Origin of the sequence: Pseudomonas sp. SJZ131, assembly GCF_007828705.1 — a bacterium.
In the GTDB taxonomy this organism is placed as follows: domain Bacteria; phylum Pseudomonadota; class Gammaproteobacteria; order Pseudomonadales; family Pseudomonadaceae; genus Aquipseudomonas; species Aquipseudomonas prosekii.
In genome coordinates this window covers 402,150-514,543 of the sequence record NZ_VIVC01000001.1, presented here as the reverse complement: position 1 = coordinate 514,543, position 112,394 = coordinate 402,150, and the positions used below count along the sequence as shown (strand labels likewise).

Annotated in this window: 115 protein-coding genes, 1 tRNA gene and 3 pseudogenes (2 of these 119 cut by a window edge); 57 read left to right on the top strand and 62 right to left on the bottom strand. The window is 59.5% G+C overall.

All coding sequences use genetic code 11. The features are described 5' to 3' along the window. Positions 1-655 carry the 3' portion of a class I SAM-dependent methyltransferase gene (locus FBY12_RS02150; protein WP_145250680.1) on the top strand. It extends 287 nt beyond the left edge of the window, so the window shows 655 of its 942 coding nt (coding positions 288-942); its start codon lies off the left edge, out of view; it ends in the stop codon at positions 653-655. Between the two features lie 532 nt (positions 656-1,187). Here FBY12_RS02150 and FBY12_RS02145 read toward each other — a convergent pair. Beyond that, a complete protein-coding gene (locus tag FBY12_RS02145; RefSeq protein ID WP_145250676.1) occupies positions 1,188-1,955 on the bottom strand; it encodes a helix-turn-helix transcriptional regulator in 768 nt (255 codons plus the stop codon). 111 nt (positions 1,956-2,066) lie between these two features. Here FBY12_RS02145 and FBY12_RS02140 point away from each other — a divergent pair, with 111 nt between their 5' ends. Both FBY12_RS02140 and FBY12_RS02135 read left to right on the top strand, forming a co-directional pair. After that, a complete protein-coding gene (locus tag FBY12_RS02140) occupies positions 2,067-3,170 on the top strand; it encodes an extracellular solute-binding protein (protein ID WP_145250673.1) in 1,104 nt (367 codons plus the stop codon). 146 nt (positions 3,171-3,316) lie between these two features. After that, positions 3,317-4,432 carry a P1 family peptidase gene (locus FBY12_RS02135; protein ID WP_145250670.1) on the top strand — a complete coding sequence of 372 codons (1,116 nt, stop codon included), beginning with the start codon at positions 3,317-3,319 and terminating at the stop codon, positions 4,430-4,432. A 257-nt stretch (positions 4,433-4,689) separates the two neighbouring features. Here FBY12_RS02135 and FBY12_RS02130 read toward each other — a convergent pair whose 3' ends face one another. From FBY12_RS02130 to FBY12_RS02115, 4 genes are all read right to left on the bottom strand, one after another. Further along, entirely contained in the window at positions 4,690-5,412 is a 723-nt protein-coding gene (locus tag FBY12_RS02130; RefSeq protein WP_145250667.1) for a GNAT family N-acetyltransferase, read from the bottom strand. A gap of 96 nt (positions 5,413-5,508) precedes the next feature. Further along, the gene (locus FBY12_RS02125) at positions 5,509-6,072 is read right to left on the bottom strand and encodes a YceI family protein (protein WP_145250664.1); all 564 of its coding nucleotides are present in this window, start codon (positions 6,070-6,072) and stop codon (positions 5,509-5,511) included. A 577-nt stretch (positions 6,073-6,649) separates the two neighbouring features. Continuing rightward, positions 6,650-8,062, bottom strand: a complete 1,413-nt coding sequence (locus FBY12_RS02120; protein ID WP_145250661.1) for a saccharopine dehydrogenase C-terminal domain-containing protein — start codon at positions 8,060-8,062, stop codon at positions 6,650-6,652. A gap of 150 nt (positions 8,063-8,212) precedes the next feature. Beyond that, positions 8,213-9,571 carry an MATE family efflux transporter gene (locus FBY12_RS02115; RefSeq protein ID WP_145250658.1) on the bottom strand — a complete coding sequence of 453 codons (1,359 nt, stop codon included), beginning with the start codon at positions 9,569-9,571 and terminating at the stop codon, positions 8,213-8,215. Positions 9,572-9,734: 163 nt separating this feature from the next. On the opposite strand from FBY12_RS02115, the gene FBY12_RS02110 reads away from it, so the two are divergent. Together FBY12_RS02110 and FBY12_RS02105 are read left to right on the top strand one after the other, a co-directional pair. Beyond that, the gene (locus FBY12_RS02110) at positions 9,735-10,157 is read left to right on the top strand and encodes a hypothetical protein (protein WP_145250655.1); all 423 of its coding nucleotides are present in this window, start codon (positions 9,735-9,737) and stop codon (positions 10,155-10,157) included. A 203-nt stretch (positions 10,158-10,360) separates the two neighbouring features. Next, a complete protein-coding gene (locus tag FBY12_RS02105; protein ID WP_145252292.1) occupies positions 10,361-10,762 on the top strand; it encodes a GFA family protein in 402 nt (133 codons plus the stop codon). 81 nt (positions 10,763-10,843) lie between these two features. Here the strand turns inward: FBY12_RS02105 and FBY12_RS02100 are convergent, their stop codons facing one another. Continuing rightward, positions 10,844-11,500: a DUF2931 family protein gene (locus FBY12_RS02100; protein ID WP_092269793.1), complete on the bottom strand. Its 657-nt coding sequence runs from the start codon at positions 11,498-11,500 to the stop codon at positions 10,844-10,846. Next, positions 11,500-13,038, bottom strand: a complete 1,539-nt coding sequence (locus FBY12_RS02095; protein WP_145250652.1) for a DUF2235 domain-containing protein — start codon at positions 13,036-13,038, stop codon at positions 11,500-11,502. Before FBY12_RS02095 ends, FBY12_RS02100 begins: the two co-directional genes overlap by 1 nt. A 218-nt stretch (positions 13,039-13,256) precedes the next feature. Here FBY12_RS02095 and FBY12_RS02090 point away from each other — a divergent pair, with 218 nt between their 5' ends. Beyond that, positions 13,257-13,775 (top strand): phage infection protein, encoded by a 519-nt coding sequence (locus tag FBY12_RS02090; protein ID WP_145250649.1) that lies wholly within the window; start codon positions 13,257-13,259, stop codon positions 13,773-13,775. A gap of 96 nt (positions 13,776-13,871) precedes the next feature. Here the strand turns inward: FBY12_RS02090 and FBY12_RS02085 are convergent, their stop codons facing one another. Beyond that, positions 13,872-16,457, bottom strand: a complete 2,586-nt coding sequence (locus FBY12_RS02085) for an EAL domain-containing protein (RefSeq protein WP_145250646.1) — start codon at positions 16,455-16,457, stop codon at positions 13,872-13,874. Positions 16,458-16,587: 130 nt separating this feature from the next. Here FBY12_RS02085 and FBY12_RS28095 point away from each other — a divergent pair. Both FBY12_RS28095 and FBY12_RS28090 read left to right on the top strand, forming a co-directional pair. Further along, a pseudogene (locus FBY12_RS28095) lies at positions 16,588-17,811 on the top strand (FIST signal transduction protein); the annotation flags it as partial. 195 nt (positions 17,812-18,006) lie between these two features. Continuing rightward, positions 18,007-18,684: a methyl-accepting chemotaxis protein gene (locus FBY12_RS28090; RefSeq protein WP_371927382.1), complete on the top strand. Its 678-nt coding sequence runs from the start codon at positions 18,007-18,009 to the stop codon at positions 18,682-18,684. Positions 18,685-18,841: 157 nt separating this feature from the next. Here the strand turns inward: FBY12_RS28090 and punC are convergent, their stop codons facing one another. After that, a complete protein-coding gene (gene punC, locus FBY12_RS02075) occupies positions 18,842-20,041 on the bottom strand; it encodes a purine nucleoside transporter PunC (RefSeq protein ID WP_145250641.1) in 1,200 nt (399 codons plus the stop codon). Between the two features lie 122 nt (positions 20,042-20,163). Between punC and punR the strand changes: the two genes are divergently transcribed. The 3 genes from punR to FBY12_RS02060 all read left to right on the top strand — a co-directional run bounded on the left by punR (position 20,164) and on the right by FBY12_RS02060 (position 21,719). Next, positions 20,164-21,084 (top strand): DNA-binding transcriptional activator PunR, encoded by a 921-nt coding sequence (gene punR / locus FBY12_RS02070; protein ID WP_145250639.1) that lies wholly within the window; start codon positions 20,164-20,166, stop codon positions 21,082-21,084. Between the two features lie 66 nt (positions 21,085-21,150). Then, positions 21,151-21,525, top strand: a complete 375-nt coding sequence (locus FBY12_RS02065) for a hypothetical protein (RefSeq protein ID WP_145250636.1) — start codon at positions 21,151-21,153, stop codon at positions 21,523-21,525. Beyond that, entirely contained in the window at positions 21,522-21,719 is a 198-nt protein-coding gene (locus FBY12_RS02060) for a helix-turn-helix transcriptional regulator (protein ID WP_145252290.1), read from the top strand. Before FBY12_RS02065 ends, FBY12_RS02060 begins: the two co-directional genes overlap by 4 nt. Before the next feature lie 552 nt (positions 21,720-22,271). Here the strand turns inward: FBY12_RS02060 and FBY12_RS02055 are convergent. Next, on the bottom strand, positions 22,272-23,198 hold the full coding sequence (locus FBY12_RS02055; protein ID WP_145250633.1) for a LysR family transcriptional regulator: 927 nt from the start codon (positions 23,196-23,198) through the stop codon (positions 22,272-22,274). Between the two features lie 138 nt (positions 23,199-23,336). On the opposite strand from FBY12_RS02055, the gene FBY12_RS02050 reads away from it, so the two are divergent. From FBY12_RS02050 to FBY12_RS02035, 4 genes are all read left to right on the top strand, one after another. Continuing rightward, entirely contained in the window at positions 23,337-23,735 is a 399-nt protein-coding gene (locus FBY12_RS02050; RefSeq protein WP_145250630.1) for a RidA family protein, read from the top strand. A gap of 143 nt (positions 23,736-23,878) precedes the next feature. Next, the gene (locus FBY12_RS02045; RefSeq protein WP_145250627.1) at positions 23,879-26,179 is read left to right on the top strand and encodes an FdhF/YdeP family oxidoreductase; all 2,301 of its coding nucleotides are present in this window, start codon (positions 23,879-23,881) and stop codon (positions 26,177-26,179) included. A 212-nt stretch (positions 26,180-26,391) separates the two neighbouring features. Beyond that, a complete protein-coding gene (locus FBY12_RS02040; protein ID WP_145250623.1) occupies positions 26,392-27,768 on the top strand; it encodes a cystathionine beta-synthase in 1,377 nt (458 codons plus the stop codon). Then, positions 27,765-28,943 (top strand): cystathionine gamma-synthase, encoded by a 1,179-nt coding sequence (locus FBY12_RS02035; protein ID WP_145250620.1) that lies wholly within the window; start codon positions 27,765-27,767, stop codon positions 28,941-28,943. Before FBY12_RS02040 ends, FBY12_RS02035 begins: the two co-directional genes overlap by 4 nt. A 161-nt stretch (positions 28,944-29,104) precedes the next feature. Here the strand turns inward: FBY12_RS02035 and FBY12_RS02030 are convergent, their stop codons facing one another. From FBY12_RS02030 to FBY12_RS02020, 3 genes are read right to left on the bottom strand one after another with little or no spacing between them, the layout of a single operon-like run. Continuing rightward, positions 29,105-29,929, bottom strand: a complete 825-nt coding sequence (locus tag FBY12_RS02030) for a DUF3618 domain-containing protein (RefSeq protein ID WP_145250617.1) — start codon at positions 29,927-29,929, stop codon at positions 29,105-29,107. Further along, a complete protein-coding gene (locus FBY12_RS02025; RefSeq protein WP_092269845.1) occupies positions 29,926-30,357 on the bottom strand; it encodes a phage holin family protein in 432 nt (143 codons plus the stop codon). Before FBY12_RS02025 ends, FBY12_RS02030 begins: the two co-directional genes overlap by 4 nt. Continuing rightward, a complete protein-coding gene (locus FBY12_RS02020; protein ID WP_121734193.1) occupies positions 30,357-31,007 on the bottom strand; it encodes a hypothetical protein in 651 nt (216 codons plus the stop codon). Before FBY12_RS02020 ends, FBY12_RS02025 begins: the two co-directional genes overlap by 1 nt. Before the next feature lie 274 nt (positions 31,008-31,281). On the opposite strand from FBY12_RS02020, the gene FBY12_RS02015 reads away from it, so the two are divergent. Next, positions 31,282-32,505 carry a zinc-dependent alcohol dehydrogenase gene (locus FBY12_RS02015; RefSeq protein WP_121757379.1) on the top strand — a complete coding sequence of 408 codons (1,224 nt, stop codon included), beginning with the start codon at positions 31,282-31,284 and terminating at the stop codon, positions 32,503-32,505. A gap of 177 nt (positions 32,506-32,682) precedes the next feature. Here the strand turns inward: FBY12_RS02015 and FBY12_RS02010 are convergent, their stop codons facing one another. Beyond that, the gene (locus FBY12_RS02010; RefSeq protein WP_145250614.1) at positions 32,683-34,086 is read right to left on the bottom strand and encodes an MFS transporter; all 1,404 of its coding nucleotides are present in this window, start codon (positions 34,084-34,086) and stop codon (positions 32,683-32,685) included. Between the two features lie 483 nt (positions 34,087-34,569). Here FBY12_RS02010 and FBY12_RS02005 point away from each other — a divergent pair, with 483 nt between their 5' ends. Continuing rightward, a complete protein-coding gene (locus FBY12_RS02005; protein WP_371927362.1) occupies positions 34,570-35,433 on the top strand; it encodes a LysR family transcriptional regulator in 864 nt (287 codons plus the stop codon). Here FBY12_RS02005 and FBY12_RS02000 read toward each other — a convergent pair. After that, positions 35,414-36,109 carry a class I SAM-dependent methyltransferase gene (locus tag FBY12_RS02000; RefSeq protein ID WP_145250608.1) on the bottom strand — a complete coding sequence of 232 codons (696 nt, stop codon included), beginning with the start codon at positions 36,107-36,109 and terminating at the stop codon, positions 35,414-35,416. The genes FBY12_RS02005 and FBY12_RS02000 overlap by 20 nt on opposite strands. Positions 36,110-36,356: 247 nt before the next feature. On the opposite strand from FBY12_RS02000, the gene FBY12_RS01995 reads away from it, so the two are divergent. Further along, positions 36,357-36,842, top strand: coding sequence for a metallophosphoesterase family protein (locus FBY12_RS01995; protein ID WP_145250605.1), 486 nt, complete (start codon positions 36,357-36,359; stop codon positions 36,840-36,842). Between the two features lie 8 nt (positions 36,843-36,850). Here FBY12_RS01995 and FBY12_RS01990 read toward each other — a convergent pair whose 3' ends face one another. The 3 genes from FBY12_RS01990 to FBY12_RS01980 form a co-directional block, all read right to left on the bottom strand. Further along, positions 36,851-37,777, bottom strand: a complete 927-nt coding sequence (locus tag FBY12_RS01990; RefSeq protein WP_145250602.1) for a Gfo/Idh/MocA family protein — start codon at positions 37,775-37,777, stop codon at positions 36,851-36,853. 94 nt (positions 37,778-37,871) lie between these two features. Beyond that, positions 37,872-38,099, bottom strand: a complete 228-nt coding sequence (locus tag FBY12_RS01985; RefSeq protein WP_121734188.1) for a hypothetical protein — start codon at positions 38,097-38,099, stop codon at positions 37,872-37,874. A gap of 62 nt (positions 38,100-38,161) precedes the next feature. Next, entirely contained in the window at positions 38,162-39,379 is a 1,218-nt protein-coding gene (locus tag FBY12_RS01980) for an MFS transporter (protein ID WP_145250600.1), read from the bottom strand. Between the two features lie 128 nt (positions 39,380-39,507). Here FBY12_RS01980 and FBY12_RS01975 point away from each other — a divergent pair, with 128 nt between their 5' ends. Next, positions 39,508-40,170, top strand: a complete 663-nt coding sequence (locus FBY12_RS01975) for a TetR/AcrR family transcriptional regulator (RefSeq protein WP_145250597.1) — start codon at positions 39,508-39,510, stop codon at positions 40,168-40,170. Positions 40,171-40,198: 28 nt separating this feature from the next. Here FBY12_RS01975 and FBY12_RS01970 read toward each other — a convergent pair whose 3' ends face one another. The 6 genes from FBY12_RS01970 to FBY12_RS01945 all read right to left on the bottom strand — a co-directional run bounded on the left by FBY12_RS01970 (position 40,199) and on the right by FBY12_RS01945 (position 44,930). Beyond that, positions 40,199-41,197: a bile acid:sodium symporter family protein gene (locus FBY12_RS01970; RefSeq protein WP_145250594.1), complete on the bottom strand. Its 999-nt coding sequence runs from the start codon at positions 41,195-41,197 to the stop codon at positions 40,199-40,201. A gap of 102 nt (positions 41,198-41,299) precedes the next feature. Further along, entirely contained in the window at positions 41,300-41,575 is a 276-nt protein-coding gene (locus FBY12_RS01965) for a hypothetical protein (RefSeq protein ID WP_145250593.1), read from the bottom strand. A 49-nt stretch (positions 41,576-41,624) separates the two neighbouring features. Beyond that, a complete protein-coding gene (locus FBY12_RS01960) occupies positions 41,625-42,599 on the bottom strand; it encodes a class I SAM-dependent methyltransferase (protein ID WP_145250590.1) in 975 nt (324 codons plus the stop codon). After that, positions 42,596-44,023 (bottom strand): iron-containing redox enzyme family protein, encoded by a 1,428-nt coding sequence (locus FBY12_RS01955; RefSeq protein ID WP_145250585.1) that lies wholly within the window; start codon positions 44,021-44,023, stop codon positions 42,596-42,598. The genes FBY12_RS01960 and FBY12_RS01955 overlap by 4 nt, the downstream gene beginning before the upstream one ends. A gap of 152 nt (positions 44,024-44,175) precedes the next feature. Then, positions 44,176-44,562 (bottom strand): cytochrome c family protein, encoded by a 387-nt coding sequence (locus FBY12_RS01950; protein WP_145250582.1) that lies wholly within the window; start codon positions 44,560-44,562, stop codon positions 44,176-44,178. Positions 44,563-44,636: 74 nt separating this feature from the next. Beyond that, complete coding sequence (locus FBY12_RS01945; RefSeq protein ID WP_121734204.1) at positions 44,637-44,930, bottom strand: hypothetical protein; 294 nt, start codon at positions 44,928-44,930, stop codon at positions 44,637-44,639. A gap of 203 nt (positions 44,931-45,133) precedes the next feature. Between FBY12_RS01945 and FBY12_RS01940 the strand changes: the two genes are divergently transcribed. After that, on the top strand, positions 45,134-46,075 hold the full coding sequence (locus tag FBY12_RS01940) for a transporter (protein ID WP_145250579.1): 942 nt from the start codon (positions 45,134-45,136) through the stop codon (positions 46,073-46,075). 14 nt (positions 46,076-46,089) lie between these two features. On the opposite strand, the gene FBY12_RS01935 is transcribed toward FBY12_RS01940, so the two are convergent. Next, positions 46,090-47,178: a polyamine ABC transporter substrate-binding protein gene (locus FBY12_RS01935; RefSeq protein ID WP_145250576.1), complete on the bottom strand. Its 1,089-nt coding sequence runs from the start codon at positions 47,176-47,178 to the stop codon at positions 46,090-46,092. A 46-nt stretch (positions 47,179-47,224) separates the two neighbouring features. Beyond that, on the bottom strand, positions 47,225-48,532 hold the full coding sequence (locus FBY12_RS01930) for an FAD-binding oxidoreductase (protein ID WP_145250573.1): 1,308 nt from the start codon (positions 48,530-48,532) through the stop codon (positions 47,225-47,227). A 137-nt stretch (positions 48,533-48,669) separates the two neighbouring features. Here FBY12_RS01930 and FBY12_RS01925 point away from each other — a divergent pair, with 137 nt between their 5' ends. Next, the gene (locus FBY12_RS01925) at positions 48,670-49,554 is read left to right on the top strand and encodes a LysR substrate-binding domain-containing protein (RefSeq protein ID WP_145250568.1); all 885 of its coding nucleotides are present in this window, start codon (positions 48,670-48,672) and stop codon (positions 49,552-49,554) included. 26 nt (positions 49,555-49,580) lie between these two features. Here the strand turns inward: FBY12_RS01925 and FBY12_RS01920 are convergent, their stop codons facing one another. From FBY12_RS01920 to FBY12_RS01910, 3 genes are all read right to left on the bottom strand, one after another. Beyond that, on the bottom strand, positions 49,581-50,558 hold the full coding sequence (locus tag FBY12_RS01920) for a trans-acting enoyl reductase family protein (RefSeq protein ID WP_145250565.1): 978 nt from the start codon (positions 50,556-50,558) through the stop codon (positions 49,581-49,583). Further along, complete coding sequence (locus FBY12_RS01915; protein ID WP_121734175.1) at positions 50,558-50,956, bottom strand: VOC family protein; 399 nt, start codon at positions 50,954-50,956, stop codon at positions 50,558-50,560. The genes FBY12_RS01920 and FBY12_RS01915 overlap by 1 nt, the downstream gene beginning before the upstream one ends. 134 nt (positions 50,957-51,090) lie before the next feature. Next, positions 51,091-51,840 (bottom strand): SDR family NAD(P)-dependent oxidoreductase, encoded by a 750-nt coding sequence (locus FBY12_RS01910; protein WP_145250562.1) that lies wholly within the window; start codon positions 51,838-51,840, stop codon positions 51,091-51,093. Positions 51,841-51,996: 156 nt separating this feature from the next. Between FBY12_RS01910 and FBY12_RS01905 the strand changes: the two genes are divergently transcribed. Next, positions 51,997-52,842 (top strand): AraC family transcriptional regulator, encoded by an 846-nt coding sequence (locus FBY12_RS01905; protein ID WP_178111708.1) that lies wholly within the window; start codon positions 51,997-51,999, stop codon positions 52,840-52,842. A 77-nt stretch (positions 52,843-52,919) separates the two neighbouring features. Here FBY12_RS01905 and FBY12_RS01900 read toward each other — a convergent pair. The 5 genes from FBY12_RS01900 to FBY12_RS01880 form a co-directional block, all read right to left on the bottom strand. After that, positions 52,920-52,994: transfer RNA gene (locus tag FBY12_RS01900), tRNA-Gln, on the bottom strand. A gap of 87 nt (positions 52,995-53,081) precedes the next feature. Continuing rightward, positions 53,082-54,218 (bottom strand): agmatine/peptidylarginine deiminase, encoded by a 1,137-nt coding sequence (locus FBY12_RS01895; RefSeq protein ID WP_145250556.1) that lies wholly within the window; start codon positions 54,216-54,218, stop codon positions 53,082-53,084. 78 nt (positions 54,219-54,296) lie between these two features. Beyond that, positions 54,297-55,394, bottom strand: coding sequence for an extracellular solute-binding protein (locus FBY12_RS01890; RefSeq protein ID WP_145250552.1), 1,098 nt, complete (start codon positions 55,392-55,394; stop codon positions 54,297-54,299). Between the two features lies 1 nt (position 55,395). Further along, positions 55,396-56,304 (bottom strand): N-carbamoylputrescine amidase, encoded by a 909-nt coding sequence (gene aguB / locus FBY12_RS01885; RefSeq protein WP_145250549.1) that lies wholly within the window; start codon positions 56,302-56,304, stop codon positions 55,396-55,398. A 3-nt stretch (positions 56,305-56,307) separates the two neighbouring features. Next, positions 56,308-57,360, bottom strand: a complete 1,053-nt coding sequence (locus tag FBY12_RS01880) for an agmatine/peptidylarginine deiminase (RefSeq protein ID WP_145250546.1) — start codon at positions 57,358-57,360, stop codon at positions 56,308-56,310. 134 nt (positions 57,361-57,494) lie between these two features. On the opposite strand from FBY12_RS01880, the gene FBY12_RS01875 reads away from it, so the two are divergent. From FBY12_RS01875 to FBY12_RS01860, 4 genes are all read left to right on the top strand, one after another. After that, positions 57,495-58,346, top strand: a complete 852-nt coding sequence (locus FBY12_RS01875; protein ID WP_145250543.1) for a LysR substrate-binding domain-containing protein — start codon at positions 57,495-57,497, stop codon at positions 58,344-58,346. Between the two features lie 103 nt (positions 58,347-58,449). Further along, positions 58,450-58,923, top strand: a complete 474-nt coding sequence (locus tag FBY12_RS01870) for a hypothetical protein (RefSeq protein ID WP_145250540.1) — start codon at positions 58,450-58,452, stop codon at positions 58,921-58,923. A 26-nt stretch (positions 58,924-58,949) separates the two neighbouring features. Then, positions 58,950-59,723, top strand: coding sequence for a nucleotidyltransferase domain-containing protein (locus tag FBY12_RS01865; RefSeq protein WP_145250537.1), 774 nt, complete (start codon positions 58,950-58,952; stop codon positions 59,721-59,723). Positions 59,724-59,849: 126 nt separating this feature from the next. After that, entirely contained in the window at positions 59,850-61,535 is a 1,686-nt protein-coding gene (locus tag FBY12_RS01860; protein ID WP_145250535.1) for a sensor domain-containing diguanylate cyclase, read from the top strand. Positions 61,536-61,600: 65 nt separating this feature from the next. Here FBY12_RS01860 and map read toward each other — a convergent pair whose 3' ends face one another. The 4 genes from map to FBY12_RS01840 all read right to left on the bottom strand — a co-directional run bounded on the left by map (position 61,601) and on the right by FBY12_RS01840 (position 64,476). Beyond that, a complete protein-coding gene (map, locus tag FBY12_RS01855) occupies positions 61,601-62,401 on the bottom strand; it encodes a type I methionyl aminopeptidase (RefSeq protein ID WP_371927361.1) in 801 nt (266 codons plus the stop codon). Continuing rightward, positions 62,398-62,649, bottom strand: coding sequence for a ParD-like family protein (locus FBY12_RS01850; protein WP_101208083.1), 252 nt, complete (start codon positions 62,647-62,649; stop codon positions 62,398-62,400). The genes map and FBY12_RS01850 overlap by 4 nt, the downstream gene beginning before the upstream one ends. Before the next feature lie 510 nt (positions 62,650-63,159). Continuing rightward, positions 63,160-63,498 (bottom strand): hypothetical protein, encoded by a 339-nt coding sequence (locus FBY12_RS01845; RefSeq protein ID WP_092269910.1) that lies wholly within the window; start codon positions 63,496-63,498, stop codon positions 63,160-63,162. A gap of 99 nt (positions 63,499-63,597) precedes the next feature. Continuing rightward, positions 63,598-64,476: a LysR family transcriptional regulator gene (locus FBY12_RS01840; protein WP_145250532.1), complete on the bottom strand. Its 879-nt coding sequence runs from the start codon at positions 64,474-64,476 to the stop codon at positions 63,598-63,600. 100 nt (positions 64,477-64,576) lie between these two features. Between FBY12_RS01840 and FBY12_RS01835 the strand changes: the two genes are divergently transcribed. Beyond that, a complete protein-coding gene (locus FBY12_RS01835; protein WP_145250529.1) occupies positions 64,577-65,968 on the top strand; it encodes an aldehyde dehydrogenase family protein in 1,392 nt (463 codons plus the stop codon). 7 nt (positions 65,969-65,975) lie between these two features. On the opposite strand, the gene FBY12_RS01830 is transcribed toward FBY12_RS01835, so the two are convergent. Further along, a complete protein-coding gene (locus tag FBY12_RS01830) occupies positions 65,976-66,455 on the bottom strand; it encodes a VOC family protein (protein WP_121734165.1) in 480 nt (159 codons plus the stop codon). A gap of 350 nt (positions 66,456-66,805) precedes the next feature. Between FBY12_RS01830 and FBY12_RS28085 the strand changes: the two genes are divergently transcribed. Then, a complete protein-coding gene (locus tag FBY12_RS28085; protein ID WP_178111707.1) occupies positions 66,806-67,468 on the top strand; it encodes a hypothetical protein in 663 nt (220 codons plus the stop codon). Positions 67,469-67,474: 6 nt separating this feature from the next. After that, positions 67,475-67,981, top strand: coding sequence for a peptide-methionine (S)-S-oxide reductase MsrA (msrA, locus tag FBY12_RS01820; RefSeq protein ID WP_121733626.1), 507 nt, complete (start codon positions 67,475-67,477; stop codon positions 67,979-67,981). A 283-nt stretch (positions 67,982-68,264) separates the two neighbouring features. Here the strand turns inward: msrA and FBY12_RS01815 are convergent, their stop codons facing one another. After that, a complete protein-coding gene (locus FBY12_RS01815; protein ID WP_121733627.1) occupies positions 68,265-68,645 on the bottom strand; it encodes a RidA family protein in 381 nt (126 codons plus the stop codon). Positions 68,646-68,845: 200 nt separating this feature from the next. Here FBY12_RS01815 and FBY12_RS01810 point away from each other — a divergent pair, with 200 nt between their 5' ends. From FBY12_RS01810 to FBY12_RS01795, 4 genes are all read left to right on the top strand, one after another. Next, on the top strand, positions 68,846-69,199 hold the full coding sequence (locus tag FBY12_RS01810; RefSeq protein ID WP_145250526.1) for a hypothetical protein: 354 nt from the start codon (positions 68,846-68,848) through the stop codon (positions 69,197-69,199). Between the two features lie 62 nt (positions 69,200-69,261). After that, on the top strand, positions 69,262-69,822 hold the full coding sequence (locus FBY12_RS01805; protein WP_145250523.1) for a hypothetical protein: 561 nt from the start codon (positions 69,262-69,264) through the stop codon (positions 69,820-69,822). Between the two features lie 175 nt (positions 69,823-69,997). Then, positions 69,998-71,314, top strand: a complete 1,317-nt coding sequence (locus tag FBY12_RS01800) for an MFS transporter (RefSeq protein WP_256663275.1) — start codon at positions 69,998-70,000, stop codon at positions 71,312-71,314. Positions 71,315-71,354: 40 nt separating this feature from the next. After that, positions 71,355-71,870, top strand: a complete 516-nt coding sequence (locus tag FBY12_RS01795; RefSeq protein ID WP_145250517.1) for a GNAT family N-acetyltransferase — start codon at positions 71,355-71,357, stop codon at positions 71,868-71,870. Here the strand turns inward: FBY12_RS01795 and FBY12_RS01790 are convergent. Continuing rightward, on the bottom strand, positions 71,867-72,610 hold the full coding sequence (locus FBY12_RS01790; RefSeq protein WP_145250515.1) for an SDR family NAD(P)-dependent oxidoreductase: 744 nt from the start codon (positions 72,608-72,610) through the stop codon (positions 71,867-71,869). The two genes, FBY12_RS01795 and FBY12_RS01790, sit on opposite strands and share 4 nt — an antisense overlap. A 170-nt stretch (positions 72,611-72,780) precedes the next feature. Here FBY12_RS01790 and FBY12_RS01785 point away from each other — a divergent pair, with 170 nt between their 5' ends. Both FBY12_RS01785 and FBY12_RS01780 read left to right on the top strand, forming a co-directional pair. Beyond that, entirely contained in the window at positions 72,781-73,674 is an 894-nt protein-coding gene (locus tag FBY12_RS01785) for an AraC family transcriptional regulator (RefSeq protein WP_178111706.1), read from the top strand. A 29-nt stretch (positions 73,675-73,703) separates the two neighbouring features. Then, positions 73,704-75,110 (top strand): M15 family metallopeptidase, encoded by a 1,407-nt coding sequence (locus tag FBY12_RS01780; protein ID WP_145250512.1) that lies wholly within the window; start codon positions 73,704-73,706, stop codon positions 75,108-75,110. Positions 75,111-75,116: 6 nt separating this feature from the next. On the opposite strand, the gene FBY12_RS01775 is transcribed toward FBY12_RS01780, so the two are convergent. The 7 genes from FBY12_RS01775 to ggt form a co-directional block, all read right to left on the bottom strand. Then, positions 75,117-76,562, bottom strand: a complete 1,446-nt coding sequence (locus tag FBY12_RS01775; protein ID WP_145250509.1) for a SulP family inorganic anion transporter — start codon at positions 76,560-76,562, stop codon at positions 75,117-75,119. A gap of 166 nt (positions 76,563-76,728) precedes the next feature. Further along, a complete protein-coding gene (locus FBY12_RS27745; RefSeq protein WP_145250505.1) occupies positions 76,729-76,920 on the bottom strand; it encodes an antitoxin in 192 nt (63 codons plus the stop codon). A gap of 176 nt (positions 76,921-77,096) precedes the next feature. After that, on the bottom strand, positions 77,097-77,555 hold the full coding sequence (locus tag FBY12_RS01765) for an N-acetyltransferase (protein WP_145250502.1): 459 nt from the start codon (positions 77,553-77,555) through the stop codon (positions 77,097-77,099). Between the two features lie 116 nt (positions 77,556-77,671). Beyond that, complete coding sequence (locus FBY12_RS01760; RefSeq protein WP_121733637.1) at positions 77,672-78,040, bottom strand: DUF6124 family protein; 369 nt, start codon at positions 78,038-78,040, stop codon at positions 77,672-77,674. A 669-nt stretch (positions 78,041-78,709) separates the two neighbouring features. Further along, on the bottom strand, positions 78,710-79,330 hold the full coding sequence (locus FBY12_RS01755; protein ID WP_145250499.1) for a flagellar biosynthesis protein: 621 nt from the start codon (positions 79,328-79,330) through the stop codon (positions 78,710-78,712). A 135-nt stretch (positions 79,331-79,465) separates the two neighbouring features. Beyond that, positions 79,466-79,999 carry a cysteine hydrolase family protein gene (locus FBY12_RS01750; protein ID WP_145250496.1) on the bottom strand — a complete coding sequence of 178 codons (534 nt, stop codon included), beginning with the start codon at positions 79,997-79,999 and terminating at the stop codon, positions 79,466-79,468. Positions 80,000-80,079: 80 nt separating this feature from the next. Further along, positions 80,080-81,807, bottom strand: a complete 1,728-nt coding sequence (gene ggt, locus FBY12_RS01745) for a gamma-glutamyltransferase (RefSeq protein WP_145250493.1) — start codon at positions 81,805-81,807, stop codon at positions 80,080-80,082. Positions 81,808-81,957: 150 nt separating this feature from the next. Here ggt and FBY12_RS01740 point away from each other — a divergent pair, with 150 nt between their 5' ends. Continuing rightward, positions 81,958-82,473: a methylated-DNA--[protein]-cysteine S-methyltransferase gene (locus FBY12_RS01740; protein ID WP_145250490.1), complete on the top strand. Its 516-nt coding sequence runs from the start codon at positions 81,958-81,960 to the stop codon at positions 82,471-82,473. Between the two features lie 143 nt (positions 82,474-82,616). On the opposite strand, the gene FBY12_RS01735 is transcribed toward FBY12_RS01740, so the two are convergent. The 4 genes and pseudogenes from FBY12_RS01735 to FBY12_RS01720 form a co-directional block, all read right to left on the bottom strand. After that, the gene (locus FBY12_RS01735; RefSeq protein WP_121733641.1) at positions 82,617-83,210 is read right to left on the bottom strand and encodes an NUDIX domain-containing protein; all 594 of its coding nucleotides are present in this window, start codon (positions 83,208-83,210) and stop codon (positions 82,617-82,619) included. 81 nt (positions 83,211-83,291) lie between these two features. Further along, positions 83,292-84,353 (bottom strand): annotated as a pseudogene (locus FBY12_RS01730) (chitinase); the annotation flags it as partial. Positions 84,354-84,408: 55 nt separating this feature from the next. Then, on the bottom strand, positions 84,409-85,050 hold the full coding sequence (locus FBY12_RS01725; RefSeq protein WP_145250484.1) for a lytic polysaccharide monooxygenase auxiliary activity family 9 protein: 642 nt from the start codon (positions 85,048-85,050) through the stop codon (positions 84,409-84,411). Positions 85,051-85,272: 222 nt separating this feature from the next. Further along, positions 85,273-85,710: a hemerythrin domain-containing protein gene (locus tag FBY12_RS01720; protein ID WP_092269981.1), complete on the bottom strand. Its 438-nt coding sequence runs from the start codon at positions 85,708-85,710 to the stop codon at positions 85,273-85,275. A gap of 158 nt (positions 85,711-85,868) precedes the next feature. Here FBY12_RS01720 and FBY12_RS01715 point away from each other — a divergent pair, with 158 nt between their 5' ends. Then, entirely contained in the window at positions 85,869-86,300 is a 432-nt protein-coding gene (locus tag FBY12_RS01715; RefSeq protein ID WP_145250481.1) for a GNAT family N-acetyltransferase, read from the top strand. Between the two features lie 118 nt (positions 86,301-86,418). On the opposite strand, the gene FBY12_RS01710 is transcribed toward FBY12_RS01715, so the two are convergent. Further along, positions 86,419-86,769, bottom strand: coding sequence for a hypothetical protein (locus FBY12_RS01710; protein ID WP_121733646.1), 351 nt, complete (start codon positions 86,767-86,769; stop codon positions 86,419-86,421). 177 nt (positions 86,770-86,946) lie between these two features. Between FBY12_RS01710 and FBY12_RS01700 the strand changes: the two genes are divergently transcribed. The 9 genes from FBY12_RS01700 to FBY12_RS01660 all read left to right on the top strand — a co-directional run bounded on the left by FBY12_RS01700 (position 86,947) and on the right by FBY12_RS01660 (position 91,957). Next, positions 86,947-87,192, top strand: coding sequence for a hypothetical protein (locus FBY12_RS01700; RefSeq protein ID WP_092269990.1), 246 nt, complete (start codon positions 86,947-86,949; stop codon positions 87,190-87,192). 21 nt (positions 87,193-87,213) lie between these two features. Then, positions 87,214-87,543, top strand: coding sequence for a DUF6388 family protein (locus FBY12_RS01695; RefSeq protein ID WP_145250478.1), 330 nt, complete (start codon positions 87,214-87,216; stop codon positions 87,541-87,543). A 35-nt stretch (positions 87,544-87,578) separates the two neighbouring features. Next, a complete protein-coding gene (locus tag FBY12_RS01690; protein ID WP_145250475.1) occupies positions 87,579-88,283 on the top strand; it encodes a YoaK family protein in 705 nt (234 codons plus the stop codon). Between the two features lie 202 nt (positions 88,284-88,485). Then, positions 88,486-88,878, top strand: a complete 393-nt coding sequence (gene tusD / locus FBY12_RS01685; RefSeq protein WP_145250472.1) for a sulfurtransferase complex subunit TusD — start codon at positions 88,486-88,488, stop codon at positions 88,876-88,878. Position 88,879: 1 nt separating this feature from the next. After that, the gene (tusC, locus tag FBY12_RS01680; RefSeq protein ID WP_145250468.1) at positions 88,880-89,242 is read left to right on the top strand and encodes a sulfurtransferase complex subunit TusC; all 363 of its coding nucleotides are present in this window, start codon (positions 88,880-88,882) and stop codon (positions 89,240-89,242) included. Further along, positions 89,242-89,535, top strand: a complete 294-nt coding sequence (tusB, locus tag FBY12_RS01675; RefSeq protein ID WP_109501851.1) for a sulfurtransferase complex subunit TusB — start codon at positions 89,242-89,244, stop codon at positions 89,533-89,535. Before tusC ends, tusB begins: the two co-directional genes overlap by 1 nt. Next, positions 89,532-89,867, top strand: a complete 336-nt coding sequence (locus FBY12_RS01670; RefSeq protein WP_145250465.1) for a TusE/DsrC/DsvC family sulfur relay protein — start codon at positions 89,532-89,534, stop codon at positions 89,865-89,867. The genes tusB and FBY12_RS01670 overlap by 4 nt, the downstream gene beginning before the upstream one ends. Next, complete coding sequence (locus FBY12_RS01665; protein ID WP_145250461.1) at positions 89,864-90,865, top strand: glycosyl transferase family protein; 1,002 nt, start codon at positions 89,864-89,866, stop codon at positions 90,863-90,865. Before FBY12_RS01670 ends, FBY12_RS01665 begins: the two co-directional genes overlap by 4 nt. A 90-nt stretch (positions 90,866-90,955) precedes the next feature. After that, positions 90,956-91,957 carry a glutathione S-transferase family protein gene (locus FBY12_RS01660; RefSeq protein WP_145250458.1) on the top strand — a complete coding sequence of 334 codons (1,002 nt, stop codon included), beginning with the start codon at positions 90,956-90,958 and terminating at the stop codon, positions 91,955-91,957. 143 nt (positions 91,958-92,100) lie between these two features. On the opposite strand, the gene cysG is transcribed toward FBY12_RS01660, so the two are convergent. From cysG to FBY12_RS01630, 6 genes are all read right to left on the bottom strand, one after another. Next, positions 92,101-93,495: a siroheme synthase CysG gene (gene cysG, locus FBY12_RS01655; RefSeq protein WP_121733655.1), complete on the bottom strand. Its 1,395-nt coding sequence runs from the start codon at positions 93,493-93,495 to the stop codon at positions 92,101-92,103. Next, a complete protein-coding gene (gene serS / locus FBY12_RS01650) occupies positions 93,496-94,776 on the bottom strand; it encodes a serine--tRNA ligase (protein WP_145250455.1) in 1,281 nt (426 codons plus the stop codon). Positions 94,777-94,792: 16 nt separating this feature from the next. Further along, positions 94,793-95,167, bottom strand: a complete 375-nt coding sequence (gene crcB / locus FBY12_RS01645; protein ID WP_092270023.1) for a fluoride efflux transporter CrcB — start codon at positions 95,165-95,167, stop codon at positions 94,793-94,795. Continuing rightward, positions 95,168-96,490, bottom strand: coding sequence for a replication-associated recombination protein A (locus tag FBY12_RS01640; RefSeq protein WP_109501853.1), 1,323 nt, complete (start codon positions 96,488-96,490; stop codon positions 95,168-95,170). 139 nt (positions 96,491-96,629) lie between these two features. Beyond that, positions 96,630-97,253, bottom strand: a complete 624-nt coding sequence (lolA, locus tag FBY12_RS01635; protein ID WP_121733658.1) for an outer membrane lipoprotein chaperone LolA — start codon at positions 97,251-97,253, stop codon at positions 96,630-96,632. 70 nt (positions 97,254-97,323) lie between these two features. Next, a complete protein-coding gene (locus FBY12_RS01630; protein WP_145250452.1) occupies positions 97,324-99,729 on the bottom strand; it encodes a DNA translocase FtsK in 2,406 nt (801 codons plus the stop codon). 348 nt (positions 99,730-100,077) lie between these two features. Here FBY12_RS01630 and FBY12_RS27740 point away from each other — a divergent pair. The 4 genes and pseudogenes from FBY12_RS27740 to infA all read left to right on the top strand — a co-directional run. Beyond that, positions 100,078-100,182 (top strand): annotated as a pseudogene (locus FBY12_RS27740) (thioredoxin-disulfide reductase); the annotation flags it as partial. 68 nt (positions 100,183-100,250) lie between these two features. Then, entirely contained in the window at positions 100,251-100,931 is a 681-nt protein-coding gene (aat, locus tag FBY12_RS01620; protein ID WP_145250445.1) for a leucyl/phenylalanyl-tRNA--protein transferase, read from the top strand. 58 nt (positions 100,932-100,989) lie between these two features. Next, a complete protein-coding gene (locus tag FBY12_RS01615) occupies positions 100,990-101,697 on the top strand; it encodes an arginyltransferase (RefSeq protein WP_145250442.1) in 708 nt (235 codons plus the stop codon). 111 nt (positions 101,698-101,808) lie between these two features. After that, positions 101,809-102,027 carry a translation initiation factor IF-1 gene (gene infA, locus FBY12_RS01610; protein ID WP_002553999.1) on the top strand — a complete coding sequence of 73 codons (219 nt, stop codon included), beginning with the start codon at positions 101,809-101,811 and terminating at the stop codon, positions 102,025-102,027. A gap of 286 nt (positions 102,028-102,313) precedes the next feature. Here the strand turns inward: infA and clpA are convergent, their stop codons facing one another. Both clpA and clpS read right to left on the bottom strand, forming a co-directional pair. Then, on the bottom strand, positions 102,314-104,584 hold the full coding sequence (gene clpA, locus FBY12_RS01605; RefSeq protein ID WP_092270042.1) for an ATP-dependent Clp protease ATP-binding subunit ClpA: 2,271 nt from the start codon (positions 104,582-104,584) through the stop codon (positions 102,314-102,316). Between the two features lie 30 nt (positions 104,585-104,614). Beyond that, positions 104,615-104,998: an ATP-dependent Clp protease adapter ClpS gene (gene clpS, locus FBY12_RS01600; protein WP_092270045.1), complete on the bottom strand. Its 384-nt coding sequence runs from the start codon at positions 104,996-104,998 to the stop codon at positions 104,615-104,617. A 224-nt stretch (positions 104,999-105,222) separates the two neighbouring features. Between clpS and cspD the strand changes: the two genes are divergently transcribed. Beyond that, positions 105,223-105,528 (top strand): cold shock domain-containing protein CspD, encoded by a 306-nt coding sequence (gene cspD / locus FBY12_RS01595; protein WP_256663250.1) that lies wholly within the window; start codon positions 105,223-105,225, stop codon positions 105,526-105,528. Between the two features lie 87 nt (positions 105,529-105,615). Here the strand turns inward: cspD and icd are convergent, their stop codons facing one another. Then, on the bottom strand, positions 105,616-106,872 hold the full coding sequence (icd, locus tag FBY12_RS01590) for an NADP-dependent isocitrate dehydrogenase (protein WP_145250439.1): 1,257 nt from the start codon (positions 106,870-106,872) through the stop codon (positions 105,616-105,618). Here icd and FBY12_RS01585 point away from each other — a divergent pair. The 6 genes from FBY12_RS01585 to purB all read left to right on the top strand — a co-directional run. Next, positions 106,871-107,098 carry a hypothetical protein gene (locus FBY12_RS01585; RefSeq protein ID WP_121733661.1) on the top strand — a complete coding sequence of 76 codons (228 nt, stop codon included), beginning with the start codon at positions 106,871-106,873 and terminating at the stop codon, positions 107,096-107,098. The two genes, icd and FBY12_RS01585, sit on opposite strands and share 2 nt — an antisense overlap. Before the next feature lie 267 nt (positions 107,099-107,365). After that, positions 107,366-109,591 (top strand): NADP-dependent isocitrate dehydrogenase, encoded by a 2,226-nt coding sequence (locus FBY12_RS01580; RefSeq protein WP_145250436.1) that lies wholly within the window; start codon positions 107,366-107,368, stop codon positions 109,589-109,591. 201 nt (positions 109,592-109,792) lie between these two features. Beyond that, a complete protein-coding gene (locus FBY12_RS01575) occupies positions 109,793-110,239 on the top strand; it encodes an NUDIX hydrolase (RefSeq protein ID WP_145250433.1) in 447 nt (148 codons plus the stop codon). 59 nt (positions 110,240-110,298) lie between these two features. Then, positions 110,299-111,456, top strand: coding sequence for a tRNA 2-thiouridine(34) synthase MnmA (gene mnmA, locus FBY12_RS01570; protein WP_145250430.1), 1,158 nt, complete (start codon positions 110,299-110,301; stop codon positions 111,454-111,456). After that, positions 111,453-112,076, top strand: a complete 624-nt coding sequence (gene hflD / locus FBY12_RS01565) for a high frequency lysogenization protein HflD (protein ID WP_145250427.1) — start codon at positions 111,453-111,455, stop codon at positions 112,074-112,076. Before mnmA ends, hflD begins: the two co-directional genes overlap by 4 nt. Before the next feature lie 126 nt (positions 112,077-112,202). Then, positions 112,203-112,394 carry the start of an adenylosuccinate lyase gene (gene purB, locus FBY12_RS01560; protein ID WP_092270068.1) on the top strand. The gene runs 1,179 nt beyond the window's last position, so only the first 192 of its 1,371 coding nucleotides appear in the window; the start codon lies at positions 112,203-112,205; its stop codon lies off the right edge, out of view.

Here is a 112,394-nt window from a genome sequence, read left to right as displayed (position 1 = left end):
AAGCACCACCGAGTGGTTGCTGGGCGATGCGCTGGATGAGATGACCATCACCGAGGGTGGCTTGAATTATCGGGTGGACCTGGGCCGCAAACAGAACGCCGGGTTGTTCCTCGACATGCGTTATGGCCGCGATTGGGTGCGGGCGAATGCCGGGGGCAAACGGGTGCTGAATCTGTTTGCGTACACCTGCGGATTTTCCGTGACGGCGATCGAGGGCGGCGCCGCGCATGTGGTTAATCTGGACATGTCCAGTTCGGCACTGAGCCGTGGCCGCGACAATCATCGGCTCAATGGCCATGACTTGAGCAAAGTGACATTCCTCGGTCACGACCTGTTCAAGTCGTGGGGCAAGGTGATTGGCAAAGGGCCTTATGATTTGGTGATTATTGATCCGCCGTCGTTTCAGAAAGGCAGCTTTCTGCTGACCAAGGACTACCAGCGCGTGCTGCGGCGCTTGCCGGAATTGCTCACCGAGACAGGCACGGTGCTGGCGTGCATGAACGATCCGGCGTTTGGCTCGGACTTCCTGATCGACGGCGTAACCCGTGAGGCGCCGAGTTTGCGCTTCGTCGAACGCCTGGAAAACCCACCGGAATTTCCCGACGCCGATGTTGAATGCGGGTTGAAAGCGTTGGTGTTTCGCCAAGGGAATTGAGGCGCGACGTATCGCGAGCAGGCTCACTCCTACAAGGGATCTCCATTGGATGCCGAATCTTTGGCCGACACAGATTTACTGTAGGAGCCGAGCTTGCTCGCGATAGCAGTTTCACATTCACAATTTGCATGTCAGATGCACCGCCATCGCGAGCAAGCTCGGCTCCCACAGGGGATCTTCAGTGGATATTGGATTTATGGGCAACATAAATCCAATGTAGGAGTGAGCCTGCTCGCGATAGCGGTTCCACATTCACCATTTGCGTATCAGACACACCGCCATCGTGAGCAAGCTCGGCTCCCACAGGGGATCTCCAGTGGATATTGGATTTATGGGCAACATAAATCCAATGTGGGAGCGAGCTTGTTCGCGATAGCATTTTCACATCCACCATTTGCGTATCAGAGACACCGCCATCGCGAGCAAGCTCGGCTCCCACAGGGGATCTTCAGTGGATGCTGGATTTTGTGGACGACGCAGATCCCATGTAGGAGTGAGCCTGCTCGCGATGGGGCCCTCTCTCCCGACACCATTATTTCGGCTGCAACACCAGCGCAAACAACTCGCCATGCCCATTCACATTCAGCTTTTGATAGACATTGCGCCGATGCACTTTCACGGTTTCCGGGGAGATGCCGAGTTGCTGGGCGATGGCTTTGCTGGAAAAGCCCTGCAGGATCAGCCGTGCCGTCTCGACCTCGCGCGCGGTCAGTCGCGCGTCGAAGCGATCGAGCAATGTCGCCAGATCCCCAGCCACCGCAGTCGGCCCTTCCGGCGGCACCAGTTGCAGGTGTCGGCCGATCGCCGCGAGCACCCAGTCGCGCACGCATAACAGCCTTCCCTGCTCTTGTAATGAAAACCGCGTCGAGCGCCCCAGCGACAAACCGAGCACCGCGCCGTCGACATTGATCATGAACTGCAACTCATCGCCGCCGACCACCGAACGAAAGTAACTCTGGTAGTACTCGCTCTGCTGAAACTGATCCGGAGCCACCGCGTCGAGGCTGTGCAAACCGTCGCCGATGCCGGCGCAAACCGCCTGATAAAAGGGATCGAGCACGTACATGCCGGCGCTGTAGCGGTCCAGTTCCTGCTGCTCCGGCGCACTCGCGCGGGAGTCGAAATCGATCAGCAATTGCGGCACCCGTCCGGCGCGCATCACCGCGACCAATGCGTTGTCCAGCGGCACCAGCAGGCGCAGCGTATCGACCAGCGCTCGCCAGAATCCGTCGTGCCCCAACGCGCCAAACACCCGCGCCAGACCTTGATGCACCGGCAACTCCTTCAACAACGCGTCCACGCCCTACCCCTTTCGTGTAACCCATGATGGGAATGGGTGACGGCCACCCCGCTCGATACCCTGCAAGCTCCTGATTATCACCGGCCTGCAGCAGGCCAGGAGTGCCGCATCATGAGTGGTCACCGCACGTATATCAACCTGGGGCTGGGCGCCTGTCTGTCGGCCTCGCTGTCGGCATTTGCCGCCGAGGCCCCCAGCGTCCACGTTTATAACTGGTATGACTACATCGGTCCCACGACCCTGCACGACTTCAAGCGCGACACCGGTATCGTGCCGGTTTACGACACCTTCGACAGCGCCGAAGTGCTCGAAGGCAAACTGCTGACCAGCCGCAGCGGCTACGACGTGGTGGTCGCGAGCAACTTCAGTTTGCCGACGCTGATCAAGGCCGGCGCACTGCAACCGCTGCCCCGCGAGCAAATGCCCGATTTCAAGAACATGGACACCGAGCTGCTGGCGAAACTCGCCGCCAATGATCCGGGCAATCAGTACGCCGTGCCGTACCTGTGGGGCACCAACGGCATCGGCTACAACGTCGACAAGGTCCGCGCGGCGCTCGGCGACAAGGCGCCGGTGGACTCCTGGGACCTGATTTTCAAGGAAGAAAACCTCGCCAAACTCGGCGAATGCGGCGTGGCGATGCTCGACTCGCCGTCGGAAATGCTGCCGGTCGCTTTGCACTATCTGGGCCTGCCGCCGAACAGCACCAATGCCGAGGACTACAAAAAAGCCGAGGCGTTGCTGCTCAAGTTGCGCCCGCACATCGCGTACTTCAACTCGTCGAAATTCATCAGCGATTTGTCCAACGGCGACATCTGCGTGGCGGTCGGTTGGTCGGGCGCGATGCTCGAGGCCAAGACCACTGCCGAACAGGCCGGCAACGGCGTGAAAATCGCCTACAGCCTGCCCAAAGAAGGCGCGCCGCTGTGGTTCGACACGCTGGTATTGCTCAAGGACGCGCCGAATCCGCAACAAGGCCTGGTCTTCATCGACTACTTGATGCGCCCGGAAGTCATCGCCCCGGTGAGCAATCATTTGTCCTACCCCAACGGCAACCGCAGCGCCACGCCACTGGTGGCAGAAGCCACGCGCAACAACCCGGCGGTGTACCCGTCGGCTGAAGCGATGGCGACATTATTCACCCTGCAACCGTTGCCGCCCGCCACCGAGCGCGTGCGCACGCGGGTGTGGAGCAAGGTCAAAAACGGTCAGTAAAACAACATGCTTTTCGTAGGAGCAGAGCTTGCTCGCGAAGAGGTCGTCATGCCCAGCATTGATGTTGACTGACCCAGCGCTTTCGCGGGCAAGCCTCGCTCCTACAAAAATCTACCCGTGAGCTTGAATCGAACATGAGAACGACAATGAAACCACGTGCCCGCGACCTCAATATCCAGTTCGGCCAGTTGCAACCTGGCCCGCTCAATGCGATCACCGACGTGCCCGGCGTTCGCGTCGGCCACAGCAATGTGCGTGGCAGCACCGCCAATGGCCGCGACATTCTTACCGGCGTCACGGTGATCGAGCCGCGCCTCGGGTCGACCAGTCAGCAGCCGTGTTTTGCCGGCGTCCATGTGCTCAACGGCAATGGCGATGCGACCGGCCTGGAGTGGATTCGCGAGGCCGGGCTGCTGACCAGCCCCATCGCGTTTACCAATACGCACAGCCTCGGCGTGGTCCGCGATGCGCTGATTGTGCTCGACCGCGAGCAGCAGCCGGACGATGGCCGGCTCTACTGGAACATGCCGGTGGTGCTGGAGACGTTTGACGGTTTGCTCAACGACATCAATGGCTTTCATGTGAAGCCTGAACACGTCGCCGAAGCGCTGCACTCGGCGGTGGCCGGGCCGGTGACTGAGGGCAATGTCGGTGGCGGCAGCGGGATGATTTGCCATGAATTCAAGGGTGGGATTGGCACCGCTTCCCGGCGTTTGAACAGTGCTCAGGGCGGCTGGACCGTTGGCGCGATTGTGCAGGCAAACCATGGCATTCGTCATGAATTGCGCGTCGATGGTTATCCGGTTGGGCGCTATATGGAACAGGCGGATTCACCGTTTTTGAAAGCTGCGCTGCCACATCCCGGGATGGGTTCGATTGTGGTGTGTCTGGCCACCGATGCGCCGTTGCTGCCGCACCAATGCACGCGTCTGGCGCAGCGTGCCAGTTTGGGGCTGGCTCGAACGGGGGGTGGCAATGAGGATCACAGCGGCGACATTTTTATTGCATTCGCCACCGGTAACGACGTGCCGCCCGCAGCCTACGAGAGCAAAAAATCGCCGACTTGCGATCATTTGAGCATGGTGAATAACGACCACATCAGCGAGCTGTTTCTGGCCGCGACGGAAGCGGTTGAGGAAGCGATTATCAACGCGTTGCTGGCGGGCGAAACGGCCGAGGGCAACGGGCATGCCGTGCCGGGGCTGGACGCGGCGACATTGTTGGCGGGATTGCGCAAGGCCGGCTGGCCGGGGGCGGTGTAAGCGCGCTGCGGCTGAGTCGATGCGTGGCGCGAGCCTGGTTTCACATTCACCATGTGCGTGCCAGATACACCGCCATCGCGAGCAAGCTCGGCTCCCACAGGAAATTTCCAGTGGATGCTGGATTTATGGGCTACCTAAATCCAGTGTGGGAGCCGAGCTTGCTCGCGATAGCGGTGGTTCAGGCGATATCAGTGCTGAATTGACTGACGCCATCGCGAGCAGGCTCACTCCTACAAGAAATTTGGTGGGCCGCGAAGTTACACCAAACGCAATCGTGAGGTGATGGCCGGTACGGCGGCGTCGCCCAAGCGCTCGCGGACAAATTCGTTGGCCTTGCGCGTCAGTTGGTCCAGATGCCGATCTCGCTGTTTTTCCGCATCGGTCATCGCCCGTTTGCCATTCTTCTGCAGCAGGTAATGGTGAATCTGCCGCACTTCCAGTGAGCTGTAGATCGGTGCCGTGTCGAGCACCGCCATCAAGCCATCGGTGCCGTGATCGCGGGTGTTCATCAGCACTTGCGTGGCGCGCACGCCGACCACTTGAAACCCCAGCGCTTCGAAATAACCGACCTTGGCCACGCTGCAGGTCAGTTCGGGGTGCGGGTAACGGCCGACCATTTCGCGCAGCATCGCGCGGGCCACACCCTGGCCCCGATAGCTCGCGTCCACGGCCATGTACGCTACGCCGCAGGCCTCGGGATCGTCCTTCACCGGCAGGTACAACACGAAGCCGATGACCTTCTGCGGGTCATCAACATCGGTCGCCACGATCAACTCCACCGCAACGCCCTTCGCCCCGTTCAACGCCTCCAGATAAAGGTGAACTTCGTAGCCGATCGCGTATTGGTAAACGTTGTACAACAGGTTGCTCGGCGGCAACGCGACGGCACTGATGTCGGTAAGGTTGTCGACCACCAGTTGCAGGACCTGGCTATTGATGTGCTCCGGGCACGGCGTTTTGAAATGGCTGATCTGGTGCATCGAAAGGCTGACTCCGGGGATAAAGACGTTGACGCGTTCGCAGCGGGCCCGCGCATTGTAACGCGTCAGCCGCCTCACGCCGCTCGCGTATTCGCGCTAGCGCTGGGGCGCGACGATGCGAAAGCGAATGTCGATGTTTTTCGACACCACGCTGTCGGCCCACTCCCCGGCGCCGATCTTGAAGTCATCCCGGTCGAGCGCAAACTCGCCGACAAATATGCCGATGCCGCTTTCCGCGCTCAGCTGGACCTGGACTTCTATCGGGCGGGTGACGGCTTTGAGCGTGAGGTTGCCGCTGAACAGATAGCGGTCATCGCCGAGGGCTCGGATGCTGGTGGACTGGAAAATCGCCAATGGATGCGTGGCAGTGTCGAACCACGCGGGTTTCTGCAATTCGCTATTGGCGTCGCCGCTACCCGCGTCAATGCTGGTCAGGTCGATGTGCAGCGTCGAGTGTGCGGCGTTGGGGTTTTGTGTGTCGAAATCGAGCGTGCCTTCGAACTTGCCGAAGGTGCCGTAGACCCGCGAGCCAAATTGGCTAAAGGTGAAACTGATCTGGCTGGCGGCGACATTGACCTCGCTGAACTCGGCGGCCTGGCTGCTGACGGCGAAGACCATGGCCGCCACCATGACGGCGAAATGCGGGAAGCGAAAGCGCATGGGATTCTCCAATCGGCGAATTGCCGGGATAGGAGGAATAAAGCAAAGAACCCGCGTTTGCGCCACCGCGACATGCGCCCGCCGCAAACCCCGCATCCACCAAAAATCCCGTAGGAGCAAAGCTTGCTCGCGATCGCGTCATCCCATCCAACACACACATCGCCTGACCCACCGCTTTCGCGAGCAAGCTCAGCTCCCACAGGATCTGCGCCGAGCACAAACCCCGCTCCCACCAAAAATCCCCTGTAGGAGTGAGCCTGCTCGCGATAGCGTCATCCCAGCCAACACACACATCGCCAGACCCACCGCTTTCGCGAGCAAGCTCAGCTCCCACAGGATCTGCGCCGAGCACAAACCCCGCTCCCACCACAAATCCCCTGTAGGAGTGAGCCTGCTCGCGATAGCGTCATCCCAACCAACACATACATCACCTGACCCACCACTTCGCGAGCAAGCTCAGCTCCTACAGGATCTGCGCCGAGCACAAACCCCGCTCCCACCACAAATCCCCTGTAGGAGTGAGCCTGCTCGCGATAGCGTCATCCCAGCCAACACACACAGCACCTGACCCAGCGCTTCAGCAACTCACAAACTGCTCAAACTGCCAGGGATCCGGCGCTTTACCCGGCGCACCAAATGGCTGCAGCACCCTCTGCGGCGGCTGCCAATCGGTCTGCACGCCGGTCAACGTACCGAGATAAGGCGTGGCGATTTCCAGCACTTCCTCGTAGTCCATTTGCTCCGCCTCGACGATGCCTTCGTTCGGATGGCGCACCGCCCAGACAATCCCCGACAACACCCCGGCAGCCACCTGCAGACTGGTCGCCGTGTTAAACGGCGCGATGGCCCGCGCCTCGTCGATGCGCAACAGCGAGCCATACCAATACGCATTCAAATCGTGGCCCATCAACAACACCCCGAGCGCATCGACGCCGCCCAGAACGATCTCGTCGTTCATGATTCGTTTATGGGTTTGCGGTTTCCAGCCACGGCCAATCAACTCGTCAATCGACAACAGCGCGTCGTCGCACGGGTGATAGGCGTAATACACAGTCGGTCGGTAGACTTCTTTGCCCAACTCGCGGACGGTCAGGTAATCGGCGGTGGACACAGTTTCGTGGTGCGTAATCATCCGCCCCAGGCACGCCCCGCCGAGCGGCGTCCAAGTGTAAACCTGCACACTGGCGCCCGGCCGTTCGAGAAAAATCGAGTTGCGCGAACCGAACTGATGACGCTGCGCATCCACCGGCCAAGTCTTCTCGTGCGTGCCCCAACTCAGCTCCGCCGGTTGCAGACTCTCACTCAAAAACCCATCGACCGACCACGTATTAACGAACTCGTCGTCCTCTTTGATCTGCCGGGTTTTCTGCGTATCGCGCTCGGCGACATGAATGACCTTCACGCCCATGTCCATCGCCAGCGCCGCCCAATTAACGCCCTTGCGCGTCATCGGCAACACAGTTTTCAGTTGCCCCGCCAGTTGCACCAAACCAGCCTTCAACAGATGCGAAATCAAACCCGGATTGGCGCCGTGCGCGACGACTGCCGTCGGGCCCTTATCAATCACTTCTCGCAGTTCAAGCACGCTATGCCGAAGCGCATAGTTGGTGCGCTGGGACAACGACATGTCCGGACTGTCATAACCGCCTTCCCAAGGTTCGACGCAAGTGTCGAGGTACAACGCGCCAACATGCGCGGCATAGTGCATCAGCGCTACCGAACTGACGCCCACTGAAACATTGACGATAAAGTCACCGGGATTGACGTAACGATCCAGCGTTTTTACATAGTTGTCTTGGGTCAGTTGCGCTTCGACGAACTCGACACCCTGCTGCACAAACCATTCGCGGTCTTCAATAATGGGTGCGAGTACGGTGATGTCGCCGACCGAAATATGCTCTTGCCTCAGCAACAGCGGCAACGTCGCCCGAGCAATAGAACCGAACCCGACAAATACGAACCTGCCGGTAAATACGCAGTGGTTGTCCATGTTGGTTGCGCCTCCATGCCTGTTGCCCGTTACACGGCCCGACAACTTAACGGTATGCAATCAACCTACTCGCGCCCTGCCCCGGCGACTACTGTCATATCTGACAGTCAGCCACCAAAGGATAGCTTTCAACTTAAGCAAACAACTGCGCTACACCAACCGCTCGATCTTCTGGTGCCGCCAGACGAACTTGTAGTAAGCCGTCTGCAACGCCAGCATGCCCAAGTAAGCCACCGGAAACGCCATCCACACACCTTGCAGTCCATAGTGCGTATCCAGCCAATACGCGACTGGCAACTGCACGCCGACCACACAGACAATTGAAATCGCCATCGGCACTAACACCGTGCCGCTGGCGCGCATGATCCCGCCGATAATTGCCTGGAAACCAAACACCAACAAACTCCACAACATGATGTGCAGCAGATGCTCAGCCATCGCTTGCGTCGTCGGCTCGGTAAGGAACAACCCCAACAACCAGTGCGACAACAGATAGCCCAGCAACACCAAACCACCGGTCAAACACACATTGATCAACAGCCCGGTGCGCAAGATCGGCGTAATCCGCTGTAGTTGCCCCGCGCCAATCGCCTGCGCGCCGAGAATCGATGCCGTAATCGCAATCGACAACGCCGGAAACTGCACGTAATTGACAATCTGCGTCACCGCCCCATACGCCGCCGTCGCCTGCGAGCCATGCTGATTGACCAATGCCAGAATCACCAACTCCGACGCCGACAACACCACCATCTGCAACCCCGTCGGCAAGCCGATGCGCAACACCTTGCCGAGAATCGCCAGGTCCAGACGCATCGCCGCAAACATCTCACGATCCGGCGCCAACGGATGCCCCTTGCGAATCAACCGCCACGCCAGCCACCCCATCGCCGACAAATTACCTACCAACCCCGCATACGCCGCACTCTGAATCCCCAACGGCGCAAAACCCAGCCAGCCTTTTATCAATGTCGGAGTCAGCGCCAGCCCGATACACGTCGAAACGATCAACGCCACCAACGGCGAAACCGTGTCGCTGACCCCACGCAACAACTGCGTAAACAGCACATAAACCAACAGCGACGGCATGATCCACATCATCACGTGCGCATACGCAACCGCGTCGTCCAACACATCCGCCGGCGTGCCCAAACCCTGCAACGCCGGCCTGGCAAAAATGCTCCCCAGCACCGCCGCAAGCAGCCCGATCATCGCGCCCAACAGCAACGTCGTCGCGGCGATGGTTTTGACCAAATGCGTTTCCCGCGCGCCCCAGGCCTGGCCGATAAGCACACCCGCGCCAGCCCCAAGTCCGATCACCAGAGCAATAAAGAAGAACACGATCGGGAACATCCCCGACACAGCCGCGAGCGCCTGAGTGCCGAGCATTTGGCCGATGTAGATGCTGTTGATCGTGCCCGACATGGATTGCAAAAAGTTGGAGAGGACCATGGGGGCGAGGAAAAGCAGGTAGGTTTTCCAGAGGGGGTATTGGGTGGTTGGGGTTGGCATTGAGAGTCCGTCTCGGATGGCGGGTGGGGCTTGGGGGATTCTACGCTAGAGGGGTTAGGTTGATGGGGTTGGATTTGGGTGATGCAAACAGCCCTCCCTATCCCTTCGAGAATGTGATAAATCAAGGCCCCCCATCCCAACGCAAAACATCTCAAGGACGACCATGAAATACGATGATGCAAGCTGGCACTATGGCGGAGACTTTCCCGCAGGCCAACCACAGGAGCACGGCGGCACACACATAGCGCTGTTCTTGAGATGGTGTTTTGTCAAAGGCTGGGCTGGCGACCTTCACGTCGAGGAAGAGCCTGAAGCCGTTGTCCAAGTGATCAACGGCGAACTCTCCGCCACCGAGTTTCTCTTCAGGTATTGCGATGGCAAATTTACGGAGGAGGATTTGAATGACGCTGGCAATGAGATCGCGGGGCAGTATTACGGAAGCCATGGCCTCTACCTGCAAGACTACGCCGACCACTTTGGCAACTTGATGTATGTAGCCCCGGAATCCGCGCACGATTTTGAAGAATTTTCCACGATACTGAATGCTCGGGTTAACAGTGGCGTGCTGATTGAATCAGAGGTCTAACCACGCTTCGCCGTCGTAAGCGGCTGGTCATTTCGTTGCGCGACGGCTGCGACTTGATGGACGTGATCGGCCGGCGCTTGCGAGCGCAGGTCAAGGAGTAAATGAAACGGGCGCCGTGTTGACGCCCGTTTTTTTTGTGCCCGTGATCGTCGTAGCATTGCGGGTCTTGCCTCTCCCCTACTTCTGTCGAGTAACCGATGACCATGGATGAATTTCATCAAGGAAGCTGTCTCTGCGGCGCAGTCACATATGAAGTGTCGGCGCCGCTTAAAGCTGTTTCGCATTGCCATTGCGCCAACTGCCGAAAGGCTCACGGTGCCGCGTTTGCGACTTATGCCAGCGCCCCGAGGTCGGCGGTTTCGATTTCGAGTAGCGTCGAGGCGCTCAAGCGTTTTCAATCGTCGCCCGGCATCACGCGGCAGTTCTGTTCTAACTGCGGGACTTCGCTGTTTTGGTCTGATGCGAACGGCACGTTTGCGGATTGGATTTCGATTGCAGTTGGCACACTTGATACGCCGTTTCGTGCGGCGAAGCAGCGGCATACGTGTGTGTCGGAGAAAGCGTTGTGGTTCGAGATTGAGGATCGCTGGCCGCAGGAGCAGTAATGGTTTTCGGTCAGTTGTGATTAATCTGCGATACAAGAAAACGGGCACCTCGAAGGTGCCCGTTTTTTAATGCAAAGATTTTTACCAACTACCGTAAGGGATGCCGTACTGATCGATGTAGCGCTTAGCCTTCTCACTTACGGGATAGGCGTACCGACCTTCATTCTTGCCTTGGTCGGGTCCTAAGGGCTCAATCTCCGCCAAACCTTTGGCAACCTTCACGGGTTGGTTACACGAGTCCCTGACCCAAACTTGCACAACTCCGCCAGGAGCCAGACCTAAATAAACAGAGGCCATAAACCTGGGTTCTTTTTCAGGAGTTGTGGAGCACCGCTCGCTGGTAGAAGAGGTCATGATTTGACGAGCTTTCTCCGGTATATCCACCCATGCCCGATAGGTTTTCTGCTCCACAATTGATTGCCACCTTACAAATATCCGAATGGGCAGATCCGCACCTACAACAGTTTTTCCGCTACCACCGACTCCCGTCCAGCCACGAGCTGACTCTTTTCCGTCTTCAGGTTCGCCACCCGCCGCACGCCCGCCGCCTGTTTTAAAAAACACTTTGCCAGTAATGTCCTGGACAGAGCTGTCTTCAACCCAGACCTTCATGTAGTCAGGCTCGGTAAAAGCGAGCTCCCATGCTTTTGCCTGGGTATCACTTGGTGCGGAAAGCGAGTAAGCAGACTGACAGCCTGTAATGAGTAACGCGCCCAGAAGCGATATCCATATTTTCATTACCAAAGCGTCCAGTCGGGTACATGAGGGTGTGTTACGCGGACACCGTCCTGCGTAGGTGCGTTGATGTAAACAGCCTTCAAACCGCTGCCATCATGTCGACCCAGGGGATGATTCCAGTTCGCCGACGTGTGAATGTACTTCAGTCTCAGCACCTGTTCTTCTTGAGGCGTAGTGCTGTAGTCGCCGGCGATGAATCTGTCGCTCATAGCTTGAAGTTCCTGCGGGACCGCCAGCCCGGAAGTATCGGGGATATCGTCAAACTGAACTCCTTTTTCCTTTGCCAACTTGTGCATCAGATGCAAGTAGACCCTCGACAGTTTTCCGCTTATAGGGCGTTTGAGCTGCAATGCCGCATAAACTCGCTTCATGGGAGGACTGAACCGGTCTTGCTGATCCCTTATCTGAATCGCTGGAGGCGTGACGATCTCTAAAAACTCTTCTGGCCACCCCTTGGCTAACCATTGGCTTCTGACCTTAACGGCATCGCGATAGATCGAGGTAGTCACTACATCCGTATGGATCGAAACTTCCAACGCTTGCATTGGGCTGATCAGTACACACTCCTGAGCTTCATCGAGATAACCGCCACCAATATCAGAGTGCACACCTGGCAAGGTAATCTCAGGGAAATCCGGCTTGATGCTACTGAGAGCAAAGTTGCCTCGACATTCGTCGCGGGCGGCTAACTGCACGACGTCGTCGAAAAACCTTCGATCCAAATAGAGCTTTATCCCCGTAGCGACGGAGCTCTTTATATTGCCCAAATTCGACCATCCGGCAATCGATGGCACGGTATCAAACAAACCTATAAAGCCCATGTTGATTCCGCTTTTGTACTGGGCGATGAAGTTTGAACTGAAAGCGTCTGAACTCCCGCGCAGCACATTCCCTAAAGGGCCTTGTGAGCCGCGTACAACTTCATTGGCAAAATGGCGAGCCGCCGCCGCACCTCGGCTGAACCCGAAAGTATCGAAGGTCAATGATGTGATTTCGCAGCCGGGATGGTTCGCGAGCACGTCATCAACACGTTGTTGTATTTGAGCGAATGAAAGCTGCACGCGCCCGGCGACGCCCGTATCACCCCTGCCGGTACCCTGCCCGACCAAGTTGTCTTTTTCGCCCGACAGAGTGCCGATACCTTCCATGTAGATCATGCGAGATGCGCGTTTTTGTGGGCCCTCGCCTTCAGCCTTTTGCGGTGCGTAATACAGGTCACTCAGCTTTTTTATATTGCTGACGTCATTGCCATAACTACTGTCAGGATCAGCCATAAACGGCTTGCAACTGGGGTCAATGTCCGACGCAGTTATGGGGTTGTGCGCACCACACAACAACCCCGCAGCCGTATTATTCGCGTTGTTGCCCGTGCCATCGAAGAACACGCCAATTCTCAGCGTAATGCTGATTTTTTCTTTTTGAGGAGCCGGCGCCTTACCGTGTTTCTCATATTCCGCCCAGCGTCGGGCATGCATATCGACAGGTTTGGCCTCGTCGTATCGATAGTCTTTGGGGGGGTTGGGGACGTAGCCACTCATTCCTTGATTTCCTGCTCCTGGGTGCAACGGGCGTCGAGGGTGCCACTGCGGGTCATTTCAGGCAACGCATAGCCAGATGCCATCACTCAAACCATAGGCACTGCATTCCGACCATTACCAGCGTCGATAGTTACCATCACGACAATGAAGTTCTCATAAAAAATCTGCGGCGTAACATCCGCTCCATACCCAACTAACAACACCCGGAGCACACGATCATGAAACGCCAAATCCTTCTCAGCATCGCTTTCTCGGTTTTCGCAGTTAACGCTTTCGCCGCTTCCTCTGCCCACCAAGCTGTCGCTGAAGGCGGCTCGGATCGACTGATTGAAAGCCGCGTGGCTGAAGGTGGTTCGGATCGTTTGAACCAGAATCGTGTTGCTGAAGGTGGCTCGGATCGTTTGATCGAGAACCGCATTGCCGAAGGTGGCTCGGACCGTTTGAACCAGAACCGCGTTGCTGAAGGTGGTTCCGACCGTCTGAACCAGAACCGCATTGCCGAAGGTGGCTCGGACCGTCTGAACCAGAACCGCGTTGCCGAAGGTGGCTCGGACCGTCTGAACCAGAACCGCGTTGCCGAAGGTGGTTCCGACCGTTTGAACCAAAACCGCGTTGCCGAAGGTGGCTCTGATCGTCTTCAACAGAACCGCGTTGCCGAAGGTGGCTCTGATCGTCTTCAACAGAACCGCGTTGCCGAAGGTGGCTCCGACCGTCTGAACCAAAACCGCATCGCATGAATGAAGAGTTCTAAAGCAGTCCGCCAAGAAAAAGCCCGGCCTAATCAGCCGGGCTTTTTCGTATTTGGCGTTGCAGCATCTACACCGCAACCAACTTCAAACACTGCTCTTATCGGCACTCATGTCAGCGGCTTCGACCAAGGCGTCAAACGCGTCGATGTCCAGCGGTCGACTTAAGAAGTAACCCTGCCCTTCATCGCAAGACACCGCTTTGAGCAGCTTCAAGTGTTCAGCTGTTTCGATGCCTTCGGCGGTCACGGTCAGGGACAGCGCGCGCCCGAGGCCGACGATGGCCTGGACGATGGTTTTGTCATCGTCATTTTCTTCCAGTCGATTCAAGAAGCTGCGGTCTATCTTCAAGCCGTCAAACGGAAACGCGCGCAAGTAACTCAACGAGGAATACCCGGTGCCGAAGTCGTCCATGCAAATGCGCACACCGAGGCGCTTGAGGTTTTTCATGACTTCCAATGCGCCAGCGGCATCATCCAGCATCACACTTTCAGTGATTTCCAACTCTACGCGAGCCGGATCGATTCCGCTGTTGTTGAGCGTTTTCTGGATGCGTTCGAACAAGTTGCCAGTTTTGAATTCGATCGGTGAAAGATTGACGGATACAAAGAGGTGCTGCCGCCACTGCGCGGCTTGACTGCAAGCGGTGTTCAGCACCCAGTTGCTTAAAGCGAGGATCAGTCCGGATTCTTCGGCAATCGGGATGAACGTGTCGGGAGATATCAAGCCGCGTTCGGGATGCTGCCACCGCACTAGCGCTTCAGCGCCAACCATGCGTCCATCGGCGATGGAATAACGTGGCTGGAAATACAGCCGCAGTTCGTTGTTCTTGATGGCGAAGCGCAAATCGCTTTCCAGACGCCGGCGCTCGATGATCCTGACGTTCATATCGCCGGCATAGTAGCGCCAGGTATTACGCCCGGCGGCCTTGGCTTCATACAGCGCAATATCGGCATAACGCAGTAACTCGGCGGCCTCAAGTGCATCGGTTGGCGCCATCGCGATGCCAATACTGGCGCTGACGAACACTTCCTGTTCATCCAGCGCTATTGGCCGCTCAATGGAATCAATCAATCGGCGGCAGAGTGCTTCAACTTCTACCGAGGAGTTCATGTCGGTCAGGATCAGTACAAACTCATCGCCGCCGATCCGTGCCACCAAGTCCCCTTCGCGTACGCAATCTGCCAAGCGGCTGGAAACTTCATTAAGTACCAGGTCGCCGGCCGCGTGCCCGAGTAAATCGTTTACCGGTTTAAATCGATCAAGATCCAGGCTGAGCATTACCAACGGTTGCTCAACTGTCGGCAACGCCTTGAGTTTGCCGTCAAGAAACTCCTGCAGCCGCGTTCTGTTGGGTAGCCCGGTGAGCGCGTCATGTTGTGAAAGAAATTCAATCCGGCGGCGCGCTTCTACTTCCTCGGTAACATCCGTCGCCGTACCGCGAAATCCTTCGCCGGACATTTCCCGAGCGGACAGGCGCGTGATGCGTTCCCGTCCTTTTATATCGACATAACGGCATTGAACGCTGATATCCGGGCGACGATTGGGAATGCTCAGCCATTGCGACAAAGTGCCTAACTCAGTGCTCAACAGATCGTCTATTGATGCGCCGGTCCAGGCGGTTCTGGAAAGTCCGGTGACTGCTTCGAACCGCTCGGACAAGAAGGTCAGACGCCAATCAGCATCTATTTCCCAGACCCAATCCGAACTGGCTTCAACCACATCACGAAAACGCGCTTCACTGGTGGCCAACGCCTGTTGACTGCTTTGCAGCGAGGCGTAACTGGCGTCGAGCACCAGCGCCCCAGCAGTTGTGCGCCGCAAAATGGCCCACGTCATCAAACACACTAACAACGCGGCAATACCGATCAACGGCAAGCCTATTCCCAACAATCGCAGGCCAGGCCTGGATGAAGTCCAGTAGAGGCTGCCGATTGCCGCGTTATCACTTAGGGGAGCAGCAAACGCTGCACTCATTTCATCGGGCGTCGCGACATGCAAGCGCGTCACTCCGAAGTCGTTTCCCATCAACTCAAGCTTGGCGCTGTTAAGCAAGTTGACGAAGATCAACACCGACGCGGGCCGATCATCAGCCACGGCTGTTGGGTCAGTGCCCGGTGTTATAGCCGCCGCGGCGACAAGCGCCGGCGCGCCATTAACGTTGATAAACGCAGTTGTAGGCGTTTCCGTTTCTGCGCCCGCGCGCGCCTGATCGACTATCGCGGTAATCGATTGACCAAGCCATTGCGAGACTTCAACCGCTTTCAACTCACCCTTGATCACCGAATAAACCGTGCGATTGGCATCGTTGACCACAAACAGGCCTTGAAAGCCAAAATCGGAATAGATAGTTGGCCCGATATTCTGTCGAACGAAGGCCCAATCGGCGTCGACTTCAACGTGCAAGTGCCTGTAGGCATCACCCCAGAACGCATAATCCCTGACGGTCGAAAGCATCGACTTTTCCAGCGACTGCATTGCCTTCTTCGTATAAAACGCACTTTCAACTTCTTCCGTGCGATCCAGGTCATTTGCCAGATACACCAGTGAAACGCTGGCAAGCACAAATACCCCTGCCAGCAGCGCAACAAACTTGAACAAAGAAGCGCGGGCTAGCGACAGGCTTGAGCGATCAGTGAGGCGATTGGCAATTGAGGCGAGATTGTTCGGCATAGATTCCCGCAGTCGTAGAGGCGAGTTGTTGTATCTGAAGTTATCGGCCGGGTCTGCAGAATTATGAGTTTTTTGACCTAACGGACAAGTGGTCGCAAAAAACCATGCTGAAACGCTTCAGCTGTCGCCCATGCTGCCGATACATCACATCGCGCCGAACATACGTCACGTCACGCCTTCTTTTAAAACGAGCTCCCTCATGAACCCTCTGAACCTTTTCACCAAGGCCCGCGCCCATGCCCAAGGCACCGCGAGCGTGTCTTGCAGCGCTGGCGAACTCGACAATGCCTTGGCCGCGCTGCGCATTGCGCCGGTGTTGGTCACCGGGTTTGTTTCGCCGCATCTGGACATCGACCAGATCGCCGCCAAGTTGAAACGGCGTTTTGCCAACTGCGCGATCAGCCTCTGCACGACGTCGGGGGAGTTGAGCAACGGCGCGAGTTCGTTGTACTGCGCGACCGGCGAGCGCTGGGATCGGTTGGTGTTGCAGTTGTTCGACGCCAGTGTGATCGCCTCGGCAGAAGTGGTGATGGTGCCGCTGGAGTGCGAGGACATTCGCGGCGGTGGGCCGCGCATGGCGATGCGCGAGCGGATTGCGAAACTGGTGAACAACATTAAACACGCTCAGGTGCGCACACCGATTGATCATCGCGACACCTTGGCTTACGTGGTTTTCGATGGCTTGTCGGCGTCCGAATCGTTCTTTATGGAAGCGCTTTATGAGTCGGGGCGTTTCCCTTGCCTGTTCGTCGGCGGATCGGCGGGTGGCAAGTCCGACTTCAAGCAAACGCTGATCCACGACGGCCAGCGCAGTTATCAGAATCACGCGCAGATTGTTTTCCTGAAAACCGCAGCGGATGTGCGTTTCGGCGTGTTCAAAAGTCAGAATTTCCAACCGGCCGGGCTGAGTTTCAGCGTGCTGACGGCGTCGGTGGAAGATCGCACCATCGACCAGGTGATCGACAGTCGCGGCAATATCAAAAGCATGGTCCAGGCACTGTGCGATGCGTTTGAGTGCAGCGCCCAGGCGCTGGAAAACAAACTGGCGGATTATTCGTTCGCCATCCGTGTGGGCGACGAATTATTTGTGCGCTCGATTGCGCGCATCGACTATCAACAGCAAATCGTTCAGTTGTTCTGCGACGTCGCGCCCGGCGAAGAAATGGTCATGGTCAAGCGCACGCCTTTGCGCGAAGCCACGCGCGCCGATTACCAGAAATTCTTGCGGGGCAAAGGGGGTCAGCCGCTGGCGGCGATTCTCAACGACTGCATCCTGCGCCGACTCAACAATGGTAATGATCTGGTGAGCATGGCCGGGATTTTCGGCGAGGTGCCGCTGGCCGGTTTTTCGACGTTCGGCGAGATTCTGGGGTTGAACCTGAACCAGACGCTGACCGCGATATTCTTCTTTCGCGTGGCCAAGGGCGCCACGTTTGCCGATGAATACGTCGACAATTTCATCGCGCACTATGGCGAATTCAAAGCGTTTTTCCTGCGCCGGCAGATCAACAAACTCGCCGGCTTGAACCACGTTGTGGTCAAGCAAATCATGGCGTTCAAGGAACAGGATTTCAGCAGTGCGCTGGACACCCGCGGCCTCGACAGCACGATTCTGCCGGTGTTTGACGGCCTCGCGGACTTGGGTCAGGTGTTGGCCCAGGCCCGTGCGCAGCAAGAGCAGATGTCGACGCAAATCAAGCATTACTCGGGCGAGTTGCACCATTCGATGGATGACTTGGCCGGCACTATCGACCGGCAGAACACCGTGGCCACGCAGGCCGGGACCACGGTTGAGCACTTGGCCACACAAGCAGGTGAAGCGGTGGTCGGCGCTCGCGCGTTGGCCGGTTCGAGCCTGCGAATTCAGTCGATTGTGCAAGTGATCCAGCAGATCGCCGGGCAAACCAATTTGCTCGCGCTCAACGCCGCAATTGAAGCGGCGCGCGCCGGCGAGATGGGCCGAGGCTTTGCCGTGGTGGCGGACGAAGTGCGCAAACTGGCGGAAATCACCCGAAAGAATGCGGCGGAGATTGGCGTCGACATTGATTTGCTGTCGGGCGAGATCCAGCGGGTGGCGCAGCAGATCGAGGACCAATCTGTCGCGGTCGAGGCCTTGCGCGAGATGCTCGACGTACTGGAAGAGTCGAGCCGCACTACCGAAGGAACGGCGCAACGAACCAAATCCATCGCCGACACCTTGACCGGGCTGACACACGCGACGGTATAACCCACAACACAATCCTTGTAGCAGCTGGCGCAGCCTGCGTCCGGCTGCGAAGCAGTCGTAAACCCTCAACGCGTAGTCTTTCTGAAACACCGCGTTTGCTGATTTTACGACTGCTGCGCAGCCGAACGCAGGCTGCGCCAGCTGCTACAAGGGTTGCTCAGTGGGTTTTTCCGGCTTGCCCAAACTGTTGAACCTGAACGCATTTGCGCCGCTGAATCCAATAACCCAACAGCGCCATCGGCACTGTCGCGAGCATCACTACCACGGCGATTTGCAGCGGTCGCTCGATCCACGTCGACACCAGCAGGCTCGCGGCAAAGCACAGACCCAGCTGCAAGGCGTTCTGTAACGCCGCCGCTTTGCCGGAGTTTTCCGAGAATGGCGTCAGAGCATTCGTCACGATGATCGGGAAACTGGCGCCGTTGACCAAACCCATCAGGCAAAACGGGATCAGCAAAGTGGTCAGTGTCGGCGTGGTCAGCGTCGCGACCAAGTACAGCGCGACCAAGCTGACGCAGTACGCGAGGATCAGCCACGGCAACATCAGGTTACCGCTGATGCGTTGCAGCAAGCTGCGGCAACTGAAGCCACCGATGAGGAAACCCAAGGTCGGCAAGGCGTAGCTCAGGCCGATGTCGTTGGGGCTGTAACCCATGCCGCCGAGGATGAACGGTGACGCGGTCAGCCAAGCGAAGAATGCCGCCGAGCTGGCTGCGTAGATCAATACGTTGCCGCTGAACGCCGGTGATTTGAGGATTTGTCCGAAGCTGATGCGTGAACGTTCGCCGTTGGCTGTCAAACGTTTCGGCGTGGCTTTGAGCAGCGCGGTCGGCAACAGCAAACCGACGCTGATGCACAGCAACACGGTGAAAATCGCCTGCCAGCCAAAGTGATTAAGCAGCACCGCGCCGAGTAACGGCGCGAGCGCGGGTGACAGCGACATCAGCGGAATAATCGCAGCGAACAGGCGATTGGCCTGATGTGGCGGATAGCGATCGATCACCAGCGCTTGCCAACTGACCGCCGCCGAACACACGCCGATCGCCTGAATGAAGCGCAGTGTCCACAGTTGCACCGCGGTTTCGACCCAGAACATGCCGAGGCAACCCACGGCGAACAGGCTCAGGCCCATCAACAGCACCGGTTTGCGCCCGATGCGGTCGGACATCGGCCCCCACAACAATTGGCCGACTGCGAAACCGGCGAGGAAAATGCTCAGGCTGGCGCCCACCGCGCCGGCCGACAAATGCAGGTCGCTGCCGATCACGCCGAACGCCGGCAGGTACATGTCCATGCCCAAATAGCCGAGCATGCTCAGCCCAATCAAGTAGCAGGTGAAACCAAACGAGTTTTTCATCAATGCCCTAACTGAATCTTCAATCAAATAATTTGTTAGCAGCGTGGCATTATCGGCAATGAGCTTTTACTGTGAAGCGATAATAATTGGACGTTTCTATCAATATTTTTGAAGGCAACTGAATGTGGTCTGAATATTCCCTCGATGTGGTTGACGCTGTAGCCCGGCACGGCAGCTTCAGCGCGGCGGCGCAGGAGTTGCATCGCGTGCCGTCGGCGGTCAGTTACACGGTGCGCCAACTCGAACAATGGCTGGCGGTGCCGCTGTTTGTGCGGCGTCATCGCGATGTCGAGCTGACGCCGGCCGGCAAACTGTTTATCGAGCAGTCACGCGGCGTGATGAAAGCCATGCTTGACACCCGGCGTCGCTGCCAGCAAGTGGCCAATGGCTGGAGCGGTCAGCTGCGCGTGGCGGTGGATGCCATCGTTAAACAGCAGCGCTGCCGGCAATTGGTGCTGGATTTTTATAAACAGTTTCCCGACGTCGAGTTGCTGCTCGGTTACGAAGTGTTTAACGGCGTGTGGGATGCCCTCGCCGACGAGCGCACCGACATTGTCATCGGCGCCACCAGCGCGGTGCCGGTGGCGAGTCACTACAGCTTCCGCGACATGGGTCTGTTGAACTGGCTGTGTGTCGCCAGCGCCCGCCATCCGCTGGCGGCGCTAAACGGTCCGTTGAATGACGATCAACTGCGCCCCTACCCCGCGCTATGCATGAACGACACTTCGCGCCACTTACCTAAACGCGATACCTGGGCGCTGGACAATCAACGACGGCTGGTCGCGCCGAACTGGGCCTCGGCGCTGGATTGTCTGGGTGAAGGTTTGTGCGTGGGCATGGCGCCGGCGCACTTGGTGATGCCGCTGATCGAGCAAGGTCAATTGGTCGCGCTCAATCTGCAGCGGCCGTTCGCCGCCAGCCCGTCGTGCGTGGCGTGGAACCAGAACAAGCATTCGCCGGCGATGGCCTGGTTGCTGGATTACCTGGGGGATGCCGAGACGATGAATCAGGAATGGTTAAACGGCGAGCGCGCTGATACGTAAAGCTCCCTTTACATCGTTTAAATCTTCGGCGAGTATGTAAAGCACCTTTTACATCAGGACGATGAAATGAAACGCTATTACACCGAATTGGGCGCTGCACTGACGCTTTACGTGATCATGTTGATCGGCTCGATAGTTCTGCTGCAAAACCTGGAAAACGCCGGCACGCCGTTGCGCATTGTTATTACGCTGATGCCGGTATTGCCGGCGGGCCTGATGTGCTGGGCGATCGTGCGCAATCTTCGGCAGATGGATGAAATGCTTTTGCGCATCCAACTTGAAGCGCTCGGTTTTGCTTTTGCAGCTTCCGCGTTACTGACCTTCAGTTATGGCTTTCTGGAGAATGTCGGGTTTCCGCATCTGTCGTGGACATTGGTTTGGCCGGTGATGGGTTTGATGTGGATCATCGGCTTGCAAGTTGCCAGACGTCGTTATCAATGAAGAACCAACTCAAGGAACTGCGCGCCGCCCGCAAGTGGTCGCAAGTTGATCTGGCGGCGCTGTTGAACGTCTCGCGGCAGACGATCAACGCGATTGAAAACGGCCGCTACGATCCGAGCCTGCCGCTGGCGTTTCAAATTGCGCGGGTTTTTCAATTGCCGATTGAAAGCATCTTTGATGATGATGCGCTTTGATTGAAACCAGGCTTCTCAATCACCGTCGCCAGAATCGGAGAGCTGCGGGGGCAGGACTTGCCCGCGATGGGCGGTAATGCGCTGAGCCTGATGCTTCGCGGCGCCTGCTTCGCGAGCAAGCTTTGCTCCTACAAGATCAAAAACAGTGCGTGCCTACCAGGAATTCTGTGGCGAGGGGGCTTGCCCCCGTTCGGCTGCGCAGCAGTCGCCGAACCAGCGCTCGCGGTACTCCAGACAAAACGCAACCAGAGGTCTTGGGGCCGCTGCGCGCCCCAACGCGAGCAAGCTCGCTCGCCACGGGTTTTGGGTTTGGCGTGGCTCCGATGGGGGTTGGTAGATAGTTGGGGCCATTCTGCCCGCCACAATCAACAGCCCAACAACAACCCTGTGGCGAGGGGGCTTGCCCCCGTTCGGCTGCGCAGCAGTCGCAAAACCAGCGCTCGCGGTACTCCAGACAAATCGCGATCACCGGTTTTGGGGCCGCTACGCGCCCCAGCGCGAGCAAGCTCGCTCGCCACAGGTTTTGGGTTTGGCGTGGCTGCGATGTGTTTTCTAGCGTTTGTCGGGCGCGACGATTGGCGCGTGTTGCGCCATTAACTCCGCGATCCAGTCAATAAACACTCGCACCTTGAGGCTAATGTGCCGGTTCGGCGGAAATGCCACGTACAGCGGCATCGAATCCAGCCGCCAATCCCTAAACAATCGCACCAACTCGCCGCGTTCTTCGTGCGCCTTGGACATGTAATCCGGCAACCAGAAAACCCCCATCCCGGCCAGGCCCGCCGCCAGGTAGGCGTTGCCGTCATCGACCGCCAGCACGTAGCGGCCGGTGATCTGCAACTGCTCCGTGGCGCTGCGCATCGCGTACGGCAACGCCCGGCCAGTGCGGGCCCAGAGGAAACCGATCACCCGATGTTCGGAATCTTCCAGCTCTCGTGGATGCAGCGGCGTGCCGAGCCGGGCCAGGTAACTCGGCGCGGCGAATACGCCGAGCTGCAGGTCGCCGACTCGCCGCGCCATCAAGGACTGATCGATAAGCTCGCCGCCGCGCACTACGCAATCGACGTTCTCGCCGATGATATCGACGATGCGATCGCTGACGCCCATGTCGATCTGGATGTCCGGGTAACGCGCGTGAAACGCTGGCAATGCCGGCATCAAAATCATCCGCGCCAACGGGCTCGGCACGTCCACGCGCAATCGCCCTCGGGGCAACACGGCGGCGCTCGACAGGCTGGTTTCGGCATCGTCCATGTCAGCCAGCAGGCGCAGGACCCGTTCGTAAAACACCGCGCCGTCGGCAGTCACGTTGACCTTGCGCGTGGTGCGGTTGAGCAGTTTGACCCGCAGCCGCGCCTCCAATTGCTGCACCAGTTGCGTCACGCTGGTTTTGCTCATGTGCAGCGTCTCGGCAGCCTTGGTGAAACTGCCGGTTTCCACCACTCGCGCAAAGGCCTGCATCGCGTCAAAACGGTCCATAGCGCCTCGGATTGTTTGGGATTGGCAAACAGTGATGGCTAAGGTTGCCGGTTTATCGGGTCGGCGCAAGTGCCTAGAGTCAGCTCATCGTTAACCCCGGGTCGGACCTGACCCTGATGCACTTCTGGAGGCACCGTTATGACACCGCGTGATGTAGTTTTCCCCGCTGGACGCCAGGCACTTTATGACATCAACCGCTACTCGCCAGCGATCAGATCCAATGGCTTTTTATTCGTCTCGGGGCAAGTCGGCAGCCGCGAGGACGGCTCGCCGGAACCGGACCTGCAAACCCAAGTGCGCCGCGCCTTCACTAACCTCAATGCAATCCTCGAAGCGGCCGGTTGCACGTTCGACGACGTGATTGATGTCACCGGATTCATCGTCGATCCCGCGAAAAACTTCGAAGCAGTCTGGGCCGTGGTGCCGGAGTTTTGGGGCAACGCGCCGCACCCGACACTGACCTGCATCGGCGTGACATGGCTGTACGGCTTCGACTTCGAGATCAAGGTCATCGCCAAATTGCCGGAAACCGCCTGACCCGCAGGCAAAACCCACGGCGAGGGAGCCTGTGCCCTCGCCCAATCGGCCGCAGGCGGCTTTCATAATTCTTCTCGAACCTTTTAAAACACGCCCCCGTCCTAGCTCTATCAACTTGCCGATAAAGCCTGCCGGAGTGGCCGATGCTCATTCATCCGAAAAAACATTTTCACCCCTACACCCACGCGAGCGGCGGCTGGGGTTCGGCGCAATCGGTGATGAAAATCCTCTGGCGCGAACAGGCGTTTGCCAAAGGTTCGGTGGCGTTGCTGAAACAGAACAAGCCGGATGGTTTTGCCTGTGTCAGTTGCGCCTGGGCCAAGCCCGGACGGCCGCATGCGCTGGAGTTTTGCGAGAACGGCGCCAAGGCCACTGCGTGGGAGCTGACGTCGCTGAAAACCGACCCGGCGTTCTTCACCCGGCACACGCTCACCGAACTGCGGCAATGGCCCGATTACGATTTGGAGCAGCACGGGCGGCTGACTCATCCGCTGCGTTACGACGCGGCGAGCGACCGTTATCAGGAAACGTCCTGGGACGAGGCTTATCGCGAGATCGGCGCTCAGTTGCAGACGATGCAGCCCGACAGCGTGGTGTTTTACGCCTCGGGGCGCGCCTCGCTGGAAACCTCGTTCATGTACCAGTTGTTCGCCCGCGCCTACGGCACCAACAATTTGCCCGACAGCTCGAATATGTGCCACGAAAGCACTTCGGTGGGTTTGCAGGAAAGCATCGGCGTGCCGGTCGGCACGGTGACGCTGGATGATTTCGAGCACACCGATTGCCTGTTTTTCTTCGGCCAGAACGTCGGCAGCAACGCGCCGCGCATGCTTCATCAGTTGCAGGACGTGCGCAAACGCGATGTACCGATTATCACCTTCAACCCTTTGCGCGAGCGCGGTCTGGAGCGCTTCGTCAATCCGCAATCTCCCACGGAAATGCTCACGCCGGCATCGACCCTCATCAGCACCCAATACCACCAAGTCGCGATTGGCGGCGATACCGCAGCGCTGATCGGCCTGGCCAAGGTGTTGCTGGACATGGAGGATCGCGCGCCGTCGACCATTCTTGATCATGCTTTTATCGCCGAACACACCCAGGGTTTCGAGGCCTTCGCGAGCATGGTTCGCGGCTGTCACTGGCAACAGATCGAACGCCAATCCGGCCTGAGCCGGGGCGCGCTGGAAGCGGCGGCGACGGTGTACGCGCAGAGCGAACGGGTGATGTTCATTTACGGCATGGGCATGACCCAGCACCGGCACGGTGTGCAGAACGTGCAAATGCTGGTGAACCTGCTGCTGATGCGCGGCAATTTCGGCAAACCCGGCGCAGGGATTTGCCCGGTGCGCGGGCATTCCAACGTGCAGGGCCAGCGCACGGTGGGTATTACCGAAGACCCGAAAAAAGTCCCGGTCGAGTTGATCGAAAAGCAATTCGGTTTCAAGGTTCCGGAGCAAATGGGCCTGTGCACGGTGGACGCCTGCGAAGGCATCCTCGACGGAAAAGTGCGCGGTTTTATTGGTCTGGGCGGGAATTTTTTAAGGGCGATTCCCGACACTTCGCGCATGGAGCCGGCGTGGCAAACCCTGGATTTGAATGTGCAGATCGCCACCAAACTCAATCGCACGCACTTGATCGCGGTGAAGAATCAGTGGCTGTTGCCGTGCCTCGGTCGCATCGAAATCGACCGGCAAAACGGCGTCGCGCAAACCTGGGCCACCGAGGACAGCACCGGTTGCATCCACGGCTGGCACGGCAGCGCCGAACCGGTCAGCCCGCACGTGCGCGCGGAGGCGAGCATTATTGCCGGCCTGGCCACGGCCGCCCTGCCCTCCGCCAGTTCCATCGATTGGCTGGGCTGGAGCAGCGACTATTCGCGCGTGCGCTCAGCCATCGCCAACACCTACCCGCAAATCTTCCACGACATGGAAACGCGCATGGCCGAACCCGGCGGTTTCCATCGACCCATCGCAGTGGCCAAACGCGAATGGCTGACCGAGAGCGGCAAGGCGCAGTTCGTCACGCCGGGCACGCTGAATGAAGATGACGACGTCAGCCCCGGCGACATTCCGCGCGATGTGCTGCAACTGATGACGCTGCGCAGCAACGATCAATTCAACACGACCATCTATGGTTATGAAGACCGTTTCCGTGGGATCAGCGGCACGCGTGAAGTGATTTTCATGCATTGCAATGACATCGCGCGGCTGGGCTTCAAGGTCGGCCAACGGGTGTTGCTGACCACGGCGATCGAGCCCGAAGTGAAGCGTCAGGTCGGGCCGCTGGAGATCGTCGCGTATGACATTCCCGAAGGCTGCGCGGCGGCGTATTACCCCGAATGCAATCCGCTGGTGCCGCTGTGGCACCACGCCGAACGCAGCAAAGTGCCCGCCGCGAAATCCGTGCCGATCCGCCTGAGCCCGGCATCCGCCCAACCCCTGTAGGCGCGAGGCTTGCCCGCGAAGGCAGTGTGTCCGTCAACATCATTGTTGCTGGTACGGCGCTTTCGCGGGCGAGCCTCGCTCCTACACGGTGCAGTTGCTTGCGGCTGAGGGCATCCCGGCCTATGGTCGTAGGCAGATTTGCCAGGCAATGATCAGCAGCGTTTTGCTATCAATGGCTGGCCATCCAGTGCAAATCCACAGGAGGTGAAAACATGCCAGACAACACCCGCCCCGCCGTGCTCGAACTGATCGGCAATACGCCGCTGGTGCGCGTCAGCCGCTTCGATACCGGGCCGTGCACACTGTTTCTGAAACTCGAATCGCAGAACCCTGGCGGTTCGATCAAGGACCGCATCGGCCTGGCGATGATCGACGCCGCCGAGCGCGATGGTCGCCTCAAACCCGGCGGCACCATCGTAGAAGCCACCGCCGGCAACACCGGCCTGGGCCTGGCGCTGGTCGGGCGCGCCAAGGGTTATCGGGTGGTGTTGGTGGTGCCGGACAAGATGTCCACCGAGAAGGTCTTGCACCTTAAGGCAATGGGCGCCGAAGTGCACATCACTCGCTCCGATGTCGGCAAGGGTCATCCCGAGTACTACCAGGACGTCGCCGCGCGTTTGGCCAAGGACATTCCCGACGCGTTTTTCGCCGACCAATTTAATAACCCGGCCAACCCGCTGGCCCACGAATGCAGCACCGCGCCGGAGATCTGGGCGCAAACCCAGCATGACCTCGACGCAATTGTGGTCGGCGTCGGTTCGGCCGGGACGTTGACCGGCCTCACCCGTTTCTTCAAGCGCGTACAACCGAACCTGCAAATGGTCCTCGCCGACCCCATTGGCTCGGTGATGGCCGAATACAGCCGCACCGGCACTCTCGGCACGCCCGGTTCGTGGGCGGTTGAAGGCATCGGCGAAGACTTTATTCCGTCGATTGCCGACCTCTCCAGCGTGCGCCACGCCTACTCGATCAGCGACGAGGAAAGCTTCGATCACGCGCGCCAGTTGCTCCGCGCCGAAGGCATTCTCGGCGGTTCATCGACCGGCACCTTGCTCGCCGCAGCCCTGCGTTATTGCCGCGAACAGACCGAGCCGAAGCGCGTGGTCACGTTTGTCTGCGACACCGGCACGCGCTATCTGTCGAAGGTCTACAACGACCAATGGATGAACGATCAGGGCCTGCTCAAATACAAACATTACGGCGATTTGCGCGACTTGATCGCGCGGCGTTTCGAGGACGGCCGGGTGATCAGCGTCGGCCCGGATGACACCTTGCTCACGGCGTTCCAGCGCATGCGCCTGGCGGACGTTTCGCAATTGCCAGTGCTGGTCGACGGGCAGCAACTGGTCGGCGTGATTGACGAGTCGGATATCCTCCTCGGCATGCAGGAAGACGCCTCGCACTTTCGCATGACCGTCGCCAGCGCCATGACCGGCAAGTTGCAAACCTTGCCGCCGAGCGCCAGTCTGGCGCAACTGCAAGCCGAACTTGATCGCGGATTGGTAGCGATCATTGCCGACGCGGCGGGCTTCCACGGTTTGATTACGCGCGTCGATTTGCTCAACCATTTACGGAGATCCCTTACATGAGTCAACACGATGAAACCGGCGCGCCACGCGCTTTCGCCACTCGGGTGATCCACGCGGGCCAGGTTCCGGACCCGTCGACCGGCGCGCTGATGCCGCCGATCTACGCCAATTCCACGTACCTGCAATCGAGCCCCGGCGTGCACAAAGGCCTCGATTACGGGCGCTCGCACAACCCGACGCGCTTTGCTTTGGAGCGCTGCGTCGCCGACCTTGAGGGCGGCACCCAGGCGTTCGCGTTTGCTTCCGGGCTGGCAGCGATTTCCACCGTGCTCGAGCTGCTGGATGCCGGTTCGCACATCGTTTCCGGCAATGACTTGTACGGCGGCACTTTCCGTCTGTTTGACAAAGTACGCCAACGCAGCGCCGGGCACAGTTTCAGCTACGTTGACCTGACCGATCTGTCGGCATTCGAAGCCTCGCTGCAGGACGACACGCGGATGGTCTGGGTCGAAACCCCGAGCAACCCGCTGCTGAGCCTGACCGATCTGGCCGCCATCGCCCGCGTCTGCCGCGCGCGGGGCATTATCTGCGTCGCTGACAACACCTTCGCCAGCCCGTGGATTCAGCGGCCGCTGGAGTTGGGTTTCGACATCGTCGTGCACTCGACCACCAAATACCTGAATGGCCACTCTGATGTAATCGGCGGCATCGCTGTCGTCGGCAACAACCCGGATCTGGCCGAGCGCCTGGGCTTTTTGCAGAATTCGGTCGGCGCGATTTCCGGTCCGTTTGACGCCTTCCTGACCTTGCGCGGCGTGAAAACCTTGGCGTTGCGCATGGAACGCCACTGCAGCAACGCGCTGGAATTGGCGCAATGGCTGGAAGCTCAGCCGCAGGTGTCGCGAGTTTATTACCCAGGGTTGCCGTCGCATCCGCAGCATGAGTTGGCCAAACGGCAAATGCGTGGGTTTGGCGGGATGATTTCGGTGGATCTGAACACTGACCTGGCCGGTTCGAAACGCTTTCTGGAGAACGTGAAAATTTTTGCGTTGGCGGAAAGTCTGGGCGGCGTTGAGAGTTTGATCGAGCACCCGGCGATCATGACCCACGCAAGTATTCCGGCGGAAACGCGAGCGCAGTTGGGCATTGGTGACGGCTTGGTGCGGTTGTCGGTGGGCGTCGAAGACGTGGAAGATCTGCGCGCAGATTTGGCGCAGGCGTTGGCGATGATTTAAGCGGCGCGAGCTGAAAGATTCACTGCTGACAAATAACCTGTGGCGAGCGAGCTTGCTCGCGCTGGGGTGCGAAGCGGCCCCAAAAGGGACTGCTGCGCAGTCCAACGCGAGCAAGCTCGCTCGCCACGGGTTCGGTGTCGGGCGTTAACGTCTTCTGTGCTTTATGACGTACCCAAACCCTGCGATAAATCCGCCGGATTAGCCGGATTAACCCGAGGCTCCGTTTGCGGTTTCGCTTCGGGATCGGTGTGTTCGGTGGTCCTTGTCACCGTATCGCGTACCGCTTCAAACCCCTCCTGCGCCTGATGTTTGACCTTGTCCGCCAAGTCCGCGCTGGTCTTGCCCAGATAACGACGCTCAACCGTGGTCGATGGCAGCGCCGCGCCCAATAGCGCACCAAACGCGATGCCGGCAGCCGCGACCATCAGCGGTTGTTCTTGCAGCAGATGAGTCAATTGTTGCCCGGCCACTTGCGTATTGCGCCGCAGTTTCTCGCCGGCATCGTGCGCGGCATGGCTGAGGTTTTCGGTCGCAGCGCCGAGGCGATCACCCGTACTGGCGGCCTTGTCCTTCAACGATTGATAACCGTCCTTCAGCGAATCGCCTGCCTGATGCAGCCGGTCGCGCGCGCCATCAATGCCGTCCGCCAAACCGTCGACCCACTCGCTGGCAGTATTTTGATCCGGCCCGACGCGATAACCCGGCCGCGCGGTTGGCGGACGATTCTGGCTGACCATCAACCACAGCAATCCCACCGAGGTCAGCACCGCCGGCACCGGATTATTGCGCACGCTGGTGCCCAGATTGGTCAGGAACGTGGTGCCGTTGCTTTGCATCATGCCCAGTGCCTGATCGAACATCTGCCCCGGCGTGAACTTGCTTTCCAGCGCGTCGACAATGTGGCCAATGCTTGCCCGTTGCGCATCGATTTCGCGCTCGATGGTTTCCGGACTCTTGCCTGCTTCAGCTTCAAATTCGCGGTTCATGACACTCTCCTGCGCAGCGCTTCCTGGTCTTTATTCAAGGCATCCAGCGTGCGATCCGGCTTGAAATGGGACGGCTCGAATTGCTTTTTGCCCGACTGCAACATGGTGAAGCCAATGATCATCACCACCACGCCGACAATCAGCGCAGCCAGCCATGGCGCCATGAACATGCTGAGTCCATAAACCGCCGACATCAGCAAAATGATCAAACCGGCGAGCAACACAATCGCGCCGCCGGCAACCGCCGCCACGCCTGCTTTAAGCGTGGTGAGACTGGCCTGGAATTCAGCCTTGGCCAACGCCAGTTCCTTGGAAAACAGCACCGGCACTTCGTGGGACAACTGGCGCAACAACCCGACAATCGAAGCGTCCTGCTCAGCCGCTGGCAGCGGTCTTGAACCCGGCAGTTCGGTATCTTGCTTGTTCATCACAGTTCTCCTCGATTGGCTGGCGAAATCGGTGGCTGGGTCGTCGCGAAGTCCGACGGATGTTCGTATTCACTCGGCGCTGCGGGCGTGCTGCCGGTGGCTAGACCGGGGTTTGGTTCGGCGCGTGAAGGCACGGACGTTTCGTAAGGGCGCTGGGCGCCGAAACCCGCTGCGGGCGGCACGGAATGCCCGGCAGCCGGGTCCTTTTCACTGGTCGTCGTCGCCGCCGCGCTGGTGCCTGCTTTGAGGAAACGCGACAAACCGAAGCCCAGCGCAATGCTGCCGGCGACAAACAATGCCGGGTTATTGCGCGCCAGTTCGGCACCGTCGTGCAGCAGTTGTTCGGCGCTCTTGCCACGCAGATTTTTCGCCAGGCCGCTCATCGACTCGGCGACATCCGCAAGGTAATCGGACATGCCCAAAGCGTCCTTGTCTTCCATGCCGGAAACGAAGGATTTTGCGCCTTGGGCCAAGGCCTCGATCTGCTCCGCAGCGCTGTCGCGGTATTGCCCGAATTGCGCATCGGCCTGTTGCCGGGCGTTGCCGAGCACCTCGGTGACATCCTCTTTCAAGTGATCAAATTGCTGTTCAGGCTTTGCATTGCCCTGACCATCGGCCTGCGTCCCAGCCCTGTTATCTGAAGTATTCATGGCTACCCTCGCCTTGCGATTTAACAAGCGTTTTCGGGTCTGCCACGAATCAGCCGCAGCTGCCCTTATTGATGATGACGAAGCGCCGTTGCCGGGAGTTCCAAGAAAATGATGAGCGACACAACAAGTCGGACGCATGACCCTTCACGGTTGGCGTAATTGATCACTGAGGACCGCTAGTCCCACTTGTTTGCAACTCGCTTGAACTTCCAATCGCCAATGCGCCTCTCCCACTTACCATCCAGAAATCAGCAAATGAAGGGAGCAGGACATCATGAGAGCACTCACCTACCACGGTGCGAACGACGTCAAAGTTGACACTGTTCCCGACCCGGTAATCGTCGACAGCGATGACATCATTCTGCGGGTCACGGCGACGGCGATCTGCGGGTCGGACTTGCACCTCTATCGCGGCAAAATCCCCACGGTGGAACACGGCGATATTTTCGGCCATGAGTTCATGGGCATCGTCGAGGAAGCAGGCTCTGCGGTGACCGCCGTGCAACCCGGCGACCGCGTGGTGATCCCGTTCGTCATCGCCTGCGGCAGTTGTTTCTTCTGCGAAATGGACTTGTTCGCCGCGTGTGAAACCACCAACACCGGGCGCGGCGCGATCATCAATAAAAAGTCGATTCCGTCCGGCGCTGCGCTGTTTGGTTTCAGCCATATGTACGGCGGGATTCCCGGCGGTCAGGCTGAATATGTGCGTGTGCCGAAAGCCAATACCGGGCCGTTCAAAGTGCCGGGGACGTTATCCGACGAGAAGGTTTTGTTTCTGTCGGACATCTTGCCGACGGCCTATCAAGCGGTGACCAACGCCGGTATCGGCAGCGGCTCCAGCGTGGCAATTTTTGGTGCCGGGCCGGTGGGATTGTTGAGCGCCGCGTGTGCACGGATGCTCGGCGCCGAGCAGATTTTCATGGTCGACCACCATCCGTATCGCCTGGCGTATGCGCAGAAAACCTACGGGGTGATCCCGATCAATTTCGATGAAGACGACGACCCGGCCGACACGATTATTCGCCAGACCAAAGGCATGCGCGGCGTCGACGGCGTGGTGGATGCGGTGGGTTTTGAAGCCAAGGGCAGCACTACTGAAACGGTGCTGGCGACGTTGAAACTTGAGGGTGGCAGCGGCAAGGCGTTGCGTCAGTGCATTGCTGCCGTGCGGCGTGGCGGGACGGTGAGTGTGCCGGGGGTTTATTCCGGGTTTATCCACGGCTTCATGTTTGGTGATGCGTTCGACAAGGGCCTGACGTTCAAAATGGGCCAGACGCACGTGCAGCGATTCTTGCCGGAATTGCTTGAACACATCGAGACCGGGCGACTCGCGCCGGAGGTCATCATCAGCCACCGGATGTCGCTGGAACAGGCGGCTGAAGGCTACAAGATGTTCGACAAGAAAGAGGACGAGTGCCGCAAAGTCATCCTCACGCCCGGCGATGCAGCGATTGCCTTGCCGGACAGTGATGGCCCGTTTGGTGCGCTGGCGTCCTGATAACCCCAAACCGTAGGAGCGAGGCTTGCCCGCGAAGGTGTCTTCAAATACGCCAAAAGCTTCGCGGGCAAGCCTCGCTCCTACAGGGGATCGGTGTCGTTCACAGATTTCGTGCACACCTCCGACCCATGTAGGAGTGAGCCTGCTCGCGATCAGGCCATCACAGCCAACCTCAACTCAGAGATCAGTAATTTCCTTGTGACGCGGCACCAGCGTTTTCATCACGCTCCACGCCACCAGGTATGCCACGGCGCAGATCGCAAACATGATCATGTAGCCGGTATGAATATCGTTGATCGACTTGTAGTAATCGAACACCCAGCCACCGATCTTGGTCATCACCACACCACCCAAACCACCGGCCATGCCGCCGATGCCGACGACCGAAGCCACGGTTTTCTGCGGGAACATGTCGGACACGGTGGTGAAGATGTTGCACGACCACGCCTGATGCGCCGAGGCGCCGATACCGATCAACAACACCGGAATCCAGAAGCTGATGTAGCCGAACGGCTGCGCCAGCAACACCACCAACGGGAACAGCGCGATCACCAGCATGGCTTTCATGCGGCCGTCATACGGTTTGTCGCCGCGTGACATGAAGTAGCTCGGGAACCAGCCGCCGCCGATACTGCCGACCATGGTCATGCTGTAAAGCACGGCCAACGGGATGACGATGTCCGGGCCTTTCATGCCGTACTGCGCGGCCAGATACGTCGGCAGCCAGAACAGGAAAAACCACCACACGCCGTCCGTCATGAACTTGCCGAAAGCAAACGCCCAGGTCTGGCGATAGGTCAGCAACTTGAACCACGAGACTTTTTTCGCCGGCGCATCGGACACCGGGGTGGCGATCACGTGCACCGGTTCGTCGCTGCGGATGTAAGCCAGTTCCGCCGCCGACAAGCGCTTCTGCTGTTCAGGTTTCTGATACAGCGCGATCCACACCGCCAACCACACAAAACCCAACATGCCGATCACGATAAACGCCGCTTCCCAGCCCCACAGGCCGGCAATCAACGGTACGCAAATCGGTGCCAGAATCGCGCCGACGTTGGCCCCGGAGTTGAAAATGCCGGTGGCGAACGAGCGTTCTTTCTTCGGGAAATATTCGGCAGTCGCTTTGATCGCGATCGGGAAGTTACCCGCCTCGCCAATCGCCAGCACCGCCCGCGACAACATGAAACCGGCAATCGATACCGGAATCACCGCGAGACCGAATGCGCTGCACACCGCCGCAATGCCCTCGCCCATCGGCACCGAAAACGCGTGCATGACGGCGCCCGTCGACCAGATCCCGATCGCCACGACAAACGCGGTTTTGGTGCCGATTCTGTCGACCACGCGACCGGCGAATAACATCGAAATCGCATACACAAACTGGAACACCGACGCGATGTTGGCGTAGTCGGAGTTGCTCCAGCCAAATTCCGTCGACAAACCCGGCGCCAACAGGCTGAGCACCTGGCGGTCGAGGTAGTTGACGGTGGTTGCAAAAAACAACAGCGCGCAGATCGTCCAGCGATAGTTGCCTACGGCTTGGCCGACGCGTTGCGCATTGATGGGCTCGTTCAGATTCATAGCATCACTTTATTATTGGACTAGGGTGATGAGCTCTCGACAACCAGTGAGAGCGTGCAGGCACAGGCGCTCCAGGCGCAATGGCCGGAGTCGATGCGGTGCAAGTGCTATGGCGTGTGGGGCGGGCCTGACTGGGCGCAGTGGCAAGCCGTCAGGTGCGAACCGCTGGGGGCGGCGTTCAGCGAAGCGAGGACGCAGGTTGGATTCATGATAGGCCGACACTCTTTTTTATTTTTAGTGTGTAACAGACTCAATATCGTCTGTCGTCGTACAACTGCGCCTTTTATATCGACATGAATACCCGGCTGTCAATCTGAAAAAATGGCCGTTCGTCATCGAACGGTCATCGGATTATTTGCCTGTGCGCATGCCAGGCATTGGCTGCAAGGCGTTAGCTGGTGCTTTGTTCAGCCGCTTAACACGGAGCGGGAACAAAATTTTGTTGTACGACAACGCATATCAACTACGGTCGATTTGCTGCATGTGCATCTCAGACATCCGCTCGCCGTGCACCGTCAGTTGCGCGAATTGCAACCGGCGCTGAGCCGCACTATTCGCAAGCTCGAAAGCCGATTAGGCGTGCAATTGCTGACCCGTAGCACCCGCAGCGTCTCGCCCACCGATGCCGGCGAGCGTTTGCTCGGGACCATCGCGCCACACTTCGACGGCATTGAAGCCGGGCTCGCCGACCTTGAAGAATTGAGCGGCAAACCGGCGGGCAACTTGCGCATCACTTCCGTCGAGCACGCCTCGGCGACCATTCTGGCGCCGGCAGTCGGCCAACTGATGCTCGACTACCCGCAGGTGAGCGTCGAAATCAACGACAACTACGGTTTGGTCGACATTGTCGAACAGCGCTACGACGCAGGAATTCGCCTTGGCGAACAGGTGGCCAAAGACATGATCGGGGTGCGCATCGGCCCGGATTTTCGTCAAGCGGTGGTCGGTTCTGCGGCGTATTTTGCGCGTCGACCGCCACCGAAAACGCCGCACGATTTGCCCGCGCACGTCGGCATCAATCTGCGTTTGCCGACATCGGGGGGATTGTGGTCGTGGCCGTTTGCCAAGAATGGGCACGAACTGAAAGTCCGCGCGGAGGGTCAGCTGATCTGCAACACGGTGCCGCTGATGCTGGACTTCGCCCTCGCCGGAGTCGGACTTGCTCATCTCCCGGAAGATATCGTCGAACAGCATATCGAGGCCGGCCGGCTAGTGCGCGTCCTCGAAGACTGGTGCCCGATGGTCAGCGGCTACCACCTCTATTATCCGAACCGGCGCCAGCCCAAACCGGCGTTCAGGCTGTTGCTGGAAATATTGCGTTCCAACCTCACGTCAGCAGCGCGGTAATCCATCGCGCCTGCTGCGCGATTTCTTCCAACGTCGACGCCGGCACTGCCTGCCGCGCCTTGGCGAAACCGCTCAGGGTCCTGTGCTTCTCGCGCAGGATGCGCTGCCATTTGTCGAGGAATTCCGGGCTGCGGGCCTGCATTTGCAAAGGACCGAAGTACAATTCTTCGGCGCTGTAGGTCACTGGTTCGGCGCGCTCGGCGACGATGATTTCATAGTAGAAACGGTTTTCCCGCAGCAGTTCTTCGCAGAGGATTTGGTAGCCGTTGTCCATCAGCCACTGGCGCAACGGCTGCTCGCCGCCATTGGGTTGCAGTATCAGCCGTTCATTGCCGCTGAGGCGCGATTGGCCGCAGTCGAGGATGTCGCGAATGGTCTCGCCGCCCATGCCGCAAATGCTGATCGCGTTGATCGCGTCGCCGGGCTCGATCGCCGCCAGGCCGCTGGCATGGCGCACGCTGATCTGCGCGTCGAGGTCGCTCTCGCGCACGGTTCGCTGCGCTGCATTGAACGGCGTCAACGCCACCTCGCCCGCCACCGCCGCCGCGATCAGGCCTCGGCGCATCAACGCCACCGGCAAGTAGCCGTGATCCGAGCCGATATCAGCCAGCCGCGCGCCTGCCGGCACATGCGCCGCGACACGCTCAAGACGCATCGACAATGTGTGTTCGTTCAACTGCAATTCCTTTTCACCACGGACGCCGACACACACGCCGGATCGGGGCGCGACTCTGTCGAGCAATGCCGGGCGTGTCAACTTTATGCGACAAGCGCCTTGAATTTCACCACCAAAACACAGTCCCTGTAGGAGCAAAGCTTGCTCGCGATGACGGCTGAACATTCAGTATCGATGTCGAATGCCAAACCCCAATCGCGAGCAAGCTTTGCTCCTACAGAATTTCCAGCGAGGTATTGCGCATCTGATGAAAATCGCGATCATTTCCGACACGCACAATCTGCTCCGGCCGCAGGCGATTGCCGCGCTGCAAGATTGCGAGCAGATCATCCACGCCGGTGATATCGGCAATGCCGAGATTCTCGCGCAACTCGTCGCCATCGCCCCCGTGCACGTGGTGCGCGGCAACAACGATTTGAAATCGGCGTGGGCGGCAGACATTCCTGACGTGCTGACGCTTGATCTGCACGGCTGGCAGACCTTGCTGGTGCATGACATCGCCGACGTCCCGGCCAATCTTGCGCCGGACACGCGACTGGTGATCACCGGCCACTCGCACAAACCCTGCATCGAGTGGCGCGGTGAACGCCTCTACATCAACCCCGGAAGCGCTGGCCCGCGACGCTTCAAATTGCCGGTGACGTTGGTGTTGATGGACATTGGCAAGTTGATGGACATTGGCAAAGACCTCATTGAACCGCGCCTGGTGCACTTGCTCGACTCCGAGGCCTGACGCTCAAATCAATCGTAAAACGGCTCAACCGCCGCACGACTGCCGACGAAAAAGCTGTCCGCCACCAGGCGCAATGGTTGCACATCGAGGTCGCTGGCCTGGTCGCTGATCAGCTGTTGGAAATGCCGGTACACCGCCGCGTATTCGCCCTCCTCCGACACCGCTTGGCGTACGCCGTCGATGCTCAACAACGCACCGCCGTTGTCCAGGCGCAGAACGCCTTCGGTGCAGCGGATTTCGATGCTCCAGAGTTCGTCGTGACCGTGGTCGAAATCGAATTCCGCGCGGACCTCCAGTTGGCGCGCGTCGGACATTTTGATCGATGCGGCAATCGGCGACTGGCAGTTGCTCGGCACGCGCAATTCGGCGGACTCGACGAACAGCGGCAGCGCCAGCAAATGCGTGGCGATCGACAAGGCATTGATGCCCGGATCGAACACGCCCAGACCACCCGGTTGCCAGATCCAGGTCTGGCCGGGGTGCCACTTGCGCACGTCTTCTTTCCAGTCGATTTGCACGCTTTGCAAAGTGCGCGACGCGAGCCAGTCCCGCGCAGCCTCGATGCCCGGCGCGTAACGCGAATGCCAGGCGAACAAGCCGCTGACGCCCTGCGCTGCAACCTGATCGACCAGCGCCATGGCCTCACCCAAAGTGGCGCAGGGCGGCTTTTCTACCAGCACATGTTTGCCGGCGGCCAGCGCTTGTTGGACCAAGGCGAATCGCCCTTGCGGCGGCGTGCAAAAGGCAATCGCATCGACCTGCGGACCTTTCTCCAGCAACTCGCTCAGGGACTGAAAATTCTCTACCCCGGCGCACGGCTGCCCTTGCGTTGCGACAGCCACCAACTGAAACGCCGGGTTGGCATGGATGGCGGGCACGTGTTGATCCTGGGCAATCTTGCCGTAACCCACCAGACCAAGACGAATCGGATGCATCGATGACTCCTGATTTCTTGTTTTAGCCGGCTAAGCTAACAGGCAATCGCCCCACGTCGCCAGATGGGGCGATTGATCAGTGCCGTTCCTGCGGTTAGTCGACAACCCGTATGCGGGTGATTCCGACCAACTCGGCCTGGGCCAGAATCTCTTCCGGTGTCGCGTCGGCAGTCGGCATGATCAGGCTGTTTTCGCTGTCACCGAAATGCAGTTGCAGCAAGTGCATCGCCGCGTCATGCACAGACAACTGCGACTCCTTGAACTCAAAAGCCTGGGTGCGCGGCTCGCCGTTAAACAGGTATTCCAGGGTGAAGGTATGCATGGTTGATCCTCGATGTGTAAGGAATGCAGCTGATTATCCTGACTTGTCGGTCAGTTTATAGTTCAACCCAGCGGCTGTTTGGCATTACTCGATGCACGTGGACCCGGCCGAAAGCCATGTGCTCGCGCGCACCAGACAATCGCAAACGCCAACCCAGTCAGCAGCAACATCGTCCACGGAAAAGAACCTGCGCCCCACTTGTCCAGCATCACGCCGCCGACCACGCCGCTACCTGCGATTGCGCTGTTCCACGCCACCACATTCAACGACAACGCGACATCCGCGCCGTCACCTGCAGCGTCGGCCAATGCCGTTTGCAGCAACGTCGCCGCGCCGCCGAAACTCAGCCCCCACACTGCCACGCCAACATAGATCACCAGCGGCCCGCTGCCGGCCAAAGCAAACGCCAGACATACCGCCGCGAGTGCGGCCAGGCTCGCCAGCACGGTTGTACGCAGCGACAGCTCGACGCGTTTCGCGGTCAGCCAAATGCCTGCCAGCGCCGCAACGCCAAACACCAGTAACACCCGATCCACCTGGCTGCCCAAACCTGCCGGAGTCACGAACGGTGCGATGAAGGTGTACAGAATGTTGTGCGCCAACATCCAGCTGATCACCACGGCCAGTACCGGCCGCACGCCCGGCGTGGTCAGCACGGCGCGCAGCGAGCGGCGCTGATGCGCGGCTTGCGGCGGGTAATCCGGGACTTTCAGCAACACCCAGGCGATCAACACCAAGGTCAATCCGGACATCATTCCGAACGTCGTACGCCAACCGACGAGCCCGCCCAGCCAAGTACCCAGCGGCACGCCCAGCGACAGCGCAATCGGCGTTCCGACCATCGCCAGCGCCAGCGCTTTGCCCTGCTGTTCGGGCGCAACCATCCGCCGTGCGTAACCGGCCAACAGGCTCCACGCCAAGCCCGCTGCGACACCGGCGAAAAAGCGCGCCACCAGCGTCACGCCGTAATGGGACGACAACGCGGTGATCGAATTGAAGATCAGGAAACCGACGATGGTCAGCATTAACACGTTGCGGCGGCGCCATCCGCGTGTGGCGATGGTCATCGGAATGACCGCTACCACCGATCCCAACGCATAAGCGGTGACCATTTGCCCGGCCATCGAGGGCGAGATCGCCAGGCCTTCGCTGATCAGCGGCAAGAGGCCGGCGGGCAAGGTTTCGGTGACGATGCAGATGAAACCGGTCATGGCCAACGCGAGCAAAGCGCCGATGGGTAGCCGGTCGGGCGTTGCGGATATCGTTATCGAGGCGGTCAAGGGATGCTCCTGATTAGAGTTTTCAGACTTAAATACTGATCGATATAAATGTTGCGGGCAGACGTCGCTCGTTGTCAACGACTTATGTATCGACTAGTATTTATCTCAACTTTCTCAGGAGTCAGGACATGGCGCAGATGGGTCGCCCCCGCAATTTTGACCGCGATCAAGCCGTGGAGCAGGCTTTGCACCTGTTCTGGCAGCATGGTTATGACGCGACGTCCCTCGCTCAGTTGAAAGCCGGGCTGGGTGGCGGCATTTCGGCGCCGAGTTTTTATGCGGCGTTCGGCTCCAAAGAGGCATTGTTTGCCGAGTGCGTGCAGCGTTATCTGACGACCTTCGCCCAGGTCACGCAATGTTTGTGGGACGAAAGCCTCGAACCTCGGCAGGCAATCGAACGCGCGTTGCGCCAGTCTGCGCGCATGCAATGTGAGGATGGGCATCCGAAGGGCTGCATGGTCGCTCTCGGCGTCATGAGCGCGCCGAGCCCGGAAAACGCGCGAGTCACTGACGCCCTGACGCGGTCCCGCGAGCGCACTCGTGCAGGCCTGCAATCGTGCGTCGAGCGCGGGATCGCTGCCGGTGATCTGCCCGCCACTGTCCACGCGCCGGTGATGGCAACGGTGTTTGACAGCTTCTTGCAGGGCATTTCGATTCTCGCCCGGGACAATGTGGCGCATGAAGTCATCGACGCGGCCGTTACGCAAATCCTGCTGACCTGGGATATTGCGGCAGCGTCGGTCAAGCCGGATCTGTCGGCAGTAGCAACCGTGCAAGTTGCTGGAGCCTGATGCATCAACCAGAAAATTTACAGCGCCATCACGGATCCACCTGCCCCATCATTTCCGCCACCGACTCTTGGCGATTGGCGTAACGCTGCGCCAGCACCGCGCAGACCATCAGCTGAATTTGGTGAAACAACATCAGTGGCAGAATCAACACGCCCAGCGTGCTGCCAGCGAACAGCACTTGCGCCATCGGCACGCCGGTCGCGAGGCTTTTCTTCGAGCCGCAGAACAGGATGGTGATGCGATCTTCCTGATTGAAACCGAAGACCTTGCCCAGCAGGGTCGATGCCAACAGCACCAGCGCCAGCACGATGCAGCACACCAGCACCAGCCCGGCGAGTTGCCACAGCGGAATCTGATGCCAGATGCCTTCGTTCACCGCCTCGCTAAACGCACCGTAGACCACCAGCAGGATCGAGCCCTGATCGACGAATTTCAGCCAGCCCTTGTTGCGCGCCACCCAGTCGCCGACCCAGCGCCGGGCAATTTGTCCGGCCACGAATGGCAGCAACAATTGCACGCTGATTTTCAGGATGGCATCGACAGTCGAGCCGCCGTCGCCGTGCACGTCCAGCAGCAAAGTCACCAGCAACGGCGTGAGAAAGATCCCGAACAGGCTTGATGCCGCCGCACTGCAGATCGCCGCCGGGACGTTACCGCGCGCCAGTGAAGTGAAGGCAATCGCCGATTGCACCGTCGCGGGCAGCGCGCAGAGATAGAGCATGCCCATGTACAGATCGTTGCCGATCAGCGGCGAAAGCAGCGGTTTCAGCGCGAACCCGATGATCGGGAACAGGATAAAAGTGAGGCTGAAAACCAGCAAATGCAGGCGCCAATGCCCTGCCCCGGCGATGATCGATTCCCGTGAAAGTTTCGCGCCATGCAGGAAGAACAACAGCGCAATGGCGATATTAGTCAACCAGCCAAAACCGACGGCAACTTGACCACTGGCAGGCAGGAAACTGGCCAGAAGCACCACGGCAATCAGCGTAAGGGTGAAGTTATCGGGTAAAAAACGGGGACGGGTCATCAGGGTTTATCCGGGCGCCGGGAACAGTGCGCCCACTCTAACGCGCCTGAAACGTGGCCGGCTAACGCGAATAACCCAGGCTATAGCGCCAAACGGACAGGGTTAAATTGAAGTAACCGAATTGGCCACATCGTGATAATCGCCGCCCGCTACGGCGCGCATGTAAGCGGCATCCGCTTCTACGCGCAAATCACGCCACTCTTCCCAGTTAACAATGCCCTGACGATCCATTTCGTCAGCCTGGCGCAGCAACTCTTCATGATAAGCATCCGGGCATTCCCGGCGCAGTGAACAGTTATCCAGTGCCTGGTGCCACGCATCCAACGCACAAAGTCGGTGTTCTTGAGCGCGGGTCAGCAAGTTCTTGAAAGATTTCATGACGGTATCCACTAAAAAGGAACTGCACCTGACAGCGCTAAACCAATGATTAATGTTTTCCGCGTGGCGTGACGATCAACTCCACAGCGGCGATTCGCTCGACAACTTCATAACCTGGCACCAGCAATTCTTCGCCAAACACATCCGGGTCAAGTTCGCGGTAACTCCAATCGAGCGGTTGGTTATCCAGGCACTCGTGCATTGCGGCGAGAAACGGATCTTCACCGTTGACGATGGCGACGCCGGTGTACAGCAACAACGAACCGCCAACGGATAAGCGCTCGATCGACTCGCGAACAATGCGCACGGACAAGTCTGCACCAAGCGAATCACCGCCATGGCGATAAGCGCGTTTTTTCGCGTCCTTCATGTAAGGCGGATTGGCGACAATCAGATCGAATTCGCCGTCGACATCGTTGAGCACATTGCTCGAGTGGCAATGCACATTGCTCAACCCTGCAAGTTCTGCATTCACTTCGGTGAAACCCAGCGCTTTCGGATTGATGTCCACCGCCAGCACTTCGGCCTGGGAATTGGCTTTGGCAATCAACAACGCCCCGGCGCCGGTGCCGCAACCGATATCTACCGCACGTTTGATTGGCTGCTGATTGCTGGCGAGATGACGCTGGATCGACTGGGCAAATCGATAAGTATCAGGACCAAAAAACACCGAGTCTTCCGCAGTAGTCGGGAATGCCGAATGCACCAGTAACAAGCCGTCCAGCGACGACCATCTGACTGCACTCTTCAGCCGCGAGCCGTCGTATTGCAGCAGGCCACTTTCAATCAGCGCGCCCTCTTCTTCGTGGTTCAACAAACCGGATTCAAAGAACCTGTTCCAACCAAAGGCGTCTCGAAGGTTTTCGCCGAGGGCATTCTCCGGGCGCTCGTTAACCCGTTGATGGGTTAATGGCGTTGGCGTCACGAACGTATAGCCGCTGCTCTTTAAAAGCTGGCCCAACTGCAACAACGAAGTCCGCACGTCAGTCGAATCTTGCACTAGCGCTCGATCCTGGGCGCTCATGCGTGCAGTCCTTTGATGTTCTCGCTCATCACTTTGACGAACTCACGCGTGGCATACAGCCCCGCTGGTGTGGCGTGCATGGCGGGACACATGAAGTCCTTGAGCAATGCCATTTTCTCGCCGGCCTCACAGCGTTTCAGCGCGCTGATCAAACCCTGCAAGTCCGGGTCGATTTGCTCTACCGAGGACGGCAATTCCTGTTGCGCGGCACTCTTGCTGCGGAACTGGAAGCGGAATGCATTGGACGTAACGCCAGCGCTTTCCTCAATGAGGCGCTCACCTGCAATCCAATCCCACAACAACTGTTTTTCGTATTCCGAGAACACCCCGAACATCGGCGCACCGGCGCCATCGATCAACTTCCAGAAGCGACTGTTGGCCGGGTCTTCATGGCGGCGAATCCAGCCCTTCTTCAGCAAGGCATCAAGGAAACCGGGGATCTGCTCGGGTTTGGCCAGCCACTCGTTAATGGTCAGGCCTTCGAGACGGCAGTAGTCGGAATGCATGTGCTGGCCGAACGTGCGCTTGCGTTCCAGCATTGCCACCACTTCTTGATAGAGATCGAACGACTTGATGATCGAGGTCGAACACACCCCCAACTCATTAAGTTTGTAGCCTTGAATCACCCGACGATAAAAGTCGTCGCGCTCTGCACCCATCGGCATCAGCGACAACACACTCTGCGCCGCTTTGCGCGCATGTCCGGTGCTGGCGTTATCAATTGTCACGTGCAGGCTGAAGTAATACGGGTCGATTCCCAGCTCATTCAGCTCGAAAGAAGTGATCAACAAGTGCAGCGGCAGTTGTTCGTAACCGAGGTTGTAGCCGATGACTTCAGGGAGGAATTCGCTGCCGTGCTGGCCGAGCGCAAGTTGAATCGCGCCTTGCAGGTAATACTCGTCTTCCAGCGTGTAGCCGGGGTCGCAATCAACGTCGGCAACCAACTTTTTATACAGCGACACATGATTGAGCGCCGGATCACCATCGCCCAGCTCTTCGAGGTAAGTGCGAATCAAGCCGTGAAAACGATAGTCCGCCCAATGCGGCAACATCCCATATAGCCAGGCGCCATCAACCAGTTTGGTCGGGGCCACATGCTGCAGGAAGTACATCGCATGACTGCGTCCGGCGAAGAATCTGCGCGGCGCGCCAGCATGGCGTTCTTTCAAGTAAGCGGCATATTGCTCGGCGACTTTGCCGACACCTTGGCCGATCCAGTCCTCAAGGTGTTCCGGCATGGCCGGCACATCACAGGTTTCGTGGTCAGCGAGGGCCAACTGCTGTTGCAGAAAATCCACCACATCTACCTGGCGCAGTTTTTCGCTCGGCTGCATCAAGGCTTCGTAAATGGCCTTGGTCTGGTTGGCGTCGGCTACCACCGGATGACCTACTGGCGTGCCTGTAAGGGTCTGAAGGAGTGTCATAGGTTTACCTGGCAGTATCAAATCCAAAAGAATCGCGGCTTTGTGCCGCTCTAATTCTTACGATTCACGCCAGTTCGGAAGATTCATTGAATTTCACGACTGCCCGGTAGACGGCACATTGCGCGCCCTGAACCCTTATTTCACTCAAGGCTTCAGGGCTGGAAAGTCTGCAGGTACGTCAGCAGGTTTTCGATTTTTTCCGGGTCGCTGATGCCCCAGAAGATCATTCGGGTCCCGGACACCACAGCTTTCGGGTCTTCGATGTACCTGGCCAGAGTTTCCCGGTCCCAGACCACACCGGAAGATTTCATCGCCTCCGAGTATTGATAACCTTCGACGCTGCCCGCCGTGCGCCCGATCACGCCGCTAAGTTGTGGGCCGAAGCCGTTGCGCGCCGATTCGCCCACTTGATGACAGCCCCCACACATGCGGCTGAACAACTTGCCGCCCGCTTCGGCATCGCCAGCGGCATGCGCCTGAGTGCCGAAAAGTGCGGCGCACAGCACCAGAGCGGAGGTCATTACAGCGGCGTGATTCATGTAGCGGCTCTCTATCCGATGGACTTGCAAAAACGAGCGGCTATTTCAGCACGCCGCGCGTCTGCACCGAAACTTCATTTGCGCGCCAACTTGTAGCGGACGCAGTCGTCGTAAAAACTCTTGCGAATCGCTTCAGGCTTGAAGCGCGACTGGCTGTCGTAAGTCTGTTCGGTAATGCCCATGGCCATCATGCGCATCCACGCCTTGCTGAACTTGTAGCTCTGGATCTTCTGCCGCGCCGCATATAAGGAGACGCCCTGCAACTTGAGTTCCTGCGCCCGTGCCGCCGTCCCCGCGCCCCAACTGCACATATACCGATCGTTGGGCTTCAACTCTTTGGCCTCGACCGCCATTGATTCGATCGACATGGCTACGCCCGCCACCGCCAGCGAGATCACTAGTTTGCGCAATTGAATTTCACCTAAGCATCTGAAAGTGCGGCGATTCTGGCGACTGCACGGCTTCTTGGGGGCCAGCAAATTGCCTTGTTTACCCAGGCCAAATCCCAACCCTCGCCTACACTTGCCTGCGGATCCTGAATATTCACAAGAAGTTGGCGGACGAGGCCCTGATGATCACCACAAAAAACCTGCTGGGGCTGATCGCCTTACTGCCTCTAATGACTGCGCAGGCTGATGACGGCGGTATCAGTTTCTGGCTGCCCGGACAATTTGGCGCATTGGCGGCGGCGCCCACTGAACCCGGCTGGAGTTTGCCGCTGATTTATTACCACGTCAGTGCCAGCGAGGGCTCAAATACCGCTTTCGCTCGCGGTGGGCGAACTACCTTGGGCGTCGATGCCAAAGCTGATTTGCTCTTCGCCAGTCCGACTTACACGTTCGCCGAACCATTATTCGGCGCGCAGGCAGCCGTTTCGGTAGTTGCCGCCGTGGGCAGGTCCGAGACCAGTGTCGATGCGACATTGACCGGTCCGCGCGGACGCACATTCTCCGGCGGCACCGACGACAGTTTGAAAGGCGCGAGCGACGTTTATTTGCTCGGCACGTTGAAGTGGAACTACGGCGTGCACAATTTCATGGCCTACAGCATGGGCAACTTGCCGGTCGGCGCGTATGACCCGGATCGTCTGGTGAACATCGGTCTGGGCCACGCCTCGATGGATGCTGGCGGCGGTTACACCTATTTCGACAAAACTAAGGAGTTCTCCGCCGTCGCCGGCATTACTCATAACTGGGAAAACCCGGACACCCACTACAAGAATGGCCTCGACGCGCACCTGGACTGGAGCGCCTCGCACTTCATCAACAGTCAGACGCACTTGGGCGTGGTCGGTTACTTCTATCACCAAATGACCGGCGACAGTGGCAGCGGCGCCACTCAAGGGGATTTCAAATCGAAAGTCAGCGCCGTCGGCCCGCAGGCCGGGCACTTCTTCAAAGTCGGCAAAGACCTCTGGTACACCAATCTCAAGGGTTATTACGAGTTTGACGCGAAGAACCGCGCCGAAGGCTGGAACACCTGGCTATCGCTGGTCATCCCGCTCTCCGGCTAACGTCTCAGGTCAAATCAAGTACCGGTTTTCAACTTGTTCCACAACCGCGTAGTCAGCCGCGCAATGTTTGGCGGCAGGTCTTCGACGGTGAAGAGTTTCTCCAGGACGTTTTTCGGCGGATAGATCGCCGCGTCCTGTTTCACTTCGGCGCTGACAAATGGGTCCGCCGCCAAGTTGGCATTGGCGTAATGCACGCTGCTGCTGATGTTGGCGATTACTTTCGGTTCGAGCAGATAGTTCATGTAGGCGTAGCCATTCTTTTCATGCGGCGCACTTTTGGGCATTACCATCATGTCCATCCATAACGTCGAGCCCCCGTCAGGAATTGAATAAGCGATGTTGACGCCGTTATTCGCTTCCTTGGCACTGGCGGCCGCTTGCACGATGTCGCCGTTAAACCCGATCACTGCGCAGATATTGCCGTTGGCCAGGTCGCTGACGTACTTCGAGGTGTGGAAGTATTGAACGTAAGGACGAATCTTCTGCAGCGCCTGCTCAGCCTTGGCGTAATCCGCCGCTTGGTGACTGTGGTGCGGCAGCCCCAAATAGTTGAGGGTGATCGGCAGAATCTGCGTCGGATTATCGATAATCGCCACGCCGCACTGGCTCAACTTCTTGATGTTGTCTTCTTCAAAAAACAACTTCCAGGAATGCGTGACGTCGGTAGTGCCGAAGATTGCCTTGATCTTCTCGACGTTGTAACCAATGCCCGCCGTGCCCCACATGTAGGGATAACCGTACTGGTTGCCCGGATCATTGACTTCGAGTTTTTTCAGCAGCGCCGGGTCGAGGTTCTGCCAGTTCGGTAGTCGGCTTTTGTCCAGTTTCTGAATCGCCCCGGCCTTGATCAGCCGCGACATGAAATGGTTCGACGGGCTGACCACGTCATACCCGGTGCTGCCGGTCATCAACTTCGATTCGAGTACTTCGTTGCTGTCGTGAATGTCGTAAGTTGCCTTGATCCCGGTGACCTTGGTGAAACTGGGCAGAGTATCTTCGGCGATGTAACCGCTCCAGTTGGAAATATTCACCTGTTCGTCGGCGTAACTGACCGCCGAAAACGTCGTAAGCACAACCGCGAGGGAAACAGGATTAACGCGCATGTTTGATCACCTGGTCTTAGTAATTTTGTTTTAGGAGAACCGCGATTCAGATTTCCGTTTTGGCCCTGACCGCCTCCACGCGCATGCGCAGCATGGCACCGATATCGAGCAGCGGTTTAGGCGGCAGCCAGCCGGGTTGGGCGCGTTGCATCACCGAGGCCAGCAGTGGCGAGTCGATGCCCGAGGACATTTGCGCGAGCAAACGTCCCCATAACGTGCCGCGCGCCACGCCGGAACCGTTGCAGCCGGCCACGGCAAACACGCCCTCCTCGACTTTAGTGAAGTACGCCTGGCCGGAGCGCGAGGCGCTGAGATGGCCGGTCCAGGTGTACTGAATGTCCTGCTCCTGCAAAAACGGAAAACGCCGCTGCAACCCGAGCACATGGTGTTTTCTGCGCACTGACAATTCAGCGGTGGACAGATCCCGCGAGCGATATTCGGCGGTGTTGCGGATCATCACTCGCCGGTCCGGCGTCAAGCGCACCGTGGCGCCCAGCGGCCGCGTCGACAACACGCCCCACGGCTCGACGCGGCCAATGGCGTCGAATTCCGCCTCGGTCAACGGCCGGGTCAGGCTGGCGCTGAGTTCCATCGGGAAAGTGCTGCTGTCGGCAATTCCGGCGCGCGGGATAAACGCGTTCAGGCACACCAGCACTTGGCCGGCCTCGACGCAGCCGTCAACGCCCTGCGCGCGAATGCGTGCGCCGCTCAAGCGCTGCAAACTGCTGATGTCGGTGTTTTCGTAAAGCGTGACGTTCGGCGGCAACGCATCGAGCAAACCCTTCACGTACTTCGCCGGTTGCAGCAAGGCATTGCCATCGCTACCGCCACACCAGATCGCCGCTTGATAGTGCGCCGTACCGAGTTGCTGCTTGAGCTGCTCACCTTGAAGAAAATACGCAGAAGCGCCGACGGCGTGCAGGGTCTGGAGTTTTTCCTCGATGTGCGTGAGCTTCGCCGGGTCGCTGACCGCAAAGAAATAACCGGCCTCGCGCAAGTCGCATTCGATGCCATGACGGGCAATGCGCTGGCGCACTTCCTGGCTGGCGGCGCGGGAAATCGCCGTGTCTGTCTGGTATCCAGCGAAGCCGTGGTGCCCGATCAATTCATCCACGCTCGGATGTTCGTGCGCCACCACAAACCCGGAATTACGCGCCGAAGCGCCCTGCGCCGCACGCTGCCGATCAACAATCACGATGCGCGCCTGCGGGTGCAGTTCGGCCAGCGAATGCGCTGCGCACAAACCGGTAATGCCGGCGCCGATCACCAGCCAATCGGCTTTTTGTGTACCACTCAGCCGTCCACTCAGCGGCGAATTGCCCGCCTGCGCGATCCAGCCACATACATTTTCCATGCGTCACCTCGGTTGACTGTCATTCGCGCTGCTCTATGCTCTGCACGCATGAGCACCATCGCCGCCATGCCTGAAATCTAGCGGGCCGAAAGCGATCCAACCAACGTTATAAATTCATTCTGGCATTCAAAAAACGCATGGATAAGATTCGTCACGTGCCCTCGCTTCAGGGTCTTCAGGCGCTGGTAGAGGTTGCCGATTGCGGCAGTTTCACCCAAGCCGCGCAGCAGCTGTGCCTGACGCAGAGCGCGGTCAGCCGAAAAATCCAGCAACTGGAAAGCCATTTCGGCGTGCCGCCGTTTGTGCGCAGCAGCCGCAGCATTCAGCTCACCGTTGAAGGCGAACAGGTTCTAGCCAGCGCCCGGTCGATCCTCGAACAACTGAAAACCCTCGAAGACCGCCTCTCGCCGCAAAAACGCCCGTTCCGCATTCGCATGCACGTTTCACTGGCGGTGCGCTGGTTGCTGCCCAAACTCAGCGACTTTTATTTGCGGCACCCGGACGTTTCGTTATCAATCGAAACCGTGGCCACCGAGATCGTCGAGCCGGCCAGTGACAGCGACGCCTACATTCTTTACCTGCCCGAGCCGTCGACCGATCCCGCCAGCCTGACCCTGTTCGAGGAAGCGCTGGTGCCGGTCTGCGCGCCGGGCGTCGGTCCGCTGAATTCGATGGATGAGCTGGTGGGTTTTGCGCTGCTGCACCGCTCGGCGGACAAACAAGCGTGGATCGATTGGCTGGCGGCGAACGGCGGCAAATCGCTGGAGGATTACCGACACATTCCGTTCAATCTCGACGAATTGGCGCTGGACGCAGCGGCGCGCGGATTGGGCGTGGCGATGACCGATTTGACCCTGGCCCAGGAATCGCTGGATCGCGGGGTTTTGGTCGTGCCGTTTGGGCAGCCACTGGTGACGCGCGGAGTTTATGCGTTGTGTCCGCAACCGTCGGCGGCGCTGCATCCGGCGTGTGCGGTGGTGATGCAGTGGTTTGCGCAGCAGGCGCAGCCGGGTTCTGCATGAACCTGCCGCGCTGACTGTTTATAGCGTTAAAAATCAGTAATCTTCGTGCCAGCAATCGTCTCGGCAAACCCGGCGCCGAACACTTGGCCCGGCGTCGCGAAGCCTGTCTGGCGTTCGCCATCGAGTACCCGGCGCGCCGCTGCCACTGCCGCCAGCGGCGTGTAGCTGTAGCCGTTGACCGTCTCGATCACCGAGCGCGCAACCGAGCCATCGGCGCCAGTGACTTCGGCCACGGCGCGAGCGCGATGGGCGTCGCGTTGCTCGGCGCTGGGGCCGTCGGGCAGTTGCGACAGGTCGCCTTCGGGGAAGGCATCGCCGCCCAAGTGAACGAACATGGCAATGTTTGGAATGCCGGTGGAATGCCAGCCCGTGACCAAGTCGCCGAACGACAGCGGCGCGCAGAGTGCCGGGCCGTCACCAAAATCGAAGGACTGCGGCTGTGCGTCTGGCGTGGCAACAATGGCGCCGTCAACCCGCGCCAACAGGCCGGCGCCGATGATTTCGCCGACGCTCAGCGCCGAGCCGCGCGACATCGAACCGGCGACTTGCAGGGCAATGCGCAACGACTGCGGATTTTCCACGCGTTGGGCGACGTGCATGGTCAGGCCATCGGTCGGCACCACGTCCCAACCGACGCCGGGCAGCAACATCACGCCAGCCTCGGCGGCTTTTGCGCCCAATCGCTCGGCCAAGCGGTAGACATTGATTTCGGCAGTGATGTCGAGGTAATCGACGCCCGCCGCGATGCAGGCATCGATCAAGCCCGGCGCGGTGTGCACGAAAGGTCCGGCGAAGTTGAGCAAGACGTCGATGCCGGCGAGATTCTGCGCCGTCGCAGCGTCTGCATTAAATACGCGATAAGCCACGTCGAGTTGTGCGGCGAGCGCGGCGAGTTGCCCGGCGTTGCGCCCGGCGATCACCAAGTCCAAACCGGCTGCTTGCGCATGCTCGGCGGCCATGCGCCCGGTGTAGCCGGTCGCGCCGTAGATCATCAGGGTTTTCATTAGACGTGCTGCCAGTTTTTGTAGACGAATTCGAGGCTGTACCCGTCCGGGTCCAGCACGTTTGCCGCGTAATAATTGGGGTCGTAGTGCAGACGCGCACCCGGTGCGCCGTTGTCGACAGCGCCATTTTCGATGGCGGCGGCGTAGGCGGCTTCGACCTCGGCGCGGCTGTTGGCGACGAACCCGACGTGTACCGCGCGGCCCTCGACCACGCCTTCGCGCAGCCAGAAAAACACCCGGCCATTGGCGCCGAAACCCTTGAGGTCCGGATGCCCCGGCGGGCCGTCCTTGCCGTCGTAATCGAGGCGTCCGGTGATGCCCAACGGCGTTAGCGCGGCGTTGTAGAAACGAATGGAACGCGCAACGTCGCTGACCGACAGAAAAATATGATCAAGCATGTGGTGGCCTCACTGCTGCTGACTGAGTAGTGCCACCACCGTACGCTTGAAGCGGATCACGTGCGCCGTGGTTTCTGGCGCAAACCTGCCTGTTCGTGCTTTTGCCAGGTGGTTTCTAAAAGACCCGTAACCGCCTAGTAACCGACGCCACGCACGCCACCCGACGCACGGATCGATTCGCCGGTGACCCAATGCGAATCCGCAGACGCGAGGAAAACTGCCAGCGGCGCGATATCTTCCGGCTCGCCAAAGCGTCCCAACGGCGTGCCCGCGAGCAGTTTCTCGCCCAATTCACCGGCGAAATTGCCGTCGGTGGCCGGAGTATTGGTGTGCCCCGGCAGAATCGAATTGACCCGAATCCCGCGCGGGCCAAGCTCTCGGGCCAACGCGAAGGTCAAGGTGTCGACCGCGCCTTTGGTCGCCGAATAGACACTGGAGGCCAGATAAGGATCGGTGCTGAGGATCGAGCTGATATTGATCACGCTGCCCGAGTCGCCAAACAACTTCAGCGCTTCGCGAACCGCCAGCAAATAGCCGAGCACATTGAGGTTGAATTGTTTGTGGAAGGCTTCTTCGGTGAGGTCGTCGATCATCTGGAACACCGCGACACCGGCGTTATTCACCAGAATGTCCAGCGTGCCGTAGTGGCTTTTGACGGTTTCGAACAAACGCACGACGTCGGCGGCGTGGCTCATGTCAGCCTGAACGGCGATAGCTGTGCCGCCCTGCGCCTGAATCTGCGCAATGACCGCGTCGGCGTCGGTTATGCTCGACGCATAGTTGACCACCACAGTGGCGCCCTGCGCGGCAAGTGCCTTGGCGATCCCGGCGCCGATGCCTTTTGAGGCGCCGGTGACAACAGCGATTTTCCCTTGGAGTTTCATGTTTTGACCTTTTGCAGATGAGTGAAGAGTGGCCCCCAGTATTCGCTCAACTGCAGGTCAGACGGTTGCCGGTTATTCGCCGATGCTTGCCTATTCTTCTCACGCGCCTTGCGTTGCACTCGGCCGTGCTGCATGTTCGGTCGCATGAACAGAGCAATGGATGAACTGCGCCGCATCGTCATGCGCGCCGAAGACAAGTGGACCGACACCGGGCTGCCGCGCGTGGCGATGGTGCGTGCCGAGGCCTGCGCAAATCAGGTCTATCAGCCGATGCTGCACCTGGTGTTGCAAGGGTCGAAAACGTTGTCGATTGGCGATCAGGTGCTGCAATACCGGCCCGGCAGCTATTTCGTGGTGCCGGTGGATGTGCCGGCGACCGGCGAGATTTACCCGGACGGCCCGGACCAGCCTTACCTCGCGATCAGCCTGACGCTGAACCCGTGCGTGATCGCTACGCTGCTCACCGACCAAGGCAACGTGCGCGAGCAAACACTGGCAAAGCGCTTTGCCGCGCTGCCCGCTTCGGATGAATTGATTGATGCCTGGTTGCGCATGATGCGCCTGCTCGACCGACCCGACGAAGCGGCGGTGCTGGCGCCGATGATCGAACGCGAGATTCTGTTTCGGGTGTTGCAGGGGCCGCTTGGCGGGATGTTGCGCGAGATTGCGCGGCCCGATGGCCGACTGCAACAGATCCGCCGCGCCACCCAGTGGATCGGCGAGCATTACACCGAACCGTTTCGCGTCGAGCCATTGGCGGCGATGTGCGACATGAGCGTCGCAGCGTTTTACCGGCACTTCAAAATCATCACCGGAATGACGCCGATCCAGTATCAGAAACGTCTGCGGCTGATCCGCGCGCGCTGGTTGCTGTTGTTCGATCCTCGCGATGCGGCGTCCATCGCTTTCACCATGGGCTATGAAAGCGCTTCGCAATTCAGCCGCGAATACGCGCGGCTGTTCGGCATGCCGCCCATGCGCGATGCGGCGCGGTTTCGCTGAAAGCAAAAAGGGGACAGATTTATTTATTCAGCCGCTGGACACGAGCTGGACAATAAATCTGTCCCCTTTTCAGAAGATGGCAGGGGCGGCTGGATTCGAACCAACGCATGGCAGGATCAAAACCTGCTGCCTTACCGCTTGGCGACGCCCCTGTAACAACGCGCGGAAATGTAACAACTTTCGTCGCGACAGGGAAGCCTTCTTTTCAAATAAATGCGTTTTAAATCAGCCGCTTGTCCCTAGACCCTCGGTTGATGGCTGGTAATGCAGTGAATCCCGCCGCCGCCAGCGCTGATCGCGTCGATATTCAGCTGCACCACTTCCCGGCCCGGATACAGCGTGGTGAGGAGTTTCAGGGCTTTGGTGTCGGCGTTTTTGTCGCCGAATTCAGGCGCGATCACCGCGCCGTTGACCAAGAAGTAATTGATGTAACCCGCGGCAAAGTCCGGGTTGTCTTGATTGAAGCGCGTCTTGCGCGGCTGGCGCGGCGGCGACACGGTGTGCACTTGCAGCGCGCGGCCATCGGCGTCGGTGGCGTTTTTGAGAATCTCCAAGTGAGCGCGCGTGACTGGGTAATCGAACGACTCGGGGTCGTTTTCGAGGTTGGCGAGCACGACGCCCGGCTTGACGAAGCGCGCGTAAAAATCGACGTGAGCGTCAGTGATGTCTTTGCCCTTGATGCCCGGCAGCCAAATGATCTTGCGCAGACCGAGGCGGGTTTTCAGTTCCTGTTCGACTTCAACCTTGCTCCAGTTCGGGTTGCGATTGCTGTTGATCCAACTGCTTTCGGTCATGATCCCGGTGCCGTGGCCATCCACTTCGATGGCGCCGCCCTCGCCCACCAGTTTGCTGCGCAGATGCGGCGCGCCTGCATGGCTCGCGACCAGCGCGGCCACTCGCGCGTCTTCCGCGTGCTGCTGTTTATTGCCCCAGCCGTTGAAATTGAAGTCCACGGCGCGCAGCCCACCCGCGCCGTCGACGACAAAATTGGCGCCGATATCACGCATCCAGATGTCGTCGAGTTTGCAGGTGACGTAGGTGATGTTGGCCGTGCCGCAGTGTTTCTCCGCCAAATCACGCTCGGGCTCACGGCAGAACACGGTCACCGCTTGATAACGCGCGATGGCCCGCGCCAGCAGGCCCAACGCGGCTTGCACGTCCGCGGTGAAATCACCCCAAATGGCTTTCTGCGCGCCAAAAGCGATAAACGCACGCTGCTGTTGGTCGCCCTCGTCGGGCATGTGCCACTTGCCTGCGCCATTAATTGCGTCAGCCGCCTGCGCATCGCCCGGCGTCAGGCTGAAACCGGCCGAGGCGATTACGCCCAGACCGGCGACCAGCGATGCTTGCTTGATGAAATCTCGACGCGACGACATGTGTGGTTTCCCGTGGTGGCCAAAATGATTGCTTGGAAATGGTTGCTTGGAAATGGCGGCTTGAGAAAGCTGCCGTGATTATTTGGCGGTGGCTGTCTTGAATTTGGTCCAAGTGCGCATCCGCGCGCGCATGTCCGCTTGCGGGATGTCCTTGCCCGGAATCAGCCGCGCGTAGGTGGCGTCATCGAGGTAGATATCCGGGTTGTTGCGCATGCCTGCATCGACACTCGGCCGGGCCTTGGCGTTGGAAGTCGGGTAACCGGTGATGTTGCTGATCGCAGCCATATTCGCCGGGCGCATGACGAAATTGATGAAGGCGTAAGCGTATTCCGGGTGTTTGGCGTCGACCGGAATCGCCATCGTGTCCATCCACACCGTGGTGCCTTCGCGGGGCACGCGGTACTGGAACGAAGTGCTTTTGCCGGCACTGTCCGAGGTGCGTTGTGCCTGGGTCATGTCGCCGCTGTAGCCGAGCGACAGGCACAGGTTGCCGTTGACCAGATCGGTGACCGGTTGCGACTGAAACTTGCGAATGTACGGCCGCACTTTCATCAGCAAATCACTCGCCGCCGCGAGGTCTTCGCGCTTGCCACTGCGCGGGTCGCGGCCGAGGTAATTGAGGACCACGGCCAGCACTTCGTCCGGCGAATCGATGATCGAAATCCCGCAATCGGCGAACCGCGCGGCCAGTTCCGGGGTGAAGAGCATGTCGAGGCTGTTGACCGGCGCGTCCGCCAGCCGCTGCTTGATCGCCTCGGCGTTGTACGTCAGGCCGATCGTGCCCCAGGTATATGGCACCGTGGCCTTGGTCGAGAACTCGTAATGCCCGCGCAGCTTCTGCAAACCGGGCTCGATGTCGGCCATGGCGCTGAGTTTCGATGGGTCCAGCGGCAGCAGACTGCCGGCGCGCATCAGCCGTTCGGCGACGGTGTCGCCAGGGAAAATCAGGTCATAGCCGCTGCCGCCGGCGAGCATTTTTGCTTCGAGGGTTTCGCTGCCATCCATGACGTCGTAGATCACCTTGATCCCGGTTTCGGCGGTGAATCTGGCCAGCGTGTCCTCGGCAAAATAATCCGCCCAGTTGTACAGCCGCAGGGTTTTCTCTTCGGCGTGCAGCGACGACACCGCGCAGGCGAGGGTCAAAACGCCGAGCATAAATCGGTTGGCAATACGCATATCAAACCCCTTGATCAGCCCAGCGTTGATGGAGATGGCGGCCGTCCTGGCTGAGCAGTGCGCCGTACATGTCGGGCCTGCGGTCGCGGTAGATGCCCCAGCTCAAACGCTCTTCGCGAATGGCGCCGAGGTCGAGGCTGTGAACCAGCACGCCGCTGCTGTCGCGGTCGGCTTCGGCGAGCAACTTGCCTTTGTGGTTGCAGATAAATGACGAACCGTAAAAGTCCATTTGCAGCGCCGAATCCGTCGTTGCCACTTCACGGCCAACGCGATTGGCCGCGACCACCGGCAAGATGTTCGCGGCCGCATGCCCGCGCATGGTCATCTGCCAATGGTCGCGGGAATCGAGGGTGGCGCAGCCCGGCTCGGAGCCGATCGCGGTGGGAAACAGCAGCACTTCGGCGCCCATCAACGCCAGGCATCGCGCGGTTTCGGGGAACCACTGATCCCAGCAGATGCCGACACCGAGGCGCCCGAACGCGGTGTCCCAGACGCGGAAACCGGTGTCGCCGGGGCTGAAATATTCCTTCTCCTGATAACCGATGGCATTCGGGATGTGGGTTTTGCGGTACACGCCGAGCAGGCGGCCGTCGGCATCGGCGACGCTCAAGGAGTTGAAAAAAGCGTTGCCGGCCTTCTCGTACCAACTCAGCGGCAGCACCACGCCCAATTCCCTGGCCAACGCGGCGAAGCGCTTGAGCACGTGGCTGTCGCGAAATTCCTCGGCCAGCGCCAGGTGTTTGTGGTTCTGCTCGATGCAGAAATACGGCGTGGCGAACAGCTCCTGCAACAGGATCACTTGCGCGCCCTGCGCCGCCGCTTCACGGACCAATTGTTCGGCGCGATCGAGGTTTTTTGGCAAGTCCCAAGTGCACGGCATCTGCGTTGTGGCAATGGTTAACAGCGTCATCGCTCAACCCTCCAACGGCCAGAACGGCTGCTGCTGCGTGATGCAATGCACCCCGCCGCCGCCATGCGCCAAGTGGTTGATGCGCACCGGCACCACTTCGCGATCCGGGAAGGTTTTGGCCAACACCGCTGCCGCTTCGTCGTCCGCGGGGATGCCATAGGCCGGCATGATGATCGCGCCATTGGCGATGTAGAAGTTGGTGTACGAGGCGCAAAACACCTCGGCTTCGGTGTCCACCGCATCGCTGGCTTCGAACAGTTCGATCAGCTCGAATTTGCGCCCCTGAGCATCAGTGGCCAGCTCCAGCACCCGACGGTTTTCCCGGGCGACTTCGGCGTACACGGAGTTTTTGTCGTGGGTCGCATCAATCAGCAACACCCCGGGACGGGCGAACGCGCAGACGCCGTCAACGTGGCCGTCGGTCATGTCGCCGGTTACGTAATCAGGGTCGCCGGGCAGCCAAATGGTCTTCGTCACGCCGAGCAAACGGCTGAAGATGTCCTCCATTTCAGCTTTGCTCACGCCCGGATTGCGATTGGGATTAAGCAGCACCGATTCAGTGGTGATCAGCGTGCCCTCGCCATCGACATGAATCGCGCCGCCCTCGTTGCTCAATGGTGTGCCGAAGCAGGGCAAACCGAGGTGATTGAGCGCGCGGCGCGCCAGGCCTTCGTCGAGATCGTGCGCCGACTTGCCGCCCCATGCGTTGAAGCGCCAGCTCACCCCGGCCAGCCCCTGTTGCGCATGGCAGATAAAGCTTGGCCCGGAGTCACGGCACCAACTGTCGTTGACCGGCAATTCGATCAATTCGATGTTCGGCCCGCACAAGGCTTTGGCACTGGCGACTGCCGACGGATCGACGACCATTTTCACCGGTTCAAAACGCGCAATCGCGTTGGCCACTCGGGCGAAATCTTCCTGCACGCGCGGCAGCGTCACGCGCCAGCCAGATTCCCAAAGTGCCTGATTGTGTGGCCAGACCATCCACGTCGCCGCGTGCCGCGCCCACTCGGCCGGCATCGTCCAACCGCTGTTTTTATTGTCGTTGTGCTGCATGGCCCGTTCCTTTTAGTTAAGACATTGTGTTCAATGACAACCGTCTCGAAAGTCTTGGCATGCATGCTACGGCCGCAAAACCGGGCGAACAAACGATGGATTTAGTGGAAAAGTGATTAGAGGAACTTATCAATATGCTCAAGCACTGGCCGCCACTCAGCACCCTTCGCGGCTTTGAAGCGGCCGCCCGCCTCGGCAGTTTTCACAAGGCTGCCGCCGAATTGCACCTGACCCAATCGGCGATCAGTCAGCAGATCCGCAGCCTCGAGGCGTACCTCGAGCAGCCGCTGTTTTTCCGCAGCGGTCGTAGCGTCAGCCTGACCGACGCCGGGCAGGATTTGCTCAGCACCACGCAGGCGCTGCTGCAGCAATTGGCCGTGGGCATCCGCCGTCTCGGGCAATACCAGAAACCCAATCAACTGGTGCTCAACACCACACCCGCGTTCGCCCGGCACTGGTTGCTGCCGCGCCTGGCGGACTTTCGTCGTGAGCATCCCGACGTCGATCTGTGGATCTACAGCACCGACGAAGTCCCGGACATGACCACCCAAACCATCGACGTCGCCGTGCGTGACGACATCAGTTCGCAAGCCGAATGCAGCTTCAAAGTGCTGCACACCGACCGCCTCTATCCGGCGTGTCACCCGAGCGTGTTGGCGCTGCCAGCCGAACGGCGCACAACGTTGCACGGTGAACGGGAAATGGACTGGAGCCACTGGGCGGTCGAGGCCGGCGTCGATGTCGGCCAGCAAGATCAGGGCTTGAATTTCTCCGATCCGGGTTTGCTGCTGGACGCGGCGTGCGCCGGGTTGGGAATCGCTTTGGTCAGCCAGTTATTGAGCCGCAAGGCGCTTGCAGATGGACAGCTACAACCCTTGGTCGAGCAAACCATTCGCGGGCCGAACTGGGCGTTGCTGACCCATCGCGACAGTGAAAACAACGCGCGCAGTTTCAGTGAGTGGTTGGTGGGGCAATTGCAGCGCTGATGGTGGGTTGGCTGTCAGTCCGCGCTTATAAAACCGCGCGGATCGCTACGCGAGTCCGGTAGCATTGCCGCCCAAGGATCAATCCCCTTTCAAGGAAGCTTCAATGCTGTTCACCACGCGCTCGACCCACACACCGTTTTTGCTCTGCCTGGCGATCTTCGCAACGTTCTGGCTGATCCAGCTCAACGCCTTCAACATCATCGTCTGGAGCTACAACTTCTGCCATTTCCTCTATGGCTTCTGCGCCGCGTTGCTGCTCGGTTACGTAACCCTTCCGACGAGATTGTTCAAGCAATCGCTGCGCGACAATTTCCGCACGCTGCAAACAGGCATGCCGTGGAGCCCGTGGGGCGGCTTGATCATCGTGCTGTTTCTCTCGGCATATAACGAGATGTACGTCGATCCTCTGGAGAACGGCATTGCGTTCAGCGCGGCGTATCAGAACTTCGTCGCAGATATGCTGGGCCTGGGTTTATGCGTTGTGATCAGCCATTTTGCCTTCCGTGATCGGCTGGGGAATACGCACACGGATTACTCGGCAGGGCTGGGAATGGGGTCTGTGCGTTCGGCGGGTTGATGGTCGCGCGAAGTGAGGAGGATTTCATGACGCAACACGGTATACATGCAAACGGCTTCATCCTCGAGGTACCCGACGCTCCCGTTCAGTCTGATTTCCAGGAGCTGCTGTGCGACCTGTGCAGCACGCTGGTCGCTGAGGCGCCGCTGCTGCTGGACAGCATTTACCTGTATGGAAGTGTCGCAAGAGGCGAAGCCGTTCCAAGGGTTTCAGACCTGGACGTGACCTTGGTCCTTAGCCACGAGGGCTCCTCGCCCGACCTTGAAAAAATAGAGACCCTACGCAAAGCGCTGGCAGCCCGGCATCCCGAAGTCGTGAAGATTGACTTCGACATTGGCCATCGCGCAGAAGTGCTCGCAGCGGATAACTTGTTCAGTTGGGGCTACTGGCTAAAACACCACTGCCGCTGCATCTGGGGCAATGATCTGGGTCAACGCTTTGCACCGTTCAGACCTTCGCGCGCCATAGCCGTTGCGGTCAACGGTGATTTCGAAGCGGTGTTGAACCGTTATGCCGATCGCATCGAGCAGACGATCGACATAAATGAACAGTCGCTTTGGCAACGCGAAGCAGCGCGCAAACTGATCCGCGCGACCAATATCTTGCGATCTGATCAAGACCGAAATTGGCCGCGCACGCTGGACGAGCATGCCGAGCAGTTTGCCCGGCATTTTCCTTCGATGAAGACGCAGATCGAATCCTTTCTGGTATTGGCAAAAACGCCGACCACGTCGATCAAGGACTTCTCGACGCAGTTGCGCAATTTTGTCCAATGGATGGCAAGTGTCCGAGTTCATTAAGCACTTGGCGACACGCTTATATTTGAATTGGATCACATTTTTTTGTCCGACGATTTCGCCCATTGGCTTTTCCAAACCGGCCATAACGCCTAACATGCCCGCACTCTAAAAAGCGGCAGCCACTTCATGTTCAAAGCAAGTCTGCGCAGTCACCTGACCCTTTGGTTTGCCGGTTTGTCGTTGCTCACGCTGCTCAGCGTCGGGTTTTACGTGGGCCACATCGCCACCGCGCAGATGCGCCAAGCGAGCGGCAATGCCCTGCTGAGCACGGCCAAATCCGCCGCCGAGTTGCTTGGCGCGCAACTGCATGAACGCCAACTCGAAGTGTCGCTGCTCAGCCGTGCGCCGCTGTTGAAACGCGGCAATCTGGATGACCCGGACATTTTGACGTCGATGGAACTGCGCACTCAATCGCGCGCCGAATACGCGTGGATGGGCGTCGCCGACAGCGATGGGCGGGTGCGCCAAGCGGTGAATAATCTGCTGGTCAATCAGTCAGTCCAGCAACGCCCGTGGTTCCAGGCCGGATTGCGCGGTGATTACACCGGCGATCCGCACGAAGCGGTGTTGCTCGCCAAATTGCTGCCGGGCAGTCCCGACGGCGAGCCGTTGCGCTTCATCGATTTCGCCGCGCCGATTCGCAATAACCAGGGCGAAGTGGTCGGCGTCCTTGGCGCCCATGCGCATTGGAGCTGGGTGACGAAAATTGTCGATGCGGCGGTGCTGCAAAAAGGCACGACGCCGGAAGTGGAGGCGCTGATTGTCGATAACGACGGCAAGGTGCTTTACCCCGAGCAGCTGGCCGGCGAGCAGTTGCCCAATCTGCCAACGGCTTCGCAACAGGCCGGCGCCACGCCGGGCTGGACGGTCGGCAACGGTTATCTGACCAGCGCCGTTGCCGTGCCGACACCGTCGAGCACCGGGCTGGCGTGGTACATCGCGGTGCGCCAGCCGCTGGACATCGCGCTGCAACCGGCGCGGGTGCTGTTCTACAAATTGCTGTTGCTGGGGGTGCTCGCAGCGATGATTTTCGGACTGGTTGCGTACTACCTGGCGCTGTATCTGAGTCGCCCGATCGAGCAATTGGCGCGCGCCGCGAAACAGGTCGGCGAACAGCAGCCCAATGTGGTTTTCCCGCAGGATCATCCGGTGCTGGAAATCGCCCAACTGGTGTCGTCGATTGAGGGCATGACCCAGTCATTGCTTGGCAAGGAGCGCGAATTGCAGGAGGCCAACACCTCGCTGGAAGCCACCGTCGCGCAGCGCACCGCCGCCCTCACCCAAGCGAATGCCGACCTGTTAAAACTGGCGACTCACGATGCGCTGACCGGGGTGTTCAACCGTCGGCGCTTCGACGAAAAACTCGCCGAATGCAGCCTGTTGTTCCAGCGCACCGGACGCACGTTTGCGCTGCTGTTTATCGACGCCGATCACTTCAAGCGCATCAACGACACTTACGGGCACGCGACCGGTGATGACGTGCTGGTGCAACTGGCGCAGTTGATTCAACGCAACACCCGCGCGACAGACTTTGTCGCGCGGTTTGGCGGTGAGGAATTTGCGGTATTGCTGCCCGAGCTGGAAGAGCCGGAAAGCCCCGAAGTCGTGGCGGAGAAGATCCGCGCGGCGATTGCCCAAGCGCAGTTTGCTGCAGTGGGTCAGGTGACGGTGAGTATCGGGGTCGGCGTGGCGGAACTGTCCGATAGCAATGCTTCGGCGCTGATCAAACGCGCGGATGAACGTTTGTATCAAGCGAAAGCTGCGGGACGTAATCGGGTGTTCAGCACCACGCAGACGTTGAGCGCCGACTGAGATTTTTGCGCGGGATTGTTGCTGGATGCGGGCGACGCCATTCTCGTCACCCACCCCGCCATTGGCTACGGCGCCGGATAACCTTCGACTTGATCCGGCCACGCGGTCAGCACTTGAAAACCATCGTCGGTCACCGCGACCATGTGTTCCCACTGCGCCGACAGCGACGCATCCTTGGTGACCACGGTCCAGCCATCGGCGAGGGTTTTGACGTGGCGTTTGCCGGCGTTGAGCATCGGCTCGATGGTGAAAATCATCCCGGTCTTGAGCGTCAGGCCCTGCCCCGGATAACCGTAATGCAGCACCTGCGGTTCATCGTGATAAACCTTGCCGATGCCATGCCCGCAATACTCGCGCACCACGCTGAAACCATCACGCTCGGCGACGCTTTGAATCGCATGACCGATATCGCCCAACGTCGCACCGGGGCGCACTACGCGGATACCGGCGCACATCGCTTCATAAGTGGTCTGCACCAGTCGCAGCGCCTCCGGGCGCGGCGCGCCGACGAAGTACATGCGGCTGGTGTCGCCGAACCAGCCATCCTGCACCACGGCGATGTCGATGTTGACGATGTCGCCATCCTTCAGCACCTGGTCCGAAGGAATCCCGTGGCACACCACCTCGTTGACCGAAATGCAAACGGTTTTCGGAAAGCCGTGATAACCGATATTGCCAGCAATGGCTTTTTGCACATTGACGATGTAGTCGTTGCAGATCCGGTCCAGTTCATTGGTGGTCACATCCGGTTTGACGTGCTGGCCGATCATCGCCAACACCTCGGCGGCCATTTTGCCGGCGACGCCTGACTGAGCGATTTGCGCTGGCGTATTGATCGGCACGATGGCCCTCACGGCACGGTTCATACGGCGGCTCCTGCAGGGATTTTCACGCCATCGGCCATTGCGCAGACCTGTTGCAGATCAAGACCACCGGCCTGTTCGGCGCGGATCAGCAAACGGCAGATCGCGTTGTGATCAAGGTCTGGATACAACTCGGCGAGCATGCCAATACGCATCCAGTGCTCAGCCTGGGCATTGATCGAGCGGCTCAGCGCATTGCTCGCGACCCGCAGATTCTCGTGCATGTCTTCTGAAATTTTGACGATACCCATGAACAACCATCCGATATGAAATGCATATGAATCGTATACTACTGCAACGTTTCGGGTGACTGCAAATGCATAGTGTTTTTCCATCCTGTCGCGCACACGCTTGCGCGCAATCGATCTAAAAAGACTGCGCGGGGTTTTCGGCGGGTGACTATGCTGAAGTTGTAGGTGAAGACGCAGACTGATGCGCAAGAGGATAGCGAGGAAGCGTGGGGCGCGCTCCGAAGGGTACACGGTTAGAAAGATCTCCGCGCTGAGATCCAGCCCTTATGCCGTGTGAAGCAGTAAGGCAAAAAACTTTGCTGTGAGAAGCCTGATAAATCTCGTAAGCCGGAGACCAGCACCGGCCACCTACTCGAATACCGAGCCCGCCCAGTGCGGGCTTTTTCGTGGATACATCCTGCGCATAAGCAAACTGTAGGAGCGAGCCTGCTCGCGAAAAGGCCCTGACATTCAACATCTACGTCGACCGCAAAACCGTCTTCACAAGCCCGCCCGCTCCCACCGGATCACTTACTGAATCTTATTGTTCAGCTTGATCACGTCGCCCGAGACATGAGTGGTGTAACCGGTCAGCACGTAGGCCCAGAACCAGTTTTCCTGCACTTGCGTGTTGATCAGCGCGTCGCCGCCCTTGGCTTTGATCGCGGCGGTCTGGGCGCGAACAAAACGGTTGTTGTGCTGGATCGGGATGCAGCCGAACAGCAGCATGCCGGTGGCGCTTGCTTCGCTGTGGCCGAGGACCGTGTATTGGCTGGCGTCATATTGCTGGGTCTTCATCGGCGCGCCTGTGCAACCGGCCAGAACCAGACCACATACGGCAACGGCAACCATCTTGCTGAGGTAATTCAAGGTGAAACTCCATTAGAAAAAACGCCCGGGATCCGTCTCCCGAGCGGCGCACACTCTAATGGAAGCGATGGCAAATTGGTATCGCCGCTGGCGCCCCTTTCATTTCACCTCTTCGACCACGCCGCGCTCCTCGAGCAAACGCACAAACATGGTCAGACTTTGCGACACCGTGCCGTGCCGCCACACCAGCCACGTGCGCAAAAACCGGAACGACGGGGTCAGCGGCCAGATGCTCACCGTGGTGCAGCCAGGCATGCTTTCGAGCATGCTGCGCGGCATCAACGCCAAACCGGCGCCGGCGCTGACGCAGGCGAGCATGCCGTGATAGGACTCCATTTCGAAAATCTTGCCGGGCACCGAAGCGTCCTCGGAAAACCAGCGTTCGAAGTGATGCCGATACGAACAATTGGAGCGAAACGCGTAAATGTTTTCGCCGTTGACGTCCTGCGCGCGCTGGATCGGCGCATGGTTGAGCGGCGCGATGACGACCATTTCCTCCTCGAACGCCGGCACGCCTTCCAGCGCCGGATGCAGCACTGGGCCGTCGACAAAAGCGGCGGCCAATCGCCCCGAGAGCACGCCGTCAATCATCGTCCCGGACGGCCCGGTGGACAGGTCCAGCTCGACTTTGGCGTGTTTCTGGTTGTACGCCGCCAGCAATTCAGGAATGCGCACCGCCGCGGTACTTTCCAGCGAACCTAATGGAAACGAACCTTGCGGCTCCTCGCCCGCCACCGTCGCCCGTGCCTCCTGGACCAGGTCAAGGATGCGCCGCGCGTAATCGAGAAAACTCCAGCCGGCGGGCGACAGGCGCAAGCGGCTTTTCTCGCGGATAAACAGGTCCACGCCCAGGTCCAGCTCCAGTTGCTTGATCCGCGTGGTCAGGTTCGACGGCACTCGGTGGATGTGTTGCGCAGCCGCGCTGATGCTGCCGTGCTCGGCGACAGCTTTGAAAATTTCGAGCTGAACCAGATCCAAGAGATTCTCCAAACGTGAACGATACGCTCAGTATTATTCAGTTTCCAGAAAACAGCCATCGTCTTAACCTGAGCGCATTCCCACCCAGCAGGACGGTGTCATGACTCAGGTCTCCAGCCTCACCCACGCGCTTTCGATCAATCCCGCCACCGGCGAAACGATCGGCCAATACCCTTTTGAATCTGCAGCGGCACTGGAAGCCGCCCTCGCCCGCGCCGCCACAGGCTTCAAAACCTGGCGCCGCACGGCGCTGCAGCAGCGCGCGCAATTGCTGACCGCACTGGCCAAGGCATTGCGGGACGACGCGCAAAACTTCGCGCAAATGATCACCCAGGAAATGGGCAAGCCGATCACCCAGGCGCGCGGCGAAGTCGAAAAGTGCGCGCAACTGTGCGAGTGGTACGCCGAACACGGCCCGGCCATGCTTAGCGCCGAATCGACGCTGGTCGAAGGCAACAAGGCGCGCATCGAGTACCGCCCGCTCGGGCCGATTCTAGCGGTGATGCCGTGGAATTTCCCAATCTGGCAAGTGCTGCGCGGTGCAGTTCCGGCGTTGATCGCCGGCAACACGTACGTGCTCAAGCACGCGCCGAATGTGATGGGCAGCGCTTATCTGCTGCGCGACGCGTTCCAGCGTGCCGGGTTTGCCGAAGGTCTGTTCGAAGTGATCAACGTCACGCCGGACGGTGTTTCCAGCGCCATCGTTGACCCGCGCATTGCCGCCGTAACCCTCACCGGCAGCGTGCGCGCCGGCATGGCCATCGGCGCTCAGGCCGGCGCCGCGTTGAAAAAATGCGTGCTCGAATTGGGCGGTTCCGATCCGTTTATTGTGCTCAACGACGCCGACCTCGATGAAGCGGTCAAAGCTGCGGTGATCGGTCGCTACCAGAACACCGGGCAAGTCTGCGCAGCGGCCAAGCGGCTGATTGTCGAGCAAGGCGTGGTCGAGGAATTCACCCGCAAGTTCGTCGAAGCGACCCAGCAATTGAAGGTTGGCGACCCACTGTCGAGCGACACGTACATTGGCCCGATGGCGCGCTTCGATCTGCGCGATGAACTTGATCAACAGGTGCGCGACACCCTGGAAGAAGGCGCGACTCTGCTGTTGGGCGGCAAAAAGGCTGAAGGCCCGGGCAACTTTTATGAGCCGACCGTGTTCAGCCAAGTGACCGACCAGATGACCTCGTTCAAACAGGAGCTGTTCGGCCCGGTCGCCTCGATCATCACCGCACGTGACGCCGACCATGCCTTGGCGCTGGCCAATGACAGCGAATTCGGCCTGGCCGCGACGGTCTACACGCGCAATCTCGAACTCGCCAAGCACTTCGCCGACGAGCTCGAGACCGGCGGCGTGTTTATCAACGGCTACTGCGCCAGCGACCCACGCGTGACCTTCGGCGGCGTGAAGAAAAGCGGTTTCGGCCGCGAGCTGTCGCACTTCGGCGTCCGCGAATTCTGCAACGCGCAGACCGTGTGGCTGGATCGCAACTGATCACCAGTCAGCCGCGCACCGCCGCTTCGATGGCCGCGACGTCGATTTTGCCCATTTGCATCATCGCTTCGAACGCGCGTTTGGCCGCCGCTTTGTCGGCGCTGGTGATGGCGTCGGTGAGTACGCGCGGGGTGATTTGCCAGGACAGGCCCCATTGGTCCTGGCACCAGCCGCAGACGTTTTCCTTGCCGCCGTTGCCGACAATCGCGTTCCACAAGCGATCGGTTTCAGCCTGATCTTCGGTGGCGACCTGGAACGAAAACGCCTCGTTGTGTTTCACCCCGGCGCCGCCGTTCAACCCGAGGCACGGGATGCCCATCACGCTGAATTCAACGGTCAACACATCGCCCTGTTTACCCGCCGGATAATCGCCGGGCGCGCGATGAACGGCGCCGACGCTGCTGTCGGGAAACGTCGCGGCGTAGAACTCGGCGGCGTCCAGGGCGGCACTTTCGTACCAGATGCACACGGTGTTTTTGCTGAGCATTGCGCTTCTCCAGAATGGAAAATGACGCATTGATTCTAGTCGCGCCCCGCGCCCTGCTCGTGCAAGTTTGGCACCGCATGTCGGCACCGGTGGTCGTCGCGCCGGATCGGCGCAAATCAGCGATCTATACTGCTTCAGTTCGATATTTCGAAATCAGGCAACACGTCGACACCCGTGCGCTGTGCGGCGCACCCGTGCCAATCGCAATCAATTCAGCCGCAGTGTGCGTGGCTGACGGGTCGTGGAGAACATCATGAAATACAGGTTTATTTCAGGCGTTGTGTTGGTGCTTGCGGCAGCTGTGGTGGTGCCGGGTGCGTGGGCCGCGGATGCGCAGGCGGTTGCGGCGGATGGTTCTGACCGAGTCGGCGCTGGAGCGGTTGCTGCTGACGGCTCTGACCGGGTTGGCGCTGGGGCGGTTGCGGCCGACGGCTCTGACCGGGTTGGCGCTGGGGCGGTTGCGGCCGACGGCTCTGACCGGGTTGGCGCTGGGGCGGTTGCGGCCGACGGTTCCGACCGGGTTGGCGCTGGGGCGGTTGCTGCTGACGGCTCTGACCGAGTTGGCGCTGGGGCAGTTGCGGCGGATGGCTCCGATCGCGTCGGCGCTGGTGCAGTTGCGGCGGATGGTTCTGACCGAGTTGGAGCTGGTGCAGTTGCGGCGGATGGTTCTGACCGAGTTGGCGCTGGTGCTGTTGCTGCTGACGGTTCTGACCGGGTTGGCGCTGGGGCTGTTGCGGCTGACGGTTCCGACCGGGTCGGCGCGGGCGCAGTCGCTGCCGACGGCTCTGACCGGGTCGGCGCTGGGGCTGTTGCTGCCGACGGTTCTGACCGGGTTGGCGCAGGAGCACTCGCCGCCGACGGCTCCGACCGGGTCAACGCCGCCCGCCTCGCTTACTCGCGCAGTGGCATCGGTTCTGATCGAGTGGCATCCTCGCTCATGGGCGGCAGTTACTCCGACCAGTTCAACAGCCCGATCATCAATCAGTAACGCACCATTTCACCGAGGGGAATGACCATCCATGACGACGCAAACCGAAACCGCCATCCTGGCCGGTGGCTGCTTCTGGGGCATGCAGGATTTGCTGCGACGCTACCCCGGCGTGCTGTCCACGCGGGTCGGTTATTCAGGTGGCGACGTGCCGAATGCGACGTATCGCAATCACGGCAATCATGCCGAAGCGATCGAAATCGTGTTCGATCCCGAGCAGATCAGCTATCGCCAGATTCTCGAGTTTTTCTTCCAGATCCACGACCCGACCACTGCCAATCGCCAGGGTAACGACATCGGCGCCAGCTACCGCTCCGCGCTGTTTTACCTCAGCGAAGAGCAGAAACAGGTCGCCGAAGACACCGTGGCCGACGTCGAGGCATCGGGGCTGTGGCCGGGCAAAGTGGTCACCGAAATCACCCCGGCCGGCCCGTTCTGGGAAGCCGAACCGGAACATCAGGACTACCTAGAGCGCCTGCCGAACGGCTACACCTGCCACTTCATCCGCCCGGACTGGAAACTGCCGAAGCGCGGTTGAACACTGAAAGAGGCGGCTCAATTGAGCCGCCTCTTTTGTATGTGCCTGGATGGCGCGCCCCAACAGCCACCACCACCCCTGTGGCGAGCGAGCTTGCTCGCGCTGGGCTGCGAAGCGGCCCCCGCTTTACTTGAAAAACTGGAGCCTGCTGCGCAGCCCAACGCGAGCAAGCTCGCTCGCCACAGGTTTTGTGTAAAGCCTGAGCCATTAGCGCTCAGCTCAGCTCTCAGCCATCAGCCTTAAACCAATTGCATCATCAGCCTCAGCCTCAACCATCCCCCCATCAACCCTTGGCAGCCATCGCCGTCACTTCAACGCGCATGCCTTCAACCGCCAACGCCGCCACACCCACCGCAGCGCGGACCGGCCACGGTTTGGCGAAGAAACGTTGATACACCTCGTTAAACGCGGCGCGGTCAGCCATGTCGGTGAGGTAGATGGTCAGGTGCAACACCCGATCCAACGAACTGCCCGCGCCTTCCAGCGCAACTTTCAGCGCCTGCAACGTGCATTCGCTTTGCTCGACGATGCCGCCCAGTTCCAGGCTGCCATCGGCGTGGGTCGGGATCTGCGTGGATACCAGCAGGCCGCCGAAACCGGCCACATCGGAGGAAATCGAGTCTGCGTCCGGGTCCGGAATAAAAGTGATGTCTTGGTTCGCCATGGGCTTCTCTTCGCTTGGAAAGTTAACGGGCTGTCGCCCACCGGCGCGCATTTTAGCGCGCCAGCGCCGAACTGTTGGCGAATTGCACCCAAACCCGGCAGAACTGCCTGTTCGACGCGGTTTAGCGCACTACCAGCAGCCTCGCGCACAAGGTATCTTCACGGCTTCGCACCGAAAACCTCCGGCGCACGAGGCTGCTGATGACACCGACTGGCGAAACGCTTTTTCTGCAAACCAACCCACCGACCCAGCCACGCCCCGCGCTGAGCGCCCGCGAGGTCTGCCAGATACTGCGCGATGCAGCGCTGCAAACCCGCCACCTGCAATGCCTCGACACCCGCAGCCCGGTGCAGGTCGATATCGAAGGCTGGCGCCTGACCCTCGACTTCGACGGCAAGCATCTGCGCCACTGCCAAAGCTGCGTCTGCCCCGCTGGCCGAGAAGGTCTTTTTGAAGATTGGCAGCGTTACGGCACCGACCCCGTGAGCCTGCTCAGCACCTGGGAACTGGCGCAGATCGAACGGCTGCTATCAGAAGGCTGCCGCTCCACGTGAGGCGAACAGCTGGTCTACGCTTGCCGAAGTTGACTTAACGCGTAACGGTTCGCGGAGACAGGATGAGCAACTTCCCCATCGTTGCCACGGTACTTTCGATGATCCTCGGGCTGTCGGTGACGCGCCTGCTGCTGGGCGCGCTGACCGTGTTCCGCATCCGCCGCATCGCCGCACCGGACTGGGTCGCGCTGGTCTGGGCGGTCATGCTGTTCACCACACAACTGGATTTCTGGTGGGCGGTCAACTCGTTGCCTGCGGTCAAATCCACCTTCTCGTTCGCCGAATTCATCGTCCTGGTGCTGCTGGCGTTGTCGCTGTTCATCTCCTCCGCGTTACTGCTGCCGAGCCGCAGCGAAGACGAGCAGAACGGCCTGCGCATCTACTTCGAACAGGATGGCCGCTACGCGCTGCTGTCGTTATCGACCTACCTGACCATCGGCCTGGTGGTGAATGTGCTGTTTTTCCGAGCCTCGCCGATTGCGTTATGGGGCGCGCTGGACGTAGTGATGATCATCCTCCCGGTGTGCGCTTTCATGGCCAGATCGCGCAAAGCCTATGCGACGCTCACGCTGATCTACGTGCCGGTTAACCTCGTCGACATTGTTGTTTCATTGACGACTTGAGCCCGTGGCGGTACACATCGAAAATCTCGGGTTATGATCCGACGGCAGTGCGCCGCAGGTCTGAGCGACCTTCTCAACCAATCCGTGCCCGGCCCATGACTACCCGATGACTCAATTCTCCAAAGACCTGCCGACCGAACGCCCCGACACACTCACCTCGCGAGAGCTGCGCGGGTTGGTGGCAATCCTCGTGGCGATTGCCCTCGCAACCCTCGACACCGCCATCGCCAACACCGCGTTGCCAACCATCGCCGCTGACCTCAATGCTTCGCCCGCCGCCTCGGTGTGGATCATCAACGCCTACCAACTGGCCGCCGTGGCGACGCTGCTGCCGTTCGCGGCGCTGGGCGGGATCGTCGGCCATCGCAAGGTATTCCTCGGCGGGATCATCGTGTTTGTCGCCTCTTCAGCGTTGTGCGCGCTGGCATGGTCGCTGCCGACGTTGACCCTCGCGCGGGTGCTGCAAGGCATCGGCGCCGCCGCGATCATGAGCGTTAACGCGGCGCTGATCAGCCTGATTTTCCCGCCGCAACGCATCGGTCGCGGCTTGGGTTTGAATGCGCTGGTGGTCGGCACCTGCTTCGCTGCCGGGCCGACTATCGCCTCGCTGGTGCTGTCGGTGGCGACGTGGCCCTGGCTGTTTGCGATCAATGTGCCGCTGGGGCTGTTTGCGCTGGCATTCGCCTGGAGCTCGCTGCCGAGCAGCCAACCCACCGCCCTGGCGTTCAACGCGCTGACCGCGCTGCTCAACGTCATCACCTTCGGCGCGTTGATTTTCGCCCTGAGCCAGGCTGCGCAACTCGGTTCGACCAGCAGCGTGGTGATCGCTCTCGTCGTCGCGGTGATCGCAGGAGCGTTGCTGTTGCGCCGCGAGGCCGGGCATCCGGCGCCGATGTTTCCGCTGGATTTGCTCAAGCGACCAATGTTCGCTTTGTCGGCGCTGACCGCGTTCTGCGCGTTTGCGACCCAGGGATTGGCGTTCGTCTCACTGCCGTTCTTTTTCGAAACCACGCTGGGTCGCGACCCGATCCAGACCGGTTTTCTGATGACGCCCTGGTCGATTGTCGTCGCGCTCATCGCGCCAATGGCCGGGCGCCTGTCCGACACCTACCCGCCCGGCTTGCTCGGCGGCATCGGCCTGGCCATTCTCAGCGCCGGCATGCTCTCGTTCGCATTGCTGCCGAGCGACCCCAGCGCCACCGGCATCATCATTCGCATGATCATTTGCGGCATCGGTTTCGGCTTCTTCCAGGCCCCCAATCAGAAAGCCCTGATGACCAGCGCCCCTCGCGAACGTGCCAGCGGAGCCAGCGGCACTATCGCCATGGCCCGCCTGATCGGCCAAGCCACCGGCGCCGCACTGGTCGCCCTGAGTTTCGGGCTGTCCGGCAAACACGGCCCGGTGCTGGCGCTGAGCATTGGTGCGGGGTTTGCGGCGGTCGGGAGCGTCGCGAGTGGTTTGCGGTTGGTGGCGCGGGGGGCGGTGAATTGATGCCATTGCGCAAAGCCATTCTTTTCAGGAACTAACCTCCATGACGCGAACTACCGAGCGCCTGATTTTACGGCCACCCACCGCCGACGACCTGCCACGCCTGTTCGCGATTTACGGCGACCCCGCGACCAATCAGTTCAACCCTGCCGGGCCGTTGACCGGGCTTCATCAGGCGCAAAACCTGCTGCACGGCTGGCTCACGCACTGGCGTGATCACGGCTATGGGCAATGGGCGATTGCCAGCCGTGAGGCGCCGGATCGAGTGATTGGTTTCGGCGGTATCGCGCTGTACAACTACCTCACCGAGCCGCGTTTGAACCTCGGTTATCGCTTTGCGACCGACGCATGGGGCAAGGGTTTTGCCACCGAGTTGGGACGTGCGGCGCTGGAATTTGCCTTCGCCGAGCTCGACGCCGAGCAGGTGTTTGCGCTGGTGCGGCCCAATCATCAGGCGTCCATCGGCGTGTTGGAGAAGCTCGGCATGCAGCGTATCGAGCTGCTGGATGATGTGCCGGGGCAGGCGCAAAGTCTGGTCTATCGGGCGGGTCGGCCCTAGATCATGTAGCCGCCGGACACGTCGATGCTCTGCGCGTTGATCCAGCCACTGTCGTCCGACAGCAGCGTGGCGATGACGCGCGCGACGTCGTCCACTTCGCCGACTCGACCGAGTGCGGTTTGCCCGGCCAGAAGCGCTTCGAATTCGTCGTTGAGGCCGCCGCCCAGTTCGGTGCGAATCGCGCCGGGGGAAACCGCGTTGGCGCGGATGCGCCGGTCGCCGAATTCCTTGGCCATGTAGCGTGACAGCACTTCGAGCCCACCCTTGGCGGCGGCGTAAGGGGCGACGCCGGCGGTGGCCACGCGAGTGGTGGCGCTGGTCAGGTTGACGATGCTTGCGCCCTCTTCCAGCAGCGGCAACAGCGCCTGGGTCAGGAAGAACGGGCCTTTGAGGTGGACGTTCATCAGGCCATCGAATTGCGCCTCGCTGACGGTTTCAATCGGGTTGAACAGTCCGTGGCCGGCATTGTTGACGAGGCCGTGCAGGGTGGTTTTCTGCCACGTTGTTTGCAGCGCCTGTTTAACCGTCTTGGCAAACCCGCCGAACGTGCCGACATCGCTCACGTTCAATTCCAGCGCCAGCGCTTGGCCGCCGTCGGCGTTGATTTGCGCGACAACTGACTGCGCCGCTTGCGGATTGCTCTTGTACGTGAGGATCACGCCCATGCCGCGTTGTGCACACAATTGCGCGGTGGCGGCGCCGATGCCGCGGCTGCCGCCGGTGATGAGAATGATGTTCATGGGTTGCTCCGATGTGGATTGGGAGTGGATTGGGGGGGATCAGGGGTGAATGAGATGAGCCACCACGGTAGCGATTGAACGGTTGGCGAGCGCAGCCGTTTCTACTCGAAAACTGCCTGTTTCTGCTTTTTGCTTGCGCAGTCGTTTGGCATGAGATCAGATGTCGCCCCATGAACAGTCAACTAGATGAGCTTCGATCCTTGGCCGCCAAGGCTGAAAACCGCCGCACCGCGACCGGTATTCCGCGCGTGGCGATGGTTCAGGGCGCGATCCCGGAACACCATTTGGCGGCGGTTTACGACCCGATGATCAACCTGATCCTGCAGGGCAGTAAATCGATGACCGTCGGCGACCGCACGTTGCGCTACGACCCGGCGACGTACTTTGTGATGTCCATCGAACTGCCCGCCGTGGGTCAGGTGCACCCGGCGGCGACCGGCGAACCTTATCTGGCGGTCAGCCTGACGCTCGACCCGAGCGTGATCGCCAATCTGCTGGCCGACCTTCCGCCGACTGCCGGTGGTCAGGAAAAGGACTGCGGTTTCTCGGTGGCGGCGGTCACGCCCGAGCTGATGGACGCCTGGGTGCGCATGTTGCGCTTGATGCAGCGGCCGGCGGACATTGCCGCGCTGGCTCCGGCGTATGAACGCGAGATTCTTTACCGTGTGTTGCAGGGCCCGCACGGCGGAATGCTGCGCGAGATCGCCGCGCCGGATTCGGCAATGGCCCGCGTGAGCCTGGCGATTCAGTGGATTCGCCGCGACTTCAACGCGCCGCTGCGGGTCGAGGCGCTGGCGCAGAAAGCGGCCATGAGCGTGTCGGCGTTTCATCGGCATTTCAAAGCCGTGACCAACTTCAGCCCGTTGCAATACCAAAAGCGTGTGCGGCTGCTGCACGCGCGAACGCTGCTGGTAGCCAACGCCCACAGCGTCACCAGCGCGGCGCTGGACGTCGGTTACGAAAGCGCCACCCAATTCAGTCGCGACTATGCTCGGGTATTCGGGTTGCCACCGGCGCGAGACGCCGCGCGGATCATGGCCAATGTCCGAGGTGCGCCGCGTTGAACATCATCACTACCCACCGGAGGCAATGGATGCCCACTTTGCACAAGACAATCGCCGCCCTGTGCCTGATCGCGCCGTGCCTGGCCGGCGCCGAAACGCGGCCCGAACACATGGTGTACGTGCGCTCGATCGACCCAAGCATCGAGCAGGATATTCGCTACGCCACGGCGCACAACTTCACCGGTCACGCGCTCGACGGTTACGAGGCGCCCGAGTGCCTGTTGGCCGAAGACGCGGCCAAAGCACTGGCCCGCGTGCAAAGCACGTTGCGCGCGCAAGGCTACGGTTTGAAAGTGTTCGATTGCTATCGCCCGAGCCGCGCCGTCGCCGACATGGGCCGATTCGCGACGTTGCCGGGCGACCCGAGCAAAGCCGAATTCTATCCGCGCGTGAACAAAAAGGACTTCTGGAAACTGGGATATGTGGCGCGGGTGTCGGGCCATTCCAAGGGCAGCACCGTCGATCTGACCTTGACCGGCCCGGGCGCCCTGCCCGCCGCCGTCGGCATGCCGGGGGCGAAGCAGGTCGATTGCACCGCGCCCTACGGCCAGCGCTGGCAGGATGGCGGGCTCGACATGGGCAGCGGTTTTGATTGTTTCGACGAACGCGCGCACACCGCCGACTCGGCGATCAGCGCGACCGCCAAAGCCAATCGCCTGCGGCTCACCGCAGCCATGGAAAAAGAAGGTTTTGTCGGTTATTCGAAGGAATGGTGGCACTTCAGCTACAACGGCAATCCAGCGTTAACAGAGGTGATGAATTTCCCCATCACGCCGTTGGCGCTGGAAAGCAGCCAACAATTGATCGTCGTCACCAGCAAAAACTGGACTGACATCCAGGGCACCGCGCAGCGCTACCAGCGCCACGGCAAAACCTTTGAGAAAACCGGCGAGCCGTTCGCCGTGGTGCTCGGCAAAAGCGGATTGGCCTGGGGCAAAGGGTTGACCGTGGTCGAGCGCCGCGCCGGACCGGTCAAACGCGAAGGCGACGGCAAGGCACCCGCCGGGATCTTCAAACTCGGCACCGCGTTCGGTTACGACAACCGCGCCGACACCCGCCTGCCCTACCTGCCGCTGAGCCCGACCGTGGAATGCGTCGACGACGGCAAGTCCGAGCGCTACAACCAGTTGGTCGATGGCGCGACGGTGAGCAAGGACTGGAACAGCTCGGAAACCATGCGCCGCAAGGACGACATGTACCGCAAAGGCATCTTCATCGAACACAACACCCCGGCCGCTGCGGGTGCCGGCTCGTGCATTTTCTTCCACATCTGGCGTGCGCCGGACTCGGGAACGTTGGGCTGTACCGCGATGGAGCCGGCGAACATCCAGCAACTGTTCGCTTGGTTGGACCCGCGTCAGCAGCCGTTGTTGATTCAGTTGCCGGAGGCGGAATATGCGCAGTTGCGGGAGAGTTGGGGTCTACCGCAACGTTGAACGCCGTCAGTCGTGCCGCACACCCGCGCGTTTGAGCATCTGCTTGCAACGCTCCGACAAGTGAAACACCCGCAAATGTTTGCCGGCCTTGTCGTAGCGTTCGCGCAAGGTCTTCAGCGCAGCAATGGCCGAATAATCGACGAAGCTCAGGTGACGGCAATCTAGCGTCACATGCGCCGGGTCGTTGGCCGGGTCGAACTGGTTGAGAAACGGCGCGGTCGAGGCGAAAAACAAGGTGCCGTGCACGCGATAGAGTTTGCTGCCGTCGTTCTCGACATACGTGTCGGCGTACAACTCACGGGCCTGCTGCCAGGCGAAGTTGAGCGCGGCGATGATGATGCCGCAGAGCACGGCGGTGGCGAGGTCGGTGAACACGGTGATGGTGGTCACGGCGATGATCACCAGCACATCGTTGAGCGGCACTTTGTTGATGACCCGCAACGACGCCCAGGCAAAGGTTTGTTGCGAAACCACGAACATCACGCCGACCAGCGCGGCCAGCGGAATACGCTCGATCAGCGGTGACAGGAACAACACGAACAGCAAAATCATCACCCCGGCGATCACCCCCGACAGCCGACCGCGACCACCGGAACTGAGGTTGATCACGGTCTGGCCGATCATCGCGCAACCGCCCATGCCACCGAACACGCCCGAAACCATATTCGCCGCGCCCAGCGCCACGCACTCGCGGTCCGGGTAGCCACGGCTCTCGGTGATTTCGTCGGTGAGGTTCAGCGTGAGCAACGTTTCCAGCAGGCCGACCAGCGCCATCAAAATCGCGTAAGGCGCGACGATGCGCAGGGTTTCGAGGGTCCACGGAAGGTCCGGCAACGCCAAGGTCGGCAAGCCGCCGGCAATGTGCGCCATGTCGCCCAATGTGCGGGTCGGCAGCCCGAGCAGGTACACCGCCAGGCCAACACCGAGAATCGCCACCAGCGCCGGCGGCACTGCACGTGTCAGGCGCGGCAGTACATAGACGATGGCCATGGTCAGCGCGACCAGGCCGATCATCAAGTACAGCGGCGAACCGCTGAGCCAATTCTCACCACTCTTGAAATGCTCCAGTTGCGCCAGCGCAATGATAATCGCCAGGCCGTTGACGAACCCGAGCATCACCGGATGCGGCACCATGCGCACCAGTTTGCCCAGCCGCAACAGCCCGAACGCCATCATGATCAACCCGCCGAGCAACACCGTCGCCAGCAAATACTGCACGCCGTGCTGCACCACCAACGCAACAATCACCACCGCCATCGACCCCGCCGCGCCAGACACCATGCCCGGCCGTCCGCCGAACAACGCGGTCAACGTGCAAATGATGAAAGCGCCGTAAAGGCCCATCAACGGATTGAGGTGCGCGACCAGCGCGAACGCAATGCATTCGGGCAGCAACGCAAAAGAAGTAGTGAGCCCGGCCAAGGCATCGGCGCGCAGACGTTGTGGTTTCATGACTTACCTGAAGAACGGGCCGGAGAAGCTGGCCGCTGGGAGTTGCGGGAAAAGAGGGTTGCGGATGTTACGGAATTGACGGCGGTTGGGCCAGTGGTTGGTTGGAGCCGGAAGCTAAGTCAGACGTTACATAGCGCCCTCGCGGAACTTCCCTTCGGGCTGCCATTCAACCAGCACCCCGCTTGCAGCGCTTTGATTCGATAAGTGCTCGCATTTCTGTCATCACCTGATCGTGCGGGACGTTCGGACGGGGATCATTCAGCGAAGCTTGGACTTTGATACTCAGCCATCGGTTGTAGCTGGCCGCCTGCGTTCCAGTGTCTGACTCCCACGCGGTATAGCGAGGTTCGGCGCTCATATCGCTGCTTCGGAATCGAGTTCAGGACGTTTGCTGAGTTCTTCGAGCATGACAACCTCTGGTAACTGACGGGAGATTGCCACGGTAAACCTCTTGCTTCCGACGGCCAACCGACACGGGTTGTCGGAGATTTCGTCAACTTTGCCGAAGATGCTTAAACGTTGTAGGACGCGCGTTTAAGAGGTCTTCAAATCCAGGCAATAGGTGTAATAGCCGGTGTCGCGCACGTAGCCGAGCGATTCATACAAACGTTGGGCGACAACGTTGTCTGTCGCGGTTTCCAGCACCAGGCCTTTTGCGCCAGTGGACAGGGCGAAGTCGCGGGCGGTGTTCATCAGCAAGGTGCCAACTCCGCGGCCACGGGCGGTGGGGTCGGTGAAGAGGTCGCTGAGCAGCCAGGTGCGGAACGCGTCGATGGAGGAAAACGATGGGTAGAGCTGGACGAAACCCAGCGCCTCGGCGTTTTCGTCGAGGGCGAGGAAGATCGCCGACTCATTCTGCGCAAGGCGTTCGGCGATGAAATCCTGGGATCGTTGCAGGTTAGTGGGTTGGCCGTAGAAACCTCGGTAAGCGTCGAACAGTCTGGCGACTTGGGCGAGGTGGCTGGCGTCGGCGCGTTGCGCGTGGAGGGCCATGGTGATGTTCCCGTGCAGATTGAGGAAAAATCAGCATAGCTGGCGGCCGGCAAGCTGTTGCGAGGTGATTTTGCGCAAGTGAGAGGCGCGATGCCTCTCACTTGGGTGCCGGGTGATTAGCCGGGCTTGTGGTTGTCCAGTACGCGATTGACCGCTAGCTCGCCCATCGTGATGACCCGTTGCAGCACCAGCAATGTTTGCCGTCGCGGGTTGTCGGCCAGGCCGACAAGGTCGTTGACGATGCTGCTGGCGGACGCCAGCGCGTCGCATGCATCGACGAGTAAGGTCTCGTCGTCCGCCGCTGGGTCGATGGCAAAAATGTTGCTGGGTTTGCAGGGCGCTATCTGCGCTTTCGTCGCCCCGGGGTTCAGATAGATCTTGAGCGCGCGGTCGGCGGCCACTTTGATTTTTTCGGGGTCGAGATCAAAAGTGGCGTCGTAGGGTACTGGATCGGTGTGCGGTGGATTCGGGGTTACTTTGAACATGGATGGAGCCTCTAATTTTCGAAAATCAAGGAGCCGCCATTTCGCTACCAAACGAAGGGTGGCGGGCATACGTGGGTTGGTAGACCGGTCGAAAATTAGAAACCCGGCGCTCACAAGGAGCCCCACGCATGCCCACCTTATAAAGCTGAGTTCCGAGAAAGGACTGCATAAGGTGTTACATGTCGAATTTCGAAGCGGGCTACCAAACCCGATCACTGTTTTGCAGTGACCGGGAAACGATATAGCCCGCTCGAAAGACCCACAAGCCGGCGGATTCTGTCTTAGCTGTAGGCAAAGGCACAAGTTTTTGTAGCCTTCAGGACGTTACAGCGGGTGTCGTTAAACGCCCATCGTTAAACATGTTTATTGCGGGTTGCCAGATCGGACGCCATCGCGAGCAAGCTCGCTCCCACAGGGGTTGGTGCCAGTCTCAAATTACCCACTGCACGTGCATTCCAGAGGGCAAAGCATTCTCCAAGTTGGAACATCCACCTGTGGCGAGCGAGCTTGCTCGCGTTGGGTTGCGCAGCAGCCCCCAACAATGGGCCTGCTGCGCAGTCCAGCGCGAGCAAGCTCGCTCGCCGCAGAGGGATTCGGCGGGTCTTGGGTTTTGACATTCCAATGAAAACGGGCGCCTTGCGGGCGCCCGTTTTCGTTTAACACCTGGCTTTACAGATTTTTAGCCATCGTATCCGTGATGGCTTTCAGCGCTTGTTCGGTGCTTTCTTTCCAATCGTTATCAGTCACGGCTTGCACGCCTTCGCGGTTCTGGCCGTGGATTTCGATGGGGGCTGCCGAAGTGCCGGTGTCGACTTTCAGGTGCACTTTGTTGTTCACGCCGACGGTCAGGAAGCCTGGCGACATCCATGACCAGAATTCGATGACGTGCACGGTGATCGCTTGGGTGTCGACGGTTTTTTCGCTGCTTGGCACCACGCGATAACCGGCCTGGCCGTAAGCGGTGGCGATGCTTTTGGCGATCAGGTCGCTGACTTTGGTGCCTTCTGGCAGCAATACGTCGCCCAGGCCCATGCCGTAGCCGTTGCGTTTACGGGCGATGGCGCGTTCGGTGATGCTTTTGTCGGTGATTTCGCCTTCTTTGAGCGACGGAATTTCCGGGACTTGCGGCTTGAGTTCGAAGCGGCGCTCGTCCAGCACGCTGATGAAGACTTTCTGGCCGTTACCGTTGGCGACGGCAGGCGTGGCAACGTCCACGACCGAGCGACTGGTGGCGCAGCCAAACAATGCGGTGGTTGCGAGCAGCAGGCAGGCGAGTTTCAGGTGTTTCATGACGACTCCGTTCAGTGTGATCAGTCCACGAACTGGCAGGCAAAGCGGTTTTGCCTCCAGCGCGACCACAAGGAATCGGCCGCGTGGCGACATTCATGAGTCGCCACGGGTGTTTTTTTGATAAAAATCCGCGCTTCAGACGCGGATTTTGGCGCTCGGCAGCACGTCGATTCGCGCGACCGGGCCGGTCAGGCGCTCGAGGTCGGCGTTGTGTTCGGCGATGATGTCTTCGGCGGCAAGGTTGCCGTTGTCGACGGTCGAATGCGCATCGGCGGCGAGGACCACGTCGTAGCCAAGTTTCAACGCCTGACGCACGGTGGCGTTGACGCAGTAGTCGGTCTGCAGGCCGCAGATGATCAACCGGTCAGCGCCTTGGTCTTGGAGTAAGGCTTGCAGATGCGTCTGGTAAAACGAATCATGGGTGGTTTTGCGCACCCGCAGGTCGTGCTCGGAAGTGCTCAGGGTTTGCGCCAGTTGCCAGCCTTCGGAGCCGTGTTGCAGCAAATCACCCTTCTCTTCGTGCTGAATCAGGATTACCGGGATTCCGGCATCGCGCGCCTTCGCACTGAGATTATTGATGTTGTCGATGACGCGTTCGATGTCGAAGCATTGGTATTTGCCGGTGCACAAAGCGTGCTGTACGTCGATGATCAGCAGTGCGGTGGTCATGAGGGTCCTTCCTTGATAGTCGGCAATACAGGGGACGGAAACAAATCGTGCGGAAATAAATCCGTCCCCTTTTTACGCTGTCAGTAACCCAACGACAACCCGGTATTGCGGCGCGGATCGTTGGCGCCGTAATAACGGTTTTTACCCACCGGTTTGCCGTCCAGCGACGGCGCGCCGACGAGGATGGCCGCGAGGTGATTGGCGTCCTGCGGCCCGGCGAATTTGTGGCCCCAGCTTTCGAGCATTTTCACCGTGTCGGGGCTGGTGGTGAACGCCTCAAGGTTGGTCTCTTCGGGCAGCCACTGTTGATGGAAACGCGGCGCATCGACGGCTTCCTGGATGTTCATCCCGTAGTCGATCACGTTGAGGATGGTCAGCAACGTCGCGGTGATGATCCGACTGCCGCCGGGCGTGCCGACCACCATCACCACTTTGCCGTCCTTGGTGACAATGGTCGGGCTCATCGACGACAGCGGCGCTTTGCCCGGCGCGATGGCGTTGGCCTCGCCCTGCACCAGCCCGTACATGTTCGGCACGCCGATTTTCGAGGTGAAGTCGTCCATTTCGTCGTTGAGGATGACCCCGGTTTTGCTGGCCATGACGCCTGCGCCGAACCAGTCGTTGAGGGTGTAGGTCATCGACACCGCGTTGCCCCACTTATCGACGATCGAGAAGTGCGTGGTGTTGCTGCCCTCGTGCGGCGCGACGCCGGGTTTGATCTCGCGGGAGACGCCAGCCTTTTGCGGATCGATGGCGGCGCGCAGTTTGGTTGCGTAGTTTTTGTCGAGCAGGTGGTCGATCGGATTTTTCACGAAATCCGGGTCGCCGAGGTAGCTGTTGCGGTCGACGTAGGCGTGGCGCATCGCTTCGATCTGATAATGCATGCCCTGCGCCGAGTGGTAACCGAGGTCTTTCATCGGGTAGCCGTCGAGGATGTTCATGATCTGGCAGATCACTACCCCGCCGGAGCTTGGCGGTGGCGCCGAAACGACGTGATAACCGCGATAGTCGCATTCCACCGGCGCCAGTTCGCGGGTCTTGTATTTGTCGAGGTCGGCCTGGGTGATGATGCCTTTGTTGGCTTGGCTGGAGGTGACGATGGCGTCGGCCACCCAGCCTTTATAGAAGCCATCGGCGCCCTTCTCGGAAATCTCGCGGAGGGTTTTGCCGAGGTCTTTCTGCACCAGTTTCTGCCCGACCTGCATCGGCTCGCCGTTGCTGAGGAAGATCGAACCGGAATCGCGCATGTCCTTCTTGAACACGTCGGTGGCGGTTTCCAGCAGATCGACGTCGCCCTGCTCCAGGACGAAGCCTTCTTCGGCGAACTTGATTGCCGGGGCGATCAGTTCCTTGCGCGGTTTGCTCCCGTATTTGCTCAGCGCCAGCTCCATGCCGGACACGGTGCCAGGCACGCCAACGGCCAAGTGACCACGGGTGCTGAGTTCGGGTACGACGTTGCCGTCCTTGTCCAGATACATGTTTGCGGTGGCGGCCAGTGGCGCTTTTTCGCGGAAGTCGAGGAAGGTCTTGCGCCCGTCCGCCAGTTGGATGGTCATGAAACCACCGCCACCCAGGTTACCCGCTGCGGGATAGACCACCGCCAGCGCGTAGGCCACCGCGACGGCGGCGTCGACGGCATTGCCGCCATTTTTCAGTTGATCGACACCAACGTGAGTGGCCAAGTGTTGCGCCGTGACCACCATGCCATTTTCGGCGGCAACCGGGGCCACGGAAGCGGCGTAAGCACTGAGGCAGCTGAGCGCCAAGGAGGTCGCAATCAGCGATTTGGCTAAAGGTTCGAACTTCATGATTCGGTCTCTTTTTGTTTTTCTGGCTCTGTCCAAAAACAGAGGGAGCGCTGCAAGAGCAGTAGCCAGTATGGCTGGGATTGCGGTTTGCGCCTCCCCGGCGAGGCAGTATGCTGGCGCTCTTTGCAGCCGTTTTCGGGGTTCGCCGGCATGAGCTACACCTTCACCACCATGGCTTCACCGGTCGGCGAGTTGAAGCTGGTCGCGAACGGTTCGAGACTGGCGGCCATCCTCTGGGAAAACGACAAACCGAATCGTGTGCGGCTGGGGGCAATGACCGAGTCGGCAGAAGCACCGATCCTGCTATTGGCGGTTGCACAACTGGAGGAATATTTCGCGGGCAGTCGGCGCCGGTTCGAGCTGGATCTGGATTTCACCGGGACCGAGTTTCAGAAACGTGTCTGGCAGGCGCTGCTGACCATTCCGTTTGGAGAAACGCGCAGTTACAGCGAGATCGCCCGGCAGATCGGCAGTCCCAGCGCGGTGCGGGCGGTGGGTGCGGCGAATGGCAAGAATCCGCTTTCGATCGTCGCGCCGTGTCATCGGGTGATCGGCATGTCAGGTAAGTTGACCGGGTTTGCCGGAGGGCTGGCGGCGAAGGAGCGGTTGTTGCGGCTTGAGGGCTGCGACTGGGCGGGGGCTGGGCGCACGGGTGAGTTGTTTTGAGATGAGGCTTTTGCACATCCTCAGTCATGCCACAAAACCTGTAGGAGCGAGCCTGCTCGCGATAGCGGCGCGCCAGTCACCATCAATTCTGGATGTGAAGACCTCTTCGCGAGCAGGCTCACTCCTACAGGAGTGCGGTGGTATCAAGGGCTGGTGAACATGTTTTTCATCGCCGCGTATTGCAGCAGCATGATGGTTTTCGCGTCGCAGATTTCGCCGCGATAGAACGCTTCGAGTGCTTCGTCGAATGTCCATTCCAGCACTTCCAGTTCTTCGGTCTCTTCCTCCAGACCGCCGCCGTCGCTGACTTTGGCCGCAGCGTCATATTCGGCGATGAAGAAGTGCAGCTTTTCCGTCACCGATCCCGGGCTCATGTAGGCCTCGAAAACTTTCTGCACATGGTGCACGCGGTAGCCGGTTTCTTCTTCCGCTTCGGCGCGAATCCGCTCTTCCGGCGCCGCGCCGTCGAGCAAACCGGCTGCCACTTCAATCAGCAGACCGTCGTGACCGTTAACGAACACCGGCAACCTGAACTGCCGCGTCAGCACCACGGTTTTTTTCTCGCGGTTGAACAGCAGAATCGCCACGCCGTTGCCCCGGTCGTAGACCTCCCGAGTCTGACGCTGCCAGTCGCCGTTGTTGCGCTGGTAGTCGAACGTGATTTTCTTCAACAGGTACCAATCGTGGGACAACACCTGGGTTTCGATGAGGTTGACCCGCTCGGCTGTGTTCACCATCACGACATATCCTTCAAATCCAAAGAGCGCCATGGTAGGCGAAAATCAAAAAGCCCGGCATCGCTGCCGGGCTTCTTTTTACTGCTGGCTCGCCACTTCAGGTGCCGCGCCTTGTTCGTCGTGTACGGACAGACGCTTGCCGCTGATCAACGGCCCGTAACGACGGCTGAACTCCCAGTTGTACGGCACGTGGTCCTTGTTGACGCCGTTGTCCCAGTTCACTGACCAGGTCATCAGCCCCTTGATCGACAGGCCTTTGCCGTCGAGGCGCTTGAAGGCGTTCACCACCGCTGCCGGGTCAATCACATAACCGGTGGCCGCTGCGTCGACGTTGGCCGGCAGGCCGATGACGAACTTGTCCGCAGGGATGCGGGTGAAGCCGCGCGTACCGCTGACCAGGCTTTCAGTCAGGTAAAACAGAAAGTCCTCTTTCATCGCGTCGTTGTTCTGGGCGATCCACGCGCCATTGCCATTGTTGGCTTCCTGAACCCAGATGCCGTCGCCGCCCTGGTTGTAATACTGCGGCGCGACAAAGTCGTAATAACCTTCGAGAGCCTGCAGGTAACCGACGTATTTGCCGCTGGTGGTCAGGTACGGGAACTCCGGCGCCATGCTGATGATGAAGTGTTTACCCTCACCGGCGTAATGGTCCTTGACCAGTTTCAGCGCGGCCGGCAGGACTGTCTTGTTGTCGGCGAAATCAATCGCGCTCTGTTCAAGATCGATGTCCAGGCCATCGAAGCCGTAGGTTTCCACCAGCCTGATGATTTCATTGGCCAGCGGTTGTTCGTTGCCCTTGTGCAACTCGATATGCGCGTCGGCGCCACCAAGGGAAATCAGCACCGCCCTGCCCTGGCTGTTCAGCACGCCGACCTGACGGCGAAACTCGGCGTCGCTCAGGTTGTACGGCTTGAAGGTCGGGATACCGTTGCCCTTCATGAATGCCACAGCGACCACGTTGTATTCCATGGGCACATCCTGCAGCGCAATGTTGGCGAACTGGCCACGTTGGTAGCCGTCACTCGGGCCGGCCGGCCAGTTGTGCCAGAAACCCATCAGGATCTTTTTGCCGGCAATGCTCGGCATCAACGAAGCGGCGTCGCTCAGTTGCGATTTCATTAACGTAAAGTCGATATCAGACATGTTCTATTCCTTCAGAACGTGTGGAGGGTTTGCGATTGGTTTCGCGGCGTCGGATTTACTTGAAATCGACGTCGAACGCTTGATAGAAGGCGTTGCCGGTATTGGCGACGATCCACATCAGCACGATCACGTGAGGGCCTTTTTTGTTGCTCGGCAACTTCACCTCGTGATTGACCTTGGCCACCATCTCCGCAGAATGGCTGTAGTACGGGACCTGGGTGTAGAAGTCGTCGAAGAACGCTTTCGGTTCCAGTTGCGCCCGGCTGATGCGCTGTTGCGGGTCCCAGCCATCCTTGGTGATAAACCAGCTGTAACCACGGGTGACGTGCGGCGCGGTGTATTGCCAGGTGACTTTGAAGTTCTGGCCCGGGGTCACGTTGAGCAACGGCCAGGCGAACGGACGGCCAAGTTTTTTGCTCAGTTCTTCATTGGTGAAGTTGACGCAGTCACGCTGATCGACTTTGCCGCCACTGAGGATGTGGCCGTCGGCGGGCGGAGTGACGCTGTCGCTGTCGGTTTGATACGGCGCCGGGAACGGGCCGGCAGTCAGCGAAGGGAAGTTTTTGCCACCCTCCATTTCGTTGACTTGCCAGCCCTCCAACAGGCCCTGTTCCATGGCAACTGCGCCACGGCTGGACGGGGATGTCACACGACCGTGACGCAGTTCGGCTTGCGGTTGAATCTGTGCTTGGTTCATCTTTTTCACTCCATTGATTTGAGATCTCTCCTTCCTGAGGAGAGGTCTTCAAACTAACGGAGCTGGTTTTTTTGTCCACCAAGCCAATTTGCGCTTCGGTCGATGCCTGCACGAGCAAATCACCGCAAACACTGGATATACAACCAGTAGTTTGAGCCGGGTCGTACGTTTCGTATGGGCGAAGGATTACACCGCGAAGCATTGATTGGGAGGTTTGTTACCTCAGGACAACTGCGCCTGGTATTCCTTTTCATATTGGCTGGCGAGGGTTTCTTTCTGCTTGTCGTCGAGCAGTTTGCCGGCCATCTGGAAAAACTTCTGTTCCTCTTCCTTCAAGTGGTGATGGACCTTTTCCGAGAGCTTCTTGGCAGTTGCCAGCCACGCCGGGCTGGACATCTCGGTCTCGTCGAGGGTTTCCATCATCTCGTCCATTTCATGGTGTTCGGAAATGGCATGACGGCTCAGGTCGACGCCGTTATCGAAGGCCATCAACGGGATGTAGAAATGCCGTTCTTCGGCGGTTTCGTGGGCCTGCAGTTCGGCTTTCAGCTGTTTGTAGGCTTCGGCGCGCTCCGGGGTGTCGCCGCTGGTCTTGATCAGTGCATCGGCATAACCGCGCTGGCGGTCGTGGCTCTCGCGCAAAGCTTCGAAAATGTTCATGGCACTCCTCATGGCCGCGTTCTGAATTGACGCTCTTTGTTAAATGACGCTCTAGTGCCTAGACATCTGCGCATAACTGGCGGTTCCACTGGCGTGAGGGATGGAACATTCAGCAGAGCCCGGATAGTCTTTCGGCTCACCGCCATAAGGACATTGCCATGACATTGCGTATCGAGCAGTCGCAACACCCCACGGATACGGAGCGCGAGGCCATCCTCGCCCCTTTGCGCGCCTACAACACCGCGCAGGCCGGGCCGGGGAACCCGCAACCGATTGCCCTGTTGGTGCGTGATGAACACCAGCAGATCCTCGGCGGTTTGTATGGCCGGGTGTTTTATCAGTGGCTGTTTATCGAGTTGCTGTCCGTGCCGGAGCAGGCGCGCGGCCAGGGCTTGGGCTCGAAGCTGCTGCAGATGGCCGAGGAGTTAGCGCTGGACAAGGAGTGCGTGGGGATCTGGCTGGACACGTTCGACTTTCAGGCGCCGGACTTTTACCGAAAGCATGGCTACAGCGAGATCGGCCAGATTGCCGATTACCCGCCGGGGCACAAGCGCCACTTCTTTCAGAAACGCTTGATTAACGCTCTCTGAAACACCGCCGCCCCTGTAGGAGCGAGGCTTGCCCGCGAAAGCTATCTTTCAGCCAACATCAACGCTGAACGTTAAATCGCCTTCGCGGGCAAGCCTCGCTCCTACGGGTATTGCATGCTTACAAACACGTAGCCAATGCCGCCAACCGGCGCTTCGCCACGAAGTCATCGCGCTGCGCGTAGTAGCTCAATTCTGTGCCGGTCACACCGGTGGTCAGGTCGACAAACGATTCTGCGGAGCGCGTGTACACCGTCGAACCGCTTTTCTTGCCCGGTTGCAGATAAGCCCCGGCATCGACGCCGAACACCGCCTCATCCTGCCAGGCGAATTGCACGCACTGGGCGACGACTTTTTCCGGTTTGTCCGAGGTCAGGGTTTGGGTTGGGGCTTTGGTGCGGGAGTCGTCCATCACCGAACCGGCGCAGCCGGCCAGCATGCTTGCGGCCAGCGCCACCATCAGAATTCGCATTGTGTTCGCTCATCGGGAAAAAGCGGACTGTATCACCGTGGCGCGGCGTATCGTTCTGCTTTACTGCATTTATAGCGAGACACCGCGTGACGATTCGCGCACCCTGTCGCGCATTAAACAGCGCATCAGGCTTTGGCCCGGCGCTTTATTTTGGAGACGCTATATTTTGGAGACGCTATGACCCCCAACGCCGAATTTTACAAACCGACCGCCGAATACGCGGACAAACTGATCAGCCAGATCGGCCAGACGCCGTCCTGGATCGCCAAGCGAATCGGCGTTACCGACAAGCGCATTCGCTACATTCTCGACGGCGAAAGAACCGTGAAGGGCGAAACCACGCCAATCCAGATGACCTATCCGGAGCAGTTCGCGCTCGAATGCCTGGCCGCAGCGGCCAAAGCCAAGAAGCAGTCTGCGTAACCTGACCGGCAAGGAGCGACCATGGCAGCCACCGAAGAGCAACACGAACAGGCACTGAACAAATTTCTCGATGAGCGCCCCGAATTGCGCCACGAACTCGACAACCTTAATCCGTTGTTGGCGCAGGCCAAGGGTGAAACGGCGGCGCAGTACCGCGACGAACGTTTGCACGAAGCCTTTGAGGCCGAAGCCGAGCGCCAAGGCTTGTTTGCCTGGGAACTGACGTTGCAACTGACCGCCCCCACGCTTGAGGACTATCAAAAGCAGCGCATGGAAGTGCACAAGGAAGTGGCGCAAATGGCCGGCATGGACTGGCTGGAATATTGCGACTTGTATGGCCTGACCCCGTGATCAAAACGCTCGCTGCCTGAGGACGACCGACGCCAATGCTGCCATCCGCCTCCACCCACCGCGCCAGCCCCGGCCATCTGCACCGGCAAAAATGGCGCGGGCGCATCGGCATGTCGCTGGTGGCGGCGCTCTCGGTGCTCGCCGGTATGACCGACGCCATCGGTTTCATGGCCAGCGGCGATTTCGTCTCTTTCATGAGCGGCAACACCACACGCCTCGCCGTGGCGATCAGCGAGGGCGACCTCGGTCTGACCACGCGCCTGCTGATTCTGGTGGTCACGTTTATCTTCGGCAATGCCCTGGGCATCGTTGTCAGTCGCCTCGGCGGGCGACGGGCATTGCCACTGCTGTTGTGCATCGCCACGTTGCTGTGCGGCGCGGCGGCGTGGCCAACCGATCAGCAATTGCCGGCGCTGCTGGCGGCGATTATCGCCATGGGCATGCTCAATGCGGCGGTGGAAGAAGTGAATGGGCTGCCGGTGGGCCTGACGTATGTCACCGGCGCGCTGTCGCGTTTTGGTCGCGGATTGGGCCGCTGGATGCTCGGCGAGCGGCGGAATGGCTGGCGGGTGCAGTTGATTCCCTGGACCGGCATGTTTGCCGGCGCGGTGATTGGCGCGCTGCTGGAACAGCAAATGGGCCTGAAAGCCTTGTTTTTCAGCGGGCTGCTGGCCGGGGTGATCGGGCTGGTGACGCTGAAGATTCCACGGCGTTGGCAGTTGGGGTATATGCCGCGCTGACCGGGTTGGCTGGCAGTCCATCATCGCGAGCAGGCTCACTCCCCCATGGGATGTTGTCCAGCAGACTATTTGCGCCCAGATCAGATCCCCGTAGGAGTGAGGCTGCTCGCGAAAGCCGCGCCTCGGTCTCTGACTAATCCCCCTTCGCCGCATCCGCGATAAAGCTTTATCATTGCCCGCAGTTTTGCTGATCGAGTCCGCCATGAAGTTCGCCATCGCGCTGTTTTCCGCCGCCCATGCGCCCTCCTCGCGCCGAGCCCTGCTGTTCGCCAAGGCTGCGCTGGCCGGCGGGCATGAAATTGTCCGGCTGTTTTTCTATCAGGATGGCGTCTACAACGCCGCCGCCAGCGTGGTCACGCCGCAGGACGAACAAGACCTGCCCAAGCAATGGCGCGCCTTCGTCACCGAACATCAACTCGACGGCGTGGTGTGCATCGCCGCCGCCCTGCGCCGTGGCGTTCTGAACGCCGAAGAAGCCAAGCGCTATCAGCGCGAAGCTGTGGTTGTCGGCGCGCCGTGGGAATTGTCCGGCCTCGGCCAGTTGCATGACGCGGTGCAAGATGCCGACCGCTTGATCTGTTTCGGAGGCGCGTGACATGCCCAAATCCTTGTTAGTCATCAGCCGTCAGGCGCCGTGGTCCGGCCCGAATGCCCGCGAAGCGCTGGACATCGTGCTGGCCGGCGGCGCGTTCGACCTGCCGATCGGCCTGCTGTTTCTGGATGACGGGGTGTTTCAGCTCGCCGCGCAACAGGACGCCAAGGCCCTGCAACAAAAAGACCTCAGCGCCAACCTGCAAGCCTTGCCGATGTTTGGCGTCGAAGAGCTGTTCGCCTGCGCCGCCAGCGCCAGCGAACGCGGTCTGGACCCGAACGCCTTGGCGTTGCAGGAAGCTCAAGCGCTGAGCGCCGAACAAATCACCGCCCTTATCGACCGTTACGACCAGGTGATCACCCTCTGATGTCGACTTTGCATGTGTTGTCTCATTCCCCGTTTGGCGACGATCGCCTCAACAGTTGCCTGCGCGTGATCGGCGCCAATGATGCCTTGCTGCTGTGCGGCGACGCGGCGTACGCGTTGCAACCTGGCACCGCGCCGTTCCAGACGCTGAGCAGCCGTGGCGTGAAGCTTCTGGTACTCGCCGAAGACGCTCAGGCCCGCGCACTGCCGGTGCCGGATTGGGCGCAAGCGATCGACTATCCGGCCTTCGTCGAACTGTCGATTGCCTACGACAAGGTCAACAGTTGGTTATGAAATCCCTGACCGTCGGCGCGCGCGCCATCGAACTCGACAAGGACGGTTTCCTCGTGGAACTGAGCGACTGGTCGGCCGACGTCGCCAGCGCTCTGGCCGCCGCCGAAGAGATCGAGTTGAGCCCGGAACACTGGGAAATCCTCGAATTGCTGCGCAGTTTCTACGCCGAATTCCAACTGTCGCCGGCCACCCGTCCGCTGATCAAATACACCGCGCTGAAGCTCGGCACGGAAAAAGGCAACAGCCTGCACCTCAATCGACTGTTCAAAGGCACCCCTGCCAAACTCGCCGCGAAACTGGCGGGCCTGCCCAAACCGACGAATTGCTTATGACCGATTACCCCGCATTGACCCTCGAAACGCCGGCCGAACATCCGTTCGCCCAATTTGTGCGAATCCTTGGCAAAGGCAAACGCGGCGCCCGCGACCTGACGCGCGAAGAAGCCCGGCAAGCCATGGGTTTCGTGCTCGATGATCAGGTCGAAGACACCCAGCTCGGCGCTTTCCTGATGCTGTTGCGGCACAAGGAAGAAAGCGCCGAGGAGATGGCCGGTTTCACTGAAGCCCTGCGCGAACGCCTGCAAGCGCCGGCGCTGCATGTCGATCTGGATTGGCCGACCTACGCCGGCAAGAAGCGCCACTTGCCGTGGTATCTGCTCGCGGCCAAGTGCCTGGCGCAGAACGGCGTGCGGATTTTCATGCACGGCGGCGGCGCGCACACGGCAGGTCGGCTGTACAGCGAGCAACTACTGGACACGTTGAACATCCCGCTATGTCGCAATTGGCAACAGGTTGGCGACGCTCTCGATAATGGCGGCTTGGCGTTCATGCCGTTAGTCGATTGGGCGCCGCAATTGCAGCGCATGATCGACCTGCGCAACACCTTGGGCCTGCGTTCGCCGATTCATTCGCTGGCGCGGATTCTCAATCCGCTGGGCGCTCGCTGCGGTCTGCAAAGCATCTTCCATCCGGGCTATCAGGCCGTGCATCGCGATGCCAGCGGCCTGCTGGGCGACACGGCAATTGTGGTCAAGGGCGATGGCGGCGAAATCGAGATCAACCCGGACGCCGCCAGCCATTTGTACGGCACTACCGGCGGTGTCAGTTGGGATGAGGAATGGCCGCAGTTGTCGGCGCAGCGCCACGTCAAACCGGCATCGCTCGATCCCGAGCATTTGAAAGCCGTGTGGCGCGGCGACGTGATCGACAGCTACCCGCAAATGGCCCTGATCGCGACCATGGCCCTGGCCCTGCGCGGCCTCAGCCAGACGCGCGAGCAAGCGTTCGCTACTGCCGAGCAGTACTGGGCGGCGCGGGACAGATCGATTTAATCGATCATATCCGCCCAAGCTTTGCGCTTTTTGTTCGAACTCATCGGCATAGACTCCTCTCCAACGCTTATATGTCGAGGAGTCTTGATCATGGGTTTATTAGTTGAAGGCCAGTGGCACGACCAGTGGTACGAAAGCAGCAAGGACGGCGCATTCCAGCGCGAACAGGCGCAGCGGCGCAATTGGCTGACCGCTGACGGCCAACCGGGCCCGACCGGAGTCGGCGGTTTCGCGGCCGAGGCCGGGCGCTATCACCTCTATGTTTCCCTCGCCTGCCCGTGGGCGCACCGCACGTTGATCCTGCGCAAACTCAAAAGCCTTGAAGGCTTGATCAATGTGTCGGTGGTCAGTTGGTTGATGCTGGAAAACGGCTGGACCTTCGACCAGAACCTCGGCTCGACCGGCGACAAACTCGATCACTTCGACTTCATGCACCAGCGCTACACCGCCGACACCGCCGATTACACCGGTCGCGTGACGGTGCCGGTGCTGTGGGACAAGCAGCAAAAACGCATCGTCAACAATGAATCGGCGGAAATCATCCGCATGTTCAACAGTGCCTTCGATGATTTGACTGGCAATGACTTGGACTTTTACCCGGCGCCGCTGCGCGCTGAGATCGACGCGTTGAACGAGCAGATTTATCCGGCGGTGAACAACGGCGTGTACCGCGCCGGGTTCGCCACTTCGCAGAACGCTTATGAAGAAGCGTTTGATGAGGTGTTTGCCGAGCTGGACCGTCTGGAGTTATTGCTGGGCGAGAACCGCTATCTGGTCGGCGAATACCTGACTGAAGCGGACATTCGCTTGTTCACCACGCTGATTCGTTTTGACGCGGTGTATCACGGGCACTTCAAGTGCAACCTGCGGCGGATTGCCGATTATCCGAATTTGTCGAACTGGTTGCGCGAGTTGTACCAGTGGCCGGGAATCGCTGAAACCGTGGATTTCCAGCACATCAAAAATCACTACTACGGCAGCCACAAGACCATCAACCCGACGGGTGTTGTGCCGAAAGGGCCGGAGCAGGATTTCACCGCCAGCCATGATCGGGCGCGGTTGAGCGGGAAAGGGGTTTGGCGCAAGGCCTGAGGTTTTTGTTAGCGGGGATGACGCCTTCGCGGGCAAGCCTCGCTCCTACAGAATTACGCTGACCTGTGGGAGCGAGGCTTGCCCCACAGGATTACGCTGACCTGTGGGAGCGAGGCTTGCCCGCGAAAGGCGCGACTCGGTGCTCAGACTTGCGCTTGCGCGCCTTCGAACCACGCCAGTTTCTCGCGCAGTTGCACCACTTCCCCAACGATCACCAGCGTCGGCGCATGCACTTCGTGGTCCGCGACCATTTGTGGCAGATCGGCCAAGGTGCCGGTGAACACCCGTTGATTGACCGTGGTGCCCTGCTGAATCAACGCCGCCGGTGTATCCGCGCCGCGACCGTGCTTGATCAACTGCTCGCAGATGATCGGCAACCCGACCAATCCCATATAAAACACCAGGGTTTGCGCCGGTGACACCAAGTCGGCCCACGGCAAATCGGTCGAGCCATCCTTCAAATGCCCGGTGACAAAGCGCACTGACTGCGCGTAATCGCGATGCGTTAGCGGAATCCCCGCATACGCCGCGCAACCACTCGCTGCGGTGATACCCGGCACTACTTGAAACGGAATGCCGTGCGCTGCCAGTTCTTCGATTTCTTCGCCGCCACGGCCGAAGATGAACGGATCGCCGCCCTTCAAGCGCACCACACGTTTGCCAGCCTTGGCCAGATCGACCAGTTGCTGGTTGATCTGATCCTGCGGCACGGCGTGTTCGGCGCGACGCTTGCCGACGTAGACCCGTTCTGCATCGCGACGGCACAAATCGAGAATCGCCGGCGCCACCAAGCGGTCGTACAACACCACATCAGCTTGCTGCATCAGGCGCAAGGCACGGAACGTCAGCAGGTCCGGATCGCCCGGACCGGCGCCCACCAAATACACTTCACCGGTTTTCTTCGGCGGCTCGCCGGCAATTTTCGCCAGCAACAAGCGCTCGGCTTCGGCGCCCTGCCCGGCCAATTGCCGATCGGCAATCGGGCCTTGAAATACGTCTTCCCAAAACGCCCGGCGCTGCTGCACATCCGGCAGCAGACCCTTGACCTGGCGGCGGAAACGCGCGGCTAGCCCGGCAAGTTGCCCGTAAGTGGAGGGAATCCAGGTTTCGATTTTGGCGCGGATCAGCCGAGCCAGCACTGGCGCATCGCCGCCGCTGGAGATCGCAACGATCAGCGGCGAGCGGTCGACAATCGCCGGGAAAATCACGCTGCACAAGGCTGGCGCATCGACCACGTTGACCGGCACGCACCGCCGATGGGCATCGGCGGAGACTTGCGCGTTCAGCGGTTCGTCGTCGGTGGCGGCAATGATCAGCCCGCAACCGTCGAGATCGCTTTCAACGTAGCCGCGCAACAGGCACTCGCCGCCGCTGCCGGTGACCAGTTCGCGCAATTGCGGCTCGATTTCAGGCGCGATCACCCGCAGCAGCGCACCGGCTTCGGCCAGCAGGCGGGATTTGCGCAAGGCAATTTCCCCGCCGCCGACGACCAACACACGACTGCCGCGCAGGTTATGAAACAGCGGCAGATAGTCCATTTAGCCGATGACCTCGAGGCCACCCATGTACGGTTTCAGCACCTCAGGCACGCGTATCGAACCGTCGGCCTGCTGGTAGTTTTCCAGTACTGCAACCAAGGTGCGACCGACCGCCAGGCCGGAACCGTTGAGGGTGTGCACCAGCTCAGGCTTGCCGGTTTCCGGGTTACGGAAACGCGCTTGCATGCGCCGGGCCTGGAAGTCGCCGCAGTTGGAGCACGAGGAAATTTCGCGGTACTTGTCCTGGCTCGGAATCCACACTTCGAGGTCGTAAGTCTTGACCGCGCTGAAGCCCATGTCGCCGGTGCACAGCGCCAGGGTGCGATACGGCAGCTCGAGCAATTGCAGGACTTTTTCGGCGTTGGCGGTCAGGCCTTCCAGAGCTTCCATCGACGTCGACGGCTCGACGATCTGGACCATTTCAACCTTGTCGAACTGGTGCTGACGAATCATCCCGCGAGTGTCACGGCCCGACGCACCGGCTTCACTGCGGAAGCACGGCGTGTGCGCGACGAATTTGATCGGCAGCAGTTTCGAGTCGAGGATCTCCCCGGAAACGATGTTGGTCAGCGACACTTCGGCGGTCGGGATCAGGTACAGATCGGCCTCGCCTTCGCGGGTGATCTTGAACAGGTCTTCTTCGAACTTCGGCAATTGGCTGGTGCCGACCAGCGCCGGTGCCTGGACCAGATAAGGCGTGTACGCCTCTTCATAGCCATGTTCGGTGGTGTGCAGGTTGATCATGAATTGCGCGAGGGCGCGGTGCAGGCGTGCGATCGGGCCACGCAACAGGGCGAAACGGGCGCCGGACAGCTTGGCGGCGGTTTCGAAGTCGAGCCAGCCGAATTTCTCGCCGAGCGCGACGTGGTCCTGAACCGGGAAATCGAATGCGGTCGGCGTGCCCCAGCGGCGCACTTCGACGTTGCCGTCTTCATCGGCGCCGACCGGCACGGATTCGTGTGGCAGGTTCGGAATGCCGTAAAGGATCGAGTCGAGGTCGGTCTGGATCTGTTCCAGTTCAACTTTGCCGGCACTCAATTCGTTCGCCATGCGCTCGACGTCAGCCATCAACGGTGCGATGTCTTCGCCGCGCTGCTTGGCCTGACCGATGGTTTTGGAGCGCGCATTACGTTCAGCCTGCAATGCTTCGGTGCGGGTCTGGACGGTCTTGCGCTGTTCTTCCAGCGCTTCGATGCGCGCAACATCCAGTACAAAACCACGGGATGCCAGGCGGTCCGCTACGTCCTGAAGGTTGCTACGTAACAGTTTGGAATCGAGCATGTCGGTCTCTCGTTTATCAAAGTTTGGTCAAGGACAGGCCAGCCCAGGTAGCGAGCAGCCCGCCGAACACGCTGATGGCCAGATAACCGAAGGCTATCGGTGCCTGCCCGCTTTCCAGCAGGCGCAGCGTATCCAGTGAAAAGGATGAAAAGGTCGTCAGACCGCCGACAAAACCGACGATCAGCCCGGCGCGAATTTCGATCGGGACTTCCGGGCGCGTCAGAAACAAACCGTACAGCACACCGATAATCAGACAGCCGACCAGATTGACGGCCAGCGTCGCCAGGTAAAAATGCTTTGGCCAGTTTGCGCTGACCCAAGTGCTGGCGGCGAAACGCAGTAATGTACCAGCGATACCGGCCACCGACACCGCAAGAATCGTTCGAATCACTTATTTTCTCCGCTGGCGAGGGCTCAGACGATCCAGTTGGGCGAGGTGATTGAGTTTCTCGCCGATCTTCAGCTCCAGGCCTCGCGGCACCGGTTGATAGAACGGTTGTGGCTCGAGTTCTTCCGGGAAGTAGTCTTCGCCCGCCGCGTATGCATCCGGCTCGTCGTGGGCGTAACGGTATTCGTCGCCGTAACCGAGTTGTTTCATCAGTTTGGTCGGGGCGTTGCGCAGGTGCAGCGGCACTTCCAGCGAACCGTGTTCGGTGGCGCTGCGCATCGCCGCTTTGAAACCCATGTACACCGCGTTGCTTTTCGGCGCGCACGCAAGATAGGTAATGGCTTGAGCCACGGCCAATTCGCCTTCGGGGCTGCCGAGGCGCTCCTGCACTTCCCACGCCGCAAGGCACAGGCTCAGCGCGCGCGGGTCGGCGTTGCCGATGTCTTCGCTGGCCATGCGCACCACGCGCCGCGCCAGATAAAGAGGATCGCAACCGCCGTCGATCATGCGCGCGAACCAGTACAGCGCGCCGTCGGGATTGGAGCCGCGCACCGATTTGTGCAGCGCGGAAATCTGGTCGTAGAACGCTTCGCCGCCCTTGTCGAAACGCCGACGGGTGTCGCCAAGCAGACTCTGCAGCAGATCGATGCCGATTTCGCTGTTGTCTTCGGCGAGGTCCGAGGCGTTTTCCAGCAGGTTGAGCAGGCGCCGGCCATCGCCATCGGCGGCGGTCAGCAACATCTGGAAGCCTTCATCGCTGAGGGTCAGTTGCCGCTTGCCGAGGCCGCGCTCTTCAGTCAGTGCGCGGTGCACCAATTTGCGCAGTGCCGCCTCGTCGAGGCTTTTCAGCACGTAGACGCGCGCGCGCGAGAGCAAAGCGTTGTTGAGTTCGAAGGACGGGTTTTCGGTGGTTGCGCCGATGAAAATCAGCGTGCCGTCTTCAACGTAAGGCAGGAAGGCATCCTGCTGCGACTTGTTGAAGCGGTGCACTTCGTCGACGAACAGAATGGTGCGTTTGCCGTACTGCCCGGCCTGCTGCTTGGCGATTTCCACCGCCTGGCGGATTTCTTTGACGCCGGCCAATACCGCCGAAACCGTTTCGAAGTGCGCATCGGAGACTTCTGCGAGCAACCGCGCCAAGGTGGTTTTGCCCACGCCCGGCGGTCCCCAGAAGATCATCGAATGCAGGGCACCCTGCTCCAGCGCTTCACGCAAAGGCTTGCCGCGAGCGAGCAGATGTTCCTGACCGACGTACTCATCCAGATTGGTAGCACGCAAACGAGCGGCCAAGGGTTGAGCTATCGGGGCACTGCGAAACAGGTCCATCAAAACGTTTTGAAACCTCTTTGGTTCTCGAGCCACTGCAGGAGCGGAGCTTGCTCGCGAAAGCGGTGGGCGAGGCAACCTGATGGTGACTGACACGCCCTCTTCGCGAGCAAGCTCTGCTACTACAGGGAGTTGAGTATCACTCCTGAATCACGTCCGCGCCTTTCGGGATGTCGAATTTGAACTTGGAGGCCGGGATCGGTTCGTTGGCTTTTACGCCGGTGAACAGGATGTTGGTGCGCTGACCGACGCTGTCGATCAGTTGCATGTCGTTGACCAGACCATTGCGGAACGACAGACGCAGGCTGTCGAACAAGGTGTCTTTGGTCTTCGGCTTCAGCGTGAAATCAATCACGCCGCCAGCTTCCTTGGCGCTGATGTCGAAGCTCTGATTGATCTTCGATACGTCACCGGACAGCAGCAACGCCGGGGTCTGGCTCAGGCGCAGGTCGAGGGTCTTGATAGTGACCTGTTCCAGGTCCGGGTCCCACAGGGTGACTTTCTTGCCGTCGGAGACCACGGTGGTTTCGGCCGGAGCATCAGTGTGCCAGTAAAACAGGCCCGGACGCTGCAACGACATTTCACCGGTGGTTTCCTGCAACTGCGTACCGCCGCCGTCCAGCGTCAGTTGCGAGAAGCGCGCGGTCAGGGTCTTGGAGGTTTCGAGCAATTGGGTCAGGCGCGCCACGTCCTTGTCATCGGCATGGGCCGAGAGTGTGGTCAACGCCAGAACTGGCAGCAACAGCATGCGGATAAGACGCATGGGAGTCCTCTTGAACATTCGTGGGGAGTGCGCCGGCGCGTCATTGCGCCAACGCAGTGTTTCAATCAAATCAGTCGCGTACCGGGCCTGGGGCCAGGACTTCACGCGAACCGTTAGTGTTCATGGACGTCACGACCCCGGCCATTTCCATGGCTTCGATCATGCGCGCGGCGCGGTTGTAGCCGATTTTCAATTTGCGCTGAACTGCCGAAATGGAAGCGCGGCGGCTTTCCAGCACGAACTGTACGGCTTCGTCGTAGAGCGCGTCGGATTCGCTGTCGTCATCGCCGCTGCTGCCACCCTCAAAACCACTGCCCGGCTCTTCGACGCCAGCGAGAATCTCGTCGTTGTATTCCGGGGCGCCGCGCAGTTTCCACGCTTCCACCACGCGGTGAACTTCGTCATCGGAAACGAACGCGCCGTGCACGCGAATCGGCAGGCTGGTGCCCGGCGGCATGTAGAGCATGTCACCGTGGCCAAGCAATTGTTCGGCGCCGCCCTGGTCGATGATGGTCCGCGAATCGATCTTGCTCGACACCTGGAACGCCATGCGCGTCGGGATGTTGGCCTTGATCAGACCGGTGATCACGTCAACCGACGGACGCTGGGTCGCGAGGATCAAGTGAATACCGGCCGCACGCGCCTTCTGCGCGATACGTGCGATCAGTTCTTCAACCTTTTTACCGACGATCATCATCATGTCGGCAAATTCGTCGACCACCACAACGATGGTCGGCAACTTGTGCAGCAATGGCGCTTCGTCGTGAATGCTTTCGCGTTTGTACAGCGGATCGGACAGCGGCGTGCCGGCATCCTCGGCGTCCTTGACCTTCTGGTTGAAGCCGGACAGGTTACGCACGCCCATTTTCGCCATCAGTTTGTAGCGACGCTCCATCTCGGCCACGCTCCAGCGCAGGGCGTTGGCCGCGTCCTTCATGTCGGTGACGACCGGGCAGAGCAAGTGCGGAATACCTTCGTAGATCGACAGCTCAAGCATTTTCGGGTCGATCATGATCAGCTTGGCGTCTTCGGGGCCAGACTTGAACAGGATCGACAGGATCATCGCGTTCACGCCCACCGACTTACCGGAACCGGTCGTACCGGCCACCAGCAAGTGCGGCATCTTCGCCAGGTCGGTGATCACAGGTTTGCCGCCGATGTCATGACCCAGCGCCAGGGTGACCGGCGATTTGAAGTTGTCGTACTCGGGCGACGACAACACTTCGGAAAAACGCACGATCTGCCGGTCTTCGTTGGGAATCTCGATACCAACGGTGGTCTTGCCCGGAATCACTTCAACCACCCGCACACTGGTCACGGCCAGCGAACGCGCCAAGTCTTTGGCCAGGTTGGAGATGCGGCTGACCTTGACCCCGGCAGCCGGTTGAATTTCGTAACGGGTAATGACCGGACCCGGGTGAATCGAATCCACGGTGACTTCGACGCCGAATTCCTTGAGCTTGATTTCCAGCAAGTGGCCAACCGCAGCCAGGGATTCGGGCGAGTAATTGAGTTGTTTCTTTTCTGCCGGGTCGAGAATCGAGATCGGCGGCAAGGTGCCTTCGACGGCGCTGTCGACGAACAGTGGCGCCTGTTTCTCTTTCTCGACACGCTTGCTCGGTGCGGCCGGTTTGACCGGGGCCGGGGCAATCACTGGCGGCACCTGCTTTTCGCGGTCCGACATGTGCTTGCTCAGCGCTTGCTCGCGCTCGATCAGGCGTTCCTTGACCTTGGCTTGTTCGCGTTTGTCGGTGATGGTCGGCGCGACTACGTCGTGCACTCGATCGTCGACTTCACGCAATTGCGCGACCAATTGCTTGCGCTCGGTGCGCGCGGCCCACCAGCGGTTGGCGGCGCCCTGGAACAGTTCGAAGAGGTCCAGGGTGATCTTGCCGGTGAGGTCCATGACCTTGAACCACGACAGGTCGGTGAACACCGTCAGGCCGAACAGAAACAGGGCAATGAACAGCAGCGTGCTGCCCTGAATGTTCAGGGCATTGCGCGCCAGATCGCCAAGGCTTTCGCCCAACGCCCCGCCCGCGCCGGCCGGCAAACCGGTGGCCGCGTGAAAATGAATGTGCGCCAAAGCCGCGCCCGACAGCACCAGAAACACCAGACCGATCAGGCGCCAGGAGAACAGCCAGCCGCTCCACTGCCACGGCTCGTGGCGTTGACGGAAGATCTGGTAGGTCTTGACCGCCAGCAATAACGGGAAGATGTAGGCGAAGTAGCCGAGGATCATGAACAGGATATCGGCGCTGTAGGAACCGGCCGGACCGCCGAAATTCTGCACGTCGTCGATCTTGCTGTTGTGGCTCCAGCCCGGATCGTCCTTGCCGTAGGTCAACAAGGCCATCATCAGGAACAGGCACAAGGCGCCGATGGCGATCAATGCACCTTCCTTGAGTCGGTAGTGCAATTGCTGGCGCCAGAGCGGCACGACGGCTGGTTTAGGTGCTGCGGTGGATTTCTTCAAAACGCTACTTTTCCTGCGCCTGTGGCGCGTCCATCTGTTGAATGACTATAAAAAACTGCCCAATCCAGGCAGGTAAAAAAGTTAACAGGCGTATCCGGGACTACTTTTAACACTGCGTCCCCGTGTTGCAAAACAGCGCACGTAGCAGTTTTTTGCTACACGCGCCGTTACAAGCGGGCATTGTACGGGTTTGTTCGCCCGTTGCCATGCTTCGCGCCCCGTGATGTAGCATAGCCACGGCGCAGGACGCACGGCTCAATTTGAGCACGCATTGTCTTTTGTGACAAAGGCTTATGAGGTGTTTTTATGAGCGAGGCTAAGCTTTCACTCGATGGCATTCCAGCATTCGGCCTTTGCGGCCCGACGCTGATGGAAAACATGCACAAACACGCGATGCGCTTTGTTCCAGAGATCGTCTACGACCACGCCCGCAGCGCCAAGTTGCAGCGGCGCACAACACGCGACTTCACGGCGAGCCGCCCAGCCCGCCACCACCCTCCCCTTCTGCAAGCCCAAACGCCATGCTGACTTGGTTACAACGCAATTCCCTGACTTTTCCGCCGCTGGAAAAAGCCATGCGCGAGCCCAACGGTTTGCTCGCGGCGGGCGGCGATTTGTCCGCCGACCGGCTGATCCAGGCGTATCGCCATGGCTGCTTTCCGTGGTTTTCCGAAGGCCAGCCGATTCTGTGGTGGTCGCCGGACCCGCGCACGGTGTTATTTCCCGACGAACTGCATGTTTCCCGCAGCCTGAATAAACTGCTTCGCCAGCAGCGCTATCAAGTGACGTTCGATCAGGACTTTGCTGCGGTCATTCGCGCCTGCGCTGCGCCTCGGGAATACGTCGACGGCACGTGGATCACCGACGCGATGCAGGAGGCTTATCTGCAATTGCACCGACGCGGTTTTGCTCACTCGGTTGAAGTCTGGGATCAGGGCGAGTTGGTCGGCGGTTTGTATGGCCTGGCGATGGGTCAGCTGTTTTTCGGCGAGTCGATGTTCAGCCGCGCCGACAACGCGTCCAAATTTGGCTTTGCCACACTGGTGCGACATCTGAAAGACTCAGGCTTCGTGCTGATCGACTGCCAAATGCCCACGGACCATTTACACAGTCTCGGCGCCCGCGCGATCCCGCGCCGCGAGTTTGCCGGCTATCTGGCGCAGCACCTGGATCAGCCCAATCGCGCGACCTGGGTTTGCTGAGGCGACTTTTGCGCGCGTGGCTTACACTTAATGCAAACGCTTATCCCGAGGGTTGATCATGACCGAGTTGGCGCGCCTGAAGTTCTATGCCACTCAGCCCCACTCTTGCAGTTATCTGCCCGAGGAGCAGGCCACGACGCTGTTTCTCGATCCTAGTCAGCCCATGGATGTGCATGTCTACGCAGACCTGTCGGAGATGGGTTTCCGGCGCAGTGGCGATCACCTCTACCGCCCGCACTGCCAGAATTGCAATGCGTGCGTGCCGGCGCGCATTCCAGTGGCGCAGTTCACACCCAATCGTCAGCAGAAACGCATTTTCAAGCGCAACGCCGACTTGCAGGTGCGCCCGGCGCGCCCCGGATTCAGCGAAGAATATTTCGATCTCTATCAACGCTACATCGAACAGCGCCACGCCGACGGCGACATGTACCCGCCAAGCCGCGATCAGTTTTCGACCTTCCTGGTGCGTGACCTGCCCTTTTCGCGCTTCTACGAATTTCGCCTCGACGGGCGATTGGTGGCCATTGCGGTGACCGACTTGCTGCCCAACGGTTTGTCGGCGGTCTACACCTTTTACGAGCCGACCGAAGACCATCGCAGCCTGGGTCGTTACGCGATCCTCTGGCAAATCGCCGAAGCCCAGCGCCTGGGACTGGAAGCGGTGTACCTCGGTTACTGGATCAAGAACTGCAAAAAGATGAACTACAAGACGCAATATCGGCCTATCGAACTGCTGATTAATCAGCGTTGGGTCGTCCTGAACTAGGACAATCCGTAAACCACTTGGCGTAAACCCCATTTTTCGGGCACAATGCACGCCGCTTTTGCCTGGCGCAGTTGCACCGGGCCATTCATTGGATACCGAGGGCTTTACTGCATGTCGAAAGAAGACAGCTTCGAAATGGAAGGCACTGTCGTCGACACCCTGCCCAACACCATGTTTCGTGTGGAGTTGGAAAATGGGCACGTCGTAACCGCGCATATTTCCGGCAAGATGCGCAAGAACTACATTCGTATTCTTACCGGTGACAAAGTGCGCGTCGAGCTGACGCCCTATGACTTGAGCAAAGGGCGCATTACTTACCGCGCTCGTTAATCAGGTCAATACAAGACGCCCGGTTATGCCGGGCGTTTTTGTGTCTGGGGTTTGGGGTTTTGCCTTGAGCGTTTATCCGTCTCTGCGGTGGTAGCGGCTGGCGCGAATGCGGTGGGTCAGTTGATGGCTGCGGTGACAGGTGTAACGCCATCGCGGGCAAGCCTCGCTCCTACAGGGGGATGGTGGTGGGTTTGGGCCCGCACCGACACGGCTACACACCCAAAACAAGCAGCCAACAAAAAAGGCGCCCGAAGGCGCCTTTCGCTTTACAACAGATCAACAACCGTCAGGCCATCTCAGCAGTCGTCTCAAACTCAAAGGTCAACTCACCATCCTTGAGATCGATATGCACCACCCCACCATGATCAGCCAACTCACCGAAGAGAATCTCCTCAGCCAACGGACGCTTGATCTTGTCCTGAATCAAACGCGCCATCGGACGAGCCCCCATCGCTGAGTCATAACCGCCCGCCGCCAACCAACTACGCGCGGCGTCCGTGACCTCAAGCTGCACACGTTTGTCTTCCAACTGCGCCTGAAGCTCGGTAAGGAACTTGTCCACCACGCTCTTGATAACCTCATGACTGAGGCGACCAAACTGAATAATGGTGTCCAGACGGTTGCGGAACTCTGGAGTGAAACTCTTCTTGATCACTTCCATCGCATCAGACGAGTGATCCTGATGCGTGAAACCGATCGAAGCACGCGCCGCAGTCTCGGCGCCGGCGTTAGTCGTCATGATCACGATCACATTGCGGAAATCCGCTTTGCGCCCGTTGTTATCAGTCAACGTACCGTGGTCCATGACCTGCAACAGCAAGTTGAAGACTTCCGGATGCGCCTTCTCGATTTCATCGAGCAGCAACACGCAGTGCGGTTGCTTGGTGATCGCTTCGGTCAGCAAACCGCCCTGATCAAACCCGACATAACCTGGAGGCGCACCAATCAGACGCGATACGGTGTGGCGTTCCATGTACTCGGACATGTCGAAGCGAACCAACTCGATGCCCAGCGCCTTGGCCAACTGTCGCGCCGCTTCGGTTTTACCGACACCGGTAGGCCCCGCGAACAGGAACGAACCGACTGGCTTGTCAGGCGACTTGAGGCCGGCACGCGATAGTTTGATCGCAGTCGACAACGAATCGATCGCCGCATCCTGACCAAACACGGTCAGTTTCAGGTCACGCTCGAGGTTACGCAGCAGTTCCCTGTCGGAGGTGTTGACGTGCTTAGGCGGAATCCGCGCGATTTTCGCCACGATGTCCTCAACCTCAGGCACATCAATGCGCTTCACACGTTTTTCGACTGGCTGCAGACGCTGGTAGGCGCCCGCCTCGTCAATCACGTCGATGGCTTTGTCCGGCATGTGCCGATCATTGATGTAGCGCGAAGCCAGCTCAGCCGCTGCGCGCAGGGCCTCATCGCTGTATTCGATGCCGTGGTGCGTTTCAAAACGACCTTTCAACCCGCGCAGGATGCTGATGGTGTCTTCCACCGACGGCTCCGACACATCGACTTTCTGGAAGCGACGTGCCAAGGCACGGTCCTTCTCGAAGATGCCACGGAATTCCTGGAACGTGGTCGAACCGATGCAGCGAATGTCGCCAGACGACAGCAGCGGTTTGAGCAGGTTCGAAGCGTCCATCACGCCACCGGAAGCGGCACCCGCACCGATGATGGTGTGGATCTCGTCGATGAACAGGATCGCTTGCGGACGTTTTTTCAGTTCATTGAGCAACGCCTTGAAGCGCTTCTCGAAATCACCACGGTATTTGGTCCCGGCCAGCAAAGCGCCCAAATCCAGCGAATAAACCACGGCGTTGGCCAGCAGATCCGGCACCTGGTTGTCGACAATGCGCTTGGCCAGGCCTTCGGCAATCGCGGTTTTACCCACGCCAGCCTCGCCAACCAACAGCGGATTGTTCTTGCGACGACGCGCGAGAATCTGCGCGACACGCTCGACTTCCATCTCCCGGCCTACCAGCGGATCGATTCGACCCTGGCGTGCGAGTTCGTTGAGGTTGCTGGCATAAGCATCCAGAGGATTGCCTGAAGAAGAAGACTCACCGCCCTCGTCGTCCTGCATATCTTGCTCACCTTCAGAGTGATCGCCGTGCCCCGGTACTTTGGAAATGCCATGGGCGATGTAGTTGACGACATCAATGCGCGCAACGCTCTGCTGTTTCAGCAGGAACACTGCCTGACTTTCTTGCTCACTGAAGATTGCGACCAGCACGTTGGCGCCAGTCACTTCGCGTTTGCCCGAGCTCTGTACGTGAAAGACAGCACGCTGCAGAACACGCTGGAAGCCCAGTGTGGGTTGGGTCTCGCGATCCTCGTCATGGACGGGAATCAGCGGCGTGGTGGAGTCGATGAACTCCTGCAGGTCATGCTTGAGTTTGTCGAGGTTTGCGCCGCAGGCCCGTAAAACGGTGGCGGCAGCCTCATTATCCAATAGGGCCAACAGGAGATGTTCGACGGTCATGAACTCATGACGCTTCGAACGAGCCTCCTTGAAGGCTAAATTGAGGGTGACTTCGAGCTCGCGGTTTAACATAGCTTCACCTCATACCCAAGTGGTCGGCGATTAACCGTCCTTCTCGATTTCACAGAGTAGCGGATGCTGGCTTTCCCTGGCGTACTGGTTGACCTGCATGGCCTTAGTCTCGGCGATGTCGCGGGTAAACACTCCACATACTGCCCGTCCTTCTGTGTGGACGGCCAGCATGACCTTGGTCGCCAGCTCGCGATTCAGGTTAAAAAACACCTCGAGCACTTCGACGACGAAATCCATCGGTGTGTAGTCATCATTGAACAAAACCACCTTGTACATCGGCGGCGCCTGTAAAGCAGGCTTGGCCTCCTGAACAGCAATGCCTGCGGAATCGTCGTCGTGTTCCTCCGGGTGTTCTTTCTGGAGAGTCGGGCGATCCTGATTGAATGTTAGTCGAATCTGGCTAATTGCATGCATGGAAAGAAAGGTTCGTCAGTTGTGCAAATACAGTGGTGGGGGCGGCTATCAACGATTTCAACTCCGACTGCCCGGTCACCTTGACTATCGGGGAAACGGTGTTACAACCAATAGAGCCCACAGTGGGTAAAAAAGGTCCGCGGAGTCAATCTTATTTATCAGATAGATTGCGGATGAACTGGATGATACTCCAGTGATGGAGTCTGTTGCAGAGGGATATGGGTATGTCAGGCGTCAAGGTCAGCGGCAAGGTCAAATGGTTCAACAATGCCAAGGGTTACGGTTTTATCATCGAGGACGGAAAGAACGAAGACCTCTTCGCTCATTTTTCCGCGATCACCATGGAAGGTTATAAAACCCTGAAGGCCGGACAGCCGGTGAACTTCGAGATCATTCAAGGCCCCAAAGGCCTGCATGCGGTGGCGATCTGCGCTCAATGCGAGAAGCACGAGGCTCACACCCACGGCGCCGCGACCACCGCCAGTGCGGATGAAACAAAATCTGGCGAACCTGCAAAAGTACTCGCCTGAACACGTCAAGACTTCAGACATCCAGTCATAAAAAACCGCCCGACTCAAGGATATGAGCCGGGCGGTTTTTTATTTGCTGCAAATCGCTTACATGTGCGAAATCAGCGCGTCACCGAATGCCGAAGAAGACAGCAATTGCGCGCCGTCCATCAAACGGTGGAAATCATAAGTCACAGTTTTGGCGGAAATCGCGCCGTTGGTGCCCTTGATGATCAGGTCAGCAGCTTCGATCCAGCCCATGTGCCGCAGCATCATTTCGGCGGAAAGGATCAGCGAACCCGGGTTGACCTGGTCCTTGCCGGCGTATTTAGGCGCGGTACCGTGGGTCGCTTCGAACATCGCGATGGTGTCGGACAGATTGGCACCTGGCGCGATACCGATACCGCCCACTTCGGCCGCGAGCGCGTCAGAGAGGTAGTCGCCGTTGAGGTTGAGGGTCGCGATCACATCGTATTCGGCCGGGCGCAGCAGGATCTGCTGGAGCATGGCGTCGGCGATGGCGTCCTTGACGATGACGTTCTTGCCGGTTTTCGGGTTTTTGAACTGCATCCACGGCCCGCCGTCGAGCAGCGTTGCGCCGAATTCTTCAGCCGCCACTTCGTAGGCCCATTCCTTGAAGGCACCTTCGGTGAACTTCATGATGTTGCCTTTGTGGACGATGGTCAGCGAGTCGCGGTCGTTGTCGACCACATACTGCAGAGCCTTGCGCGCCAGACGCTTGGTACCTTGCAGCGAAACCGGCTTGACGCCGATGCCGCAGTTTTCGTCGAAACGGATCTTGGTGACGCCCATTTCTTCTTTAAGGAATTTGATGACTTTGGTGGCTTCCGGAGAGCCGGCCTTCCACTCGATGCCGGCGTAAATGTCTTCCGAGTTCTCGCGGAAAATCGTCATGTCGACGTCGCCTGGTTTTTTCACCGGGCTCGGAACGCCTTCAAACCAGCGCACCGGGCGCAGGCAGACGTAGAGGTCGAGTTGCTGACGCAGGGCCACGTTCAACGAACGGATGCCGCCGCCGACCGGGGTGGTCAGAGGGCCCTTGATGGAAACCACGTAATCTTTGACCGCGTCCAGGGTTTCCTGAGGTAGCCAGGTGTCCTGATCGTAAACCTGAGTCGCTTTTTCCCCGGCGAAGACTTCCATCCAGGAAATTTTGCGCTCGCCGCCGTAAGCCTTCTTCACAGCAGCATCGACAACCTTGATCATGACCGGGCTGATATCAACGCCAATACCATCGCCTTCGATGAAGGGGATGATCGGGTTGTTAGGAACATTGAGAGAATGGTCTGCGTTGACGGTGATTTTGTCGCCGACTGCTGGAACCTGAATCTTCTTGTATCCCATGCTGAACTCCATTGTTTGGATTGAACATCTGGCTTCGTTCGAGCGTACCCCAGTTAAATCGGCGCGCAAACCCTATGTTCCACCCATCTGCGGCAAAGCTGCGCAGTTCATGTTCTACAAGCCTGAAAGCAAAGGGAAAAGCGCCAAACTCAAGCACGCCGCAAGACTCTACGCCCTGCTCTGCCCTGCGACCTTTAGACCAATGGACGAGATTCGTTGCGTATGAACCATCGGCAGATTGCCAGCTACCTATGTATAATGCCGCCGCTGACCGCAGGGTCACACAGGCCGAGCTGTCTATTACGTGACTCTCGGCCAGATCGAAGCCGGGTTGTTACCGCAGCCCACCCGCTTGACGCTCGACTGATGCACCCAACATCACCGCGCACAAATCTCGACATTCGGCTCATGGACGACTTTGAACGAACGCGCTTATCCGGCGCCCCTCGAGTTTTCTGCGCATGCTTTAGCAAAGAAGAGAGTTAATCCGAATATGCCCACCCGCTCGAAGATCATCTATACCTTCACCGACGAAGCCCCAGCCCTCGCCACCTATTCACTGTTGCCTATCGTAGAGGCTTTCACCGCCTCCGCTGATATCGCCGTGGAAACCCGCGATATCTCTCTTGCAGGGCGCATTCTGGCCAGCTTCCCCGAGCAATTGGGTGACAAAGCCGTAGCCGACCACCTCGCCGAACTGGGCGACCTGGCCGTTACGCCTGAAGCCAACATAATCAAACTGCCGAACATCAGTGCTTCGGTTCCGCAACTGCAAGCCGCGATCAAAGAGCTGCAAGCCCAGGGCTTCGCACTGCCGGACTACCCGGAAACCGTGAGCAGCGAGGCCGACAAAGAAGCCAAGTCGCGTTACGACAAGATCAAGGGCAGCGCCGTGAACCCGGTACTGCGCGAAGGCAACTCCGATCGCCGCGCACCGCTGTCGGTCAAGAACTATGCACGCAAGCACCCGCACAAAATGGGCGCATGGGCTGCTGACTCCAAATCCCACGTTGCGCACATGAGCACCGGCGATTTCTACGGCAGCGAAAAAGCTGCCCTGATCGACGCCGCTGACGCCGTGAAAATCGAACTGATCGCTCAGGACGGCACTACCACCGTACTGAAAGAAAAGACCACCGTGCAAGCCGGTGAGATCCTCGATTGCGCGGTCATGAGCAAAAACGCTCTGCGCAGCTTCATCGCTGCCGAGATCGAAGACGCCAAAGCCAAAGGCGTGCTGCTGTCGGTTCACCTCAAAGCCACCATGATGAAGGTCTCCGACCCGATCATGTTCGGCCAGATCGTTGCCGAGTTCTATAAAGACGCGCTGGCCAAGCACGCTGACGTGCTGGCACAGATCGGCTTCAACCTGAACAACGGCATCGGCGACCTGTACGCTCGCATCAAGGCCCTGCCGGCCGAGCAGCAAGCGCAGATCGAAGCGGACATCCAGGCGGTCTACGCCGTGCGTCCGTCGTTGGCCATGGTCAACTCCGACAAAGGCATCACCAACCTGCACGTGCCAAGCGACGTTATCGTCGACGCCTCGATGCCGGCGATGATCCGTGACTCCGGCAAAATGTGGGGCACTGACGGTCAGTTGCATGACACCAAGGCTGTGATCCCGGATCGTTGCTACGCGACCATTTACCAGGCGGTCATCCAAGACTGCAAGGCCAACGGCGCATTCGATCCGACCACCATGGGCAGCGTGCCAAACGTTGGCCTGATGGCGAAAAAAGCCGAAGAGTACGGTTCGCACGACAAGACTTTCCAGATCAAGGCCAACGGTGTCGTTCGCGTTACCGACAGCAAAGGCGCGCTGCTGCTGGAACAGTCGGTTGAAGCCGGCGACATCTTCCGCATGTGCCAGACCAAAGACGCGCCGATCCAGGATTGGGTGAAACTGGCCGTCAACCGTGCTCGCGCCAGCAGCACCCCGGCGATTTTCTGGCTGGACCCAATGCGCGCTCACGATGGCGTAGTGATCGAGAAAGTTCAGGCTTACCTGAAGGATCACGACACTTCCGGCCTGGACATCCGCATCATGTCGCCAGTCGACGCGATGAAGTTCACCCTGGACCGCACTCGTGAAGGCAAGGACACCATTTCGGTGACCGGCAACGTATTGCGCGACTACCTGACTGACCTGTTCCCGATCATGGAACTGGGCACCAGCGCCAAGATGCTGTCGATCGTTCCGCTGATGAATGGCGGCGGTCTGTTCGAAACCGGCGCTGGCGGTTCGGCACCGAAGCACGTTCAACAGCTGCTGGAAGAGAACTTCCTGCGCTGGGATTCGCTGGGCGAGTTCCTCGCGTTGGCCGCTTCGCTTGAGCATCTGGGTGTGACGTACAACAACCCTAAAGCACTGGTGTTGGCCAAGACGCTGGATCAGGCCACTGGCCAGTTCCTCGACAACAACAAGTCGCCATCGCGCAAAGTCGGCAACATCGACAACCGCGGCAGCCACTTCTACCTGGCGCTGTACTGGGCTCAAGCTCTGGCCGCCCAGAGCGAAGACACTGCACTGCAAGCGCAGTTTGGCCAACTGGCGAAAACCCTGACCGAGAACGAGGCGACCATCGTCGCCGAGCTCAACGCCGTTCAGGGCAAACCAGTGGACATCGGCGGTTACTACCACGCCAATGCCGAGCTGATCAGCAAGGCCATGCGCCCGAGCAACACCTTCAACGCCGCGATTGCTGCGTTGGTTTAAGGTTGTAAGGGAACATCACAAACCCCGGCCACCGTGCCGGGGTTTGTGTTTCTGAATACAACACAAATCCCTTGTAGGAGTGAGCCTGCTCGCGATAGCGGTATACCATCCACCAATTATGGTGACTGACATTGCGCTATCGCGAGCAAGCTCGCTCCCACATTTGACCGTATTTCAATATTCAACATTCGAGGAAGCTTCATGACCTGGCTACCCCACATCACCGTCGCCACCATCGTCGAAGACAACGGTCGCTTCCTGATAGTCGAAGAACTCAAGGGCGGCCGCGCGGTGCTCAACCAGCCCGCCGGTCACCTCGACCCGGATGAAACCCTGATCGAAGCCGCCGTGCGCGAAACCCTCGAAGAAACCGGCTGGGACGTCGAGCCGACCGCCATCGTCGGCCTGTACCTCTACACCGCACCGAGCAACGGCGTGACTTATCAGCGCGTCTGCTTCATCGCCAAAGCGCTCAAACACCACCCCGACTATCAACTGGACGACGGCATTCTCGGTGCCAAATGGCTGACCCGTGACGAACTGCTGGCCCAGCGCGCAAACTGGCGCAGTGAGCTGATCATCCGCTGTATCGATGATTATCTGGACGGCAAGCACTTCGGTCTCGAACTGATCCGCCCTTCTCTTTAGCCTTGTGGGCTTCGGCCTGCTAGAATCGCGTCCTTTTTAAAGACACTCATTGAATCCCTATGCGTGATCCAGCCCCTTCTGACACACAAAAGAAGCGCGTCATTGTCGGCATGTCCGGCGGCGTGGACTCTTCCGTTTCCGCTCTCCTGCTGATCGAGCAGGGTTATGAGGTGGAAGGCCTGTTCATGAAGAACTGGGAAGAAGACGATGGAACGGAATACTGCACCGCCATGGACGACCTGGCGGATGCGCAGGCTGTGTGCGACAAAATTGGCATCAAGCTGCACACCGCCAATTTCGCCGCCGAGTACTGGGACAACGTGTTCGAGCACTTTCTGGCCGAATACAAGGCCGGCCGCACGCCGAACCCGGACATCCTGTGCAACCGCGAGATCAAGTTCAAGGCGTTCCTCGACTACGCCATGGTGCTCGGCGCCGACCTGATCGCCACCGGCCACTACGTGCGTCGCCGCGACATCGATGGCCGTACCGAACTGCTCAAAGGCCTCGATCCGAACAAGGACCAGAGTTATTTCCTGCACGCCGTCGGCGGTGAACAGATCGCCAAGACTCTGTTCCCGGTCGGCGAGCTGGAAAAACCGCAAGTGCGCGCGATTGCCGAGAAGCACGATCTGGCGACCGCGAAGAAAAAGGATTCCACCGGCATCTGCTTTATCGGCGAACGCCGTTTCAGCGACTTCCTCAAGCAGTACCTGCCGGCGCAACCGGGCGAAATCAAAACTACCGAAGGTGAAGTCATCGGCCGTCACCACGGCTTGATGTACCACACCATCGGCCAGCGTCAGGGCCTGGGCATTGGCGGTTTGAAAGACGCCAGCGACGAGCCGTGGTACGTGCTGATCAAGGACTTGGTGAACAACGAGCTGATCGTCGGCCAGGGCAATGATCACCCTTACCTGTTCTCCCGCGCCCTGCTCGCCTCGGACATCTATTGGGTCAACCCGATCGACCTGAGCCAGCCGCGACGCCTGACCGCCAAAGTGCGTTATCGCCAGAGCGACCAGCCGTGCACGCTGGAAAAAACCGCCGGCGGCTACCGCGCGACCTTCGATGACCCGCAACGCGCGGTCACTCCGGGGCAATCCGTGGTGTTCTATGACGGTGAAATCTGCCTCGGCGGCGGCGTGATCGAAGTTGCCGAACCGCGGACCATCCAAGGCACTGCTCAAGACACTGCTCAAGGCGCGGCACAATGAGCCCGACTCAGGAGCAACTGACGGCACTCGGCGGCGTATTTCTCGCTGCGGTGCTGGTCGACAAGATCGCCAAGACCGGCCAGACCAGCGAAGCCGGTTTGGCCTGCATGCTCGGCAGCCTGCTGATTCGCGACCCCAAGGACACGCTGGAAGTCTACGGTGGCGACGACCTCAATCTGCGCGAAGGTTATCGCGCGTTGATCGGCGCCCTCGAACGCGACCCGAGCACGCTGCAGCGCGAACCGCTGCGTTACGCCTTGGCAATGCTCGGTCTGGAGCGGCAACTGGCCAAGCGCGACGACATGCTCGACGTGATCGGCAAGCGTCTGCCGCAGATTCAGTCGCAGGTCGAGCATTTCGGCCCGGCCCACGAAAACGTGATTGCCGCGTGCGGCGCGCTGTACCAGGACACCCTGAGCACGCTGCGCCAACGCATTCAGGTGCACGGTGACATGCGCAACCTGCAGCAACCGAGCAACGCTTCGAAGATCCGCGCGCTGTTGCTCGCCGGGATTCGCTCGGCGCGGCTGTGGCGGCAGTTGGGCGGCCATCGCTGGCAGTTGGTGATCAGTCGCCGCAAGTTACTCAAAGAGCTTTACCCGCTGATGCGCACCAGCTGAACCGCGCCCGCAAGACTGTTTCAGATCTGTAACGCGTAATACGCCGGTCAGTTGGCAACGGACCGGCGGATTTTTTCATGTATGATACGCGCCCCATTTCGTTGCCCGACTGTCCGAGAACACCCCATGCAGCTTTCTTCGCTCACTGCGGTTTCCCCTGTTGACGGCCGCTACGCCGGCAAAACCCAGGCCCTGCGCCCAATTTTCAGCGAATACGGTCTGATCCGTGCGCGCGTTCTGGTTGAAGTGCGCTGGCTCCAGCGCCTGGCCGCTCACCCAGGCATCAGCGAAGTGCCGGCGTTCTCCGCCGAAGCCAAC

Coding starts and splice junctions, on each gene's coding strand:
- FBY12_RS02095 (WP_145250652.1), bottom strand. CDS start 13,038: ATGAGTGGCTACGTCCCCAACCCCCCCAAAGACTATCGATACGACGAG.
- FBY12_RS01850 (WP_101208083.1), bottom strand. CDS start 62,649: ATGGGTATCGTCAAAATTTCAGAAGACATGCACGAGAATCTGCGGGTC.
- FBY12_RS02050 (WP_145250630.1), top strand. CDS start 23,337: ATGACACCGCGTGATGTAGTTTTCCCCGCTGGACGCCAGGCACTTTAT.
- ggt (WP_145250493.1), bottom strand. CDS start 81,807: ATGAAGTTCGAACCTTTAGCCAAATCGCTGATTGCGACCTCCTTGGCG.
- FBY12_RS01995 (WP_145250605.1), top strand. CDS start 36,357: ATGAAAATCGCGATCATTTCCGACACGCACAATCTGCTCCGGCCGCAG.
- FBY12_RS02125 (WP_145250664.1), bottom strand. CDS start 6,072: ATGCGCTTTCGCTTCCCGCATTTCGCCGTCATGGTGGCGGCCATGGTC.
- FBY12_RS02060 (WP_145252290.1), top strand. CDS start 21,522: ATGAAGAACCAACTCAAGGAACTGCGCGCCGCCCGCAAGTGGTCGCAA.
- FBY12_RS01720 (WP_092269981.1), bottom strand. CDS start 85,710: ATGAACATTTTCGAAGCTTTGCGCGAGAGCCACGACCGCCAGCGCGGT.
- FBY12_RS01990 (WP_145250602.1), bottom strand. CDS start 37,777: ATGCATCCGATTCGTCTTGGTCTGGTGGGTTACGGCAAGATTGCCCAG.
- FBY12_RS01765 (WP_145250502.1), bottom strand. CDS start 77,555: ATGGCCCTCCACGCGCAACGCGCCGACGCCAGCCACCTCGCCCAAGTC.
- FBY12_RS02010 (WP_145250614.1), bottom strand. CDS start 34,086: ATGAATCTGAACGAGCCCATCAATGCGCAACGCGTCGGCCAAGCCGTA.
- FBY12_RS01795 (WP_145250517.1), top strand. CDS start 71,355: ATGACGCGAACTACCGAGCGCCTGATTTTACGGCCACCCACCGCCGAC.
- FBY12_RS01910 (WP_145250562.1), bottom strand. CDS start 51,840: ATGAAACTCCAAGGGAAAATCGCTGTTGTCACCGGCGCCTCAAAAGGC.
- FBY12_RS01695 (WP_145250478.1), top strand. CDS start 87,214: ATGGCAGCCACCGAAGAGCAACACGAACAGGCACTGAACAAATTTCTC.
- FBY12_RS01860 (WP_145250535.1), top strand. CDS start 59,850: ATGTTCAAAGCAAGTCTGCGCAGTCACCTGACCCTTTGGTTTGCCGGT.
- FBY12_RS01985 (WP_121734188.1), bottom strand. CDS start 38,099: ATGCATACCTTCACCCTGGAATACCTGTTTAACGGCGAGCCGCGCACC.
- mnmA (WP_145250430.1), top strand. CDS start 110,299: ATGCGTGATCCAGCCCCTTCTGACACACAAAAGAAGCGCGTCATTGTC.
- tusD (WP_145250472.1), top strand. CDS start 88,486: ATGAAGTTCGCCATCGCGCTGTTTTCCGCCGCCCATGCGCCCTCCTCG.
- FBY12_RS02055 (WP_145250633.1), bottom strand. CDS start 23,198: ATGGACCGTTTTGACGCGATGCAGGCCTTTGCGCGAGTGGTGGAAACC.
- FBY12_RS28090 (WP_371927382.1), top strand. CDS start 18,007: ATGGCGTTCAAGGAACAGGATTTCAGCAGTGCGCTGGACACCCGCGGC.
- FBY12_RS01725 (WP_145250484.1), bottom strand. CDS start 85,050: ATGAACCAAGCACAGATTCAACCGCAAGCCGAACTGCGTCACGGTCGT.
- FBY12_RS01670 (WP_145250465.1), top strand. CDS start 89,532: ATGAAATCCCTGACCGTCGGCGCGCGCGCCATCGAACTCGACAAGGAC.
- FBY12_RS01940 (WP_145250579.1), top strand. CDS start 45,134: ATGATCACCACAAAAAACCTGCTGGGGCTGATCGCCTTACTGCCTCTA.
- FBY12_RS01815 (WP_121733627.1), bottom strand. CDS start 68,645: ATGGCGAACCAAGACATCACTTTTATTCCGGACCCGGACGCAGACTCG.
- cspD (WP_256663250.1), top strand. CDS start 105,223: ATGTCAGGCGTCAAGGTCAGCGGCAAGGTCAAATGGTTCAACAATGCC.
- FBY12_RS27745 (WP_145250505.1), bottom strand. CDS start 76,920: ATGAGCGCCGAACCTCGCTATACCGCGTGGGAGTCAGACACTGGAACG.
- lolA (WP_121733658.1), bottom strand. CDS start 97,253: ATGCGTCTTATCCGCATGCTGTTGCTGCCAGTTCTGGCGTTGACCACA.
- serS (WP_145250455.1), bottom strand. CDS start 94,776: ATGCTCGATTCCAAACTGTTACGTAGCAACCTTCAGGACGTAGCGGAC.
- FBY12_RS01755 (WP_145250499.1), bottom strand. CDS start 79,330: ATGAAACACCTGAAACTCGCCTGCCTGCTGCTCGCAACCACCGCATTG.
- FBY12_RS02085 (WP_145250646.1), bottom strand. CDS start 16,457: ATGCCGAACAATCTCGCCTCAATTGCCAATCGCCTCACTGATCGCTCA.
- infA (WP_002553999.1), top strand. CDS start 101,809: ATGTCGAAAGAAGACAGCTTCGAAATGGAAGGCACTGTCGTCGACACC.
- FBY12_RS01905 (WP_178111708.1), top strand. CDS start 51,997: ATGGATGAACTGCGCCGCATCGTCATGCGCGCCGAAGACAAGTGGACC.
- FBY12_RS01970 (WP_145250594.1), bottom strand. CDS start 41,197: ATGACCCGTCCCCGTTTTTTACCCGATAACTTCACCCTTACGCTGATT.
- FBY12_RS01920 (WP_145250565.1), bottom strand. CDS start 50,558: ATGAAAACCCTGATGATCTACGGCGCGACCGGCTACACCGGGCGCATG.
- FBY12_RS01960 (WP_145250590.1), bottom strand. CDS start 42,599: ATGAGCGCCCAGGATCGAGCGCTAGTGCAAGATTCGACTGACGTGCGG.
- FBY12_RS01875 (WP_145250543.1), top strand. CDS start 57,495: ATGCTCAAGCACTGGCCGCCACTCAGCACCCTTCGCGGCTTTGAAGCG.
- tusB (WP_109501851.1), top strand. CDS start 89,242: ATGTCGACTTTGCATGTGTTGTCTCATTCCCCGTTTGGCGACGATCGC.
- FBY12_RS02100 (WP_092269793.1), bottom strand. CDS start 11,500: ATGAAAATATGGATATCGCTTCTGGGCGCGTTACTCATTACAGGCTGT.
- FBY12_RS01950 (WP_145250582.1), bottom strand. CDS start 44,562: ATGAATCACGCCGCTGTAATGACCTCCGCTCTGGTGCTGTGCGCCGCA.
- FBY12_RS01690 (WP_145250475.1), top strand. CDS start 87,579: ATGCTGCCATCCGCCTCCACCCACCGCGCCAGCCCCGGCCATCTGCAC.
- FBY12_RS02135 (WP_145250670.1), top strand. CDS start 3,317: ATGAAACCACGTGCCCGCGACCTCAATATCCAGTTCGGCCAGTTGCAA.
- FBY12_RS01660 (WP_145250458.1), top strand. CDS start 90,956: ATGGGTTTATTAGTTGAAGGCCAGTGGCACGACCAGTGGTACGAAAGC.
- FBY12_RS01790 (WP_145250515.1), bottom strand. CDS start 72,610: ATGAACATCATTCTCATCACCGGCGGCAGCCGCGGCATCGGCGCCGCC.
- FBY12_RS01775 (WP_145250509.1), bottom strand. CDS start 76,562: ATGAAACCACAACGTCTGCGCGCCGATGCCTTGGCCGGGCTCACTACT.
- map (WP_371927361.1), bottom strand. CDS start 62,401: ATGAACCGTGCCGTGAGGGCCATCGTGCCGATCAATACGCCAGCGCAA.
- FBY12_RS01915 (WP_121734175.1), bottom strand. CDS start 50,956: ATGCTTGATCATATTTTTCTGTCGGTCAGCGACGTTGCGCGTTCCATT.
- FBY12_RS01880 (WP_145250546.1), bottom strand. CDS start 57,360: ATGCAGCACAACGACAATAAAAACAGCGGTTGGACGATGCCGGCCGAG.
- FBY12_RS01750 (WP_145250496.1), bottom strand. CDS start 79,999: ATGACCACCGCACTGCTGATCATCGACGTACAGCACGCTTTGTGCACC.
- FBY12_RS01740 (WP_145250490.1), top strand. CDS start 81,958: ATGAGCTACACCTTCACCACCATGGCTTCACCGGTCGGCGAGTTGAAG.
- FBY12_RS01810 (WP_145250526.1), top strand. CDS start 68,846: ATGACACCGACTGGCGAAACGCTTTTTCTGCAAACCAACCCACCGACC.
- FBY12_RS01575 (WP_145250433.1), top strand. CDS start 109,793: ATGACCTGGCTACCCCACATCACCGTCGCCACCATCGTCGAAGACAAC.
- FBY12_RS01710 (WP_121733646.1), bottom strand. CDS start 86,769: ATGCGAATTCTGATGGTGGCGCTGGCCGCAAGCATGCTGGCCGGCTGC.
- FBY12_RS01780 (WP_145250512.1), top strand. CDS start 73,704: ATGCCCACTTTGCACAAGACAATCGCCGCCCTGTGCCTGATCGCGCCG.
- FBY12_RS01785 (WP_178111706.1), top strand. CDS start 72,781: ATGAACAGTCAACTAGATGAGCTTCGATCCTTGGCCGCCAAGGCTGAA.
- FBY12_RS01615 (WP_145250442.1), top strand. CDS start 100,990: ATGACCGAGTTGGCGCGCCTGAAGTTCTATGCCACTCAGCCCCACTCT.
- FBY12_RS02105 (WP_145252292.1), top strand. CDS start 10,361: ATGGATGAATTTCATCAAGGAAGCTGTCTCTGCGGCGCAGTCACATAT.
- FBY12_RS01835 (WP_145250529.1), top strand. CDS start 64,577: ATGACTCAGGTCTCCAGCCTCACCCACGCGCTTTCGATCAATCCCGCC.
- FBY12_RS01955 (WP_145250585.1), bottom strand. CDS start 44,023: ATGACACTCCTTCAGACCCTTACAGGCACGCCAGTAGGTCATCCGGTG.
- FBY12_RS01945 (WP_121734204.1), bottom strand. CDS start 44,930: ATGTCGATCGAATCAATGGCGGTCGAGGCCAAAGAGTTGAAGCCCAAC.
- hflD (WP_145250427.1), top strand. CDS start 111,453: ATGAGCCCGACTCAGGAGCAACTGACGGCACTCGGCGGCGTATTTCTC.
- FBY12_RS01890 (WP_145250552.1), bottom strand. CDS start 55,394: ATGCGTATTGCCAACCGATTTATGCTCGGCGTTTTGACCCTCGCCTGC.
- FBY12_RS01700 (WP_092269990.1), top strand. CDS start 86,947: ATGACCCCCAACGCCGAATTTTACAAACCGACCGCCGAATACGCGGAC.
- FBY12_RS01925 (WP_145250568.1), top strand. CDS start 48,670: ATGGATAAGATTCGTCACGTGCCCTCGCTTCAGGGTCTTCAGGCGCTG.
- FBY12_RS02090 (WP_145250649.1), top strand. CDS start 13,257: ATGAAACGCCAAATCCTTCTCAGCATCGCTTTCTCGGTTTTCGCAGTT.
- FBY12_RS01830 (WP_121734165.1), bottom strand. CDS start 66,455: ATGCTCAGCAAAAACACCGTGTGCATCTGGTACGAAAGTGCCGCCCTG.
- icd (WP_145250439.1), bottom strand. CDS start 106,872: ATGGGATACAAGAAGATTCAGGTTCCAGCAGTCGGCGACAAAATCACC.
- punC (WP_145250641.1), bottom strand. CDS start 20,041: ATGAAAAACTCGTTTGGTTTCACCTGCTACTTGATTGGGCTGAGCATG.
- FBY12_RS01930 (WP_145250573.1), bottom strand. CDS start 48,532: ATGGAAAATGTATGTGGCTGGATCGCGCAGGCGGGCAATTCGCCGCTG.
- FBY12_RS01665 (WP_145250461.1), top strand. CDS start 89,864: ATGACCGATTACCCCGCATTGACCCTCGAAACGCCGGCCGAACATCCG.
- punR (WP_145250639.1), top strand. CDS start 20,164: ATGTGGTCTGAATATTCCCTCGATGTGGTTGACGCTGTAGCCCGGCAC.
- aguB (WP_145250549.1), bottom strand. CDS start 56,304: ATGACGCTGTTAACCATTGCCACAACGCAGATGCCGTGCACTTGGGAC.
- clpA (WP_092270042.1), bottom strand. CDS start 104,584: ATGTTAAACCGCGAGCTCGAAGTCACCCTCAATTTAGCCTTCAAGGAG.
- FBY12_RS01975 (WP_145250597.1), top strand. CDS start 39,508: ATGGCGCAGATGGGTCGCCCCCGCAATTTTGACCGCGATCAAGCCGTG.
- FBY12_RS01585 (WP_121733661.1), top strand. CDS start 106,871: ATGCTGAACTCCATTGTTTGGATTGAACATCTGGCTTCGTTCGAGCGT.
- FBY12_RS28085 (WP_178111707.1), top strand. CDS start 66,806: ATGGTTCTGACCGAGTCGGCGCTGGAGCGGTTGCTGCTGACGGCTCTG.
- FBY12_RS02140 (WP_145250673.1), top strand. CDS start 2,067: ATGAGTGGTCACCGCACGTATATCAACCTGGGGCTGGGCGCCTGTCTG.
- FBY12_RS01805 (WP_145250523.1), top strand. CDS start 69,262: ATGAGCAACTTCCCCATCGTTGCCACGGTACTTTCGATGATCCTCGGG.
- FBY12_RS01735 (WP_121733641.1), bottom strand. CDS start 83,210: ATGGTGAACACAGCCGAGCGGGTCAACCTCATCGAAACCCAGGTGTTG.
- FBY12_RS02120 (WP_145250661.1), bottom strand. CDS start 8,062: ATGGACAACCACTGCGTATTTACCGGCAGGTTCGTATTTGTCGGGTTC.
- FBY12_RS02035 (WP_145250620.1), top strand. CDS start 27,765: ATGAGTCAACACGATGAAACCGGCGCGCCACGCGCTTTCGCCACTCGG.
- FBY12_RS02020 (WP_121734193.1), bottom strand. CDS start 31,007: ATGAATACTTCAGATAACAGGGCTGGGACGCAGGCCGATGGTCAGGGC.
- FBY12_RS01580 (WP_145250436.1), top strand. CDS start 107,366: ATGCCCACCCGCTCGAAGATCATCTATACCTTCACCGACGAAGCCCCA.
- FBY12_RS02030 (WP_145250617.1), bottom strand. CDS start 29,929: ATGAACCGCGAATTTGAAGCTGAAGCAGGCAAGAGTCCGGAAACCATC.
- tusC (WP_145250468.1), top strand. CDS start 88,880: ATGCCCAAATCCTTGTTAGTCATCAGCCGTCAGGCGCCGTGGTCCGGC.
- FBY12_RS01865 (WP_145250537.1), top strand. CDS start 58,950: ATGACGCAACACGGTATACATGCAAACGGCTTCATCCTCGAGGTACCC.
- clpS (WP_092270045.1), bottom strand. CDS start 104,998: ATGCATGCAATTAGCCAGATTCGACTAACATTCAATCAGGATCGCCCG.
- FBY12_RS02065 (WP_145250636.1), top strand. CDS start 21,151: ATGAAACGCTATTACACCGAATTGGGCGCTGCACTGACGCTTTACGTG.
- FBY12_RS01640 (WP_109501853.1), bottom strand. CDS start 96,490: ATGGACCTGTTTCGCAGTGCCCCGATAGCTCAACCCTTGGCCGCTCGT.
- FBY12_RS01715 (WP_145250481.1), top strand. CDS start 85,869: ATGACATTGCGTATCGAGCAGTCGCAACACCCCACGGATACGGAGCGC.
- FBY12_RS02110 (WP_145250655.1), top strand. CDS start 9,735: ATGAAATACGATGATGCAAGCTGGCACTATGGCGGAGACTTTCCCGCA.
- FBY12_RS02115 (WP_145250658.1), bottom strand. CDS start 9,571: ATGCCAACCCCAACCACCCAATACCCCCTCTGGAAAACCTACCTGCTT.
- msrA (WP_121733626.1), top strand. CDS start 67,475: ATGACGACGCAAACCGAAACCGCCATCCTGGCCGGTGGCTGCTTCTGG.
- FBY12_RS01870 (WP_145250540.1), top strand. CDS start 58,450: ATGCTGTTCACCACGCGCTCGACCCACACACCGTTTTTGCTCTGCCTG.
- FBY12_RS01965 (WP_145250593.1), bottom strand. CDS start 41,575: ATGAAATCTTTCAAGAACTTGCTGACCCGCGCTCAAGAACACCGACTT.
- FBY12_RS02045 (WP_145250627.1), top strand. CDS start 23,879: ATGCTCATTCATCCGAAAAAACATTTTCACCCCTACACCCACGCGAGC.
- FBY12_RS01935 (WP_145250576.1), bottom strand. CDS start 47,178: ATGCGCGTTAATCCTGTTTCCCTCGCGGTTGTGCTTACGACGTTTTCG.
- FBY12_RS02025 (WP_092269845.1), bottom strand. CDS start 30,357: ATGAACAAGCAAGATACCGAACTGCCGGGTTCAAGACCGCTGCCAGCG.
- FBY12_RS01895 (WP_145250556.1), bottom strand. CDS start 54,218: ATGTCGTCGCGTCGAGATTTCATCAAGCAAGCATCGCTGGTCGCCGGT.
- cysG (WP_121733655.1), bottom strand. CDS start 93,495: ATGGACTATCTGCCGCTGTTTCATAACCTGCGCGGCAGTCGTGTGTTG.
- FBY12_RS01760 (WP_121733637.1), bottom strand. CDS start 78,040: ATGTTCAAAGTAACCCCGAATCCACCGCACACCGATCCAGTACCCTAC.
- aat (WP_145250445.1), top strand. CDS start 100,251: ATGCTGACTTGGTTACAACGCAATTCCCTGACTTTTCCGCCGCTGGAA.
- FBY12_RS02040 (WP_145250623.1), top strand. CDS start 26,392: ATGCCAGACAACACCCGCCCCGCCGTGCTCGAACTGATCGGCAATACG.
- FBY12_RS02130 (WP_145250667.1), bottom strand. CDS start 5,412: ATGCACCAGATCAGCCATTTCAAAACGCCGTGCCCGGAGCACATCAAT.
- FBY12_RS02015 (WP_121757379.1), top strand. CDS start 31,282: ATGAGAGCACTCACCTACCACGGTGCGAACGACGTCAAAGTTGACACT.